We start from the raw sequence: 115343 nt of genomic DNA on the forward strand, positions 1-115343 counted from the left end.
ATTACAGATTCAATATCCGATTCAACCAATATTGCTGAAGGGGTTTTTGGAACATCAGAATGGACGATTGATGCTTCAGGGACTTTGCATATTCGGGAAGGCACTTTTGCAGATACGCCAGCGAATGCCAGCGGAGGAGTTTTTGGACCATGGTATCAGTGGCGTGACCAGATTTATCATGTTCGTTTTGAAGGTGAAGTTGTTGCTGGAAAAAGGTTGAGCAGATTGTTTGAGTATTTTAGTCATGTCGAAGTTATTGAAGGAATTGAAAAATTGGACACGTCTGAAACGACCCACATGTCGCGCGTATTTGCAGAATGTAGGAGTCTCAAAAGTTTAGATTTGAGCTCTTGGGATGTGTCAAATGCAACTGAAATTTATTCTCTATTCTATGGTGCAGAACAGATGGAAACACTAGATGTGTCTACTTGGGATGTATCAAATGTCACGAGTATGTCATTTACGTTTGCATATATGCCAAAACTTAAGGTATTAGATTTGTCTCAATGGAAGGTAACACCACTCGGTCTAGCACAAGGTGTCTTCATGGGTGACAGGTCGATAGAGTCGCTTGATCTTTCAGGATTTGACATGACAAAATTGATGACGCTCACCAGTGGGCTTCCTTCAGGTTATGAGATGGCTTCATTTTTTAAAGGGGCCACTTCTTTAAGAAGCTTGAAGCTAGGAGAAAACTTCAGATTTTGGTCTGGTGAAAAGGCCAATGTAGAACTACCAGAAATAACGAAAAATAACAGCTATACTGGTAAGTGGCAAAATGTATCTTCAGGAACCAGCCAAAAACCTACTGGGACTGATTTGTGGACAAGCGATGAATTAGTAGCAAACTTTACTTCTCATCCTAAAAACGACATTTATGTCTGGCAAACGAGACAAATTGCTGGAGCAGATATTACGGTTCGATACCTCGATGAAAATGATGTTGAAATTGCGAATACTGAGACATTAACGGGTTATGTTGGGGAAGCATATCAATCTAGTCAGAAAGACATCACTGGGTACAGCTTTAAGGAAGTCAAAGCAGATAATACTAATGGAGTTTTTACTGAACACTCACAAGTAGTGACTTATGTTTATAGCCGTAATTCTGCTGATGTGACGGTTGAATACGTCGATGAAAATGGAAAATCACTTACAGAAGCGGTAATATTAACAGGTAAATTTGGTGAGAACTATTCATCAGAACAAAAATCATTTTCTGGATACACCTTTAAAGAAGTGAAAGAAAAAAATGAGACGGGTGTATTTACAGATCAAGCGCAAACAGTGACTTATCTTTATCATAAAGACAAGGAAATCGTTTGGTCAGAAGTGACAGTCCATTATCTCGATGAATCGAATAATCAGATTGCTGATTCCATCATATTAACTGGTCATGTTGGAGAAGCTTATCACTCGGACAAAAAAGAAATTTCTGGTTATACTTTTAAAGAAACCAAAGGAAATATTAAGGGAACATTTGAAGAAAACGCACAGACCGTTATTTATATCTATGCTGAAAATTCAAAAGAAGAAATCATAGTTCCTGAGGAAAAAGACGATAAGGAATTGAATAATTCTAGTCAAGTTCAATCAAGTTCTAATACAAGTTCTCAATCGAATTCTAGTTTAAGCTCAAATTCCACGAGGAAGCTGCCAGAAACAGGAAGCCAATCAGTAGTTGTTCCCATTTTTATGGGCGGCGTATTTTTAGGAATTGGAACACTTCTTCATCTATTCAAAAAACGGAACAGCAAAAAAACATAGAAATTCTATGTTTTTTTGTTGAATAATTGGCAGATTTGTTTGAATTTTTTCAAACAAATTTTTTGTTCTACTTTTTTGTGAAAGTAATATCAAATTTGTATTTCTCATTTCGGAACAGACAGTCTTAATTAAATATTGTGATAAAATTAATTAGATGTGATTGTTAATTAAGTTACAAAGTTTAAGCAGTCAGATCGATTAACTTAATTATTTTGATTAAGGAAGAGGAGGTGCATCATGATTTCCCCAAAGTGTGGAAACATTAGATGGTTGGTATGCCTTGCATGTGATTTATAAAATGGATTGGCATGCTTGGAATCAGTTGGATCAAACAACAAAAAAAGAGTTTATTAAAGAACTGCAAACAGTAATTAAAGACTGGAAGCAGGTGGAAATAGATGAAAATGGGAGCCATTATCTTTGGAATGTGACTGGACATAAAGGAGATTGGGGCATTTTTATATTGCGCCCAGAACTCAAGGATTTGAACGAAGCTGAAAATCGTTTGACAACCTTAAAGATTTACGATTATCTCAATCCTGTTCATAGTTATGTTTCAGTCATGGAGCTTAGCACTTATAGTGGCATGCCAAAAACAGAAACAGGGATGAAGCGCGCAAAAGCGCATATGTATCCCATTCTTCCAAAAGATGAATACATCTGTTTTTATCCCATGAATAAAGTGCGCGCAGGCGACATTAATTGGTACACGCTTCCTTATGAGAAACGTCAAGAATTAATGAAAGAACACGGCATGATTGGACGTAAATATGCTGGTAAGATCCACCAATATATTACGGGATCGATTGGATTTGATGATCATGAATGGGGCGTTACATTATTGGCGAATGATCCTTTGCAGTTTAAAAAGATTATTTATGAAATGCGATTTTCTGAGGCCAGCAGTGTTTATTCAGATTTTCCATATTTTATTGTTGGGCGCTCATTAAATGACGATGAAGCTTTAGAAAATTATTTTCGTTGTCAGTTGTCGCATGTAGAGAAGTAGGAGTTTTGTTTTGTTATCAGGAGTAAAATCTACGAAAAGTTTTCGTTGGTTAATTATTATTAGTTTATTTGTTACGCAGCTAGATTCAGGAATTATTAGTACAAATTTGTCATCAATGACACGTGAGTTAATGCTGTCAGCCATGCAAAAAGGTTGGGTTGTTTCGATTTATACCATTGGCTTGCTTTTAGCAAGCCAATTATGGGAAATTTAATTGACCGCTATGGTTATCGTTTCGTCTTTTTGACGGAGTTGGCCTTTTATTTTGTGGGAGTTATGGGAATTGCTTTGAGTCATTCTTTTCCAGTTTTATTGGTAAGCCGTTTGATCCAAGCTTTCGGAAGTAGCTCATTATTGACTTTGGCGATTTCATTGGTCTTTGCCACGCATGAAAATAAGGTAGGATCTAAAGTTGGGACAGTCGGTGTTTGGGTTTCCCTTGCGACCATTGTTGCCCCGCTTGCGAGCGTGATTAGTTTGGCACGGACGCACAACTGGCGCTCAATTTATTTCGTCCTGGCACTATTGATTTTTGTCTTGTTTATTTTAGGCTTATGGTTGATGCCTAAACATAAAGAAGGAACGGTTGGTTCGTTTGACATCAAAGGAAATACTGTTTTTGCTATTGGACTTGTCATGTTCAACCTGTTCCTAAGTGTTGGTATTCCAAGAAAAAGTTTCCTTTTGAGCATTTGTTTGATTGTTTTAAGTCTGCTCATGCTCTGGTTCTTCATAAAAATTGAGACCAAAAGAGAAAATGAACAAAAGCACGTCTTGATTTCTAAACGCCTTTGGTCAAACCGACTCTATCGTAAAACCTTGTTTAATGGAATGGTTACGGGATTGGTTATGTCCTTGTTTACTTTCTTCCCTTCATTTATTGAGGCTTCTTACCATGTCAATAGTCGTAGAGCGGGTTCGTTTTTGACTTTGATGGCAGTCGGAACTCTTATAGGAGCGAAAATTGGTGGCTTTTGGACTGAAAAACGCGGTGCTTTACAAGCCAGTCGTGGTGCCATGCTTTGTGTGGCAGTCAGTCTTATTTTGATGTTCGCTAGCTTGAATTCATTCATGCTCTTCTTAGTCGCTTTAATCTTGTTTGGGATAGCCATTGGAATGGTCATGTCAGTAACTTTACAAGTGATGATTGTTGAGATTTCGCCGGATGACCGCAATGTTTCATTGAGTTTATTATCTATTTCTAAAAAAATGGGAATGGTATTGGGAATTACTTTGGTTAGTTTGTTTGCAGGACTTTTGGATGCGACTGGAATTAAAGCCATGTTAATCTTATTAGTTGTTGCGACATTAATCGGAAGTATTGTTTTAAGAAAAGGAGTAAGTAAAAATGTCTAAAAAAATAGCAGTATTATTGATGAGTTATGGAACGCCAAACAACATTGATGAAATTTGGGATTATTATACTCACATTCGTCATGGTCATGTACCAACACAAGCTTTGTATGACGAATTAGTCGGACGTTACGAAGAAATTGGTGGTGTTTCACCACTTGCCCAAGTGACAGAAGACCAAAGACGTGCAGTCGAAGAAACATTAAACAAACGTGGCGATGTAGAATATGAAGTGTTTAATGGCTTGCGCCATATCCGTCCTTTTATTGAAGATGTCTTGGACGAAATTGTTGCAAAAGGATTTAAAACCATTCATGGTTTGGTTTTGGCACCACATAACTCGACATTTATTCAACAATATCACGATCGTGTGTGTGAGCATCTTGCTGATCATTCAGAAATTACTTATGTTCAACACCACCATTTTTGGAAAGAAGAGGGTTTCTTAAACTTCTGGGCTAAACAAATTCAAGCCACATTAAATCCATCTAAAAAACAAAAATTCTTGTTTACAGCGCATAGTTTACCAGAACGCTTGTTAGCCAATGGAGATCCATACGTTGACGAAATTAAAGCAGCCGCTGCTGCAATTGTTTCTCATGTTGACGGTCAGGTTGATTTTGACAATGCTTGGCAAAGTGTGGGAAGAACAGCTGATAAATGGATTGGCCCAAATGTTGAAGACGTGACAGAAGATTTGATTCTCAAAGAAGGTTACGAAGAAATCATTTATATGCCATTTGGTTTTGTAGCTGACAATTTAGAAACGCTTTACGATAACGATGTAGAATGTAAAGAACAAGTCGAAAAATTGGGTGCAGAATACAAACGTTTGAACATGCCAAACGATAATCAAGTATTTATTGATGGCGTCGTGAACGAATTGACAAAATAAAGAAGTTACATGCGTCATCAAGATGGCAGTGGCTTCAAATAAAAGTCGAAAAGAGGAAGCTCTTTTCGGCTTTTTGCATTTTTATAATGGGAGCGGCTTGTGTTTTGAGTAGTCGCTAAATTTTGGACTGCGTCATAAGAAATACAAGAGTCAATCAAGGAGCTTGTTAGCTCACTTTTGATTTCTGAACGTGCAAATAAAGCGAAAATATTTCGTCAGATGAATGGTATAAAATGAGCCAAAGGCGCCGTTTTTTTGGTATAATTATTACTAATGAACACTAATATTAAAAAAATTGAAGAAGTTCTTGAGAACTTTTATAAAAACCCACAATTTCCTTCACATTTGGCTGATTCAGCGGCCTATTCATTGCTTGCTGGTGGCAAACGGATTCGTCCGGTCTTGCTTTTAGCCATGCTTGAGGCTTATGGCATCACACTTAAACCTGCACATTTTGAGGTTGCAGCAACGGTTGAGATGATTCACACAGGATCGCTCATTCATGACGATTTGCCTGCTATGGATAATGACGATTATCGTCGAGGAAAACTCACCAATCATAAAAAATTTGATGAAGCAACAGCTATTTTAGCTGGGGACAGTCTTTTTCTTGATCCTTATTATGTTCTTGCAAATTGTGGCTTACCTGCAGTAGTTGTGGTTGATTTGGTGAAAGAATTAGCCTATGCTTCGGGTTCGTTTGGCATGGTTGCAGGGCAAGTTTTGGATATGGACGGCGAAGGTCAGACGCTTGAACTTGTACAAATCGAGCAAATTCATCTGCTGAAAACGGGACGTATGTTGACCTTTCCTTTTGTTGCAAGTGGGATTATTGCAGGGAAATCATCTTCAGAAATCGAGAAGTTACGCTCGATTGGGCAGACTTTAGGCCTTGCTTTTCAAGTACGGGATGACATTTTGGATGTGACCAGTTCATTTGAAGAAATCGGAAAAACACCTGGTAAAGATGTTTTAGAAGAGAAATCAACTTACGTTGCGCATTTGGGGCTTGACGGTGCAAAAACACAGTTGAGTGACCTGCTCATCAAGACACAAAAAGACCTGTCAGCACTGACAGAAATTGATGTGACGGAAATTTATCCGATTATTGACCATTTGGCCTTATCATGAGAAAATATTAAAGAAAAAGTTAGAAAAAGAGAACGAATGAAAGAAAGAGTAGATGTTTTAGCGACCAATCAAGCCTTGTTTGACACGCGTGAACAAGCCAAACGTGGCATTATGGCAGGTCTTGTTGTTGATGCAAAAAATGGAGAACGTTTTGACAAGCCAGGTCAAAAAATTGATGAAAACACAGAACTTCGTCTGAAAGGCGAGAAATTGAAATACGTGAGCCGTGGTGGCTTGAAATTGGAAAAAGCCTTGCATGAATTTGGGCTTTCTGTCGATGGAAAAACCTGCCTTGATATTGGCGCCTCAACAGGTGGTTTTACTGATGTCATGCTCCAAAGTGGCGCAAAAATGGTTTATGCACTTGATGTTGGAACCAATCAGTTGGCATGGAAAATCCGCTCGGACGAACGCGTTGTGGTTATGGAACAGTTCAATTTCCGTAACGCTCTTTTGACGGATTTTGAGGTTGGACAGCCTGAATTTGCATCGATTGATGTTAGTTTTATCAGTCTGGATTTGATTTTGCCACCTTTATTTGAAATTTTGGCTGACGGTGGTCATGTGGCAGCATTGATTAAGCCTCAATTTGAAGCTGGGCGTGAGCAAGTCGGGAAAAATGGCATTATCAAAGACCCTAAAATTCATAAATTGACAATTGAAAAAGTCCTCTCGACAGCAATAAAATGTGGTTTTTCCGTGAAAAATCTTACCTTTTCACCGATTAAAGGTGGGGCAGGGAATGTCGAATTTTTAGTGGATTTACTGAAAGATGGAAAAGGTGAAATTGCAAGCACTGTCAGCGTTGACAAGATTTTGCAATCAGAAAAGGAGACACTGGATTGAAGAGAGAAGAACGCTTAAATTTTATTGCTGAATTGATTTCAAAAAACGAAATAAAAACGCAGGATGAATTGGTTGCCTTGCTTTTAAATCATCATGTAGACGTAACACAGGCCACAGTTTCGCGCGACATTAAAACTTTGGATTTGGTCAAAATACCAGCACAGTCGGGCGGTTATTGCTATGCCTTGCCTAAAACTACAGAAGGCCAAACTTTCAATTTATCTCAGCAGGATTTGGTTTATCAGTCGATTTCTGAGATTAAATTGAAAAACGACATGCTTGCTTTGCATGCCAATCCAGGAACGACAAGTTTGATTAAAAGTCATTTGTTGGCTCAATTTGAACAAGAAATTTTTACAGTTATCATTGATGATGACAGTGTTTTGGCTATTTTTGTTACAAGCATTGCGGCTAGAAATGCCTATGATTTACTGAATAATTAATACTGTTTAACTTCTAAAAATGACATTTAGAAGTTAAAGTTTGCGTAAACGCACAAAACATTTGTCGGTTTGCTTAGCAACTAAAGTCGCAAGAGCAAACCGCAAACCGCTTCTTGCGCACGCGCAAGGCAGTATATTTGCAGTTGCCATTTGGCGTTATCGCTGAAAATATTTGTCCGTTTTCCCTAGGCGCTGAAGCGACTGGCAAAAAGGCTTCAGCGATTTACAGCCAATGGACAGCGTAGCAATCTACTAAAAGTTAGCACTTTTAGAGGTTAACTAGTATAAAATCTATTGGAGGGTAAGATGTTACAAGAAATTTCCATAAAAAACTTTGCGATTATTGAGGAAATTCATCTTTCTTTTGAAAATGGGATGACCATTTTAACAGGGGAAACAGGGGCAGGGAAGTCAATTATTATTGATGCCATGGGACTCCTATTGGGCGGACGTGCGTCAAGTGATTTTGTGCGACATGCTGCTGACAAATCCGAAATTGAAGGTTTGTTTTTCTTTCATCATAACTCAGAATTGCTGTCAGTACTGACAGATTTAGGCTTTGAAGATATCAGCAATGAATTGATTTTACGACGAGAAATTTTTGCAAATGGACGGTCGGTTTGTCGCATTAACGGGCAAATGGTTAATCTGACAACCTTGCGTCAAATTGGCGAATTCCTTGTTGATATTCATGGACAACATGATAGTCAAGAATTGATGAATGCCAAACATCATTTGCATTTGTTAGACGAATTTGGCGATGAAAACTTTGAACACGTTAAGGCCATTTATCAAGAAAAATTCGACCGTTACAAAGACTTACGTTTCAAATTGACCAAACGCCAACGCAACGCACAAGAGTTTGCACAACGGATTGAAATTTTGCAGTTTCAAGCAGAAGAAATTGAGGCAGCGGAAATCAATCCTGAAGAAGACCAAAACTTGTATGCCAGACGTGAAAAATTGAACAACATCAAAAACATTGCGGATGCCTTGTCAACTGCTTATTTGGCGCTCGATGATGAAGAAAATGATTATTCCAGTTTGGGAAATATCAAAACCTGCATGAGCGAGCTTGACCAGATTAGTGAGTATGATGCAGATTATCAAAAATTGGCAGACAAGGCAGCAGAGAGCTTTTATTTGTTAGAAGATGTGGCCAGCCAAATCAGTCATCAGTTGGATAATTTGGAATTCAATCCTAATGAGTTGCTTCAAATCAATGACCGTATCATGACCGTGAACACACTCAAGAAAAAATATGGTCCAGAGCTGACCGATGTGGTTCATTATTTAGAAAAAGTTCAGTTAGAGCTGTCAGACCTGACAGGAGTTGAAAATGACTCCGATCTTTTAGAAAGTCAGGTGAAAGAGGCCCAGACAGACCTCATCAATGCCAGTAATACGCTCAATGAAGTACGTCATCAGATTGCCAAAGGACTTGAAACAGACATCAAGCATGAGCTAGCAGAACTTTACATGGAAAAAGCTGATTTTGAAGTCCGCTTTGAAACAGGGAAGTTTTCAGCAAACGGGAATGAACATGTTGAATTTTTCATTCAAACCAATCCTGGTGAAGGCTTTAAACCACTTGCGAAAACAGCATCTGGGGGAGAACTTTCCCGTCTGATGTTGGCTATCAAATCAAGCTTTTCGAGAAAAGAAAATAAAACATCGATTGTATTTGATGAAGTCGATACAGGCGTTTCAGGTCGTGTTGCTCAAGCGATTGCGAACAAAATCTATAAGATTGCCCAAAGCGGGCAAGTGCTTGCCATCAGTCATTTGCCACAGGTTGTTGCCATTGCTGACACGCAATTTTATATCGAAAAAAATTCGTCAGCAGATGTGACAACATCGATTGTTCGCAAATTGCAGCCAGATGAACGTGTGCAAGAAGTGGCCAAAATGTTGGCTGGCGATGATTTGACCAAAGAAGCATTAGCGCAAGCCAAGAAATTATTAGAAAAATAGGAGAATCAAAATGTTTAAAGCATATAAAAAATTCTGGCAAAAAGCCTTGAAATTTGACGGTTACAGCAGTCGCTCGGACTATTGGTGGGTCTTCCTCAGCAATACCATTATCTTTGGAATTCTTTGGGCGGTTCGTTCAATGGTTTCGATTCCAGTTGTGGCCAAAATCATGGAAGATAGTAAGTCTTTGAGCCAAACGGAGCTTTTGGCAAAAGCACAAGATTTGTCACGCCATCCATCAGGTTCAGTTTTGATTGTGGCTATCGTATTTAGTGTGATTGGACTTGCCATCATCATTCCAAATGTCGCCTTGATTACTCGCCGCTTGCGTGATGCTAAAATGCCAACCGTCATTGCCATTCTCTATGGTCTCGGTGCCTTTTATGGCGTATTTGCAGGTTATCTTTCTGGGAGCTTTGTAAGTGTGCTTTCAGCCTTTACGAGCTTGATTACGCTAGTAACTTATGTGCTTTGCCTCTTTCCATCAAAATACAGTGACGAAGAAGATGACGATTCAAGAAATTACGATTGAGTTAAGTTAAATTTGATATTATTTTAAGAATTGGAGGTAATATGTACGATTCATATCATAAGTTTTGGTTAGGATACTTGACCTTTAACAAGAAAACGACTAAAAAAGACTTCTGGCAAGCGATTTTAATGCATGTCATTGTGATTGTAGCGTTGATTTTACTGGCTGTTGGGTTCAATAGTCTGGGGAGCCAAGTGCTGCCTGACGGTTTAACGGCACTTTCGCTCGTTTTTAGATATTTTCTGACTTTTTATTTACTTGCAAGTTTGCTTCCTTTTCTGTCAGTGCTGACTAGACGGATCAATGACACTGGATTGCCTTGGGCCTTGATTTTTCTGTATTTCTTGCCCGTAATCGGTGGTATTATCTTACTGATTTTTGCCCTTTTGAAATCGTCAGAGCATGTACAAATGCCTGAATTTACAGGTGCCTTGCCTGCCCCTAAAATCAATGAAGAAGGAAAAATTTCTTTTGTTCAGATGCTCAAAAATTATGCTGTGGGCTATTGTTTCTTTCGTGGAAGAACCAGTCTAGCTAGTTTTTGGTGGATGCAGCTCCTCTTTTTAGGTATTGGTGCAGTCTGTGGTCTCTTGTCAGTTATGGCAAACCAGTTAGATTTTATCATCTTTGGAACGCATGCCATTTTTACATTTACCATGTACGGTGTCAGCATCTTGATTTTAATTCCAGAGCTATCAATTATGTCAAGAAGGCTTCAAGATACAGGATTTTCAGTGAAAGTCATTTTGAGTTTCTTAGGAGCGGCACTTTTCTTGCTTTTCTATAAAATTGCTTTGGAAAGAGTGAACAGTTTAAGTTATGGGGTACGCAATTTTTCCCTTTTGTACTATTTGATTTTCCTAGCTTCAATGGTTTTGTTTGTGTTGCTCGTTTCAGCTTTGATGAAAAAAAGTCAGCAGTCGAAAGTACAATAATTGATCAAAAAGGACTGTTTTTAAACAGTTTTTTTGATAACCGACGTTTACGCCTCCTGTAAAGAGATTGACACCTTTAAGATGGGAGAAAAAAATCAGACAATCGAAAACAGCGGAGCTGTCCACTTGCTTTGCTTTTATTCGATTAAAGGATTTGACAACAAATTGACAATTTGTAGTAAAAGGGCTTTTAAAATTATCAAAAAGTGGTATAATATAGTGAGTCTATTTTTGAATAAAAATAGCTTTGCAACAAAACACTAAAGGAGAATGGCAACTTGCCTCAAACAAAAGAATTCAAGCATGATACTGTCTTATTACACGAAACTGTGGATCTACTTGAAGTGAAGCCTGATGGAGTTTATGTTGATGCCACCTTAGGTGGTGCTGGACATAGTGAATATCTTTTAAGTCAATTAACAACAGGACACCTTTATTCATTTGACCAAGACCAAACTGCACATGACAATGCGAAAAATCGCCTCTGTCAGCAGCTTGAAGAAGGAAAAGTAACCTTAATTAAAGATAATTTTCGTCATTTAAAGGCAGCCTTGGCTGAACATGATATCAGCAAAATCGATGGCATCATTTACGATTTAGGTGTTTCAAGTCCACAATTCGATGAAACTCAACGTGGTTTTTCTTACAAAAAAGATGCCCGTTTGGATATGCGAATGAACCAAGAACAAGCACTTTCTGCTTATGAAGTCGTTAACGACTATTCCTTTAATGATTTGGTTCGTATTTTTTACCGTTATGGTGAAGATAAATTCGCCAAGCAAATTGCCCGAAAAATTGAACAAAGAAGAGCTGTTCAGCCGATTGAAACAACGCTTGAACTTGCTGATATTATCAAATCAGCGCTCCCACAAAAAGAATTAAAGAAAAAAGGACACCCAGCCAAACAGATTTTTCAAGCCATTCGGATTGAAGTTAACGATGAGTTGGGCGCAGCAGAAGAATCGATTGAACAAGCCATTGACATGTTGAAAGTGGGCGGACGTATCTCTGTCATTACTTTTCATTCTTTGGAAGACCGTTTGACTAAAACGATTTTTAAAGAATATAGTACAGTCAATGTTCCTAAAGGCCTTCCAATGCTTCCCAAAGAAATGGAAGCAAAACTGAAACTGGTTAATCGTAAACCAGTACTTGCCAGTGCCGAGGAATTAGAATTCAACAATCGTGCACACAGTGCCAAACTTCGTGTTGCAGAAAAACAAAACGATAATTCATAAAATGATAATTAAAAGAGAACAGACAATGAAAGATACAAAGGAGGAAAGATGGCAGCTCAACCCAAAGAATATTTCGATATAGAAACCGCCGCTAAAAAAGACAGTTATCGTATCGATAGAGATTCATTAGCTCCAGAAGTTCTTGCAAGTAAATTTCAAAGATTCAATGGTGTCGAAAAGATATTTTATACGGCACTCGTTATCGCTGCGATGACGCTCGTGATTGGTTTGCTATATATTCAAACCAAATCAAAAGAGGTTCAGACTGAAACCATTCGTTTGCAGACGCAGAATACACAGTTGACAACGCAAAATGAAGAGTACACTCAACAAATTACTGATTTGGGTGCTGGTCAGACCTTATCTGATATTGCAGCAAAAGATAACTTATCTCAAAATTTTTCTAATGTATTGAAAGCGACAAAATGATAACATTTTTCAAAAAATTATTTTCTCTCCCCTTCAAAAAAATCAAAAAAAATGCGAAAAAGACTAAACTAAGCTCAGAAAATAATCGCAAACACGTAGGAAAAAGTTTATTTTTCCTAGCTATTACTGTGTTTGGGATTTTTATTTTCCGACTGGTTTGGCTGGTTACGGTCAATCATGTTGGAAGTACCAACTTGAAAGAATACGCCACATATAATTATCAAAGTACCGTAACGGTAACAGCGAAAAGGGGAACGATTTACGATCGTTATGGGAATGCCATCGCTGTTGATGCCAGTAATTACACGATTTATGTTGTACTTGATAAAGAACAAGTCGATGTTAACGGCAATAAATTGTATGCACCAAAAAGCGATTTCGACAAAATTACAAACTTCTTAAATAGTCAACTGGGCATTGATAAGACCTTGATTGAAACACAGCTCAATCTTAAAGGGGCTAAACAAGTCCAATTTGGTACAAAAGGAAGCAATATTTCCCTCCAAAAAATGCAAAGTCTTCAAAAAGCGGCAGATAATGAAGGACTGAAAGGAATTGGCTTTACACCAACAACCGCACGGTCATATCCCTTATCAAATGTTGGCTCTGGCTTTGCCTCTCAATTTATCGGTACCGCATCATCTGTCAACGGCACACTCGTTGGTGCTGATGGTCTTGAGTTAGCATACAATGATATTTTGAGTGGAGAAAATGGTGTCGAAACTTACCAAAAGGATTATTCAGGTCACTCTATTCCAGGGACAACAAAAGTTGAAAAAGAAGTAAAAAATGGTTCTGATGTTTATACAACCTTAGACTCACGCCTTCAAGAACAACTTGAGACCTTGATGGATAAGGCCGCGTCAGATTCAGGTGCGCAACAGTTATCTGCGACACTGATGACGAAAGATGGTCAGATTTTGGCAACGACTCAAAGACCGACTTATACACCAAATACGCGAAGTACGGCAACCGATCAAAAATACTTTACTTATAATAGTCTCCTTTTCCAAACTGGTTTTGAACCGGGTTCTGTTATGAAGACCTTTTTAATGGCTTCAGCATTGGACAGTAATAAAGTTGATTTAAATGCCACTTATGACCGTACAAAGTTGCAAGTTTATGATGCCACAATCAAAGACTGGGACATCAATGAACATTCAACTTACTTGCTACCAACGACCGTTACATTTGCGGATGGTTTCATGATGTCAAGTAACGTCGGAATGTCTAAGATTGAACAACAAATGGGCTACTCGACTTGGAATCAATATTTGAAAAAATTTAAGTTTGACATGCGTGTCCGTACTGGTTTGTCTGGCGAAGTAGCAAGTTCATTGCCTGCAGCCAATGCCGTTTCTCAGGTTCAATCTGCATTTGGACAAGGGATTGCGGTGACACAAATTCAACTGCTCCGTTCATGGACGGCTTTTGCTAACGGTGGTGTCATGTTAGAACCACATGGGGTTAGTCAAATCGTTGATACTAATAACAATACTTCATTGGTAACAGGAAAAGAAATCATCGGAAATCCTGTTTCATCAAGCGCCATATCAAAAACCTTGACCTTGATGGAAGGTGTTGATACCAATGCGACTTACGGGACAGCTTATACTGCCATTGGTGACAGTGAAGATAGTATTGCGCCAAATAGTCCTTTGGTTCAAGTCAATGGACAACCAGCCGCGGTTAAAACGGGGACAGCCCAAATTGCTGCTCCTGGTGGTGGATACCTTCAGGGTGCTGAAAAGAACCTTTATTCAATGGTTGCCATGTACCCTGCGTCAAACCCAGATTTCATCATGTATATGAATATTAAATTGCCTTCAAATACATGGTCTTTGCATTACATCAGTCGCGTAGTTAATTCGATGCTGACACTTGCTGAGGCAAGAAAGAGCGAAATCTTCCAAACCACAAGTGTTGATAAAGCTGGAAAAATTACAATTAAAGATTATACCAATAAAGAACCAGGCACAACAGTAGATAGCTTGCGTCAAGAAGTCTTGCAACCCGTCTTGGTTGGTGATACAACGAATACAGGTTCAAAAATTGTTGAACAGTCCATTGCTTCAGGTAAAAAAGTTGATGCCAATACACGGATCTTATTGTTGACAAATGGAGATCCCATCATGCCTGACATGTACAGTTGGACAAAAGACCAAGTGGAACAAGTCGCAAGTTGGTATAATTTGAAAGTGACTTATTCAGGCTCAGGATCTAAAGTAACAGCTCAAAGCGTTGCTGCATCTTCAAGTTTGAAAAAAGGCCAAGCGATTACGATTACCATGGGAAATTAGTGTCGTTATCGTTTATTAAAGGAGAGTAAAATGTTAGTAGGTGGATTAATAGCGGCGGTAATCTCAATGGTTTTGACCATGATTGCCATTCCTCGCTTTATTATGTTTTTCCATAAGAAAAAGTTGGGAGGACAACCCACACTTGAAGAAGTGAAACAGCATGCTTCAAAAGCTGGAACGCCGACAATGGGTGGCTTTGTCTTTGTTGTGGTAACACTTATTGTGTCATTGGTTGGCGCTTTGATGATGAACATCATGAGTCCCTTGTTTATCATTGCATGGTGGGTTCTTGCTATGTATGCAGTCATTGGTTTCTTTGATGATTTCTTAAAAATATTTAAGAAAATCAATGAAGGATTGACACCTGTTCAAAAATTGCTGGCCCAGATTGCTATCGGTGTTGTTTCTTATGTGATTTATACAGCGGCGCCTCGCTTTAAAGGCCTGCCAGCTGCACATGGAATGAGTCCTGACAAAGGTATGGATCCAAATCATTTGCAAATGTTCAACTGGGATTTTAATATGGGGATTTTCTTCCTTATCTTTATCATTATCTGGTTGGTCGGCTGGTCAAATGCAGTGAATTTGACAGATGGTATTGATGGTTTGGCTTCGATTACAGTTGCGATTTCATTGACGGCCTATGCCATTATCGCGGTTTCTCAAGAACATTATGACATCTTTGTCATTATTTTGGCGATGATTGGTGCCTTACTTGGCTTCTTTGTTTTCAACCATAAACCTGCAAAAATATTTATGGGAGATGTGGGAAGTCTTGCACTTGGTGGCTTTTTGGCAATCATTTCGATTTTACTTCATGTCGAATGGACGCTCTTGTTGATCGGTGCCATTTACGTGATTGAAACTTTGTCAGTCATGATTCAAGTGACTTATTTCAAGAAAACCGGTGGAAAACGTATTTTCCGTATGACCCCTATTCATCATCATTTTGAGTTAGGTGGTTTTTCTGGACATGCTGCGGGCTGGTCAGAATGGAAAATTGACATCGTCTTTTGGATAACAACGGCCCTTTTATCAAGCTTGGCCTTGTGGATTTACTTTAGCTTTTAATCATTAACATAATAAATAAAAAGTCTGTCAGAGCTGACAGGCTTTTTTTATATTAAAGTTTTATTAAATATTATGAATTTTAGTTTCATTTTAGTTTATTATAAGGAATTATTAAGAGGTTAGGTTTATAATTGATTTCATATCAATCAGAAAGGTAGCATTTATGATTAAAAACATTTTAAAATATAAAATTGTTATTATTTCAGTTTTAATCGCATTTGCAGTTGGGGGAACGGGTGGCTATTTTTTAGGAAATTACGTGAGTGATAAAAACCAACAAGAGAAGATGGGGCAACAAATGTCCTTCCCAGGAAATAATACGGGTGGCAATAACTCGAACATGCCGGGCGGTGCACCAAACGGCAATAGCAATGCTTATGGCCCAGGAGCTGGAATGGTTCAGCAGATGCTAATTCAGGTGCCTCAAGTAATGAATCTGGAAGTACAAGTAATAATGACTCAAATTCAGCAAACGGGATTTAATCCGCTCAAGAATTAAGGGACTCACGCTCAAGCATAAATTTTACTTGGGCCAATCATTCAACCCAACGGGTTATCAATAGAAAAATGAATTGTTAGGCGCTAACGAGACAAAAAAATTTATTTGGTGATAAGCCAAATAAATTTTAATTATCAGCGAAACAATTTCAAGAAATGGAGAACATATGGATTTCATAAGACGTGCATGGCTTTTTACTAAAGCCAAAATTTCTAGAACAATTTTACTTATTGTCGCATTTTCAGCAATTTTAATTTTTGTTCTTTCCGGTCTCATTATTAACAGTGCTGCCAATGCCTCGATTGCCAATGCAAAAAAAGCGGCGGGCGCAACTGTTTCACTTTCAGTTAACATGCAAAATGTCATCAAATCGGCTCAAGAATCAGCTTAAGAAGATACATCAAGTAGCTCAAGTTCATCAGATTCTTCAAGCCAAGGCAAACGTTTTGATATTAGTTTGCCCACGATAGCTGAAAGCACAGCTAAAAAGATTGCCAATCTATCAGGCGTGAAATCTTATAGTTTTTCTTACTCAGCATCAGCAGATGCTAAATCAGATATTACCAAAGTTTCTTAATCAGGAACATCATCAAGCTCAAGCTCATCAGATACACAACAAGGGCCTGGCGGACAAGATTTCCCCGGTGGTTCAGGTGGTGGAATGACCCAATCTGACTTTACCATTGAAGGAACTAATGATTTAGAAGCAAACACTACTTTTACAGATGCTTATAAGATTACTTCTGGACGTGCCATCACTAGTTCTGATGAAGGAACAAACAATGTTGTGATTGAATCAACATTGGCTGACCAAAATAGCTTGAAAGTTGGTTCAACTTTTGTACTTGAAGATAGCAATAGTAAATCATATACCATGAAAGTTGTCGGTATTTATACGACATCTGGTAGTTCAACTGAAAGTTCAATCGCCTACATGAATACCATGTACACATCACTTTCAGTTGCGAACGCTATGAAAGCAACAACTGGAAAAATCTCAACGGCTACTTATAGCATGGAAAACCCAGCAGATGCGGACAGTTTCGTTAAAAAAGCCAACAAATTGGTTAATGACGACAACTTCGAAGTATCAAAAAATGACCAAGCCTACCAAAATGTGAAATCATCATTGAATAATGTTGCAAGCTTTGCTAAGAATATTGTCATTCTTGTTGCGATTGCAGGTGCGATTATTCTTGCCTTGATTGTAATGTTGATGGTGCGCGAACGCCGTTTCGAAATCGGTGTACTCATGTCACTTGGAGAAACTAAGGCAAAAATCGTGGCTCAATTCTTTACAGAACTCTTTATGGTTATGGTTGTCTCAGTCGCCATTGCTTCAGCTGCAGGAAATGTAGTGGGTAATGTGGTTGGACAACAATTATTGAAACAACAAACAACACAAACAACAAGCAGCAGCTCAAATCAAATGCCTGGTGGTCAAGGAAACGTGGATCAAAAATCTGGCGGCGGACAAGGCGGTGCCCCTTCAGCTCCTGGTGGAAATGGCGGCGGATTCGCTGGTCGTGCAGGAAGTGCATTAGGTATTGGCCAATCTAAATCAGAAGCACAAGCACTTGAAAAATTGAACATCAAGACATCATTCTCTGAAATCGCGATGCTTCTTGGAATTGCTATTTTGATCACTTTGATTGCAGTCGGATTGGCTTCAATCGGTATCTTGCGCCTCAACCCTAAACAAGTTTTGACCAACTAAGATCAGGAAAAGATTGAAATGAGAGAAGTGTTGAAACTTATCAGCACTGACAAAAAGCAAAGGATAAAATATGACATTAAAAGTTGAAAATATCACGTATTATTATAGTAATCCAGAAGACTATCTATTTAAAGATGTTAACGAAAGTTTTGAAAAAGGAAAAGTTTACTCAATTTTAGGACAATCAGGTTCAGGAAAAACAACTTTCCTTTCCATCTTGGCGGGTCTTGATAAACCAAAAGCTGGGACACTTTCTTTTGATGGACAAGCCATCAAATCAAGCAACTTGACGGCTTATCGGAAGAAAACAGTGAGTACCGTCTTTCAGGCATACAATTTGCTGACCTACATGAGTGCTTATGACAATGTTAAAACTGCTGTCAAAATCTCTGCTGTCAAATTTGACGACGAGAAGGCTACAATCGTTGAGGCTTTGGCAAAAGTTGGCTTGAGTGAAGATTTGATTTACAAACCAGTGAGTAAGTTGTCAGGTGGTCAACAGCAACGTGTTGCCATTGCACGCGCCCTTGTTTTGAACCATGACATCATTATTGCTGATGAACCAACAGGAAATCTTGATGAAGAAACAACCAATCAAATCGTTGATTTGTTCAAGAAAATCGCACATGAAGACAATAAAATTGTTATCATCGTAACACATGAAAGCGAAGTTGCTGCAGCAAGTGATATTGTCTTTACCTTGAAACACCGGAAGTTCGAACGTGAAAACTAATAAAAAGGAGCTTGGCTCCTTTTTATTAACGCTTTTGTCAGAGCTGACAGTCAATTTGTCGTTGACGCTCCAGCGGAAGTATCGGTGCTTGAATTTGACGCACTGCTATTGCCACAGCCGGTAAGCAAGGTTGTAGTCAATACAAGTAGTGTCAGAGCTGACATGAGTTTTGTTTTTTTCATATGGCGTCTCGATTCTTTTTAGATTTTAGATGATGCTGTGGAGGAAGTTGATGTTGATGTTGATCCTGATCCTGATCCTGTATCAGATGTGTTATTACTTGTTGCACCGGTTGTGCTATCTGTAGAATTACTTGAGCCATTTGCCGTGCTTGGTGCAGTCGGAAGGGCTGTTCCGCCATTGCTACTTGGCGCTCCGCTAGGCAGGCTGTTCGAGCTTGAATTTGCTTGACCACTATTTGATGGCATTTGCTGGTTGAGTGTCGCAGGTGTTTTGCTTGTATTTGCAGCTCCCATCAGATAGCCTCCGGATCCTCCAACGAAAAGAGCGAGTACAGCAGTTAAAAATAAGAGTTTAAATTTTAATATTTTTTGAATCATGAGAATGACCTTTCTAATTGAAACTGAGCTTATTATAAGGCGGTTGACTTAAGAGCTGCTTATTTAGAAATAAAGCTAAACTAAAAGAATACAAAAAGAAAATAAAGCTGAAACCGTTCACATGGAAACCGATAAAACTAAAAAAATTTGGTATAATAGAAATATCATGATAAGAGAAGTTGGAAATATGGATAAAGAAAAAAATGCTGTTCGTTTTGAAGTAGAAGAGTTTGAAAAACTCAAAAAAATTCTGGTGAAATATAATTGCGCCCTCGAAGTCGTAGTGACGCATCTCAATAATTTAAACACCTATTACAATGCATTTGAGCCAGTCAATCCAATCGAACATATCAAAAAACGCATTAAATCTCCAGAAAGTATTGCTGGAAAATTGAAACAAAGAGGGCTGCCGATCACATCAGAAGCAGCCGATAAGAATTTGCATGATATTGCAGGGATTCGGATTATTTGTGCCTACGCTAAAAATATTTATGAAATTGTAGAGATTATCAGGAATCAGCCCGATTTTACCTTGGTTCGCGAAAAAGATTATCTCAATAATCCCAAGGAAAGTGGTTATCGTTCGTATCATTTGATTGTGGAAATCAATCTGGGACGCTTGTTTGGCGATCAAATCTGTCAAGTCGAAATTCAACTGAGAACCTCTGCTATGGACTTCTGGGCAACACTTGAACATAAAGTAAAATACAAATATGATGGTCATATGCCTGATTATCTGAGCAAAGAATTGCAAATCTCAGCAGAACAAATTCATGAGCTTGATGAACGCATGTATCACATTCACGAGTTGGTTGATGAAATCAATGAAGATTTGATTTAAATCAGGAAATAGTACTTGAAATAATCTTTTAAATTTGCTATACTTAATTTTGTGCCTTGTGCATAAATAAAACTGTCTATCCGCTGAGCGGGACGCTGAATGATGGGCAAAAGGAGAAAAATATGTCAATCTCATTGATCGAAGCTATCAATGCTAACCAACTTCGTAGCGATATTCCTGCATTCCGTGCTGGTGATACTGTTAAAGTTCACGCAAAAGTTGTCGAAGGAACTCGCGAACGTATCCAAATCTTTGAAGGCGTAGTTATCGCTCGCAAAGGTACTGGTATCTCAGAAACTTACACTGTTCGTAAAATCTCAAACGGTGTTGGTGTAGAACGTATCTTCCCACTTCACACACCACGTGTTGAAAAAATTGAAGTTGTTCGTCACGGTCAAGTTCGTCGTGCTAAATTGTACTACCTTCGTGGTTTGCAAGGTAAAAAAGCGCGTATTGCTGAACGTCGCGTTAAATAATCGACTTTTAAACCGCTCTGTTGAGCGGTTTTTTGTTTCTCAAAAGTTTATTATCAATGGCCGATAAGGTGAATGATTGTATCAAGGTGGCAAAAAGGTGACAAAAAAACTTGTCAGATTACTTCTGGCAAGGCTTTTTCTGTTTCAATTTTTTCTCGTTTAAAGTTTTTGAGGCTGGCGAGATAAAGTGCTGCACCGACAATCGTGACAACCCCACCGACCCAGCCTAGAAAAGGAATAAGGCTGACTGCGGGCCCAACAATAAAGAGGATGTGAGCCGAAACCATGACTGCTTCATTTTTTTTATATTTGATAAAGGCAGTAATGCCAAGCCCCAGAAGCACCAACTTCAAAATGGTTAAGACAATGATAGCATTGATGGTCATGGATTCTGAAGAGCCACTGACAAGGTCGGTAAATGAGCTGATAAGAATTAAAAAAGGGCCAAGTAAGACTAAAATGCCACCAATAAGACCAACAATACCATTGGTCAAAACTAAACTATTACTTTTCATAGACAACTTTCTAACCTAGCATTTTCGTGGGTCAAGGCTTGCACATCTTATCAATCTTAATTATTTTCTAATTTTAGTTTAAAGCAAGAAGTGAAAAATGTCAATAGTAAATCATAAGCAAAATGATAATATAATATGAAATAAAATAGTCTTATTGACAATGATAAACAAGTGGTTTATAATATAAACTAAAAGTTAATATTCAAAGGAGCGCCATGTTTATCAATCAATTAAAAAAATTACGTCAAAACAAAGAAATGACGCAAAAGCAAATGGCTGACCTCATGGAGGTGTCGCTGGTGTCTTATAGCAACTGGGAACGCGGTTTGAAGTCGCCCTCGAAAGAGAATATGCAGAAATTGGTACAGTTTTTTGAGCTTCCGCTCTATCAATTAGAGGGACGCGATGAAATTGAAGGCCAACTGCTCGAACAATTTGCTCAGCTTTCACAATTTCGGAAGAAAAAAGTGGTCAGTTTTGCCAAAAAACAAGCGGTTGAGCAAGCTGAAGATTTTCTGACCTTCAAGCAAAGTAAAATTTACAATAAGGTCAAGGTTTATGAAGGTTTGTCAGCTGGGACAGGATTTGGTGTCACTGGTGACGGAAGTTTTGATCAGGTTTTGACAGATGAAGAATTGCCGACCTATGATATTGCGGCTTGGATTCGTGGGGATTCGATGGAGCCTAAATTTTTGGACTGGTCGGTTGCCCTGATTCGAGAGACAGGTTTTGATTATGATGGGGCAATCTATGCTGTTTATGTCGAAGAAACCAACACGACATATATCAAGAAAGTCTTTGTCGAAAAGGATGGTCTGAGATTGGAGTCGCTCAATAAAAAATATCCCGACCGTTTCATTAGTCTGGAAGACCACCCGATGATTATTGGAAAAATCGTTGGAAATTTTGTGCCGATTTCAGAGTAAGGAGGCAAATCATGGAAGATGAGGACAAAGAAAAACAAATCAATTTTGACTATGCCAGAGAACCACGGCGAGACATCGCATTTGTAGATATGAAAAGTTTTTATGCGTCCGTTGAATGTTTGAAAAGAGGACTTCATCCTTTGTCGGCCTGTTTGTGTGTGATGAGTCGTGCTGATAATTCCAATGGCCTAATCTTAGCCAGTTCTCCGACCTTCAAATGGGCATTTGGCAAGTACAATGTCAGCAGAAGTCGAGATTTACCATTTGATGTGAACAGTCGAAAATTTAATTGGTACAAATGGAATAAAGACCATGCAAGCCCTTGGAAGACAGAAATCGAAGCTCCGAGTCCAGCTTATGTTGCTCATATTGAACATTGGGCTAAAAAAACGATTTTTGCTCCTCCGTCTATGGGGGATTATATCGAGGTCAATGGAAAAATTCAAAAGGCCATTCATCAAGAAATTGCTCCATTTGAAGATTGCTTTTGGTACTCGATTGATGAAGGCTTTATTGATTTGACCAGTTCGCTTAACTACCATGTCAGTAGGGTCCAAGAAAAATTGCCTGCGTCCACCAAGTTGGACTTGGTTTCAAAAAAGCTGCAGAGGGTCATTTATGATGCGACAGATGGCATTATTTCAACGGTCGGCATGAGCAATTCAAATCCTTTACTGGCTAAGCTGGCGCTGGATAATTATGCCAAGCATGAACCGACCATGCGTGCTCTTATCAATTATGAAGACGTTCCAGACAAACTTTGGACCTTGTCAGAGCTGACAGACTTCTGGGGAATTGGTGAGCGAACCAAGAAGAACCTAGCCAAACTTGATATTCATTCGATTGATGCATTAGCACATGCCAATCCTGACCTGCTCAAGAAAAAAATGGGCTTGATTGGCGTGCAGCTTTATTGCCATGCAAATGGGATTGATGAGAGTTTTTTACAAGAAGAACCTTATCGTCCTAAAAATCGGAGCATCAGTAATTCGACTACCCTGCCACGCGACTATTATCATAAGGCAAGCATCATGCTGGTGTTACGAGAATTGGCGGAGCAGGTTGCCATTCGTTTGCGACGCATTCATCAAGAGGCAACGACACTTACACTTTATGTTGGCTACGCGTTTAGCGAAAACAAGCGGGCCATCAATTGTTCACGAAAAATCGAGCCAACTAACAACACTCGAAAATTGTGTGACGCCATTGCCATGCTTTTTCTTGAAAAATATGAAGAAGGTGGTGTTCGGCGTCTGGGCGTGACATATTCGAATTTAATCGCAGAGCCATTTCATTTGATTAGTCTATTTGATGAAGATGAGCAGGATTTCTACAATGAAGAAAAGGAAAATAAATTGCAAGAAACCATTGATGATATTCGCAGTCAGTATGGCTTTACCAAAATATTAAAAGCGTCAGCGCTGACAAAAGACTCCCGTCTTATCAGTCGCAGCAAGCAGATTGGCGGACATTCTGCAGGAGGTTTAGATGGCTTACAGTAAGGTAGATCGGACTTATCACCCGTCCAAAGCAATTCGCGAATACCAAGATCGTGGCATGATGAAATGGCAGGGCTTCTATCTGTCAGAGCATAGCAGTGCCATGCGCCAATGGCAAGCAGAAGAGAGAAATCCTGTCAGTACTGACCAGATGGAAAGCGAAGAAAAAGCACAGCTTTTAAGCCAATCCATGCTCAATTCATTTGAGATTGTTTTGAAAATGAAACCGGGTAGATTAGAAGATGAGCAGATAGGAAGCGTGCGTGAATGGCTGAGTCCGAGTGAAATTTTATTTGAAAGCCGTCAGCATAAATTGAAACACGTAAGTGTTGCAAAGATTTTGAACATCAAAAAAGCCGACCTTAAAGAATGGGACGACGATTAATACTGTTTAACTTCTAAAAATACCATTTAGAAGTTGCTTCGCTGTCGATGATCTCTACACGAACAAGTTCGTTAGTCGCAGTCGCAAAGTTTGCATCAACGCATAAAAGATTTGTCCGTTTGCTTCGCGACTAAAGTCACAAGAGCAAAACGGCTTCAGCGATTTACAGCCAATGCCTTTATTGTTTGAACTTTAGTTCATTACAGATAAAGGGCAAATGTTTTATGGGACAGCGTAGCAATCTACTAAAAGCTAGCACTTTTAGAGGTTAACTAGTATAAAATTATAAACACAGTGTCTAAAAAAACAGAAAAATTAGTTGATGAGTTCAATCAATAGTTCTGTGATTTCGGCAGGTGTTTCTTTTTTATTTCTGCGAATCCACGCTTGCGTAACACCAAAAACAGCATTGGCAAAATAGGTTGTGGCGTAAATTTCGCCAAGTTTTCCAATATCATGGTGTCTAGGATTTTGTGGAAAAATGGAACTCTCCAGTAAATCTTTTAATTTTTGTAACATGAAAAGATGAATTTCTTTACTGCCATTTTCGGAAAGTAAACTGGCATAAATTTCATTGTGATCTAAAAATTGATAGGTCTCAAGTAGCGTAGCGCGTAGGTTTCCGTTGTTTTTTTCAAAAACATATTGAACAGTATTAAAGAGCATTTTTTGATAAGCGTCAATCATGTCGTATTTATCTTGATAGTGCGTGTAAAAACCACTTCTTGAAATGCCAGCCGTTTTTACAAGTTCTGTTGTTGAGATTTGGTCAAAAGCTTTTCTCTTGAGCAACTCAATCATTGCGTCTCGAAGTGCAATTTTAGTTCGGTCTTTACGCGGATCATTGGTCATGGAAAACGCCTCCAAGTTCTAAGTCTTATTTTATTATAGACATAAATGTACAAACTGTCCAAAAATGAAGCTTATAAATTGTCAATTTTTGAAAAAAGGTTATAATACAATTATATCAATTTTTGGACGGAGTGTCCATAACAAATTGAATTAAATAAAATAATCATTCAAAAGGGGAGAAAATGCTGAAAAACGAGTGGAAAGCAATTTTTAAACACAAATTTTTTATCGTTGTTATTATAGCACTGGCGCTGATTCCAGCCCTTTATAACTATGTCTTTTTAGGGTCAATGTGGGATCCGTATGGAAAACTCAACGAGTTACCCGTTGCCGTTGTCAATTTGGACAAGTCGTCCGAATTAGAAGGTAAAAAAATCGAAATTGGTGATACGATTGTCAGTCAAATGAAGCAATCGAAGGATTTAGACTATCATTTTGTTTCTGAAAAAGAGGCATCTGACGGGATAAAATCAGGGAAATATTATATGAAAATCACTTTCCCCAAAAATCTCTCAAGTCAAGCGGCGAGCTTGATGACAGACAATCCAAAATCCGTTCAAGTGGACTATCAAACGACCAGTGGTCACAATTACATTTCATCAAAAATGAGTGAAAGTGCCATGAACAAGCTGAAAGCGGAAGTTTCTGGTGATATTACAGAGACATATACGAAAGCTATTTTTGACAGCTTGTCCACTTTGAAAACAGGAATGAATGAAGCCGCAGATGGTTCGTCCAAATTAGCCACAGGTGCAAGCCAAGCTAAAAATGGCTCACAAACGCTCAGCTCAAACTTGGATACTTTAGCAAAATCAAGTTTGACATTTAGCGATGGTGCAAATAGTCTCAATGTTGGGCTAAATCAATATTTGTCTGGTATTGAGTCTGCCTCAACAGGTGCAAATCAATTAGCTACTGGGACGAAAACCTATGTTTCAGGTGTGCAACAAGCAGCAGCTGGTACAAAAACATTGAACGAAAGCTCATCAGAGCTGACCAGTGGTATCAGTAGCTTGCAAGAGGGCTTGTCAAAAATGGCTAGCGAAACCGAAATGTCTGATGCAGACAAAGCCAGTCTTGCAAGTCTTCAGTCAGGGCTGACAAAGCTGAATGCTTCCATTCAAGCAGGGGCGACAAATAGTGCTAGCGCTCAAGCGGTGACCGCAGACCTTAAAAATGTCGAGGACATCTTGACCAATAAGCTGGTTCAAAATCAAGCCGCCGCAATCATGAAGACACAGGCTTATCAAAGCTTATCTGCTGAAGGAAAAGCTGAAATTATGACAGCCATGCAAACGTCTGCTCAAAATGATTTGGCAGCTGTATCGACTAGTCTGAAAGATGTCGAAAGCCAGCTTCAAGCCATGAATGCACAGACACAAGCACTTGCACAGGCTTCAAACCAAGCACTTCCTGCAGCAAATCAAACATTGACGAAGCTTTCAAATGGACTTTTAACAGTCAATACAGCTCTCAATAGTCAAGTCATGCCAGGACTTAGCCAGCTTCAAACAGGAGCCAATGCTTACACAGCAGGTGTCAGTCAAGTCAATACAGGTTTGCAGACTCTGAGTCAAAATTCAACACAACTCACTACAGGAAGCAGCCAACTTGCAACAGGACTTGCGACACTCACAGCCAACCAAACAGCTTTAGCTGATGGTGGCAGTCAACTTGAAACAGGCGCAAGTAAAATCGCATCTGGCAGTCAACAATTAGCGAGCGGAAGTAACAGCTTAACGACTGGCTTAAATCAAGTCTCAACAGGAACTTCTCAGTTGGCTTCATCACTTCAAACAGCGGATAGCAGTTTGAAAAAAACCAACAGTAAAACAAGCAATGCAACAGCAATCGCAAAACCAGTCACGCTTAAAAAGACAGACGCAGATAAAGTTGAGAAAAACGGCGTCGGAATGGCACCTTATATGATTTGTGTGGCCTTGTTTGTCGGTGCTCTTTCATCAAATGTCGTGATTGGGACAGGCTTCTCAGGAAAATCATGGAAAACAGGACGTGAGTTTATGCTCGCAAAAATTGGAACGAACGGAGTCGTTGCCCTCCTTCAAGCCCTGATTGTTTATGGCGCGGTTGTCTTGCTCGGTTTAGTTCCAAAATATCCACTCAAGACATTGTTCGCTGTGATTTTGATAAGTTTCACATTCATGGCAATCGTCACCTTCTTTGTGACCTTGCTAGGAAAAGTTGGCGATTTCCTGATGATTATCCTTTTAGTACTCCAACTTGCGACAAGTGCAGGAACTTATCCTATCGAACTGACAGATAAAATTTATCAAGTGATTAGTCCACTTTTACCAATGACTTACGGACTCAAAATGCTTCGTCAAACCATTGGGTTGGACGGCAATATCACACTCTTAGCAGTTGGCTTCATCATTGTCATTGCAATCTTTACAGGACTCTTAAGCTTCTTCAAACGCATGCCAAGATTAGCCTAAATAAAGAAAGAAAAGAATCGCTTCGGCTGTTCTTTTTTTGTTTTATTTTCTTTAAAAAAAGCATGATTTTTCAGCGCCACTTTCTGTTAATTGTGATAAAATATGGAATAAATAGAATACGAAATGGAGGGAAATCATGAAAAAAAGAGTTTAAGTATCGGTGTTATCGTATTTATAGCAGGACTTGTAGGCAGTCTTGTATCAATCGTTGAGCCACTTTCAACAAGCGATAACACGATAACATTAGCCATCACAGAGCTTTACCAATCCACTGGTATCATCACAAGCAGCAGTCTCATCTTGCCAATATTATCTTGCATTGCCCTGTTCATCGGCTACCTCTTGGTGAGAGTGTTGGATAAATAATAAAAGTAATATTTTTAAAGCGACTAGACCTTCAAGTCTAGTTTTTTTTGATAAAATTTGGTAAAATGAAGCTGTAAAATTCATTTGACAGTCTCCTTGCAAGAGACGTTCAAGGAGGAAAATATGGCTGATAAATATACTGAAGCACAAGTTGAAGAAATTAAAAATAAGATTTTAGAAGCGCTGGAAAATGTCATTGACCCTGAACTCGGTATTGATATTATCAATCTTGGCTTGGTTTATGAGATTGTCTTTGATGACAGCGGCTTGACTGAAATCAAGATGACTTTGACGACAATGGGCTGCCCTTTGGCGGATATTTTGACAGATCAAATCCACGACTCGCTCAAAGAAGTTGAAGAAGTAACCGAAATCAAAGTGAATTTGGTCTGGTATCCTGCATGGACAGTTGACAAAATGTCACGTTATGCTCGGATTGCATTGGGCATTAGATAAAGAAATAAGAAAAGCAGGCTGTTTTCAGTGTGTTTTTTTATTGGCGATATTTCATTTGACAATTTAGATGAAATAGGGCGAAAAATAGGGTACAATAAGGGGAGAAGCTAGCTGATGAGGGGCAGAAAGGATGATGGAAAATGAATGAAAAAGATGAAATGAAGCAGCTTATTCAACGCAAAATTAGCATGTATTTTGTGCTGGTCGTTTTATTTTTCGTATTTGACTTTTTGCTCAGCCAAAATAAGCAAGACGAATGGATCAATCAATTTTCCTTTGCCAGACATCGCTTGATTTATTTGCTTGTTTTCATTGCGTTTGCCTTGGTTCATTTATTGCTCAGCTACCTAAAAATGAAGAAGCGGAAAGATAAAATTCCGGAAAAAAATTCGGAAGAGTATCATTTTCTTCTGCAAAAGGAATACAATTATTATGAGCGTGAGGTGGCGCTTGGGGATCGTAAACTAGACTTTTTGAAAGAAGTATCGCCAATCATCGTTACTTTTGTTTTCCTACAAGGTTTGTTTGAAAAAATATTTACAGAGAGCATTCAGATGGAATTTAGTGAGATTTTAGGTTTTGTGATTGTTTTATTTTATGTTTTTGTCTTTATGGAAACTTGGCACACTTATCGGATTGATACGGGTTATCTCTTACAGTTTAAAAATGAATTGACTGAATTTGACAATCAAGAAAAACGAAAAGAAAAAGAAGGCTGTCAGCACTGACAGCTTTTTATTTTGTGCCATTTTTTAAGTCTTTAGACTGATGTCAGCCAGCCTTTGCTATGCTATAATGAGGGTATGAGTAAACGACTAAAGGCAATTATTATCATTGAGATTGTAATATTGATTGGATTATTGTTTCATGTAATCAGAACGCCTCATATGTGGATGATGGTGCTACTCGCACTTTTATTTACTTATTTGGCAAACCGTTCGCGGTCAAAAGCTTTAAGAATTATCAGCATCGTTTTCTGGGCGACCGCCGCGATGGTGCTTTTTACTGTCGGTTGGTTTTGGGCAGCCATCTTTTTCCCAGCCCTCATGTGTATCATTTTCTGGAAGAATAATCCGCGCTCAGACAATCGACAAGCGCCACGAAACTTCTACGAAAGTTTTTATGATCAACCTGTCAGCGCTGACGAAACAGTAACCAAAGCAAATGGCAATGACATTATTGATCTAGCCAGCGTGCATTATCGTCATGCAGGAAATCACTTGTCCATCAAAAAAAATACAGGCAATACTAAAATCATCGTTCCTGAAGATGTCGCAGTCATTCTGGATATTTCTGTTGGAACAGGCGTGGTTAAAATTTTTAATGAAGCCGCAAAAATCAACACGAAAAATATTCGTTATTTCAGTGATCATTTAGGTGATTATAAGAAGAAAATTAAGATTACGATTGACGTTCAAACAGGAAACGTTGAAATCGTTCAAGGATAGATTAACTGAAGGGAGCGGAGGCTTTCTCGTTAAGCCTTCAAAATGAAATATGAAACGTTCAATCGTCACAACATTTTTATCCGTTTTTTTCATCATTATCGGAGTGGGAACACTCCTTTTTGTGGTGTTCAACAATCAGACCAGCATGGTCGATATGCCTCAAACCATGGGGAAAGTGGGCGGCCATCTCTATGGCGTTTGGGTCTTTTTCTCGATTGCCGCCATTTTATCGCTGGTTTTTACCCTTTTTAATTATTTTGAGAATGTTGCCATTCAAAAAGAATTCGAAGCGGATGCCAAACGGATTGAACAAAACCAAATGCCAGAAAATTCTCAGTTGAAAATCATTTATAATAAAATGACGGAATTATCAACAGAATTGCAGGAACTTTCTCAACAAAAATCAGCGGATAAGGCTGAAATTATCGAGCTTGAACGCAAGCGGATTTCACGCGAATTGCATGACTCCGTCAGCCAAGAATTGTTTGCTGCCACCATGATTTTGTCATCAGTGACAGGAGCAACACAAATTTTGAGCAGGGAGCAAATCGAAACACAAACGCAACTCGTCTTGAAGGTACTGCATTCGGCACAAAACGAAATGCGAGCCTTGCTTTTGCATTTACGTCCGGTCGAGTTAGACGGCAAAACATTAAATGCAGGGCTGTCAGCACTGGCAGACGAATTGCAAGCCAAAATATCTGCAAATATCACAGTCAAACTGGCAGATATTGAAGCAACAAGCAATATCGAAGACAATTTGTTCCGAATGGCACAAGAAATTTTGAGTAATACGCTTAGACATTCACAAGCAGATAATATAGAACTGTCATTACGTGAAAATTATGGTAATATAGTTTTAAAGATTGCGGACGATGGCGTTGGTTTTGATACGCAAAAGAGCGACAAAACTGCAAGTTATGGGCTTGCCAATATTAAAGAACGTGCCTTATTATTAGGGGGCGATGCCAAAGTCATATCTGCACCTAATCAAGGGACGACAGTTGAAATCCGCATTCCAAAAACGAAAAAAGAATGAGTAAGCAAAGTAAAGAAAAGAAAGAACAATGGAAAAAATTAAATTATTGATTGTCGATGATCACCAAATGGTGCGTCTAGGCTTGTCTAGTTTTATGAACATTCAACCTGATATTGAGGTCATCGGCGAAGCAGCGGATGGGGAATCGGGATTTTTAAAAGCTGAAGCCCTCAATCCAGATGTCATTTTGATGGATTTGGTCATGGATCGTTTGGACGGAATAGGCTCAACTCAGAAAATTTTGGCGCAAAATCCAACGGCTAAAATTTTGATTTTGACGAGCTTTATCGATGATGAAAAAGTTTTCCCAGCCCTTGCCGCCGGTGCCAAAGGCTATATTTTGAAGACTTCTCAAGCTGCTGAAATTGCCAATGCCATCAGAAAAGTAGCCAAAGGTGAAGATGTTTTGTCAGACGCAGTGAAGGAAAAAATTTCACAACAAAAGCATCGCAAGCACGAACTTTATGACGATTTGTCAAAACGAGAGTTAGAAGTGCTGAAAGTATTGGCGACTGGCTTGTCCAATCAAGAAATCGCTGATGAACTCTACATTAGTTTAAAGACAGTCAAGACACACGTGTCCAATATTTTCAATAAACTAGAAGTTTCCGATCGGACACAGGCAACGATTTATGCCATTCAGCATAAACTGGTTTAACAGTCCTGTTAAAATATGATATAATATAGAACAGATTATTTTATACTAGTTAACCTCTAAAAGTTCTAACTTTTAGTAGATTGCTACGCTGTCCATTGGCTGTAAATCGCTGAAGCCTTTTTGCCAGTCGCTTCAGCGACTAGGGAAAACGGACAAATATTTTCAGCGATAACGCCAAATGGCAAGCAAACCGACAAATATTTTATGCGTTGACGCAAACTTTGCGATTGCGACTAACGAACTTGTTCGTGTAGCGAGCATCGACAGCGAAGCAACTTCTAAATGACATTTTTAGAAGTTAAACAGTTTTAGTTTGAAAGATGAAGAGATGGAAGAATTATTAAAAAAAGCAGAGCAGATAAAAATTATTTTCTTTGACATTGATGATACCTTACGTGTTAAAAATACGGCCTATATGCCCGACTCAATCAACGAGGCCTTTGACAAATTGCGTCAAAAAGGAATTATGACTGGTATTGCAACTGGTCGTAACCTGTACGGTGTCGTTCCTGAAGTTAAAGCCTTAAAACCTGATTATTTTGTTACCATTAACGGGGCATTTGTTATGGACAACAAAGAAAAAGTGATTTACAAAAATCCATTTCCGAAAACAACAGTAGAAGAGATTATTGCTTGCTTGGAAGCCCAAGACAGTGAATATTCATTTGTCGGATCGGATGCTCTCCGCGTTTCGAAATGGGATAAAGTCGCAGCAGATGCGATTGGTCCAGTCTATGCAGAGCTTGATGAAGACAAAGATTATTATGTCAACAATGACGTTTATCAAATGTTGTCAATCTCTGATCACGATGACCGCTTGACTTTGACAGATGACTTATCTGAAAAAATCAGAATGGTGCGTTGGCATGAAAATTCATCTGACTTGGTACCAATGAATGGTTCGAAAGCAGAAGGTTGCAAACAAGTTCTTGATTTATTAGGACTTACACCTGAAAACATGATGAATTTCGGTGATGAATTGAATGACCGCGAATTGTTTGACTTCGCTGGGCTTTCAGTAGCCATGAAAATCTCACACCCTGAGATACTTGAGAAAGCTGATTATATCACCGATAAGGTTGAAAATGACGGCATTCTTAAGGCCTTACAACACTTGCACATTATTGACTAATAAATCTCATTTATTTCCCAAAATTAGAAAGAAAAAAATATGACATATCCACAAATTGACCTTGAACAATACGCCGGAACAACAGCAATCATGCACACCAACCACGGAGACATGACCATCAAACTTTTTGATGAATTGGCACCAAAGACAGTTAAGAACTTTGTTGAATTGTCAAAAACAGGTTATTATGACGGTGTTATTTTCCACCGTATCATCAAAGATTTCATGATTCAAGGGGGAGACCCAACAGGAACTGGAATGGGTGGCAGCTCAATTTACGGCGAAAAATTTGAAGATGAATTTTCTTTGAATGCCTTTAATGTCCGTGGTGCTTTGTCAATGGCAAATGCTGGTCCAAATACAAACGGTTCACAATTCTTTATCGTTCAAAATCAAAACTTGCCTTATCCTAAAGAAGCTTTGGTTGAAGGTGGCTGGCCAGAAGAAATTGCTGAGCTTTACACACAAGGTGGGACACCACATTTAGATGGTCGTCACACGGTCTTTGGACAACTTGCAAATGAAGAAAGCTTTAAAGTAATGGACGCCATTGCTGCAGTGAAAACAGGAATTCAAGACAAACCAGTTGATGAAGTCGTGATTTCTTCTATTGATATTATCGAAAAATAAATGAAAACAGAACAAAAAATAGGCGACGTCGTTGAAGTCGAAGTTATTGGCGTTCAAGATTATGGCGCATTTGTCAAATTTTTTCCAAAGAACGACAAAACAGCCGAAGAACTTAAGGGCTTAATTCACATTTCTGAAATACAATCGGGATATATCAGTAATATTCGTGAAATTATCAGAATTGGACAAAAATTGCAAGCGCAAATCATTGATATTGACGAATATAATGGTAAAATTAGTTTATCAGTGAGAAGTCTTGAGAAAAACCCGCAAGTTCATCATTTTTATCACAAAAAGCATTTTACCGATGCGCGTAATAAAATTGGCTTTGAAAGTTTAAGTCGTGAACTTGATCATTGGGTTGAAGAAAATGAGGCATATTTAGCAAGTCAGCAAGCCGAGGGCTTGAAAATGTAGGTTGATTTCAAAGGGAGTGAGGAGAGTTTTTGAACGATAATGTATTAAGATACATCAAAAAGGCTTTTAATATTATCACAATTATCGGCTTTATCGCCACCATAGTTGGTGCAGTTTATTTATGGCATTTGGGCGTTTTCCAAAATAAGGAAGCCCTTCAACAACTTATTCTCGCCCATAAATATGTTGGCCCTTTGATTTTCTTTGCTTTACAAGTCATTCAAGTTATTGTTCCCATTATTCCTGGTGGAATTACGATGGCAGCAGGGGTCATGATTTTTGGCCCTGTTTGGGGCTTCATCTACAATTATGTTGGGATTACCCTTGGCTCACTTCTCTTATTTTACTTTGGTAAAAAATACGGTCAATCTTTGGTTAAGGTTTTTATCAAAGAAAAAGCATACGACAAGTACATGGGCTGGTTTGAAAGTGGACAAAAACGCTTTAATATTATTTTTGCACTTTTGATACTGTCGCCCGTGGCACCAGATGATGCTTTGGTCTTGGTTGCAAGTCAGACAAAAATGACTTGGCGCTATTTTGTTTGGACAATCATTTTATGTAAACCACTCCCAATTTTGATGTACTCTTACATCTTGATTTATGGCGGTGGAATGCTTGAAAAACTGCTTTAATAAAGAAAACCGCTCATGCGGATTTTTTTATTAAAATTCCTCATCAAGAGAACAGTTAAAAAATGAACAATTTAATCAAAAAAATGTATAATAGAGATATTGATTTTTTGAGATAAAACTTATATAAGTTTGATACACTGGAGCTAGAATTGAATAAAAAAAATAACACCCGATTTAGTATTGACAATCGAATAGATTATGCCTTATTGCTTCCGGCATTTCTATTGATTTTAATTGGTTTATACGCCTTGTATGTGGCGCTAACACATGACCACCCGACAAGTGCAACCCAAATGCTTGTTTCGCAAATCATGTGGATTGTGGTAGGAACAATCATTGGTTTTGTTGTCATGCACATGGACTCACGGGTCTTGTGGAAATTGACCCCTTATATTTATGTTTTTGGACTGCTTTTAAATGTCCTCCCCATCATCTTTTATGACAGTGCAACAGTTGCTTCAACTGGTGCGAAAAACTGGTTTGCCATTGGCGGAAAAAATATTTTCCAGCCCTCCGAATTTATGAAGATTGCCTTTATTTTATTTATTAGTCGAATTGTGGTCAACTTCCAAAACAATTTGGCAGAACGGGACATCAAGGAGGATTTTCGTTTGATTGGAAAGCTCTTGCTTGCCATCTTACCAGTTGCCATTTTGTCAGTCTTGCAAAGTGACTTTGGGACTTTCTTGGTTTTCGTTGTTATCTTAGCAGGTGTCATCTTGGTTTCGGGTGTCAGTTGGAAAATTATTATTCCCGCTGTCGTCTTGGCAGCTGGGATTGCTGGCGGGATTGTCGCCCTTGTTGCAAGCCCAAATGGACAAGCATTTCTGGAAAAAACAAGTTTTGCGACTTATCAAGTGCAACGTTTTGAGGCTTGGCTTCATCCTTTTGACAATATGCAAACCTTTAGTTTACAACAGGCAAGATCTTTGATTTCGATTGGGATTGGTGGTGTCTGGGGAAATGGACTTGGCGTGGCCAATGTATCCGTTCCAGTCCGTGAGTCAGATATGATTTTTACAGTCATCGGTGAAGATTTCGGTTTTGTTGGTTCGACTTTTGTTATTTTGCTTTATTTCATGCTCATTTATCGCATGATCCGAGTAACTTTCAAGTCAAATAACCAATTTTATACCTATATTTCGACAGGAATTATCATGATGATTTTATTCCACGTATTTGAAAATATCGGTGCGGCAGTTGGTGTTGTTCCTTTGACAGGGATTCCATTGCCTTTCATTTCACAAGGTGGGTCTTCAATGATGGCCAATCTGATTGGCTTGTCTCTAGTATTGTCGATGAAATACAACCAAATTCCAGAGGGAATTATGAAACAAGCCTCCATTGAAAATGGACGCGATCGCTTGCAGGCCAAAAAAGCCAAACGATCACAAAAAAGAGGATAAAAGTTCGTCTGACGAGCTTTTTTTCTTTTTGTCAGAGCTGACAGATTTGATTTGACAGGGCTTTAATGCTGTGGTATAATGAAATCAAATTTTAGAAGGTGGTAAGGGCGATTGAAAATTTAAGTCATGAACAAAACACAAAATTTAAAAAAACAGTTTAAGTTTTTTTGCATGTTCACGACATTTTTCAACGCATAAGCCAGCTTTTTTTGTCTGATTTTTTTCAGTCTCATCAAGCTACTTTTCATGCCTTGTCGTGAAAAGTATTTTTTTATTGAAGGAGAAGAATGACAACAATTGAAATTAAAAATTTAAGTTTTGGCTATACAGATGAATTGCTTTTTGATCAGGCAGAAATCAAAATAGACAAAAAATGGAAACTTGGGCTAGTTGGCAGAAATGGGCGGGGCAAAACAACATTGCTCAAACTCTTATCGGGACAGGTCAAAGCGGATAGCTTTAGACAAGACGGCAGTTCATTTGTTTACTTTCCAGAAGCTTTTGATGATTTGTCAGTACTGACACTTTATCTCTTACAAGAAAAAGCCAACTTTGAACAGTGGGAATTGGAGCGGGAGCTACGCTTACTTCAAGTGGATGTGGATGTCTTATGGCGGCCCTTTGATGCTTTATCTGGTGGAGAGCAGACCAAATGTTTACTTGCCTTATTGTTCTTAACACAAAATTCATTTGCCCTGATTGATGAACCAACCAATCATTTGGATCACACGTCGCGTCAAATCGTTGCAACATATCTAAAGAAAAAATCTGGTTTCATTCTGGTTTCGCATGACAGTAGTTTTTTAGATGCGGTTTGTGACCATATTTTAGCGATTGAGCGGGAGAAAATCAGCCTCTATCAAGGTAATTTTTCCACTTACGAGATGCAAAAGAAGTTGCAAGATAAAACAGAAAGAGCAGCAGATGACAAGTTGAGTCAACAAATTTCGCGATTAAAGAAAACAGCACGAGATAAGGAAGATTGGGCGAAACGGCGTGAGGGAGATATTCATGGCAATCCACAGCTTAAGAATTCGGGCGGAATTGGTCATGATGGCGGTATTACAGCTAGAGCGGCCCGTGTGATGAAGCGGTCTAAAAGCTTAGAGAAACGCATGAATCAAGAAATTGAAAGTAAAGAAAAGCTCTTGGAAAATATCGAACAAATTGATGATTTGTCCCTTTTGATGAAGGATGACCACCATCAACGCCTCCTGAGCTGTGAAAATGTCAGCTTGAGCTATGGCTATGACCAGCCTTTATTTGAGCCTGTCAGCTTTTACATCAAAAAGGGAGAACGTGTGGTCATTGCTGGCGACAATGGTAGCGGGAAATCTAGCTTCATCAAGGCCCTTCAAGGTCAGTTTGAAGGACAAATCTCAGGAAAAATTCAGTTGCCTCACTCAAGTCTTGCCGTTTCTTATGTGCGTCAAATTTTTGATAATCGTGGCAATTTGAGAGATTTCGCAGTAGAAAATGGACTTGATGTGGAATTGTTTTTATCCAATTTACGAAAATTGGGAATGGAAAGACGGGTTTTTGATCAAAAGATTGAACAGATGAGTCAGGGACAACAAAAGAAGGTCGAATTGGCTCGCAGTTTATCGCAAGAAGCTTCCTTTTATATTTGGGACGAACCGCTCAATTATTTAGATCTTTACAATCAAGAACAGTTGATAAAGTTGATTGGCGACCGTCAACCGACCATGTTGATTGTGGAGCATGATACGCGTTTTATTAAAGCCATTGACGCAAAAATTATAAATTTAATAAAAGGATAAAAAATTAAATATTCTTAAATGCCATATTTAAAAGTTTAGTGTTATAATAGAGCTTATGACAAATCAACAAAGAATATTTAAAGGAACGATGCTTGCAATTTTTGCAGGCATTTTATGGGGAATTTCGGGCATTTTTGGACAGCTTTTCTTTGAAGCTTATCACGGAGATGCCTTATGGATTACCTCATTTCGCCTCTTGGTTGCCGGTATTGTTTTACTGCTCCTGTCTTATATCAAATCGCCAAAAGATTTCTTTAGTCTTGTTAAAGAAAAGAAAAATTGGCCCGTTTTATTGCTTTACGCGTTTGGTGGCGTCTTTTCCGTTCAATTCTTTTATTATTGGACAATTCAAGAATCAAATTCAGCAACAGCAACCATTTTACAATATACATCGCCCGTTTTCATTTTGATTTATGCAGCGATTTATAATCGTAAACTGCCTAAACTTAGTTCAACACTCTTGGTTTTTGGAGCCATGTTTGGCGTCTTTTTGTTGATAACCAACGGAAATTTTCATCATTTAATGATTAGCAATTTGGCACTGATTACGGGGATGATTGCTGCCATTGCTGTAGTTATTTATTCAGTGGCACCACGGCGTATTTTGCGGCAATATGGGTCACTCAATGTGGCAGGCTGGGGCATGATTTTAGCGGGTATCGGAAGTAATATCGTACATCCTTTTTGGAAAATCGATTTCAAAATCGAAGCCTTATCTGTCTTTTACATTCTCTGCATTGCAATTTTAGGAACGGCGATTGCTTTCTTGATTTGGTTACAAGCTACAGAGTATGTCTCACCATTGATTGTCAATGTTGCAACGGCGACAGAGCCTTTGACCTCAGTTTTGGTCAGCGTCCCTCTGTTTGGCCTTGTCTTGACACCTCTATCAATTTTTGCCATGTTGTTAGTGGTCGTCTGTGTTATCTTTTTATCAAGAAATGAAGGTTAAATTAAAACAGTCCGATGGGCTGTTTTTTTGAACAAAATATATGCGATTTATTTCCTCATCTGTTATACTAAAATTGTACCGAACGGTAGGTAAAGGAGAAATCTTGGCAGAAGCAAAAAACATCATCATTCAGACAGCAATGCGTTTGTATTGTCAAAAAGGAGTGAAGGGAACGTCGATTTCGGATATTTTAGAGGACTCAAAGACAGGAAAAGGGCAATTCTATTATTATTTTAATTCCAAAAATGACTTAACACAAAAGGTTATTCAGTCGCATATTGAACGCTGGCAAACCGAATGCTTTACTGGCATTTTAGGGAGTGGTCAATCGCCCAAAAATAAAATTTCAGAAATGTTGGATTGGATTTATGCCTCACATCAAAATCAAATCGTACATTATGGCTGTCCGATGGGTAATTTAATTTTTGAATTGAGTACAGAAGATGAAACTTATCGCCTCATGTTTGACCAGTGGTTAAAGGCTTGGCAAAATGCTTTGGGACACTGTGTGTTCGACTTAAAGCAGGGTTCTGAAAATGAAGCACAAGAAGCTGCTGAACAAATGATTGCAAGCATTCAAGGGAGCCTTCTCTTACTCAAAATTAACCAAAACATCGACCAATTAGCCTTGCATTTAAAAGCAGTAAAAGAAGCAATTTGAAGGAGAAAAAATGGAAACTAGAACATATAAAAATTTAATCATTGGTTTTGGTAAAGCAGGTAAAACATTAGCCAAGTTTTTGAGTGGTCAAGGAGAGACCGTTGCCTTGATTGAAGCATCAAGTGACATGTACGGAGGAACCTGTATCAACGTCGGCTGCATACCGTCAAAATCATTGATCGTCAATAGTCAGAAAAATGAGGGTTACGCAGAAGCATTTGCGAAGAAAACGACTTTGATTGGTAAATTAAATCCCAAAAATTATCACATGGTTGCTGATTTGGAAAATGCCGAAGTCATTGATGGCAAGGCACGATTTTTGTCAGATCATTTGGTCGAATTGGTTGGACAAGACCTTCAAATTCGTGCAGAGCGGATTTTTATCAATACAGGCGCTCAAGCGATTTTGCCCGATATTAAAGGACTTGATGGCAGCCAAAATGTACTGACATCAACTGAAGCACTCCAACTGGAAACTCTACCAAAGGAACTTGTCATCGTTGGTTCAGGAAGTATTGGTTTAGAATTTGCTCAAATGTTTACCAATTACGGAAGTAAAGTGACGGTTTTAAGCCATGCCACGCGCATTCTGAAAACGATGGATGAGGATGTCAGTGCACAAGTTCAATCAGATATGGAAAAAGCAGGCATTACATTTGAACTTGGTGTAGAGCCAGTTGAGCTGACAGATAAAGAGGGACAAACGGAAGTGACTTTTGTCAGCGCTGACGGAAATCGTTCAAGTCCTTGAAGCTGATAAAATTTTGTTTGCTATTGGTCGTAAACCAAATACAAGTGATTTGGGACTTGAACATACGACGGTTGAACAAGATGAAAAAGGAGCAATTCTGGTCAATGAAAAATTAGAAACAAGTGCAAAAAACATTTGGGCCTTGGGCGATGTTCATGGTGGGCCTCAGTTTACGTATGCCTCACTCGATGATTTTCGGATTGTAAAAGACCAACTTTTTGGCAGTCAAACTAAAAATTTAAACAATCGTAGTCAGATGCCACAAAGCTTGTTTATTCAGCCTGCACTCTCAACGATTGGTAAGACTGAGGCTCAGTTAAAGGCCGAAGGGATTTCTCCTCGTGTCTTTAAACTGGCATCAACGTCCATTCCAAAATCAGCAATTTTAGGACAAGCAAAAGGCTTCTTTAAAGCCATGGTTTCGGCAGAAACAGACCAAATTTTAGGGGCTGTCATCTATGCAGAGGAATCTTATGAAGTCATTAATTTGTTGGCTTTAGCCATGCAAGCACAGTTGCCCTACACGGTTTTACGCGATCAGATTTTTACACACCCAACCATGAGTGAAGCCTTAAATGATTTGTTTGCTGCTGAAAATGAAGTAACGCTGTAATTTTTTAAATAGAATGGGTTTATTTTTCGATGATTTATGATAAAATAAGACTTGGATTTAAAAGTAAAGAATCAGGATCATGGAAAAAAATAAAAAAACTTATGTCATCATCGGCCTTTTGGTCGTCATTCTTGTTGCCATTGTCACGGTTGGACTCAATCGATCTGACCAAGTCTTAAAGGCAGAAACTCTTGAAAACGTTGCTTCAAGTCAACAAAATGCGACAAGCACGCAAGACAAATCAAGCACGTCATCAACGCAGCAAACCAACAAAAATAAAACAACAGCAATCGCTAGTTTGCCCAATGCCAAGCAGAGCGATTGGAACCTCATTGTTGTCAATCGAAACCAGCCAAAAGCTGAAATCAACCCTCCGTTGACAACGGTTGACGGCAAGCAAGTGGACAGTCGAATTGCAACAGCAGTTCAAAACTTTTTAGTTGCGGCTCAAAAAATTGCACCTGCTGAGCATTTGATTTCTGGCTATCGTTCGGTAGCCTATCAAAGCCAGCTTTATCAACTTTATTTGAGTCAAGAATTAGCTGGAAATGGAACAGTCAACCAGACAGGTAAGTCTATTTCTCAAGCACAAGCGGTGGCGAATGTGAACAGTTATTCACAACCTGCAGGAAGTTCAGAACATGATACAGGGCTTGCCATTGATATGAGTACGGTCAACAGTTTGAATGCAGCAGACCCGACTGTCGCTGCTAAAGTTGCCAGCCTAGCACCACAATACGGTTTCGTCTTACGTTTTGAAAAAGGAAAAGAAGCCTCTACAGGTGTCAATTATGAAGATTGGCATTATCGTTATGTAGGTGTTGAAAACGCAAAATACATGGTTGCGCACCATCTTTCATTAGAAGAATATGTGGCTTTATTGCCAAAATGAGAAAAGAACAGTAAAATGTTCTTTTTTTGTATGTTTCACGAGGCTAAAATGTGCTATAATATGGCATGTTAAAAAATAAGAAATTTATAACCCTTCAAATCTTTTTTCTTCTCTTTATCATTTTATGCTTAGGTTTGTCCCTCCTTTTTTATGGAAAAATTACCTTGCATTCATCAATTAACCTATCCATGAGCATGGCTTGGAATGTTTTTTTAGCCTTGTTGGCTTATGATTTTGCTTATCTTTGTGTCCAAGCAAAAAATAAAATTCTTAAAGTTTGTTATGGCTTTCTTTGGTTGATTTTTTATCCAAATACTTTTTATGTGTTGACGGATGCCAAGCATTTTGTTGACTGGCTTAATCCAGCGAAAGTAGAAGCATTGATCGACAATCGGACAATCGTTGACTTTAATGTCTTAATTTTTGGCATTATTTTTGGAGTTGTCTTGGGAATTTGGTCCATTCAACTCATGCTGGAGGCTTATCTCAAACATTGGTCACTGAAAGTCCTTGTGGTCAGCTTGATTTCATTTTTGAGTTCCATCGGGATTTATGTTGGACGTTCAGAAGCTTTGCGTTTGAATTCGTGGGATTTAGTCTTGCACCCGTTAAAAACCTTGTTTTTAATTTTGAAATCAATCAATGGACAAAATCTCGGCTTTTTTGCCGCATTTACCCTTTGTCAGATTGCTTTGATTGCTTTAATTTATCTAGCACCGCAATTTTCTGTCAAAAGGGCAGAGAAAAAAGCTTGAAGCTTGACAATTCTTCGGATTATGATATAATAAGATTAAATAATTAGTAGAATGGAGCGTCTGAGAGGACGCTCCTTCTCTGTTGCTTTGGAAAGGAGAATTATGTCAGAAATTACAGAAGTAGTAGAAAGTTTTATCACACCACATTTGCCAGAACCTTTTGTGCTTCACGCGGTTGAATGGGAAAAGTACGGCGGTGATATGGTTTTACGGATTTTGATTGATAAAGCTGGTGGCATCACCATCGATGAAACTGGAGAATTGAGCGAGGTGATTTCACCTTTGTTGGATACGATGAGACCAGATCCATTTCCTAAGGAAGGCTATTTGCTTGAAGTTGCAAGCCCTGGAGCTGAACGACCATTGAAAAAGCCTGAACATTTTACGGATGCCGTTGGCGAATATGTTTTTGTCAAACTGTATCAAAAAATGGACGGAGAAAAAGAATTTTCTGGAGATTTGATGAGCTTTGACGGCGAAACATTAGTGTTAGACGTTTTAGACAAAACACGCCATAAAACAGTTGAAGTCCCATTGGAGCTAATTTCAAAAGCCCAGACAATGGTTAAGTTCTGACCATGCGACTTAGTGCTTTAGCACTTAGCGAGCATGGTCGTTCGCGCGGAGTCGCGAACATCGTAGGAGGACTTAGTGCTTTAGTACATAGCAATCGCCATTTCGTCTAGCAAGGTTTAAAATTGCCTCGTGCGAATGAGCAGCCTAGCAAAGTTACTCCAATTTGGCAGCTCAACTAAAGCTGTCAGTACTGGCAGAACTGATTACGATTGAGAAAATAGACAAGAAATTAAATTTTCTACAAAGAAAGTGAGAATAAAAATGAGCAAAGAAATGCAAAACGCCTTTGCAATGTTGGAAGAAGAAAAAGGGATCAAACCTGAAATTGTCGTTGACGCGATTGAGCAAGCCATCACAGCTGCTTACAAACGTCAATATGGACAAGCACAAAATGTGAAAGTTATCTTTGACGAAAAGAAAGGCAACTTTAACGTTTATTCAACACGTGAAGTCGTTGATGAAGTGTTTGATAGCCGTCTTGAAATTTCGCTTGAAGATGCTTTGGAATTGAACCCACACTACGAAATTGGCGACAAAATCATGTTTGAAGAAAAACCAAAAGATTTTGCCAGAACAGCGGCTGGTGCGGCCAAACAAGTCATCATGCAAAAAATGCGTGAAGAAGAACGTACGATTATCTATAATGAATATTCACGTTACAAAGATGAAATCATCACAGGTACAGTTGAAAAAATTGATAACCGTGCGGTTTATGTTAATCTTGGACGCGTTGATGCTTTGTTGACAAAGAAAGATCAAATTGCACAAGAACGTTACCATGTTGGAGATCACGTTAAAGTTTATGTTACAGATGTTATTTTGACACCAAAAGGAACACGTGTTTTCATTTCACGGACGGTGCCAGATATGCTTAAACGTATGTTTGAAAAAGAAATCCCTGAAGTTTTCGACGGTACTGTCGAAATCAAATCTATTGCTCGCGATGCAGGCGACCGTGCGAAAGTGATTGTTCAATCACACGATGCCAATGTTGATGCAATCGGGACAATGGTTGGTGCTAAAGGTGCGCGTATTCAAGGTATTATTCGTGAACTTGCTGGCGAAAAGATGGATATTATCGAATATTCAAGCGACAAAGCGACTTTGATTGCCAATGCTTTGAAACCTGCTAAAATTGAACAAGTTTTGATTACTGCAGAAGGCGCAACTTTGGCTGTTGTTGCCAAAGATCAATTATCACTTGCAATCGGTAAACGTGGACAAAACGTCCGTTTGGCTGCTCATGTAACAAACAGCAAAATCGACATCAAATCTGCTGATGAATTTAACATGGACGACTATGAATTCGTTACTGAAGACGAAGATGCTGACTCAGTAGATGTTGCAGAAGCACTTGCAGCAGCTGCAGCAGTAGTTAAAGCTGAAGGTATTGAAGAAATTGCTGAAGAAGTGATTGAAGAAGTTGTCGAAGTTGCTGAAGAAATCGTTGAAGAACTTGAAGAAGCTACCGAAGAAGCTGTCAGCACTGACAAGGTCGAAGAATAAAAAATTCATTAAGGATATTGAGGATTTTCAATGAAACAGAAAAAAATTCCAATGAGGAAATCTTTAGTTTCAGGTGAGCAATTTCCCAAACGTGACTTGCTTCGCGTTGCGTGTACCAAAGAAGGTGCAATTTCGATTGACCCTGCTGGTAAAGCACATGGACGTGGCGCCTATATCGCCTTGTTGAATACAGAAGCACAAATGGCAAAAAAGAAACGTGTCTTTGACCGTGCCTTTCAAATACATATTGCAGATGAGTTCTATGATGAATTGATTGCCTATGTTGAACACCAAGTTGCACGTCGTAAGCTTTCAGAAACGACTTATTCAGCTGAACAAGCACCTGATTATGACTAAAAATAATGGATAAAAAACAACAATTATTCAATTTGGCAGGACTTGCAAAACGAGCAGGAAAAATAACGACTGGTGAAGAATTAGTCACCAAAGCAATCCAATCGGGTCGCACTAAATTTATCTTTCTAGCCAATGATGCCAGCCAAAACTTGATTAAAAAAATGACAGATAAATCAAAATTTTATGAGGTCACTGTATGCCAGACCTTCTCTGAAATTGAACTGTCGCAAGCAATCGGACAAAACCGAAAGGTCATTGCCGTTCTTGACGATGGATTTGCAAAGAAAATGGAGAGCCTCATGACTGAATAATCGAATAAAGGGAGGACTAAATTGTCTGATAAAAAACGGATTAACCAAATCGCAAAAGAAACTGGAATGTCGAACATGGACCTTGTCAACGCTGCCCAAGCACTTGGCATGGAAGTAAAATCTCATTCAAGTTCAGTGTCAGAAGATGACGCTAAAAAAATCGTTGCTAAAGCGAGCCAAGGTGGCGTGAAAACAGCACCTGCCAAGCAAGCACCAGCAAAGAAAAATGTTAAAAAAGAACCCGTCGCACCTGCTCGCACTTTTGCAGGAAAAGCGATTGTGGAAGACCCAGCCATTCTTGCTCGCATCAAAGCGAAAGAAGAAGCTGACAAAGCCGCTAAATTGGCAAAAGCAACAGCAACAGAAGCACCCGCACAAGCAGTTGCGAAACCTGTTGTCAAAGAAGCCCCTAAAGCGCAAACCGCAGCACCAAAAACAGAAACGAAACCCGTTGCTGCTGCAGAAAAAAATGAAAAGAGTGAATCAAAAATCGTAGCGAAAAATGAAACTGCGAAAAACGACCAACCAAAATTCGGTAAAAAACCAAGAATTCAAATCAAAGTCGTTAAACGTGCAGAAGATATCAAAAAAGAAGCAGAAGCTGCTGCTGACAAACGTAAAGCTGAACATAAATCATTCGACCGTAATCGCAACCACGATAACCGTCGCAACAATGACAATCGTCGTCCTCAAAATAAAGATGGTCAAGGTCATTTTGACAAGAAACGTCCGCAAGGCCAACAAGGACAAGGCCACAATAAATTTGATAAGCCAGCTTCAACGACAGAAACATTTGCAGCACCTGTAACAGGTAAAACAAGTCGTCGTGACCGTGACAAGAAGAAAACTGAACACGATAACAATGGCGATGGCAACCGTAAAGGTGGCCCACTTCACGTTAATGATAACCGTAACCAAGTACGTAATGCTAGAAATTCTAACTGGAACAGCGGAAAACAACGTGGAAGAGGACGTAACAATAAATTTACGCAACAATCAGTACCAGCAACACAACGTAAATTCCACGAATTGCCAGAAAGTCTTGAGTACCAAGTCGGCATGAACGTGCAAGATATTGCCAAATCAATCAAACGCGAACCAGCTGAAATCATCAAAAAACTCTTCATGATGGGCACAATGGTCAACCAAAACCAATCACTCGATGAAGAAACAATCGAATTGATTTTGATGGACTACGGTATTGAAGCTGTTAAGAAAGTTGAAGAAGACAAGACAGATATCGAACGTTTGTTTGTTGAAGAAGGCTATCTTAAAGAAGAAAACATGGTTGAACGTGCACCTGTTGTTACAATCATGGGACACGTTGACCACGGTAAAACAACCTTGCTTGACCACTTGCGTAATTCACACGTAACAGAAGGCGAAGCAGGCGGAATTACACAAGCCATCGGTGCCTACCAAATCACAACTAAAGGAAAGAAAATTACCTTCCTTGATACACCAGGTCACGAAGCCTTCACAAGTATGCGTGCACGTGGTGCTTCAGTTACTGACATTACCATTTTGGTTGTTGCCGCTGATGATGGTGTGATGCCTCAAACCATTGAAGCCATTGACCACTCAAAAGCAGCCAATGTTCCAATTATCGTTGCAGTCAATAAAATTGATAAACCAGGTGCTAATCCAGCACGTGTCATGCAAGAATTGGCAGAACACGGTGTTATCTCAACAGCTTGGGGTGGCGAGTCTGAATTTGTTGAAATCTCAGCAAAATACGACAAGAACTTGGACGAATTGCTTGAAACTGTCTTGCTTGTCGCAGAAGTTCAAGAATTGAAAGCTGATCCAACAGTTCGTGCCATCGGTACAGTTATTGAAGCTCGTCTTGACCAAGGTAAAGGTGCGATTGCTACCCTTTTGGTTCAACAAGGTACGATGCACATTCAAGATCCAATCGTTGTCGGAAATACTTATGGACGTGTTCGTACCATGGTCAACGAACGTGGTCGTCGTGTGAAAGAAGCTGGTCCATCAACACCTGTTGAGTTGACTGGTTTGAATGACATGCCACAAGCGGGTGATCATTTCGCGGTCTTTGAAGATGAAAAAACAGCACGTAGTGTTGGTGAAGAACGTGCGAAACACGCTCAACTTGAAAAACGTAAGAATACCCGTCGTGTCAGCCTTGACAACCTCTTTGATACCCTTAAAGAAGGACAAACTAAGACGGTTAATATCATCATCAAAGCTGACGTTCAAGGTTCAGCAGAAGCGCTTGCTGCTTCACTTCAAAAAATTGAAGTCGAAGGCGTAAAAGTGGATATTGTCCATGCCGCTGCCGGTGCCATTTCTGAATCTGACGTTGCTCTTGCTGAAGCTTCAAATGCCATTATCGTTGGTTTCAATGTTCGTCCAACAGGTATTGCCCGTGAACAAGCGGAACGTGCAGATGTTGACATTCGTCTTCACAACATTATTTATAAAGTTATTGAAGAAGTTGAAACTGCTATGCGTGGAATGCTTGACCCTGAATATAAAGAAGAAATTACAGGTGAAGCAATCGTCCGTGAAGTCTTTACTGTATCTAAAGTCGGAACCATTGCTGGTTTCCTTGTGACGCGTGGTAAAGTCTCTCGTGATGCAAGTGTGCGTGTTATTCGTGAAGGCGTTGTGCTCTTTGACGGCACTATTGCCAGCTTGAAACATTTCAAAGACGACGTGAAAGAAGTCGGAAATGCACAAGAAGGTGGACTTATGATTGATGGCTACAACGATATTGCAGTCGATGATACACTTGAAGTTTACAAGATGGTCGAAATCGAACGTAAATAAGAATTGATGAGATGATGACCAAAGCCACAAACTGTCAGCTCTGACAGCTTGTAACAGCATAAATGAAAGGATATACAATGGGAAATTCATTTAGAAGTGACCGTGTCGCAGTCGAAATCCAACGTGAAATCAACGATATTTTGCGTAACAAGGTGCGTGATCCTCGTGTTCAAGACATCAATATCACTGATGTTAAAGTAACCGGAGACCTTTCACAAGCGACAGTCTATTATAGCCTCTTATCTGAATTGGCTTCAGATAATCAAAAGGCACAAGCTGCTTTGAAAAAAGCAACAGGTCTATTCAAAAGCGAATTGGCCAAACGAATGTCTATTTTTAGAATTCCAGAATTGACCTTTGAAAAAGACCAATCTGTTGAATATGGTTCAAAAATTGACGAGCTCTTACGTGGGTTGAATAAACCAGAATAAAAGAGAACGAGCAAAATATAAAAAGACGAGAAATTCATTTTTCTCGTCTTTTTTTAGGAATTTGTCACAAAAATGACCTTGAAATATCATCAATTATTAGCGCTGTATGCTGACTATCAGAGTGTGGTTGCCCTTTTATTTATGATATAATAGAAACATAACAATTATTTTTTAAGGGGAAAAAATGAATCAGGCATTATTTTTAAACTCGGTTTTACAAGAAAAAATTTGGGGCGGCGACCATTTGAAAGCTTACGGTTATGATTTGCCAAGTGATAAAGTGGGTGAATATTGGGCCATTTCGGCGCATCCACATGGCGTATCAACCATTGCTAATGGTGAATTCAAAGGGATGACGTTGGATAAATTGTATGCGGAACACCGTGAATTATTTGGCGACAGTGAAGAAACTGTTTTTCCGTTGTTGACAAAGATTTTGGATGCGAATGACTGGTTATCTGTGCAAGTCCACCCAGACAATGCATATGGAGCAGAACACGAAGGTGAACTTGGAAAAACGGAATGTTGGTACATCATTTCAGCTGAACCAGGTGCTGAGATTGTTTACGGACATACAGCAAAAAGCCGTCAAGAATTGGCACAAATGATTGCCGATGGAAACTGGGATAATTTGTTGACAAAAGTTCCTGTCAAAGCTGGCCAATTTTACCATGTTCCTTCTGGAACCATGCATGCTGTTGGTGCGGGAATTGTGATTTTAGAAACGCAACAATCTTCTGATACGACTTATCGGGTTTATGATTTTGATCGTCGCGATAAAGAAGGCAATCTGCGTGAGTTGCATATCCAACAATCTATCGATGTTTTGACGATTCCTGGAGATAAATTGCCAGACAATAAGGTTATGACAGAAAAATTTGAAGGTGCAGAACTTTCAACATTAGTTAAATCTGAATTTTTTGATGTCTATAAATGGGTCATCAACGGAAGCCATGACTTTACTAAAAATGCCATTTATACATTAGTCTCAGTTCTTGAAGGAGAAGGAGAACTGGAGATTGAGGGACAATCCGTTAAGATTAAGAAAGGCAATCACTTTATTTTACCAAGCACCGTTGAAAATTGGAGAATTTCTGGTCAACTTGAAATGATTGCAAGCAACCCTACAAAATAATAAAACACATAAACTAAGTCTTGTCAGGGATAACCATGCCCGAAAGGGCTGATTTTCTCCCGTTTTAAGGAACTGGAGACTGTCAGTGCTGACAAGATTTTTTCTTACATATCGTTAAATCTTTGCAAATTGAAAATTTTGTGATATAATTTGATACATGAAATGATTTGCGGTATAAAATATTACTAAACAAATCGGAGATAAAATGAAAACAGATTTTGATAGAGTCAACGAATGGTTAATTCAACTGTTCCATGATTTCATGATTTTAGAGGAGCAATTTCTCAAAGATCGCGAGACCCCTGATGTGACTGTCAAAGAGCTTCAAATATTGACGCTTATCCATGCTTTAGGAAGCTGTCGTGCGACAGATATTGCTAAAGACCAAAAATTGGCCCTTTCAACGATTACCATTACACTTAATCGACTTGAGAAAAAGGGATATATTCGAAGAACACCGTCAAAAACCGACCGTCGTGTCATTTTTGTGGGTCTTGAAGAAAAGGGCAATCAAATCTGTGATGATCACCGAGAATTTTTCAGTGATATTACCGACAGTCTTTTCGATAGCATTTACGATACTAGCGAGGATAAACTGGAGGGTGCATTAGATAACTTGCATCATTCATTGGAGAATTTGAAATAAAATGTTTGCAAAAATTACAGCAGCAGCTCATGCTTGCCCAAGTCATATTGTAAGTAATGACCAGCTTTCAACCATTATGGATACTTCAGACGAATGGATTTTCTCAAGAACGGGAATTAAAAATCGTCATATTTCTACTGGTGAAGATACTTCGGATTTGGCGATTAAAGTCGCTCAAAAATTACTTAACCAAAAAGGACTTGATGCCAGCGAGCTTGACTTTATTATTGTAGCTACCATTACGCCAGACTCACAGATGCCGTCAGTTGCGGCGCGTGTTCAGGCAGCAATTGGTGCTGAGCGTGCATTTGCCTATGATTTAGTTGCTGCGTGTTCGGGCTTCGTCTTTGCCTTGTCAACTGCTGAAAAATTGATTTTGGCTGGACAACAAAAAGGACTTGTGATTGGTGCTGAAGTTTTTTCTAAAATTTTGGACTGGTCAGACCGCTCGACTGCTGTATTATTTGGAGACGGTGCTGGTGGTGTCTTGCTGGAAAATGCAAGTTCAACACCATTTGTCATAGCAGAAGAATTAAGAACAGATGGTTCACGTGGAGACAAATTAACCTCAGGAGCAACAGGCGTGCATTCGCCATTTGCTCAAGTTGATGGGCCAAAGGCGAGCATTCAAATGGACGGACGTGCCATCTTTGATTTTGCAACGCGAGATGTTCCTAAAAATATGCTGTCAGTACTGACAAAAGCACAACTTGCTGTTGAAGAAGTTGATTATTTCTTGCTTCATCAAGCCAATTCTAGAATTCTTGATAAGATGGCCAAAAAAATAGGCGCTGACCGCCATAAATTTTTACAAAATATGGCAGAATATGGCAATACAAGTGCTGCCAGCATACCTATCCTCTTGTCAGAATCGATAGAAAGTGGTAAGCTATCATTAGGAATAAATCAAAAGATTATTCTGAGCGGATTTGGTGGGGGATTGACTTGGGGAACTATGTTGATTCAACTCTAATCCAACCCTAAAACATTGGTTATAAACCGCGCTAAGCGGATTAATAATATATTTACTAACGAATGAAAATTTTCATTCACAATAAAAGGAGAAACACTCATGGCTGTATTTGAAAAAGTACAAGATATCATCGCTGACGAACTTGGAAAAGACAAAGAAGAAATCACACTTGAAACAACATTCGAAGCACTCGATGCTGATTCACTTGACCTCTTCCAAATCATCAATGACATCGAAGACGAATTTGAAGTTGAAGTTGATACTGACCAAGACCTCAAGACAGTTTCTGAACTTGTCAACTACGTTGAAGAACTTAAAAAATAATGAAAAAGGGGTGTTCGTGCCCCTATTCATTTTAAAAAAATATAGTTTGATATCTCAAATAAAACGGTGAAAAACATGACTAAAACAGCATTTCTATTTTCTGGGCAGGGCGCTCAAAAATTGGGTATGGCTTATGACTTATATGAAAAATATGATCTCGTCAAAGAAACATTCGAACGTGCCAGCAGTTTGCTGGGCTACGACTTGCGTTTTTTGATTGACCATGATGAAGACAAGCTCAATGAAACCAAATACACTCAGCCAGCCATTTTGGCAACTTCAGTAGCCATTTATCGCTTGCTCGAAGCCAATGGCATCACGCCAGATGTTGTTGCAGGACTCAGCTTAGGCGAATACACAGCAATGGTTGCCTCTGGCAAAATGACATTTGACGAAGCGATTGTTCTCGTTTCTAAACGCGGTCAATTCATGACTGAAGCAGCACCAACAGGCTCAGGAAAAATGGTCGCTGTCATGAATACCAATGCCGAATTGATTGAAGAAATTTGTCAAAAGGCAAGTGAAAAAGGCATTGTCAGTCCTGCCAACTATAATACGCCAGGACAAATTGTGATTGGTGGTCAAGCAGAAGCAGTTGACACAGCTGTCGAGATGCTCAAAGCAGCGGGCAGTAAAAAGTTGATTGAACTGAAAGTTTCAGGCCCATTCCATACGGCAATCTTAAAACCAGCCAGCGAAAAATTGGCTGTTGAACTTGAAAAAATTCAATATGAACCATTCAAACTTCCACTGATTTCGAACACCACAGCTCAGGTCATGGAAGATGACCAAGTTGTGTCATTGCTGACAAGACAAGTAATGGAACCTGTCCGTTTTTACGAGTCAGTTGAAACCATGAAAAAACTGAATGTGACCCGTTTTATCGAGGTTGGACCTGGTAAAGCCTTGTCTGGCTTTATCAAACGGATTGATAAGACTGCTGATTTCACAAATGTTGAAGATTTAGCAAGTTTTGAAGCCTTGATAGAAGCTGAAAAATAAGGAATTGCAATGAAAATTAATCTCTTTGGCTTAGGAATTTTTATGATTGTGCTTGGCATTTTGGTCCTTCTTTTAGGAGGCAAAATCGCAGGTGCGTACATTTACACCATTATTCTGGTGGTCTATGGTATTGGATTAGTCGTAAAATATAAAGGAAAAAAATAGTGGAACTTAAAAATAAAAATGTTTTTATTACAGGCTCAACACGCGGAATTGGACATGCCATTGCATTAGCCTTTGCTAAAGCAGGAGCCAACGTAGTTATCAATGGTCGCTCTGCCATTTCATCTGAATTGCTTTCTGAATTTACCAGTTTTGGTATCAAAGCGGTCGGTGTTTCTGGTGATATTTCAAGCTCAAGCGATGCCAAACGGATGATTGCCGAAGCTACAGAATTACTCGGCTCTGTCGATATTTTGGTCAACAATGCCGGAATTACGAAAGACGGTCTGTCATTAAAGATGAGCGAAGCGGATTTTGAAGCAGTCTTGAAAATCAATTTGACCGGAAGTTTCAATATGACGCAAGCTGTCTTAAAAGCAATGACCCGTGCCAGAAGTGGTGCCATTATCAACATTTCATCAGTAGTGGGATTGATTGGTAATGCGGGCCAAGCCAATTATGCGGCTTCAAAAGCAGGCTTGATTGGTTTGACAAAATCGATTGCACGTGAGGTTGCTGGACGAAATGTTCGAGTTAATGCCGTTGCACCAGGATTTATCGCGTCTGACATGACTGCTGTCCTTTCTGACAAGGTCAAAGACGCCATGTTGGGACAAATTCCGATGAAGCGTTTTGGTCAGGCAGAAGAAATCGCAACTGCGGTCCTCTTCTTGGCAGAACAAGAATACATTACAGGTCAAGTCCTCACGATTGACGGCGGTATGGTAATGTAAACATTGAATAAATAAACAAATAATAGAGGTAAATCATGACAAATAGAGTTGTAATTACAGGATTTGGTGTCGTTAGTGCGATTGGGAATAGTCCAGAAGAATTTTGGCAAGGCTTGAAAGCTGGTAAAACAGGTATCGGTCCTTTGGATCGTTTTGATGCGGAAGCAACGGGAATTTCTGTTGCTGCACAAGTTAAAGATTTTCCATTTGACAAATATTTCGAACGAAAAGACGCACGTCGCATGGATTTGTTCAGCCAATACGCTGTTCACGCGTCACTCGATGCAATGGCAATGTCAGGCATTACTGAAGACAACACAGACTATGATCGTTTGGGCTGTATCATGGCTTCAGGTATTGGTGGCTTAGGACAATCTCAAAAGAATTCACAGGCCTTACTCAAAGGCCCTAAAAAAGTAGCACCATTGTATGTTCCCCTTGCAATTGCAAATATGGGAGCTGGAAATGTTGCCATGCGTGTCGGTGCAAGAGGAACCTCCCGTGCAGAAGTCACTGCATGTGCAGCAGGTGCCAATGCGATTGGTTCAGCCTTCCGTGAAATCAAACACGGCTATGCTGATGCAATGATTGCTGGAGGCTGTGAAGCAGCAATTTGTGAACTCGGAATTGCTGGATTTGCTAATTTGACCGCTTTGACAAAAGAAACAGACCCAAGCATTGCCTGCCGTCCATTTGACAAAAACCGTTCAGGTTTTGTCATGGGTGAAGGTGCTGGCGTTCTGATTTTGGAAAGTCTTGAACACGCACAAGAACGTGGCGCAACCATTTTGGCAGAAATCGTTGGTTATGGCTGTACAAATGACGCCTTCCACATGACAACACCAAGTGGAACAGGGGCTGAAAACGCAATGAAGATGGCCATGGCAGAAGGTGATATTGAAGCAGAAGATGTGGATTATATCAATGCACACGGGACTTCTACACACGCCAACGAAGAAACAGAAGCAAAAGCCATTCACAATGTTGTTGGTGACAAAGCATTGGTTTCATCAACAAAAGCCTTGCACGGTCACGCACTCGGCGCAACAGGTGGTATCGAAGCCGTTGCAACTGTTTTATCACTCATGAATCAATACGCACCAGTTAATGCTGGGACAACAGAACTTGACGATGACATGACCATTAATGTCGTTATTGGACAAGGAAAAGAAGCAGAAATCAATGTTGCATTGACACAAGACTTCGGTTTTGGTGGACACAATGCCGTCCTAGCTTTCAAAAAATGGGCTGACGCATAAGAATTGACGAAGCACTAAGGGGAAACAAAAAAAATGAATATTTCAGAAGTAAAAGAATTAATGGATAAATTTGAAGGCTCAAACTTACGCGAGTTTTCATGGAAAAATGCTGAAGGCGAATTAGCCTTGTCAAAAAATGAGGGACATTTTGCACCAACAACACAAGGAATGGCTCCTGTCATTGCAGCTACACCTAGTACTGTTAGTGCTGTAACATCAGTTGAAACAGCAGCTTCATCTGCACCAGCAGAAAGCCCAGTAGAAAGTCAAGCTGAAGGCGAAGCTGTCAAGAGTCCACTTGTTGGTGTCGTCTATCTCAAGGCATCACCAGACAAAGCAGCATTCGTTCAAGTGGGCGATCAAGTTAAAAAAGGACAAACCCTTTTGATTATTGAAGCAATGAAAGTCATGAATGAAATTCCTGCACCAGCAGATGGCGTCGTAACAGAAATCATGGTTTCAGCAGAAGATGTTGTCGAATTTGGACAAGCATTGGTTCGTATCAAATGATTAGCGTTCGCTATCAATCACGCGGAGGCAATAGTAAAGCTGTTGCCGATTTGATTGCTGAGGCGTTTGGACTTGACGCGCAAGAGATAAGCCGTCCAGTAGAACTGGAAAAAACGGAACTTTTAATTCTTGGCGGTGGTGTTTACTGGGGGAAAATGAGCAAAAAACTGAGACATTTTGTTCAAAATATTGAAAGTGGTAAGGTCAAACAAGTGGCACTCTTTCAAACATCTGGAAACACCAAAGGCCCATTGGACGAACTTGAAAATACCCTTAAAAGCAAGGGGATTACTGTCTTACCGAGTCGCTTGGAACTGGCCTTGCATGGCCAAGGAAACTTCTTTTTGGGAAGAAAAGGCGGAAAATTGACAGCAAAACAAGAAGAAAAAGTTCGCCAATTTGTCAATGCGATTAAAATTGACTTGATTGATTTGAAAGGCTAAATCACAATCAGCGAAAGGAATAAAAAATGACTGAAAATGCAATTGACATAACAAAGATTATGGAGGCTTTGCCTCACCGTTATCCTTTGTTGCTCGTGGATCGCGTACTTGAGATGAGTGATGATGAAATCACGGCAATTAAAAATGTGACCATCAATGAAGAATTTTTCCAGGGACATTTTCCAAAATACCCAATCATGCCAGGTGTCTTAATCATGGAAGCATTGGCACAAGCAGCAGGAGTTTTGGAACTTTCAAAACCTGAAAATAAAGGCAAACTCGTCTTTTATGCGGGTATGGACAATGTCAAGTACAAAAAACAAGTGGTTCCAGGAGACCAATTAGTTTTGCATGCCAAATTTGTGAAACGACGCGGCAGTATCGCTGTTGTCGAAGCAGAAGCAAAAGTTGATGGCAAAGTAGCAGCAAAAGGAACCCTTACTTTTGCTTTAGGAAATTAATTCCTTTTTACGCCAGACCTAACTATTCATTTATAAACGAAATATTCTTGCCACAGTCCGCGATTGTGGCAAACCTTTGGACTTATTTTTTGATTTGAATTATCAAATATTTCGATAGATAGAATAGTATGAAATGTAAAAGTAATGAGAAAAAAGAAGTTCATTCATTCCTGTGAATGATGGAGAAAATAATGTTTAATAAAATTTTGATTGCCAATCGTGGCGAAATTGCTGTGCGGATTATTCGTGCGGCACGAGAACTTGGAATTGATACAGTCGCTGTTTATTCTGAAGCGGATAAAGATGCGCTTCACGTGGCTTTGGCTGATGAAGCCATTTGTATTGGCCCAGCACGTGCGACGGAAAGTTACCTCAATATGAATAATATTCTGGAAGCAGCTGTTGCAACACATGCACAAGCCATTCACCCAGGTTTTGGATTTTTGAGTGAAAACTCAAAATTCGCACGCTTATGTGAAGAAATGAATATTAAATTCATTGGCCCATCTGCTGAAGTCATGGATGCTATGGGAGATAAGATCAATGCCCGTGCCAGAATGCGTGAAGCAGGCGTGCCTGTCACACCGGGTTCTGATGGAGAAGTGTTCACTGCTGACGAAGCACTTGTCATTGCTGACAAAATTGGTTATCCAGTCATGCTCAAGGCATCTGCCGGTGGCGGTGGAAAAGGAATTCGTAAAGTAAGCTCAAGTGAAGAACTTGTTCCTGCCTTTAATGCAGCAACAGCGGAAGCTCAAGCTGCCTTTGGGAATGGTGCCATGTTTATTGAACGAATGATTTATCCAGCACGTCATATCGAGGTTCAAATCTTAGGCGATAGCTTTGGTCATGTAATCCATCTTGGTGAGCGTGATTGTTCTTTGCAACGCAACAACCAAAAAGTTCTTGAAGAAAGTCCTTCAGTCGCTATTGGTCAGACCCTCCGTGATAAAATTACCACTGCTGCTGTCAAAGCTGCCCAAGCGGTAAATTATGAGAATGCAGGAACCATTGAATTCTTGTTGGATGAAAAAGCGGGACAATTTTATTTCATGGAAATGAATACCCGTGTTCAAGTCGAACACCCTGTGACAGAATTTGTTTCAGGTGTGGACATTGTGAAAGAACAAATCAAAATTGCATCAGGAATTGCACTCAATCTTCAACAAGAAGACATTCATTTCTCTGGTCATGCGATTGAATGCCGAATCAATGCTGAAAATCCAAAATTTAATTTTGCACCGCAACCGGGAACCATTACCAACCTTTTCTTACCTTCAGGTGGCGTAGGTTTACGTGTTGATTCGGCTATGTACAATGGTTATACCATTCCTCCATATTATGATTCAATGATTGCCAAAGTGATTGTTCATGGTGAAAGTCGTTTTGAAGCATTGATGAAAATGCAAAGAGCGTTGATGGAATTTGATGTCGAAGGTGTTGTAACAAACATTGACTTCCAACTCGAATTGATCTCGGACGCGCACGTTATTGCTGGGGATTATGATACAGGCTTCTTGGGAAATACTTTTTTACCTGCTTATCTTGCAACCCCAGAAGAAAATGATTAACAGCTTGTTCGATCAATTGAAATAGAAAACCGAGGATAGAAATGCCTTTATTTAAGAAAAAAAAATATATAAAAATTAGTCCAAATCGTTCTGTCATTGAAGACAAAATTGCCAATCCAGAGGTGCCAGATCAACTTTTTGCAAAATGCCCAAAATGTAAACACAGTATCTATGTTCATGATTTAGGAATTGAAAAAATTTGCCCTCACTGTGCATATAATTTCCGGATTTCTGCGCAGGAACGCTTAGCCTTGATTGCTGATGACGCCTCCTTTGAAGAATGGTTTACCGGTATTGAAACGAAAAATCCATTGGATTTTCCAGCTTATCTTGAAAAATTAGAAAAAATGAAAGCCAAAACGGGTCTTGATGAAGCTGTTTTAACAGGAAAAGCCAACATCAATGGCCATGCGGTTGCCTTAGGCATTATGGATTCTAATTTCATCATGGCTTCAATGGGAACAGTTGTTGGCGAAAAATTGACCCGCTTATTTGAAGAAGCGACGCGTCAAAAATTGCCAGTCCTTATCTTTACGGCGTCTGGTGGTGCCAGAATGCAAGAAGGCATCATGTCACTGATGCAGATGGCCAAAACATCGGCAGCAGCTAAACGTCACTCCAATGAAGGGCTGCTCTACATTACCGTTTTGACTGACCCGACAACGGGTGGTGTTACAGCCTCTTTTGCCATGCTTGGTGACATTATCTTGGCAGAACCACAGTCATTGATTGGCTTTGCTGGACGCCGCGTGATTGAGGAAACGGTGCGTCAAACGTTACCTGATGACTTCCAAAAAGCAGAATTCCTGCAGGAACATGGCTTTGTTGACGCTATTGTGAAGCGGACAGAGCTTCGGGCCAAATTGTCACTTTTACTTGAATTGCACAGCGGAAAAGGAGAAAATCATGGCTGATAAAAATGAAAAAAAACAATTAACTATCGCCGAGATTATCACAAAAGCGCGTGCAGTCGATCGTGTTTCTGTCCGTCAAATCATCGCCAATTGTTTCACTGATTTTTTCGAACTTCATGGGGATCGTCAGTTGACTGATGATCAAGCGATTGTTGGAGGCATTGCTAAATTTCAAGGGACTGCCGTTACCGTAATTGGCATTCAAAAAGGTCAAAATCTTGCTGAAAACTTAGCGACTAATTTTGGTCAACCGAGTCCAAATGGCTACCGTAAGGCGCTTCGCTTGATGAAACAAGCAGAAAAATTTGGCCGTCCAATCATTACTTTTGTCAATACTGCTGGTGCTTACCCAGGGATTGAAGCAGAAGAACGTGGACAAGGTGAAGCCATTGCAAGAAATTTGTATGAAATGTCTGATTTGACAGTACCAGTTATCACAGTTATCACAGGTGAAGGCGGCTCTGGCGGTGCTTTAGCACTTGCCGTTGCCAATAAAGTCTTCATTTTGGAAAATGCGGTCTATTCTGTATTATCGCCCGAAGGTTTTGCCACTATTTTGTGGAAAGATGGAAAACGACGTGATGAAGCAGCAGAATTGATGAAAATGACGTCGCAACACCTTTTTGAAATGGGCGTTGTGGACGGCATTATCGAGGAGGACAATCTCTTTGAACACCTGTCAGAAAAATTGGCAAGCGCGCTTCAAGAATTGTCACCTGTCAGCGCTGACGGCTTACAAGAACAACGTTACGAACGCTTTAGAAAATTTTAAAGACAAATAAAAACGCCATTAAATTGGCGTTTTTTTGTACGAAAGAAGAAATAAGTCTCTTTTTGTTGACACTTTGACCAGTTCTTTTGACATCTTTCAGCTGTCTTATTGTCTGAAAATTATGGTATAATACATAAAAATAAGATTGATTAGTAAGGACATCAAATGGGATATAATTTTGCAGCTGGCCCATCCGTTTTGCCAGCAGAAGTATTGAAAAAAGCTCAAGAAGAACTCTTAGATTATGCGCATTCGGGCATGTCAGTTATGGAATTGACGCATCGTGGCCCTGAATTTTCAGACATTCTTAGTAGAGCAAAAGCCTCCTTACGCGACCTTATGCAGATTCCGGAAAACTATAAAATTCTCTTTCTTCAAGGAGGAGCTTCCACACAGTTCACCATGGTACCGCTCAATTTGGCTCAAGGCAAGAAGGCTTACTATGTCGAGTCTGGAAGTTTTGGTAAAAAAGCATTTACCGAAGCACAAAAACTGGCCAAAGTGATTGATTTTGAACCCATTTCGCTTGGTTCGACGGAACAATCCGGCTTTGATCATCTTGTCAGCTTTGACAGCAGTCAAATTGACCCTGAAGCCGTTTATGTTCATGTCACTTTAAATAATACTATTGAAGGAACGGCCATTTATGACCTACCTGAGACCAATGGTGTTCCTTTGGTCGGAGATATGAGTTCGGATATTTTGGCTGTTAATTATGATGTGACGCGTTTTGGCTTGATATACGCAGGAGCGCAAAAAAATATTGGGCCTGCTGGTGTTACCTTGGTTATCGTGCGCGAAGATTTGCTTCCTCAAGTTGAAATATTCTCATCCATGATGGACTATCGGATTTTGGCGGAAAATGACTCCCTGTATAATACGCCCCCTACTTTCGGGATTTACATGGCAGGCTTGGTCTTTGATTGGGTTAAAAGTTTAGGCGGTGTACCTGCACTTGAAGAAAATAATCGAAAAAAGGCCCGTCTCTTGTATGATGAAATTGACCAAAGTTCATTTTACCAAAGTCCAGTAAAATTCGAAGAAGAACGGTCGATTTGCAATGTTACCTTTAGAACAAATAGTCCTGAAATGGACAAAAAATTCATTGCTGAAGCTGACCAGTTGGGCTTTAAAAATATCAAAGGACATCGGTCAGTTGGTGGCATGCGTGCTAGTATTTACAATGCTTTTCCAAACGAAGGCGTTATTGAACTTGTGAAATTCATGAAGGAGTTTGAAGAAAAAAATGACTTATAATATTAAAACAATCGGAAATAATATTGACCAAGAAGGCTTGGCAGAATTAGGCGCTTCATTTGCAATTGACCAAGTCCCTGAAAACCAAGCAGAAGCTTTTATCTGTCGGGCTCAAAATTTCCATGATGTCGAATTTAGCCAACATTTATTAGCTATTGGTCGTGCTGGTGCAGGCTTTAACAATATTCCTGTTGACAAATGTGCAGCAGAGGGAATTGTGGTTTTCAATGCGCCAGGTGGTAATGCGAATGCCGTTAAAGAATTGGTGCTTGCCATGATGATTTTCGGTTCACGTTTTTTGAAACCAGCAAACAAATGGCTTTCAAATCAATTGGGCGATGATAAAAGTATCGATTTAGCTGTTGAAAAAGGAAAAAAAGCATTCTCAGGAAAAGAAATTGCGGGAAAAACAGTCGGGATTATTGGGCTGGGCAATATCGGGTCGCGTGTTGCCAACGACGCTGAAAAATTGGGCATGAACGTGATTGGTTATGACCCTTACATTGCAGTTGAGCGTGCTTGGGAAATTTCATCACACGTCAAACGGGTCAATAATTTGAGCGAAATCTTTGAAAAATCGGATTATATCACGGTTCACACGCCTTTGACTGCCGAAACGCATCATATTTTCCGGGCTGAAAATTTCGCCAAAATGAAAAAGGGCGCTGTGCTTTTAAACTTTGCCAGAGATGAAATAACCAACAAAGACGACCTCTTAGAATATATTGAAAATGGTACCATCCACTATTTTGCTACAGATTTTGGATCAGAAAAATACTATCATAACGATGCCATTTTTGTCAGTCCACATTTGGGAGGATCTACAGCGGAAGCCAGCCTAAATTGTACGCGCATGGCGGCCAATTCACTTAAACGCTATCTTTTGACAGGTGAAATTATCAATTCGGTCAATTTTCCACGTGTTGTGCAAGAGTTGACAAGCCCTTATCGGATTACTTTAATCAACAAAAATGTACCAAATGTCGTGGCTCACATTGCTTCAGCGGTTTCTGAGCAGGCCATCAACATTGCCAATATTGTCAATCGTGGCCAAGGCGATTTTGCCTATACCCTGCTTGACTTGGATGAAGTTGACGAAGCAAAAATTGCAGCACTTGTGGCTTTGTTTGAAGCCAGTGAGAATATTGTCCGCGTGCGTGTCATCAAAAATGAAAGAGGGGTGTAAATGGTAGTTTTACGTGCCTTTAAGGCAATCAGGCCTGAGCAAAAATTAGCGCAGGATGTCGCAACATTACCCTATGATGTCTTGTCATCAGAAGAAGCCCGTCAGCTTGGACAAGACAATCCATATAGTTTCTTGCATATTGACAAAAGTGAAATCGATTTGCCACCTGAGCTTGACCATCATGATGACCAAGTCTATCAGCAGGCTCTGTCAGCGCTGACAGCATTTTTGGCAAAGGGATGGCTAAAAAAAGCAGACCAAAATCAATTTTATCTTTATGAATTGACCATGGACGGACGCACACAAACGGGAATTGTAGGGACAACGGCTGTTTCTGACTATGAAAATGGCTTGATTAAACGGCATGAATATACCTTGCCAGAAAAAGAACAAGATCGCATTCGGCATTTTGAGGCGACACAATCGAACACCAGTCCTATTTTTCTGACCTATCGAAGCCAAGAAAACATTCAAAAAATAATGTCGGATTGGAAAAATCAACATCAGGCTGAAGTCGATTTTGTCAGCTTCTATGGGGTGAGACATCGGGTTTTTGTAATTGATGACAAGGCTGTGATTGCCAGCTTAGAAAAGGCATTTACAGCAGTGCCTGCCCTTTATATTGCTGACGGACATCATCGCACGGCGTCAGCAGCTAAAGTCGGAAAAATGCTTGATAGTACGGAGGCACAGTACTTTTTATCGGTTATTTTCCCAGATGATGAATTGGAAATCCTCGATTATAATCGGGTGGTGAAAACAGCTTTGCCGTCAGATTTTTGGACACAAGTAGCGCAGAAATTTGATATTGAGCCCGTTAAAAAATCAAAACCAGCAGGAAAACATCAGATACATGCCTTTACAAAAGCAGAGGGCTGGCAAAAATTAACGGTTAAAGCAGAAAAGGTTTCAAATGATGAAGTGAATTCGCTTGACGTTGCCATTCTGCAAAATGAAATTTTAGCTCCACTTTTGCAAATAGACAACCCAAAAACCAATCCTAACATTGCATTTGTAGGAGGGATTAGAGGAATTGACGCACTAGAAAAAGAAGTAAATGCTGGCGCAAGTATCGCATTTGCAATGTTTCCGCCAGCAATGGAAGAACTTCTAGCGGTTGCGGACGCAAAAAAAATCATGCCTCCAAAATCGACATGGTTTGAACCAAAACTCTTATCAGGTTTATTTTTACATGATTTGAACGATAAAAAAAAATGAGCATTGGCTCATTTTTTTTTATGATTTTCTCCCGAAAATGAGTGACACAATCAAAATAACAATGATTGCTCCAATGATTGATGGAATGAGTGCCATACCAGCAAGCGAAGGACCCCAGTTTCCAACAAGGCGATGGCCAACCCAAGAACCGAGTAGTCCTGCGATAATGTTTGTAAAACAGCCCATCGAATTTCCACGTTGTGTGATTGCTCCAGCGATTGCCCCAATAATAGCGCCGACGATAAGTGACCAGATCATATTGCCCTCCAATTATTTCTATTTTTAATAAAATTCATTTCTTTTTTACTATTTTAACATATTTATCACATAATTGTTAATCTAACTCTTTTAAAAATAAAATCTTTCATGAGTTTGAGCAAGATATTTGTTCAATATCTTAGAATTTAAATTCTTAAAAAGGATAATTATTTTTAAGAAAAACCTGCATTTACACTCTTTTCCGTACATTTTAACAGCTCTACCTAACTTTCCTGTAATATAAAACTCAAAAAGCATTTTGTATTATAAAGATTTCGTGATATGATGGATTTAAAGAAAGGGAGACAAAAAAACAAGAAAGGAAGTGAGATGATCTATAAAAAATATGGACAAACGTTTAGGGCGTTACGCAGGCAACGCGGACTTTCACTCATTTATTTTGAAAGAATTGGGATTTCGAAATCAGCACTTTCCATGTTTGAAACGGGCAAAAGTATGCTGGCTTTTGACAAGTTAAATCTAGCACTTCAAGAAATGCACGTCTCCCTCCAATTTTATGGCATGCTTCTAAATGGACGTGAGATGGATTACTTTTTAATCAAATTTAATGAAATCGATCAAGCCTATTATAACGATAACCAAATACGGCTTCACAACATTTACAAAGAGTTAGCTGAGTCGGCTGACGAGAGCTTATATGACTTATCTCTTGCGGCAAAAGCGAGAGTGACCTTACTCACAAGGGCAGAGAAAGAAGAACTTCAAACCTATTTTTCGAAGATTAAAATTTGGGGCAGATATGAATTACTCCTTTTTCTCAATACGTTAGAACAACTTGAGATTGGTTTAGTCATAAAAATAAGTTCAGATCTCATCAGCCACCCACGCCAGTATGATTATCTTCATATTTTGCCCGATTTTCGAGTCATTTTCATTCGCATTATCGGCATGATGATTTTTAGACTCTGCAAATTGGGGAAAAAAGAAGTGGCGTATGCCTTTTTTGAAAAAGGTCAAGCCTTATTAAAAGAATCATCGGCAAATATGGACGTGACCAATACTGTCTTTTTAAAATTTGCTGAGGGCTACTGGATTTACACATTCGAAGATCGCGCCAAGGGAAATCGTTTGATGAAACGCGTCATTCGGATTTTGGCAGATTTGGAAAATTATCCCCTAAGAAATATGTTTCGTCACTATCACAAACTGATCACACAAAATAAAGCATAAAGAAAAGGATGACACCATGAAAAAAACACCACTCTTACTGGCAACCGCCCTCATTCTCATAGGAATAACTTCAATCAAAGCACATGCAGATACTGTATCAGGAATGACAGGAACAGGATATGCATCCGTTACCTTTACAGCGGGAAGTCTTAGCTTTGTCCAAGTTCCAGACTTGGACTTTGGTGCACATCAGATCACTTCAACTTCAGGCTTAACTGGTTTAACTCAACCTGTATCTGTTACTTCTGATTTGATTGTTGACGATTATCGAGGGTTGCCTGAAGCTGGACCAGATGCAGGTTATTATGTTACAGCCTCGGTAAAAAATGGGGATGTCGGATTTGTTGGTACGACCAGAAGTTTAACTACTTCAGATGTTTCAATGAATTTAGGAACACTTGCAAACAGTAATTTAGCTGGTGTAGCCGCAACTGGCCTTGACAAAGGCACAAGTAAAATTGCAGTCGGAACTGCTGGTCTTGCTTTAGGGGAGCTAAGGACAGATGGAGGAACAGCGTCCATTTCGATTGCCAATAGTTCAGTTTACGTGGACACATACAAAGCAACGATAAATTATACTCTGACTGCAGGTATTTAATTTCGATTGTAAATCTTGGTAGAGCTAGCCCTTTTTGGACTGGCTTTTTAGGACAATGACTTCATGGAGGAAGCAAGATGAAAAAAATTATTCTGACCATAATGCTCATTTTTGGTTTAGTTATCACTACTTTACTTCCACAAACGAACGCTTTAGCAGCAAGCAATCAACCGGGATTTTCAGTTAACATCGTAAAAAATCCATTTCAAAGCCAAGACATCGGTTATTTTGATTTGACAGGTCTAAAAGCCGGAGACAAAACAACCCTTCAACTTGATGTTAGCAATTTATCGGCTGAAGCAGTTACTTTTGATGTTATTACCAGCAATGCCTTGACCAACCAAAATTTAATCATTGACTATTCGGGGCAAGTATCAGAGGGACAAAAAGTTGACGGATTGCATTTTTCAGACTTGGCTAAGCCACGGCAAGCAGTGATTCATCTGGCTGCGCACAGTAAAACGCTGGTAACGATTCATTTAACCATGCCAAATGTAACTTTTGATGGACAAATCATGGGCGGGATTTATCTAAAGAAGCATGATACAACTTCCAAAACGGCTGGTATTCACAATACTTTTAGCTATGCCAATACGGTCATCATTCGGCAAGGAAATCAGGACATCAAAGCGCAGCCAAAAGTGTCTGACGCCAGCTATAAAGCCAAGAATAATGTTTCAACGGTTACAGCTAAGGTAACAAATTCTGAACAGGCGTATCTGTCAAATGCGAAAGTCACGCAATTCGTTACAGATGAAAGTGGGAAAACCATTAAAAGTGAAAGCTCTGATTATCGTGCTTTTGCACCAAGAACGACGACACCGATTAACGTTCAGATGGATATACTCTTGGTTCCTGGGACCTATTATCTGCATCTCAAAGTAGAAGACGGTGCGCGTGTCATTGAGAGTAAGACGCCATTTACAATCAATGCAACAGCAGCAGTAGTAACGGGAATTGCTACCATTAACAATACCCTTTGGCTTTTCCTTGGCATGATAATGTTTTTCCTTCTGATTATTCTATTCTTACTTTGGTTCTTCTTATGGAAGCGTCGTAAGAAAGATGAAGATGAAGAAGATAATAATGAAAATAAAAGCGAGAAAAATGAGTAAGGAAAGGTATGTAAATCAGTCAATTTAAAGGGTGGAAGGAGATGAGATGAATAGAAAAGTTTGCATTTTATTCGGCTTTTTGGTCACTCTATTGTGTTTTCAAATCCGCGTTCAAGCAACGGTTACTCAAACGACAGATGGGCAAGGGATTACTTGGCAACTTGTCAGTGCAGGAGATGATTTGCGGACCTTGCTGACCTCCTCAGCCATCAACCCACTTTATATCAAGGCAAGTCAAGTTTTAACTTTCGGTGGTGGCGATATCAAGCTCCCTGCTGGACTCACTGTGACTTTAGACATGGGAAATCATGCACTTTTCAGCACCCAAAATGGAACTTTCGGCCTAAATAATAATTGCAAAGTCACATTTCAAAATGAATACAAGGTCTCAACTGGAACGACGAACCAGACCACAGTCCCAAATACAAACGGGATTGGTACCATGTCGGGTTATTATAATAATTATTGGGGGACTTGGTACACGACAGGAGGCTTAAGCGGGACGAGCTTGACCTACAAAAATGTGACCGAAGATTTGAGTTCAATAAAAACATGGGGGAATGGAGGTCAACCTTTTTATAACTATGGTATCCCTGTCAATTTTTCTGGAACGAATGTCTTTAACTACCAAAATTCAGGGCAAGAATTCATGGAAGGAAATGGCATTATTGTTTTAGATGGTACAACGACCATTACGCATTATTCAACAGGGTCTGGTATCATTTGGGCGAATGCAAGCCCGGTTATCAGTGTTGCTGCGGGCGCAAGTTTAACGATTGATGCAAGCACATTGCCAAATTCAGCTCGCGGCTTTTGGTGGCTTGAAAATAATCCAGCAATGACCATCACCAATAATGGCAGTTTGAATTGGAAAATGGCGCAAGCAAATACTGGTTTTTATCTAAATGGTGGCTTGTCATCGCTGACCATGAATTTTGGCCCGCAGTCAAATACAACGATTACTGCACCTGGTTTCTTTGATTTTAGCAAGCCTTCTGGTCCATTTACGACAACGATTGGCAATGGGGCAACTTTTATTTACAATGCGGGCGCTTATCAAGTATTCAATAACACTCCAAAGGCAATTGATAAATTTACCATCAACTCAGCCAATCTGGTTCGCTTGAATTCTAGTTTGACACCAACGACTTCTATCTTGGGAGCTGATAGCACGCAAATGCCAATCAGTTTACAGCTTGACAATCTGGATAATTCAGGCATGGGCTACAATATCAATGCCTATGATAGCAGTGGAAATGCGAAATTAACTTCCAGCATGACGGCAGGAGTTTATGGCATGATTGGTAGTTTTCATGCCGCGCTGAACGATTTGTCAGCACTGACAAATGGCCTCCATGTCGCTTCTAGCAATGACGTCAAAACTTATCAGACAGCAGCTCAATTAGAGTTTGTTAAACAAAATGCTAGCCTTTCGTTTTTGCAACTGCCCGATGCCACAAGCATGAGTTGGAATTATCCGATTTCAAGTAGTTTTTCAAATCTTTTACTGTCGAGAAATGGGACTAGTCCAAACATGGCGTTTTCGATGATGGCAACGGCACGAAAACCAAGCTTTTCGCTTCAAGCAAGCGTTCAAAATTCCAATCTGCCTACAGGAATTAATTTTGCTTGGTTACAATCCAGTTCAGATTCGCTTGTTCCTTTGAATAGTGCAGCAACGACTCTATTTACAAATGCATCAGCGGGCGTGACAAATCCATCTTATGGTCAGTTCAATTTGACCCAATCTGCGCAAATGGGCTTATTATTACAGACACAATCCAATAAAGTCTATCAAGGGACTTATTCAGCGACTATCAATTGGACATTGGTTGACGGCATTCAGTAGTATGTTGCGAGAAGAAATCAAGGGGCGATTGTTGATAAAAAAATGCGATAGAGCGTTTTTGTAAATTGAAAAATAGAAAGGGATTTTTATGGAAAAACAAAATGAAAAGAAAGTTTTAGCCATTATTGGCCTCGTTTTCGGTGGTATTGGGCTTTTAATGTCATGGTTACCAATTCTAAACACGGTCGGTGCATTTTTCGCAGTCATTGGTCTTGTTTTAGGCCTCATCGCGTTTTTTGTCAATTTAAGGCGAAAGAAAATACTTTCCTTGATTACTGTAGCGATTTCACTTGGAGCGATTGCCATTGTTTTGGTCACACAATCGATGTATTCAAAGGCACTTGATAAAGTTGGAAACGAGGTGAAAACTACGATTTCAAGTCAGGAGAAAAAAGCCAATGACCAGTTTAAGTGGACTTTGGCAGATTACAATGCTTTGAAAACGGGCGACACGATAACTGGAGCAGGCGGAACGAATTATGATTCACTTGCGACAAAATTTGGAAAAGCGACGCATTCCTCTGAGACCACATCAGGAGATTTTACGATTAAAAATGTCAGTTGGGACAATATGGGAGCAAGTACATACAAATCCGTCGATCTTACCTTCACAAAACAATCGGACGGTTCATTCTTGCTTTCCAATAAAATGCAATCTGGACTTGAATAAAGATGCATATTATAAAATTTCGCCAAACAAAAGCCTGTGCGAATTCCACCAAAAAGTGTGTTATAATAAGGTATCAACAATAAAAAGATCAGGGGAGAATGATGTACACTTTTTACTGGTATCCGAAATGTTCAACATGTAGGAAAGCAAAAGCCATATTAGACCAAAGAGGTATTAAATATGAAGCCATTGATTTAAAAGCAACACCGCCACAGGCTTCAGATTTTCAAAAATGGTTTGAAAATAGTGAGTTTCCTGTCAAAAATTTTTTTAATACGAGTGGCCTTGTTTATCGTGCGCTTGGGTTGAAAGATAAATTGGCAGAAATGACTTCCGATGAATGCGCAACTGTGTTGGCATCAGATGGTATGCTCATCAAGCGCCCCTTGATGATAAAAGATGGAAAAGTTGTCAGTATTGGCTTTAAAGAAGAATTTTATCAAAATGAACTATAAAAAAAATGAGCGTATGCTCATTTTTTGTTGTCAGCGCTGACAGCTTAGAGGTCAAATTCCAAAAGAATTGGCAGATGATCCAGTCTAGCACCCGTTTCGATTGGTTCAGATTTACTGATTTTTTCAGCTACGCGATTTGAGGTTAACCAATAGTCAATCCGCCAGCCCGAATTATTGGTTTTAGATGTTCTGGCACGTTGTGCAAACCAAGTATAAATGCTCTGTCCTGAAGCGAAGTTTTTTTCAATTTGACCATGGATTTTGCGGAAGCTATCCGTAAATCCAGCGGATAATAAGGCTTGGAATTTCTCACGTTCTTGGTCAGAAAAGCCAGCAGTATTATGATTTCCTTTAGGATTTGACAGGTCAATTTCAGCAACGGCAACGTTGAAGTCACCACAAGCAAAGACAGGTTTTTCTTGGTCAAGCGTTTGTAGGTAAGCACGATATTGATCGTCCCATTCGCCACGCAAATCAAGTCGTGCCAAACCTTCTTGGGCATTTGGAGTATAGACAGTCGTCACGTAAAATGCTGGAAATTCAAGCGTAATCATGCGTCCTTCGTGATCCATTGGTGCAGGGGCATCAATTTCTGGGAAAGTAACGACAGGATCACCCAGCACTTTTTTCCACAACATCATGGTTCCTGAATAACCTTTACGAGCAGGAGGTGTTGAGATACGGTGGACAATGGCATACTCTGGGAATTTTTCAACTAAAATATCATAAATTTTCTTTACTTTTTTATCATCGTCAGAAAGCTTCGTTTCTTGAATGGCAAGCACATCAGGCTTTTCACTGGCAATTTTATCAACGACAGCCATTGATAAGGCGGCACGGTCGCTAGTTCCGGTCAATGCAGCATTCAATGAGTCGATATTCCATGAGATAAATTTATATTTTGTCATTTTAATATCCTTTATTTTTTGGTATAGTTAATTATAACAAAATTTTGATATAATGAGAGAAGTAATTCTGGCGAGTCTCATTTGCTCGTCCTAGGAGGTTTAGAAAATTGACTGAAGAACAATCAAAAAAAACATTTTACATTACAACACCTATCTATTATCCATCCGGAAAATTGCATTTGGGTTCAACTTATACAACCATTGCTTGTGACGTTTTAGCACGTTACAAACGTTTGATGGGCTATGATACTTTCTATTTGACAGGACTTGACGAACATGGACAAAAAATCCAACAACGTGCCGAAGCCGCAGGAATGGAACCAAAAGCATACCTTGACCCAATGGCTGAGGACGTCAAAAAATTATGGCAATTATTAGACATTTCTTACGATAAATTTATCCGGACAACGGACACTTATCATGAAGAAGCAGTTCAAAAAATCTTTGAAAAATTACTTGAACAAGGCGACATTTACTTGGGTAAATATGAAGGTTGGTACTCCGTTTCTGACGAAGAATTTTTCACTGAAAGTCAGTTGGAAGAAGTTTACCGCGATAATGATGGCAATGTCATCGGTGGGATGGCACCAAGTGGTCATGAAGTGGAAAAAGTTGAAGAAGAATCTTACTTCTTCAGAATGAGTAAATATGCCGACTGGTTGTTGAAATATTATGAAGAACACCCTAATTTCATTCAACCTGAAATTCGTAAAAACGAGATGATTAACACCTTCATCAAACCAGGACTTGAAGATTTGGCTGTTTCAAGAACCACATTTACTTGGGGAATTCCAATCAAATCTAATCCAAAACACGTCATTTATGTTTGGCTTGATGCCCTTTTTAACTATGTGACAGCGCTTGGATATGGCTCTAGCGATGACTCAATGTACAAAAAATTCTGGCCAGGTGTGAACATGGTTGGGAAAGACATTTTACGCTTCCATACAATTTATTGGCCAATCTTCCTTCATGCCTTAGGCATGGAAACACCAACGCAAGTTTTTGGACACGGCTGGTATCAAGTCAATGGTCGCAAGATGTCTAAATCATTCGGTAATGTCATTTATGCAGAACCATTGGTTGCTCGTTATGGACTTGACCCTTATCGTTATTATATTTTACGTGCGATGCCTTTCGGTAATGATGGCAATTTCACAGCTGAGAGCTATATTGACCGCATTAACTTTGATTTGGCAAACGATTTGGGGAACTTGTTGAACCGTACGGTTGCCATGATTAACAAATACAATGGCGGAGTAATTGAAAAAACGGATGTTTCGACTGAATTTGATGGTGATTTGTTGGTAGTTGTTGAAAAATCAATGGCCAATTATCACGCTGCCATGGATAAATTTGAATTTTCTGTTGCCTTGTCTGAAGTTTGGAATATTATCTCAAGAACCAACAAATACATTGACGAAACAGCGCCATGGGTACTTGCTAAACTTGATTCTGATAAGCCAAAATTGAACAATGTGCTTTATCATTTAGCAGAAAATTTGCGTTTGGTTGCGAGTCTCTTGCAACCATTCATGCACGGTACAAGTGAACAAATCTTTGCGCAACTTGGTTTGACTGAAACTCGTTTTGATTTGGAAAACTTGACTTTCGGTTATTCATTCACAAATCCAGTCGTTGCTAAGGGAGAACCTATTTTCCCACGTCTTGACCGTGAAGAAGAGATTGCTGTAATCACGAACGAAATGCTCGGTGGCGGTGAAAAACCAGCTGAAAAAGAACTCGTTCTGAATAAAAAACAAATTGAATTTGATGATTTTGATAAAGTTGAAATCCGTGTGGCGCAAGTTGTTGCGGTCGAACGTGTTGAAGGCTCAGATAAATTGCTTAAATTTGAACTTGAAGCAGGGGATAAGGGAACACGTACCATTTTATCTGGTATTGCTAAGTTTTATCCAAATGAACAAGAATTAGTCGGTCAAAAATTGCAAATTGTTGCCAATTTGAAACCACGTAAAATGATGAAAAAATATGTGTCAGAAGGCATGATTTTGTCTGCTGAATTTGACGGAAAACTGTCAGTACTGACAGTTGATGAAAGTGTACCAAACGGTTCAGTCATCGGTTAATTTTTTTCATGAAACGGAATTAAAACGTCTGAGTCAACTGCTCAGGCTTTTTATTTTTCATTTATTCTGCTAAAATAGATACCGTTGTTGGAATTATTCATCTGATGACCCTCAGGACTTTAAGACCTTTGCCTGAGCATATTACACTCGCCATTGCGATAAAGGAGAAATATGAATAAAACACATGCTACACACCGGTTTTCTGTCGCGGAAATTGCAAAAATTGGGCTTGTTGCTGCCATTTACGTGGTATTGACTGTCATGCCCCCGCTCAATAATTTGGCTTATGGCCCCGTTCAATTCAGATTATCTGAAATTTTGAATTTCTTGCCATTTTATAACAAAAAATACATTTGGGGCGTTACACTCGGCTGTTTCGTTTCGAATTTATTTAGTTCCAACATTGCTGTCGTCGATATGGTCGTTGGGACGGGACAAACCCTGATTTGTTTGTTGATTGGAGTTTGGCTTTTCGACCGCTACAAGAAACAATATTTTGGCCCATTTAACCGTGCCTTTGTCTATTTTGCAGTATTTGATGCAATTTTTGGCATGGCAATTATTGCGGCTGAATTGTTGCTTGTTTACAAGACACCTTTCTTTTATATGTGGGGAACAATCGCTGCAGGCGAATTTCTTGTCTTGCTGATTGGGGCGCTCATTATTGACCAACTTGGAAAACGTATTGATTTGACCAAATAAACAGCCACGGCTGTTTTTTTATTTGTGCTTAAGTCGTTTTTTGAGCTATTTTTTGGTATAATAAAAGGTAAACTAAAAAAATGGAGGTTCTAAACATGAATAAACTTCAAGAGAAGTTAAAAGCAGAATTTGGTATCGTATTTACGGATGAAAAAGTGTTAGAAAAGGCTTTTACTCACTCTTCTTATACAAATGAAGAACGGCTCCCAAAGGTTGCAAACAATGAGCGTTTGGAGTTTTTGGGAGACGTGGCTTTAAGCCTAGTTATTTCTGATTATCTTTACCGGACATATCCCGAAAAATTGGAAGGGGAATTGTCTAAAATGCGTTCGAGCATTGTTCGGACAGAGTCGCTGGCTAATTTTTCTCGCCGTTGTGGGTTTGGTGAATTTTTAAAACTTGGGCATGGTGAAGAAAAAATGGGCGGTCGAAACCGTGAAACAACCCTTGAGAATTTATTTGAAGCCTTTTTGGGAGCTTTATTTCTTGATCAAGGAATGGAAGAAGTGCGGAATTTCATCTATCGGGTGGTCATTCCTCATATCAAAGCGGACGACTATGTCAAAGTGATTGATTATAAAACAGAACTTCAAGAAATTTTACAAGTCAATGGCGAAACAATCATTGCTTACGACATACTTGAAGAAACTGGTCCAGCACATGCGCGTAAATTTGTGGCTGCAGTCTCTAATAATGGTCAAATTTTAGGAACTGGAGAAGGACGTTCGAAAAAATTCGCTGAACAAAAAGCAGCAGAAAATGCAATAAAAGGGCAAATGCATGTATCTGAATAAAATGGAAATTGTCGGTTTTAAATCATTTGCCGACCGCACAAAAATCGCTTTTGACCAAGGCGTTACAGCGATTGTAGGACCAAATGGTTCTGGAAAATCAAATATTGTCGAGGCCTTACGTTGGGTGCTTGGCGAACAATCAGCTAAATCATTGCGTGGGGGGAAGATGCCCGATGTCATTTTTTCTGGTACCGAAAAACGAAATGCGATGAATTTTGCAGAAGTGATTGCCAGCTTTGATAATCGAGACGGCTATCTTCCCAACCATGACGAAGACGAGGAAGTGATTATTTCGCGGCGTTTGTACCGCAATGGTGACTCTGAATTTCGGATCAATGGGAAAAAATGTCGCTTACGCGATATTCATGACTTGTTTTTAGATACGGGTCTCGGTCGAGATTCACTCTCGATTATTTCACAAGGTCGGATTGAATCGGTCTTTAATTCGAAACCAGAAGAACGACGTGCCATTTTTGAAGAAGCTGCTGGTGTCTTGAAATACAAGAGCAGAAAGCATGAAACAGAGTCTAAACTTTCCAGTACTCAGGACAATTTAGATCGTCTGGAAGACATTATTTTTGAGCTCAATGGTCAATTAGTTCCCTTGCAAGCGCAAAAAGATGTTGCCTTGCGTTTTAAAACGTTAGACGCAACACGTTTTGATTTGGCGCTTGCCGTTTTGATTGGTCAGTTGAAAAAAGAAAAGGCCAAATTAGAAGCAACGAAAACATCACTACTGACAGCAAATCAAGCCTTGGAGGCTTTGTCAAGTCAACAAAAGCAGTATGATGATGAGCTTTTGACCTTGCGCAACAAACGCAATCAAGTCGAATTGGAACAAGAAAAAATTCGTCAGGAAGCCTTGTCTTTAACTGAATTAAAAGCAGATTTGACACGTAAAATCGAACTTTTTGATGTCCAAAAGAATTCGTCAAAAGAGTCGGCTAAAGAGCGTGAAGCACGTTTGAGCGAGTTAAATACCAAATTACTTAATTTGTCTGCTCAACAAAAAGAAGCAACAGAGAAGTTGTCAGTACTGACAGCCGAAAAAATGACGCTGGACACAAAGGTATCAGAGCTGACAAGTCAGGTTGACCGCTTGGCTGAAGCGCCTGAAGTCACTATGGAGCGCTTGCGTGAAGCTTTTGTTGACTTGGTCAATCAAGAAGCTCAAAAATCAAATGTCCGCACCAAAAATCAAGCTGAGATTGATAATTTACTTGAGAAAATGGCGGCGCGAGATGAGTCAACAAAAGAGAACACGGCGCAACTTTTGTCCGTCTCCGAATCACTACGCTCGCTTAAGACAACTTATGACACTGTCAAATCAGAAATTGCGGAATTAGTTCAACATTTTGAAAGTCAAACTGCCGCAATCAAAAAGCTCCAAGAAGCAGAACGCCTGGCGCAAAATGAAATGTATGACCAGATGAACCAGCTCAACAAAGACAAAGCCCGTTTATCAAGTCTTGAAAACATTCGAGACAGTCATAGTAACCTCTATCAAGGGGTACGTGCGGTTATGCAAAATCAAGCACAGTTTTCTGGTATTATTGGCGTTGTCGCTGATTTGCTGACTTTTGACACAAAGTATACAACGGCCATTGATATAGCGCTTGGTGGTGGCAGTCAAAACATCATCACAGGTGATGAAAATGCAGCTAAAGCGGCCATCAATTTCTTGCGTGACAGACGGCTTGGACGTGCCACTTTTCTTCCTTTGACGACGATTAAAGGCCGTCAATTTCAGTCCTATGACCGAATTTCATCGCTGCCTGGTTTTATTGATACAGCCGTTAACTTGGTCAGCTTTGACGAAAAATTACGTCCCGCTATCTCCAGTCTTTTGGGGGCAACGGTAATTGTTGACACAGCAGAACACGCGACAGCGATTGCCAGAAGCATGAATTATACCGTGCGTATCGTCACACTGGACGGCACACAGATTAATCCTGGCGGTTCTTATTCTGGTGGTGCGGGAAAACGAAACTCAACCACCTTTACACAGGCCGAAATCGAAAGCCTGCAAAAACTAATCCAAGCAGCAGAAGAAAAATTAAAAGAAGCTGAAAAAGCAGTTCAAGCAGTTCAATTCAAGAAAGAAAACCTGACACGGACGCTTGAAGACTTGAAAGCTCAAGGCGAAGAAAAACGTTTTGATGAGAAGAGTCTGCTTTTAAAAATTGAACAATTAGAAGAAAGCAAATCCAATTTGACCGCTTTGTCAGCATTGACAGAGTCAGCTCAAGTTCAAACCAGTCTGAACAACTTACAGGAAAGTAATGAAAGTCTGTCGGCAGAACTGGAGAAGATTGGCCAAGAAAAACGTGCGATTGAACAACAACTTGAGGATGTCAAATCCAATTCGCAAGCGCAAAACGAACAAAAGACACAACTTTTGGAAAATCTCAATCAGGCCAAACTTAAAGTGTCGGAACTGACGAGCGAGCTTCGTTTTGTCAGTACTGATGAAAATCGTTTGTCAGCCGAGATTAAGCAACTCAACGAGGAAAAATCACGCTTGCTTGACTTGTTGGCCCCTGAACTTGATTTTGACGACGCAACGCGTCAACAATTCGCAAGCCAACTCCAAGAAGTAAGCCAAAAGCTTCAAGCCTTGAATGTTAAAAGTGTGAGTCTGAAATTTGAACGCGAAGATTTGGTGGCCCAAATGGAAGATTTGGAGCAACATAATCACGACTTTATCGAACAAAGTCACACGTTCAATCTACAAAAAACGCGGCTTGAATTACAAATTGAACAAATGGAGCAAGTCCTGTTCGATAAACAAAACGAATTGAATACAGAATACGAAATGAGTTTTGAAGAAGGAGTCAATAAGGCGCGAGTCCTTGAAGATTTAGAGGCTGCGGAACTTGAATTAAAACAAGTCCAACGCCAAATTCGTGCTTTGGGTCCAGTAAATCTAGACGCCATTGCTCAATTTGAAGAAGTCAATGAACGTTATCAATTCTTGAATGGTCAAAAACAAGACTTGCAAGAAGCGAAAAATCTACTCTTATCAACGATTGATGACATGAATGAAGAAGTCATCGTTCGCTTTAAAACAACCTTTGATGCCATTCGTGAAAGTTTTAAAACGACATTCTCACAAATGTTTGTCGGTGGGAAAGCAGATTTGGAATTGACCTCAGATAATTTGCTTGAAGCAGGTGTCGAAATCAATGTTCAGCCACCTGGAAAGAAATTATCAAGTCTTAATTTGATGTCGGGTGGTGAAAAAGCATTGACTGCCTTGGCTTTGATTTTTGCAATTCTGCGCGTGCGCACAGTGCCTTTCGTGGTTCTTGATGAAGTTGAAGCAGCACTAGATGAGGCAAATGTGCAACGTTTTGGTGATTATATGAACCATTTTGACAACAGCAACCAGTTTATCGTGGTGACGCACCGTCGTGGAACAATGGCGGCCGCCGGTGCCATGTATGGTGTTACAATGGCTGATGCAGGTGTCTCAAAAATGATGTCTGTAAAACTCTCAGAACAAGCATAAATTTAAGTTTCACATAAGAAAAGTCTTTATACTTAATAGAGAACCTAATAAGAATACAAGACGGCATTATTTATTTTTACTGATAATGCCCTTTTTAATGACTAAAGTATAGAAAGGCGAAAGAATTGAAAAGACTAATCCATTCAATGAACACTCGTCTCGGAATTCTTGGTGTATCCCTCTTTTTTGTCTGGGTTAAGACAGTCCTTGCCTATTTCACCGAATTCCAACAATTACATAGCTCAAATCTAGCCGACTACATTCTCATGTTTGTCAATCCCATTGGATTTACGGCTTTCTTCTTGAGTTTTACACTATATATCAAAAGAAAACAGCTCTTTTATTTGGCTGTTCTCATCATGGATTTGCTCGGCGGCCTGCTGGTTTATGGGAATGTCCTTTATTATAGAGAATTCCAAGATTTCTTATCCATCAATACTATTTCAGGTGGTGCGGGAATGATGGGTCATGGTTTTGATTATTCTTCAATCCCTGTCCACATGCTTGATTTGATTTATTGGCTTGATATTATCGTTTTTGTTCTTCTTTTTGTTTTCAAAAAGCTCAAGATGGACGACACTTATCGTGGGGTGCCATACGCTTTCAAATATACTACCTTGTCGCTCATGATTTTTGGCTTGAATTTTTGGGCGGGAGATGCGACAGAACACCGTTTGGTTTCGCGACAAGCACAGTACGATGATACCTACGTGGTGCGTTATTTGGGCCTTGGCCCATGGCTTGCGACAAATGGTTGGTACACACATGTGGCCAATCAAACCCGTTCTTTAGCTTCCAAATCAGATTTTACAAAAGTAGAAGAATACATTAAAACAGATCGCTATTTGGCACCCAATGCCAAAATGTTTGGGATTGCGCAAAATAGAAACTTGATAGAAATTCATCTTGAGTCTTTCCAACAAGATTTGATCAATCTAAAAATTAATGGTCAAGAATTAACGCCATTCCTGAATTCACTTTATAATAACAACAAATCCGTTTATTCATTCAGTAATTTCTTTAACCAAGTGGGACAAGGGAAAACTTCTGATGCTGAAACCATGCTGGAAACTTCAACTTTTGGACTTCCAACGGGGTCATTATTCACTCAGCTTGGGTCGACTCAAACCTTCCAAGCCATGCCTGCTCTCTTGAATCAAGAAGCTGGTTATTCATCTGCGGTCTTTCATGGTAATGTCGGCTCATTCTATAACCGAACCAATGTGTATCGCAATATGGGCTACCAGAATTTCTTCTCACAATCTTTCTGGAACGAAAATGATACCAATAAAACAGCCTGGGGCATTAAAGACAAGTACTTATTTGCAGACTCTGTGCCCTATCTTGAACAACTTCAGCAACCATTTTATGCCAAATATTTGACTGTAACCAATCATATTCCATACACTGGTCTTGATAAATCAGAAGAAGATCCCAAATTTGTCACTACAAATACGGGTGATTCGGTTGTTGACAATTATTTTGTAACGGCACATTATCTCGACCAATCTGTCAAAGAATTCTTTGATTATTTGAAAGCGTCAGGACTTTATAAAAAGTCAGTCATTGTGCTTTATGGTGATCATTATGGTATCTCAGGTACAGACACGGAAGCTTTTGCGACTGCACTTGGGCGCGATCCTAAAACTTGGACAGATTATGATAGTTTAATGATGCAACGCGTCCCATTCATGATTGATATTCCAGGGCGTACCGATGGACATATCAGTAATGAATATGCCGGTGAAATTGATGTAATGCCTACATTGGAACACCTTTTAGGACTTCAAACTTCAACTAATATTCAATTTGGTCAAGATTTATTTAGTTCAAATCGAGCCAGTTATGTTGCGCTTCGTAATCGAGGCTTTGTTACACCAACCATTACTAAAACAAGTGGGACGGCAACGACTTATTACGATACCAAAACGGGTGCACCGCTTGTCTTGAATGCACAACAAGAACTTGAAGTGACTAAAATTCAAGACAGTGTCAATAAGCTTTTGGATATGTCTGACACACTCAACACAGAAGACTTACTTCGTTTCTATACGCCTGCTGGCTTTACACCAGTCCGTGCAAGTGATTATTCTTACACGGTCGATCAAACCAAGAAACGTTTGAAAGACGAAGAAGAACAGCTCAATGCGCGCTCTACCTCACTTTTATCTGCGCATGAAGGCCAAACAACGCTTGGCTTGTTTACAACAAATGACGCCCTTTTGGAAGCACAAATCAAAGCGGCTACTGAAAAAGACACACAAATCTTACCCGCAACGTCAACTTCATCATCATCATCAAAAGGAAAGGTAAAATAAATGCAAGCAGGATACTTTCAGCCCCTAAATGCGCCTTATCGAATGGCTTGGATGTGGTGGGTTATTTTACTCTCCTTTCAACAGATTTTGTTTTTTGAGAACAATCTCCAAATGACATGGTTGACTGCCATTTTACTGGCTTTAGTTGTTCTTAGTTTTTACTTTTTAATCCGTCAACGCCGCTTTTTCATTGTCGGCACGGTGGTGCATTTTACCAAGGACTTTCGTCTTGTGACAGAGCAGATTGACTTACGTTATGTCAATTCTGTCAAAGTTAACAAATGGACGGTTCAATTTATTTATATCGGAAAAGAATACCGATTCTTCATTTATGGAAAATCAAATCAGCTGATTCGGGCACTGTTTGCGGAAAAATTAGCAACGGAATCTAAAGGGTCACACTGAACTACTATTTAAGGATTTATCGTGGAAAATATTAGGAAGTTTTATTCTTTTCTCAATGTCGAAAAGAAAACAAAAAAAATTGCGCTACTTATTTTTGGATTAGCCAATCTCATTGCGCTCTTATTTACAAGACAATGGCATCTGACGACACTCATTGCCTTTATCTTGGGAAATATCACGCTGCTGGTTTCAATGGTCTATTTGCTCTTTGTGTACCAAACAAGTCAGCATATTGACCAAGTCCCAGAAGAAAAAACGCACCGCTTTTACAGAACTTCAAGCATTATTCTCACCCTTGCAATGCTTTTTGTACCATTCTTCTTTATGGTTAAAGTTCCATTTTCAGTTCATAACTGGGACTTCTTTGTCCTATTTGAAAACACCAGCTTTTTAAAAGGTCAAACTTTTGACCATTTACCTGCTACAGAAAATCAACTTTTGTATTTTCTAAGATACCCAAATAATCAATTTTTTGCCATTTTACAAAACACCTTGTTTGCAAAAACAACGTCTGTGCTGGCAAAAATTATTTGGATGACAGGTTTATCGTCAGTACTGACAACAATTTCCGTTATGGCAGGCTCTTTGACCATGAAGAAATTGGCTTCAGAAAAATTAGCTTTACTTTATAATCTGGCTGCTTTTGCCTTCATGCCATTTTATATGTACGGCGCACAGTTTTATACGGATACGGCCTCAATCCCCTTTACGATTTGTGGGTTGTTATTCTTGGTTTACGGCTTGCAGGCTAAAACCATAAAAAAAGAAATTTTATGGTATGTTCTTGCTTGTTTAATTATGTTTTTTGGCTATAATATCAAACCAACAGTTACGTTTCCGCTCATTGCGCTTTTTGGCTTCTTTGTTTTAAATAAGAAGTGGAAAAAAATTGCCCTCTTGTTGCCGATTGCTTTGTTGACATTTTATGGGACACATCAATATGTCAAATCTGTGGTCTCAAGTGATCCAGCTTTTACACAAGCAGCCAACAATCGTTATAATTTACCTTTGATGCACTGGGTAACCATGTCTTTTGCACCTGGAAATTATTCAGGTGGATTTGACCCGGCTGTTCTAGCTTATTCAGAACAATTTCCGTCAAAAGCAGAGAAGCAGGCAGCAGACATTCGTTTGTTCCAAGAAAATCTGAAAAAACAAGGCTTTTTTGGGATTATTTTCCAACTGGGGCGAAAAATTTCATACACTTGGCTCAATGGCGATTTGCGTGATTACTTTTATACTTATCAGCACATGAACCCCATCCTCTATCACTATTTTGACTGGATGAATGATCGAAGTATCGGTAGCCATGCAGGAAATATCCTCAACCGTTGGGGGCAATCTTTACTTTGGTTCCCTCTTGTCTTTTTCATGTGGTATGAAATTTATCTTTCGCTATTTAAAAATTGGAAAACCTATTGGTTCATTTTGGCTCTTTCGATGGTTGGCTTAACAGGATTTTTATTGATTTGGGAGGCTAACTCACGCTATCTTTATAATTTTGCTCCAATCATGATTATTCTGGCGGTCAAAGGCTTGATGGATTATAGCAACATGAGACGTCAAAAGAAGGGGATAGGGTTAAAAAATGAAGTTATTAAATAAAATGCTCTATGGTTCTCTTTTGGGTTTATTTGGCTTGGCATTTTTTGTCATGCTTCTTGAACCATACACCGATGCTGGCTTTGTTGAGCCAGTTTCTGTTGTATTACTGACCCTATTATTGTTTTTTGTCTTTCGTTTCATTTTTAGAAAACTTAAAAACTTTTCTGCAGTACAAACGAAAAAATTAGTCCTTCTTAACTTTGTTCTTTTCATTATTTTTCAAATTATTGCCGTTTCGGCTGTTCGTCTTCAAGTTTTTGGTGACCCTTGGCATACGGCAACGCAGGCACTTCAACTGACAGAAGGCAGTCACGTTTGGGACGAATGGGTGCAATATTACCCAAATTTAATTCCATTTATGAGCTTGCAAATTGTCTTAATCAAGCTGTCGAGCTTGTTCCACCTGTCCTATTATGTCTTTTTTTACGGCTTCAATATCCTAATCAATAGCTTAATTTGGTTGATGGTCGTTCGGATTTTAGGACGGAAAAAGCTAGCTTTCGCTGCCTTTGCTTCCATTTTTATGCTGATTCTGCCAATGAATTACGATTTTATTCTGAGAATTGGTTATACTGATGGCATCGCTATTCTAATGCTCTTGTTGCTAGCCAGTCAATTTCAAGTGCTTTTGACAAATCGAGTCTTTAAAAAACGTCAGTATCTGTCGCTTGTTTTGATTTTTATGCTGGCTTATCTGGCAAGACCAAATGTGATTGTCGTTTTGGTTGCCTTAGTTATTTTTGCGCTCATTGCCTTTTTTGACAAGGTAAAATATGGGAATTTATGGCAATCGTTGGGTAAGTACTTTTTGGCCTGCTTGATTGGAATGGTTTTAGCATTTGGTGCGACACGTGGTTTGGCAAAAGCTGTCAATTATGATATGAACAATCCCAATGTTTTTCCCACTTCAAATTGGTTTTACGAGTCCGTTAACTTTAGCAGCATGGGAGAATGGACAACGGCGGACCGGGATTATATTCTTTACCACCCAGGCTATGAAACTGCCAAAGAGGCAGCGAATGCAGGGATTGTACAAAGAGTCAGCGAATTGGCAGCGGCCCCTTGGAAAATTCCAGTGCTTTATATCACGAAATTTTCAAGCTTGTGGTCTTGCGGAACTTTTGCGACGGGAACGGATTATCAGCTTTATTCCTATGTTTATCATTGGGCAAAAGCACCTGCCTTTCTAATCGAGCATATCGGTGCCATCAATCTCTTTTTCGAAAGCTACGCCAAAGCACTAATGGCACTTTTATTACTAGCGATTTTCCTTAGACTCAAGCAAGAAAAAAAAGCGGCAGTCAATCTGTTCACTTTTGCCATTTTGATTATTATGGGGATTTCACTCTTTCATACTTTTTTATGGGAAGTGAAACCACGCTATCAATTCATGACCATTGGCTTGTTAGCTGTTTCAGGAATACTTTCACTGGAATCACTTTTTTCACTAAAAAGTGTGCCTTTTCTACCTAAACGAATAGCAAACTTAGGGAAAAAGAAAATGGTCGTCATCTTAAGCCTTTTATCTGTCTTGTCCCTAGGACTTATGGCAACTGTTATGAGAATGCAACCCAAACAGACCATCGTTGTCAATGCCCAATTCCAGCCTTTGAACAATTACAATCTGGATAAAGGTTTTGTCTCACTCAAGCCGGGCCAGAAAATCAGTCAGATTGTCAACTTGAATACGGAAGCCGATTTGTTGAATGTAACGACCGCTAATTCAGCTGAACTTGAATTAAGGGTTGAGAAAAAAGTGAATCAGAAGTGGCTGTCAGTACTGACAGCTAGTGTGGCGGCAGGAACTACTGACTATCTTGTTCAGCAGTCTTTTGAAGCTGGCCAATACCGCATTGTTTATGACAATCGAACAGCCAAAACACAAAAGGTTGGTGCAATGACGGAGACCGCCGTTTTGGATTATCCAACACGCGCTGAATTTGACGGAAAAGAAGTAGCTTTAGGCTTCCAATTTACAAAAATTCAGGCAGAATATAAGTATTCAACAGGTTTAATTGCTCTGTTTGCCTTACTTTATTTACTCTTAATCGGAATCTATTATAAGACGCATTGATTGCGTCTTTTTTCATTTTTAAGACATATTTAATCTTTTTATGGTAAAATTAAGTTGAGACATAGTGAAAATATTTATATTTTTACATTTAATTGTCTTTTTACTTTTTTATATGTAAAAAGTTAATAATTTCGGCTGGTAGCAGTAGAGTGCTGAAAAAAAGAACTTAAAGAGGTTTTAAATTGAAAAAATTACTTTCTGGATTTAACACGCGAGTGGGGATGATGACTTATCTTGTCCTTTTCGTGTGGGCTAAATCAATGATAGCATATTTTGGTGTCTTTAATTTACGGGCAGTTGGCGTAGCTGAGTACCTGATGATGATTGTAAATCCAATTGGATTTACATTTACCTGTTTTGCGATTTTGTTGTTCATTCGACGGACATCGCTTTATTATATTGCGACCTTTGTTTTGGCAATCATCGCAAATGTTTTGCTCTACCTTAATGTGTTGTATTACCGTGAATTTACTGACTTTGTCACTATTGATACGGTAACAGGTGGAGCTGGCATGTTCCAACATGGCTTTGATTTTGGTTCGGTACCGGTGCATTTGATGGACTGGGTTTACTGGATTGACTTGATTGTCATTTTGGTGTTAATCATTGCCAAAAAAATTAAGTTTGATAATCGTCCAATTGGTGCTAAGCGTGCCTTTACCTATACTTCACTTGGTTTGGCTATGTTTGGACTCAATTTTTGGGCTGGAGATGCGCTCAAAAATCAGTTGATTCTCAGAAGAGCACAATCAGATAAGACCTATGTGGTACGTTATCTTGGCTTAGGTCCTTGGATGTTGACAAATGGTTACTATACGCACATGGTCAATACCGAACGTAAGGATGCCAATAAAAGCACGCTTGAAGAAGTTCAAAAATACATTGCGTCCGACCGTTACCTTTCTCCAAATATTGAAATGTACGGCATTGCCAAAAATAAAAATGTCATCGAGATTCATTTGGAATCTTTCCAACAAGATCTGATTGACTTGAAGATTAAAGGGACGGATGGAAAAGAACATGTGGTTACACCATTCTTGAATTCTGTGTATCACTCAAATCAGACCTATTCATTTAGCAATTTCTTCAACCAAGTTGGTCAAGGAAAGACTTCTGATGCTGAAACCATGCTTGAAACTTCGACATTTGGCTTGCCAGCAGGCTCACTATTTGCAAAATATGGATCAACGCAGACTTTCCAAGCCATGCCAGCAATTTTGGCACAACAAGATGGCTATAGCTCAGCCGTTTTCCACGGCAATGCAGGTGCCTTCTACAATCGTATCAACACCTATAAACAAATGGGTTACGACAATTTCTTTGATCAAAGTTTCTATGATAATTCATCTGAAAATATGAGTCCGTGGGGCATTAAAGATAAGGTCTTCTTCGAAGATTCTGTTCAGTATTTAGAACAAATGCAACAACCATTTTATACAAAATTCATGACGGTGACCAACCACTTGAATTATGAATTGGGAGATTCAGACAAGGATCCAAACTTTGCGACAGTTGATTCTGGTAGTAAAGTTGTAGATGGCTATTTTGAAACGGCACACTATTTGGATCAAGCGGTTGAAGAGTTCTTTACTTACCTGAAAAATTCGGGATTGTATGACAAATCTATTATTGTCCTATACGGTGACCATTACGGAATTTCAGGGTCAGATACTAAAACATTCCTCCAATATCTTGGAAAAGATGCGGACAATGTAACAGCTTATGACAATACCATGCTCCAAAGAACGCCATTTATGGTTCATATTCCTGGACAAACAAACGGTCATATTATCAGTACTTACACGGGTGAAATTGATGTTATGCCAACCTTGGAACATCTTTTGGGCATTGATACCAAATCTTATATTCAGTTTGGACAAGACATGTTTGCCTCTGGTCGTCAAGACTATGTCGCCCTTCGAAATGGTGGCTTTGTTACACCAACCATTACCCTTCCAAGTCTCAATAGTCGTCATTACTATGATACACAAACGGGCCTTGAGATAGACGAATTATCAGAAGCACAGGAAGCTTATGTCAAAGAAATAAAGAGTAAGGTTTCAACCATGCTTTCCATGTCTGACAAGGTCAACAACCAAAACTTACTTAGGTTCTATCAACCTGATGGATTTAAGACGGTCAATGCCAGTGATTATGACTATTCTGTTAAGGCAACCAAAAAACGCCTGAAAGAAGAAAATGAAGAATTAGCAGCTAAATCAACCAGCTTAATTTCACAAAATCAAGGAAAATCGACCATTAGTGATTATCCAACAGTAAAAAAATAAAGGAGAAATAAGAAAAATGCAATCAGGTTTCTTTCTTCCCGTTTCAAGCAACTATCGTTTGGCTTGGCTCTGGGGGATTATCGTTTTATCTTTTGAACGGGTCGTTTTTTACGAACTTAACAAACAATCGAATTGGTTATTGACACTCCTCATGTGGCTGTCAGTACTGACATTTTTGATTTTGATCTGTCCGCACCGTTTTATGATAACGAAAGGACAGCTCTATTTCCCTTCTTTTCCACGTTTGAAAATGAATGAATTTGATTTGAAGCATGTGAGTGCGGTAAGAATGACACGCTTTGGCTGTGGCTTTAGCTATGCAGGTAAAAGGTATCACTTTTTTACAGTTGGCAAATCAAAAGCAATCTTTGCCGACATGATTTCAAATAAGGCAACTCAAATGCCTGTAGAGGAGACAAAAGCATAAAAAACGAAAAAGGGTGACTTCGGTCATCCTTTTTCATTGAAATTATGGCCTTTCTAGGTTAAAATGACTAGAGAATAGTAGTGGAAACGATATGAAAAAGAAAATAATACAACTGATTTTTGTTCTGTTAGCGAGTCTGCTTGTTTTTGTCATTGTTGACAATGACGCAGGCCTTTATCAAAAAACAGTCGGAAAAATTGTCAGTGTACAAACGACAAATCAACAAAAAATTGAAGACAATTATCAAAATACAGACCTTCAAATCACGCAAGCTTTAGAAATTCAACTTCTAAATCAATCTAAAACAAAAGTGGTGCTCACAAACGAGGTTGCTCAGTCACAGGTGACAGGGCAAGTTTATCGGGTCGGCCAGCAGGTTATTTTGCAAAAAATCGGAAATCATTATGAAATCATGACTTTAAAAAGAGATGCCTTGCTTGCAGCCATGGTCGTTCTTTTTATCGGAATTTTGTTGCTGTTGACGCAGCTGCGTTTTTCAGTCTTTTTAATGCTGTCCCTTTTATTAAATCTGCTTTATTTCGTCGTGGTTGTTTTGGTCAACGTGAATTTTACACCGCCAGTATTGCTTTTATTTGGCTTTCTATCTTTGGTATTTGCGGCCTCCTCATTGCTTTTTGTCATTGGCCCCAATCGACAAATGCTTTATGCACTGTTAACCACCGTTTTGACCACTTTATTGACCTTTGCACTCGTATTTCTGGTCTTGAGTTGGACAGGAAATGCAGGCGTTCATTTTGAATATTTAGAGTATGTGACGCAAAATCCAGCACAATTTTTCTTTGTCGGCACAATGATTTCGGTTTTAGGTGCCATTATGGATGGGACAGGAGACATTGTGGCGGGCCTGTTTGGTCTCTCCAGACAAAATCAGCTCAATCAAATTCAACTGACTTTTCGTGATTATGTTCGATCAGGCTTTAGCATCGGGCAAGAAATTATCGGCACGCTGACCAATGTGCTCTTCATGATTTTTATGGCGGAAGCCTTCCCCATGCTCCTTTTGCTTTTGCGCAATGGTAATAGTTGGGACTACATCGCATCCGTTGGTCTCAATCTAGGACTCCTTCAAACCTTGATTTCAGCAATCGGAATTGTGCTTGCCGTTCCTGTGACGTCATTTGTGACAAGTTTTGGAATTGTCTTTCATGAGAAAAAGGAGGGCTTATGAATAGCTTACTGATTTTATTTATCCTCTTGTCAGTGCTGATGATTGCTGTTGCCAAAAAAGACGGAATTCGTAATCTTTTAGGACTTGCTTTTAATTTTATTGCCATCTTTTTATTGGTCAATTTGATGGGCTGGGGCTTTCCAGTCTTGATTATTTTACCTGTCTTTACGGTCATTATCTTGGCATTGTCCATTTATATGTCCTCAGAAGATGGCGATACGACAAATATTGCCTTCAAGACAAGTATCATCGTTGTGCTTTGTTTGATGGTGGTGGCTGTATTCCTTCAATATTTTGGTCAATTTCAAGGCTTTTCTTCTGAAAATGCTGATGAACTGGAAAATTTGTCCCTAACCGTTGGATTGAATTTCTCAAACGTGGTCATCGCCGTTATGACGATCTCAATGTTAGGTGCTGTTGCTGAGTCTGCAATGGCGATTGTGGCTAATTTGATAGAGGTGATAGAACAAGACCCTGAAATGACCCTGACGCAGTTTCATCAACAAAGAAAAGTACTGAGTCAGCAGATCCTTGGCACAGCAATTAACACCCTCTTTTTTGGAATGCTTGGGGCAACCGTTGGGTTGATATTATGGTTTGTCCGTTTGCAATATTCTTGGGCACAAATACTGAATTCCAAACTTTTGATGGCAGAAGTGGCAAGTATGCTGCTAGGAATGTTCGGAATTCTCTTTGCCATTGTTCTTGCGGCAGCATTTGTCGAAAAAGACTTTCGAAAAAAATTGAACATGAAAAATAAAGCTTCTGTCCTTTCTGACAATGTGGTATAATTTCTTTAGATTACACCAAAGGATAAAAAAATGTCAAAAGAACGTTTTCTAAATTATACGGATGCCATTGTAGCAATCGTTGCCACCATTATGGTACTGCAACTTCCGTTGCCTCAAAATGCGACTTTTCATGCGTTAAGTCAAGAAGGACTGCCTTTTTTTGCCTACCTATTGAGTTTTGCGGTGATTTGGGTGGTTTGGTATAACCACCACTCGCTATTTGAAGCCGTCAGAAAAGTGAATGTTAAAGTTTACTGGTACAATGGCTTTTGGGTTTTTACCATGAGTTTATTTCCTGTGGCAACGGCTTGGGTGGGGAGAAATCCGAATTTGTTCTTGCCGGAGCTCTTTTATCTGCTGATCATTTTTTTGTGGTCATTGGCTTTTAGTTTGATGGAAGCAGAACTTATCCGTGAAGGAGAGTATGCGCGGATTTCGGTTTTTTATAGCAAAAATCGACAGTACTTTTATTATGTCTTGTTAGGCATCAGCGCTTTTGTCATCTGGTTCCTGCCTATTTTTGTTCTTCTATCTGTCTTTATCTTTGCCACTTATGGCGCATATGAACAAATCAAATTTGGTGGTATTTATGTCAACAGATCCCTTGTCAGCACTGACAAGAAGTAGAACAAAAAATTCCTCGTTCATTCACACGATTGGGTTGGAACTATGTTATAATTATCACATGGAATACGAAAATTATATTTGGGATTTGGGCGGTACCCTATTAGATAATTATGAAAGTTCAAGTCGCGCATTTGCAGCAGCGCTGTGGGCAAAATCCGAACGTGTTTTTTTGCACGAAGACATTTATGATGCTTTAAAGATTTCGACGACACATGCTGTTGAAACTTTTGCCAGTGATATTCCTGATTTTCTGAGCTTTTATAAACAGCTCGAAGCAGAAACGCTTAAACAACCGATTTTATTCAAGGGAGCGGAAAAAGTCCTGTCAGAGCTGACAGCAAGTGGCTGTAAAAATTTCATGATTTCCCATCGGAATCATCAGGTCATGGCTATTTTGGCGCGGGCAGGCATTGACCAATTCTTTACCGAAGTGGTCAGCTCTGACAATGGCTTCAAGCGGAAGCCAGCACCAGATTCAATCTTGTATCTCTGTCAAAAATACCAGCTGAACCCGCAAAAAACGGTGATGATTGGAGATCGACCGCTGGATATTGAGGCAGGAAATGCAGCAGGTGTAGCCTCTATTTTCTTTGATGCCACCAAACGCAATCCAGATGCCAGTCAATCCATAAAAAGCTTGCTTGATTTACTTGACTAATGAAAAATCAAACTTAGAAAATAAAACCTGTCTTATTCAGCAGCAAAAAAATATAAAGTATAAAAATAAGTCTTTCAGAAAGATTTATTTTTTTGATTGGAAGAAAAAACCGCTAAATTGTGCTATAATAGTAGTAATGACTCGATAGAAATGAGATTTATTTTGAACGAAAAAGATTTAGAAATAGAAAAGCTTGCAGACAAATATGACGCCAGTCAGATTCAAGTCCTTGAAGGGCTCGAAGCCGTTCGGATGCGTCCAGGTATGTATATCGGCTCAACCTCAAAAGAGGGATTGCACCATTTGGTCTGGGAAATTGTAGATAATTCTATTGACGAAGCTCTTGCTGGCTTTGCAACACATATTGAAGTTTTCATTGAGCCAGATGACTCAATTACCGTTGTTGATGATGGTCGTGGGATTCCTGTTGATATTCAAGAAAAAACGGGACGTCCCGCAGTAGAAACAGTCTTTACAGTCTTGCACGCCGGAGGTAAATTCGGCGGTGGCGGTTATAAAGTTTCAGGCGGTTTGCATGGTGTTGGTTCTTCAGTAGTCAATGCTCTGTCAACCATACTTGACGTGACAGTTCATAAAGACGGCAAGAAATATTACCAACAATACCATCGCGGACATGTCATCGAAGATTTGAAAGTGATTGGTGAAACAGACCACCGTGGAACAACCGTTCACTTCGTACCAGACCCTGAAATTTTCACTGAAACAACAGCGTTTGATTACGAGAAACTTTTGACACGCGTGCGTGAATTGGCATTCTTGAACCGTGGACTTCGCATTTCCATCACAGATAAACGCGAAGGCAATGAAAAAAATCACGACAGTTTCCACTATGAAGGTGGGATTAAATCTTACGTTGAATACCTCAACGAAAATAAACAAGTCATTTTTGAACCTGCAATCTTTACAGACGGCGAAATGGACGGCATTACTGTTGAAGTTGCCATGCAATATACAGACACTTATCATTCAGTTGTTATGTCATTTGCCAATAACATCAATACACATGAAGGGGGAACACACGAACAAGGTTTCCGTACTGCCTTGACGCGTGTCATCAATGCCTATGCCAAATCTCAAAAAATCCTCAAGGAAAATGAAGACAATTTGACTGGGGACGATGTGCGTGAAGGATTGACAGCCGTTATTTCAATCAAGCACCCTAATCCTCAATTTGAAGGACAAACGAAGACAAAACTTGGAAACTCTGAAGTAACAGGGATTGTCAATAAAGTCTTTGCTGATGCATTGCAAACATTCATGCTTGAAAATCCTCAAGTGGCACGTAAAATTGTCGAAAAAGGAATGTTGGCTAGCAAGGCACGGATTGCCGCAAAACGTGCGCGTGAAGTAACCCGTAAAAAATCTGGACTTGAAATTTCAAATCTTCCAGGTAAACTTGCGGATTGTTCATCAAATGACCCAACACAAACTGAATTATTCATCGTCGAAGGAGACTCAGCCGGTGGTTCAGCAAAATCTGGACGTAATCGTGCTTTCCAAGCTATTTTGCCTATTCGTGGTAAAATCTTGAACGTTGAAAAAGCAACCATGGATAAAATTCTTGCCAATGAGGAAATTAGATCACTCTTTACAGCCATGGGAACTGGTTTCGGAGCGGATTATGACTTGTCAAAAGCCCGTTATCACAAATTGGTCATCATGACCGATGCCGACGTCGATGGTGCCCACATCAGAACACTTTTGTTGACTTTGTTCTATCGTTACATGCGTCCAGTAGTAGAAGCAGGTTATGTTTATATTGCACAACCACCAATTTATGGGATTAAAGTGGGGTCAGAAACAAAAGAATATATCCAACCTGGGCCAAATCAAGAAAAAGAATTGGCTGAAGCACTTGAACGCTGGTCACAAAGTCGTTCAAAACCAACCATTCAACGTTATAAAGGGCTTGGGGAAATGGACGACCATCAACTTTGGGAAACGACAATGGATCCAGAAAATCGTTTGATGGCACGCGTTTCATTGACCGATGCTGCTGAAGCGGATAAAGTTTTTGATATGCTCATGGGCGATCGTGTTGAACCACGTCGTGAGTTTATCGAAGCCAACGCACAATACTCAACGATTGACGCTTAATTCTAAGCTTCATATTGTTGCTAAAAAAGAATTTAGATTATCGAGAAAAGACAAGCTGTTGCTTGTCTTTTTTTGTGGTAAAATCTAGAATTCAAATCCTTGACAAAAATATTCTAGTGCTATATAATAATTAACGGTATTAGTAAATAATTAATATTAGAAACAGAATATCGTTATTGATTGCTATTTTTAACCAAGCTTAGAGGGGGAAATGATGGATTATAATCATCTTGCTGAACAATTGATCGTCAATGCGAAACCACCCAAGAGGACAGAGATTTTCAATCGCTTTAGTGTCTATTCACATGGGGAGCATCAGGTCATTTTTTATTTGTTCAAAAATTCGGGAAAACCGATTGTTCCGAGTGACATTTCAAAATATACCGATACGAGTACGGCTCGGATTGCGACGATTTTGAATAATCTTGAGGACAAGGGAATGATAACACGCGAAATTTCCAGAGAAGACCGGCGTAAAATTTTAGTCAGCATTACCGATAAAGGTCGGAAATATGCTGAAAATGCACATAATGAGTTTATGGGGCATACTGCCGCAGTCTTGCAAGCCATGGGAGAAGAACGTGCAAAAGAATTTGTAGAAAGCGTCAAGATTTTCTTAGATTTGGCACTCTCGCTCGAAAGAGATAAACAAGAAACGAATTCTGAAATGGAGAAGAAAGAGAAAAATGGATAGTACAACTACTCAACATGATCACGCTGCTGAAAAAGTTTACGGCGTTGATATTCATGGACATAAATTTAGTCGTTGGGCAATGTTAATTCTGATTTTGGTCGGAACATTTGCTTCAATGCTGATGCAAACCTCGTTGGGAACAGCTATCCCAACATTGATGACAGACTTTGATATTTCAATGTCAACTGCGCAACAAGCAACCACTTGGTTCTTATTGGCAAACGGAATTATGGTACCAATTTCAGCTTATTTTGCTACTAAATTCCCAACACGTTGGCTTTATAGTCTTTCATATATTATTCTATTTGCGGGAATGTTTTTGGCTTACATTGCACCAACAGATGCATGGTGGGTCTTCCTCGCAGGACGTATGTTCCAAGCCATTGCGGCTGGGATTACCATGCCTTTGATGCAAGTATGTTTGGTTAACATGTTCCCACCGAAACAAATGGGTGCTGTAATGGGGCTTGGCGGAATCGTTGTCGGCCTTGGCCCAGCCATCGGTCCAACTTTTGCCGGTTGGTTGATGAGCAATGACCACGTCTTTTTAGGCATTACACTTCCAGGAAGTTGGAGAACGATGTTCCTTTTTCCAATGGTTATCGTGGCCATTGTTACAGTGCTTTCGTTCTTCTTGATGCGTGATGTTGTTCCAAACCGCCCAATCAAACTTGATTTGATTTCATTGATTGAATCAGTAATTGGTTTTGGGATTTTCCTTTGGGGATTCACAAATGTCTCTTCAGATGGTTGGACAAAATTCAGCACGGTCATCTTGCCAATCTTGATTGGTTTGGTCTTCATCGTTGCCTTTATCTTACGTCAACTGCATTTGGATCAACCTTTCTTGGATATTCGCGTCTTTAAAAATCGTCAATTCACATTGACTACAATCATTCTTGCCTTGGCAACAATGGCAATGATGGGTGTTGAAATGATGTTGCCCCTTTACTTGCAACAAGTTCACGCTTTGAGTGCCTTTGATTCAGGTTTGATTTTAATGCCAGGGGCGCTTATGATGGGATTCATTTCTCCATTAGCAGGGATTGCCTTTGACAAAGTGGGAGTGCGTCGTTTGGCCATTCTTGGTTTCTCAATCTTGGCACTTGGTACAATTCCATTCTTGTTCTTCGGAACAGCTACGCCAGACCACTTTGTAACAACCCTTTATGGACTTCGTATGTTTGGGATTGCCATGGTTATGATGCCATTGACAGCCTCAGCCATGAATGCTCTTCCAGTAAACGAAGTTGCTGATGGGACAGCGTCGAACTCAACAGCACGTTCGCTTGCCTCAGCAGTTGTCGTTGCCCTCTTGTCATCAGTGACACAAAATGTCATCACAAATAATATGCCTGCTGACAGCTTACAAAAATCAAATCCTTTGAAATATGCTGGTGATGCCATTGACAGCATGCTGAAAGGTTACCATACCTCGTTTGCTATTGGTTTAGCATTTGCCATTGTTGGTTTCGCGGCTTCATTCTTCCTTGCGAAAAAGAAAAAAGAAGCAGCACAATTAACTGTCATTGAAGGAGGAGAAAAATAATGATTATTATTATCTTAGCAGTCCTAACTTTATTGACTTTCTACTGTATCGTTTTTATTAAAAATAAACCCCTTCGTTTTGTTACAGGAACCATTTCTTTCGTTCTTTTGACACTTGCGGTGTTAGGATTAACCTTGCAAATCACTGATAAGTGGGCAATGAAAGAAGTGACAAGTACAGAAAGTCATCAAATCTACACTGCTGGTGACACAACAGCTCCTTACGGCATGTTGGTTCAATCTGAAATTGGAAAAAACACCAATAATTATGTTTTAGTTTATCGTAACGATGAGAAAAGTAAAAAACCTGTTACAACAAATGTACCAGATGAAAAACACATCATTGAAACCTTGAAGAAAACAGCAACTTATAAAGTCGCTGATGTTGAAAAAGCAACAGCCAAAACAACGACTACAAAACGCGTCTTTAAAAATGAGTTTTGGAAAGTCATTTTCGGTGTTGGTGGTGAACAAAATGAGCTTGTCAAAAAACACACGCTCGTGACAGTTCCGAAAGACACATGGCTTGTATTGACACAAGACCAAGTGACAAAATTGACCAAAGAAGCACCAGCCATGCAAGCTGAAATGAAAGAATCGCTCAAAGCGAATCCAGAAAAGGCTTTGCAACTTGCTGAACTTCAAAAATCAGATCCAACCGCTTATGCCAAAATGCAAGTCCAACAAATTAAGACCCTTTTAGGTATTAAAGAATAAATAAAAAAACTGTCCTTTGGGGCAGTTTTTTTGCTGTCACTACTGACAGAATTTGGTCAGTTATTTTTTCTTGTCTTGTGCGCCTTCGACTTCATATTTGTATTTGTAATCGGAAAAAGAGCGGAAAAGTTTTTGGTACCATTTTTCTTTGACTAGCGCTTTGTTCATGTCAATGGCATTTTGCAGTTTGAGCTTGGTCTCGCTGAGTTCGGCTTTAGCTTCGAGGAGGTCAGAACGGCTTTGTGACGCTTGTTCGGTCAGTTGTTCCATGCCTTTTCTCGCGCCGTCGTTTTCTTCAAGTGCCTGCGTTACAAAGATTTGGATTTCTTCATCTATCGGTAGGGCTTGGACGCTGATTTGGTCAAAGTAGGCCGTTTCTTCGAGAATTTTATCACTAAAATGATTGAGAATATTTTCCTTACGCCAATCAATATAATGGTCATTTTCTTTGAAAAAATCAAGGATATTTTTTGTAAGTTGGATGTCAGTATCAGCCGTGCGCTTTTCTTCAGTAAAGGCAACAGATGAAACCAATTCGTCAGTTGGATAGTCCATAAGAGACCTCTTTTCTTCTTTTTTGTTACATGTATCATGCTGAAAGCAGAAGCAGTTTCGTGTCCACTCTCTTTTTATTATAGCATTGTTATTCTTTTTAGTACAATATAAGTATTGGATTTCATGATATAATAAAAGGAGATTTCTAAAAAAGGAAAGACAATGAAAAAAATATCAGATACTGAAACTTATACATGGGATTTTTTAGAGAAGAATATGGCAAAAGTACAGTTGTCATCAATTACAGAACTTGCCGAATTGGCACACGTCAGCACGGCAACAATTGTCAGAACACTTAAAAAGAAAGGCTTTGATGGCTTTCCAGATTATAAAAATTCGTTGAAGCGTGCCAATCATGACTCGCTGATTCGTGTTGCTGGTTTGTCTGATGAGGCCAATGCTTTTGTTTATCGTAATCTGGAAGAAGTCGTACGAACGATTGGCTTTTTGAACACAGATAGCTTGGCGGATATGGTAGAAGCTATTGATAAAGCCAGACAAATTGTCATCGTAGCAAGAGATGCCGGTGAAGATATTGGCGATGATTTGATGCACCGACTGCAATCGATTGGCAAAAATGTCATCACCAGATACTATGACAATATGGAAGAATACGCTGGTAAAATGCAAGCCGATGATGTGATGATTGCGCTTAGTTTTACGGGGCAAGAGCGAATTATTATTGAGGCTGCCAAGAAAGCCAGACGAAAAAATGCGACGGTTCTGGCCCTCATTTGTGATTTTCCAAGCGAATTGGCCAAGATTTCCAACAGCTATTTGCTTGGTTACAAATCAAAATTAGAAAAAGAAATCGTGGCGGCAGACGAAGAGAGTTCCATGCCACTCGAATTACTTTGTCGGATTTTGCTCGATATGTACATCATTTATAAAGAAAAAGGCAGTATTCGTGCCACAAAATAAACGAAAAAAATTCCTGTCAGCACTGACAAAATGAACAGATAAACCGTCCTTTTAGGGCGTTTTTATTTTAGTAAAAATTTACATCGAAAAAATGAAACTATGAAAACCTTTTCTTGTAAAAAGGTTTATAATGAATTTATCAACGAAAGAGAACGGTTACAAAATTTTCTGACGTGGAAAATGAAAACAAAAAAATAAATTTGGAGGCGCTATTCATGGCGACATCTGCACTTTTAAAAGCAGGGCAATCTGCAAAAATTCCGAATGAAAAAAATCAAGTTCAAGTGGGAAAGGCAGTTCCTGTCCTCTTATTTCTGATGATTTTTTCTTTGGTTATCGACAATTCTTTTAAGATTATTTCTCCAGAACTGGTGACTTATTTCCATGCGTCAGCGACGACTGTTTCTTGGCAAGTGACATTGGCTGGTTTAGTGATTGGGATGGGAGCAGTTGTTTATGCTTCTTTATCTAGTGCCATTTCCATTAAAAAATTATTGATTGTCGGGATTAGTTTGATTAGTTTTGGTTCCATTTTGGGCTACATATTCCATCAATCATTGATTCTCGTTGTTTTATCACGCGTTATTCAAGCGTCTGGACTTGGTGCAACAGAAACCCTTTATTTGATTTTTGTGGCTCGTTATATTGACAAAGACAAACAGAAAAAATACATGGGCTTTTCTACATCTGCCTTTCAACTGGCAACAGTTATTGGAACCTTGACGGGTGGCTTTATCACGACCAATTTGGCGTGGCAAGATTTGTTTCTTGTGCCACTTTTGACCCTGCTGGTCATTCCTTTTATCTTAAAATATCTGCCAAAAGAAACGGGCGAGAAAAAACGTGTGGACATTATCGGAATGATTTTGGTTGCCGGGGTAGCTGTTTCGGTTATGATTTACATTACGGACTTCAACTGGCTTTATCTTGGTGTCTTTGCGCTCGTCTTTATCGCTTTTCTCACCTATATTTCTAAAGTAAAATCGGCATTCATCAGTATCGAATTTTTCAAAAATAAACTGTATGTCTATAGTCTCTTGGTCAATCTCTTGATTTATTCTGTTCAAGCTGCCTTTATCCTCAATACTTTTTCATTTTTGATGACCAATGTCTATCGCATGAACTTATCAACGATTGCTCTTCTTTTCATTCCAGCGTCGCTGGCAAGTGCGCTTGTTGGGAGTTTATCAGGTGCTATTGCCAAAGTCTTTAATTCATTTATGGCGATTTTGATTTCAATGCTTGCTGTTTTGGTTGCCATCGTCATTGCTGCTTTGTCAGTAGGGACAAGCAGTTGGATTATGGTTGGCATGTTGATGGTTACGTCTTGTGCCTTTGCCATGCTTTACGCACCCTTGTTGCACACCAGTATTGATCAAATGCCTGAAAATGATAAAGGGACGGCGATTGGATTTTACAACTTGGTCATCAATATTGCCATGGCGGTCGGCTTTACCTATTCGTCAAAATTGATTGATGGTTTGAAGTTGCAACTTCCATTTACAGCGGGTGGAACGGTGGGCCATTATGCAGGTGTCTTGCTTGCCATTGCTTTGGTTGCTGTCGTATCTTTGCTGATTTTCTTAGGATGTGTTGGCAGAGAAATGAAGAAAAATTTTACAGCAAAATAAAGTGTTTTAGAATAAATTTACAGCAAAAAAATGCGTGTAAATATGATATAATAAAAATAGAAACGAGATTAAAAGGTTTTCAATCGTCGAAAACCAATGCTCAATAAGGAGAACAAAATGTCACATAAAAAATTTGGTCGTGTACACATCATCGTTATGGACTCAGCTGGTATTGGTGAAGCACCAGATGCCAACCGTTTCTTCAACCACGAAACACCAGATACAGGCTCAAATACCATTGGCCACATTTCTGAAACTGTTGGTCTTGATGTTCCTAATTTCCAAAAATTAGGTTTAGGTAATATTACACCACTCAAAACAGTTGCTCCAACGGATCACCCACTTGGCTACTCTACAAAATTGGAAGAAGTATCAAATGGGAAAGACACAATGACAGGTCACTGGGAAATCATGGGCTTGGACATTAAAAATCCATTCCCCGTTTATCCTGACGGCTTCCCTGAAGAACTTTTGACAAAAATCGAAGCTTTTTCAGGTCGTAAAATCATGCGCGAACCAAACAAACCTTATTCAGGAACACAAGTTTTGGACGATTTTGGTGAACGTCAAATTGAGACAGGCGAGTTGATTATTTACACATCTGCTGACCCTGTTTTGCAAATTGCAGCGAATGAAGCCATTATTCCACTTGATGAACTTTACAAAATTTGTGAATACGTCCGCGAAATCACTAACATTGGTTCAGAATGGATGCTCGGTCGTATCATCGCACGTCCTTACGTTGGTACAAAAGCAGGTAGCTTTGAACGCACACCAAACCGTCGTGACTATGCACTTGCACCATTTGGCCCAACTGTGCTTAATCACCTTGATGATGCTGGTTATCCAGTTATTTCAGTTGGTAAAATCCATGACATTTATGAAGGTCAAGGCATCAACAAAGACATGGGTCACAACTTGAACGATATGGACGGTGTTGACCGTATGCTTAAAGCAATGGCATTGCCTGAATTTGAAGAAGGACTTTTGTTTGTTAATTTGGTTGACTTCGATGCTAAATATGGTCACCGTCGTAATCCAGAAGGATATCGTGATGCCATTCAAGACCTTGATGGACGTTTGCCAGAAATCATGGCAGCCATGAAAGATGATGACATCTTGATGATTACAGCTGACCACGGAAATGACCCAACATTTGTCGGAACTGACCACACACGTGAATACATTCCACTTGTCACATTCTCTAAAGCCTTCACACAAGCTAAACCACTTCCAATCGGACACTTTGCTGATATTTCTGCAACCGTTGCTGAAAACTTTGGCGTTAAACCAGGTGAAATTGGCGAAAGCTTTTTGGACGAATTGGTTTAAGTAGGTCACTCACTGTCAGTAATGACAGAAAATGACGACGAATAAAAAATGAAAAAAATATATTTTCTCTGCACAGGAAATTCATGCCGTTCACAAATGGCAGAGGACTTTGCTCAAAAATACCTAGCAGATGGCTATGAAATCCGTTCCGCAGGTGTGGAACAACATGGCCTAAATGTGACTGCCGTTCAAGTGATGGCAGAAGTTGGAATTGACATTTCAGATCATTCCTCAGATTTGATTGATTTGGATTATTTCAATGCTTGTGATTTGATTGTCACCCTTTGCGGTGACGCCAGAGATAAGTGTCCGGTTATTCCAAAAACGACAACACATCAGCATTGGGGACTCGAAGACCCTGCTGGAAAATCTTTAGATTTTTTCCGTCAGGTACGTGATGAGATTGAAAATCACGTCAAGCAACTTGACACATTATAACTTTCCTAGAAAGTGTCATTCAAATGAAGAAACAATTTTGTCAAAGCTGTGGCATGCCACTGACACAAGCCAGTGATTTTGGTACAGAAAAAGACGGCTCACAATCGAGCGAGTACTGCCATTTTTGTTATCAAAATGGAAGCTGGACCCAGCCGGAGATTAGCTTAGAAGAAACGATTGCCAAGGGACACCAAGCCATCGATCAAATGCAAATCAATCCGCTCAAAAAATGGTTTTTCAAAACTTTTTGTGGCATGCAAATCAAATCATTGAAGCGCTGGTCATCAAAAAAATGAAAATTGACTCTGTCAGTACTGACAGCCTGGTTTAGAATATAAATCAGCTAAAATTTATGAAAGAAAGTAGAATAATACTATGCCAACACCACATATTGAAGCTCAAAAAGGCGAAATCGCAGACAAAATCCTTTTGCCTGGAGATCCATTGCGTGCAAAATTCATCGCTGAAAACTTCCTCGAAGACGCTGTTCAATTTAACAATGTCCGCGGAATGCTTGGCTTTACTGGAACTTACAAGGGCGAACGCGTCTCTGTAATGGGAACAGGAATGGGGATTCCATCAATCTCAATTTACGCCAATGAATTGATCACAGAATATGGTGTGAAAAAATTGATTCGTGTGGGAACTGCTGGTTCAATCAACCCAGATGTTCACATTCGTGACCTTGTTATTGCACAAGGTGCAGCAACAACATCAAGCATCATTAAAAACGATTTCCCAGGATTTGATTTCCCAATGATTTCTGATTTTGACTTGCTTGACAAAGCTTATCACATTGCCAAAGACATGGAATTGCCAGCACACGTCGGAAACGTGATTTCATCTGACTTGTTCTATGGCGGCCCTGACGGAGTTGCACTTGGTCAATATGGCGTTATGGCGATTGAAATGGAAGCAGCAGGACTCTTCTATCTTGGCGCAAAACATCACGTACAAACACTTGCAATTTGCACAATTTCTGACCACATTTTGACAGGTGAAGTAACAACATCTGAAGAACGTCAATTGACATTTACAGACATGATGAAAGTTGGATTGGAAACTTTGATTGCTTAAACAGTCCTGTGGACTGTTTAAGGTTGCAGATAAGGGAAACGCAGTTTCCCTCAAAACAGTCCTGTGGACTGTTTAAGGTTCTGAATAAGGGAAACGCAACTTAGGAGCTACTAGAAAAAACAATCTTTTAAAACATAAAAACTTTTGTCATTAGTGACAGAAGTTTTTTTGTGCTATACTAGCTTAAAAAGGAGAATTCCATGAAATATAGTGATTTTATTCAAGAAGCGGGATTAAATCCTGCGGATTTTCGCGGGGCATTTGCTTTTGGAAATGATGGTGAAGTGATTACTGATCCTCAAATGGCTGATGATTTGGCACTAGAAGTCCTTTCGGGGCGAAAAACGGCGACGGCTAGTGCGGTTGAAGGCTACACAGAAAATGAGCCAATGCCTACTGTTGACGGTAAATTTGATATTATCCTCAATGGAAAAGGTCAACCGATTGCTGCGGTAACCAATAGCAAGGTTTATCAAACCACGTTTGACAAGGTAACGGCCGAACATGCTTATAAAGAGGGAGAAGGAGATTTGAGTCTTGCTTATTGGCGTCAAGCTCATGAAGAATTTTGGCGTCAATTTGGCTTATTTCGACCAGATATGCCCGTTTTATGTGAAGAATATGAGATTTTATATAAAAAAGACAAGTAAAATAAGCAATGGCTTATTTTTTTGTTCGATATTTCCGAACAATAAAGCAAAAGAAGTGAATAAAATGGTTAATCTGCTGTCAAAGACATCAAAAATTCGTTAAAATGAAAGGAGAGAACAGGAAAAGAGGCAGGATATGCAGGAAATGCACCCACATTTAAAAGAAATTCTATTTACCAGTGAAGCAATCGATAAGAGAGTCAAGGAACTTGGCGCCCTTATTTCTCATGACTATGCAGGAAAAAATCCTTTGGTTGTCGTAATTTTAAAAGGCTCAATCATGTTTACAGTCGATTTATTGAAGTCCTTAACTATTGATGCGGAAGTTGATTTTATGGACGTTTCCAGCTACGGTGCAGGGTTGCGTTCTTCTGGAGAGGTGCGGATTTTGAAAGATTTATCAACTCTTGCTGAAGGCCGTGATATTTTGATTGCTGAGGACATCATTGACACAGGAAACACATTGCTTTATCTCAAAGGATTGCTTGAAAAGCGCGGTGCAAATTCGGTGAAAATCATTTCATTTTTAGATAAACCAGCAGGTCGGAAGGTTGACATTGAAGCCGATTATGTTGGTTTCGAAGTTCCAGACCAATTTATCGTGGGCTACGGCATTGATTATGCGGAACGCTACCGTCAGTTGCCTTATATTGGTATCTTTAATGAAGCATTTTTAATCAAAGAATAAGAATAAAAAAACAGAGGCGACTCTGTTTTTTCTGAACTTTCTAATTTTATAAAAATTTGATAAAATAGGAAAAGCAGAAAAGAAGTAGGAAAATGATGAAAACAGATATTGAAATTGCACAAGCCACAAACATGGAACCCATTACAAAAATTGCCGAAAAAATCGGTCTCTCATTTGATGAAATCGAACTTTACGGCAAATATAAAGCCAAATTACCACTTGAAATTTTAGAAAAAACAAAAAATGAAACAGATGGAAAATTGGTCCTCGTGACCGCCATTAGCCCTACACCCGCTGGCGAAGGAAAATCTACAGTCACAGTCGGCCTCGCAGATGCCTTCAATCAAATCGGCACCAAGGCAATGGTCGCCTTACGCGAACCCTCGCTTGGACCCGTGATGGGCATGAAAGGTGGGGCTGCTGGCGGAGGTTATGCCCAGATTTTACCAATGGAGGACATCAATCTTCATTTTACCGGAGATATTCATGCCATTACCGCTGCAAATAATGCCATTGCTGCCTTTCTTGATAATTCAATTCATCAAGGCAATCCGCTTCGGATTGATCCCCGTCGTGTGATTTGGAAACGCGTTTTAGACCTGAATGACCGCGCCTTGCGTCACATTACCATTGGTCTTGGTGGCCCAATGAATGGCGTGCCACGTGAAGATGGCTTTGATATTACCGTGGCCAGTGAAATTATGGCGGTTCTTTGTTTGGCAACTTCCTTAGAAGATTTGAAAAATCGAATTTCACGCATTGTCATTGCTGACAGCTATGACCGTCAGCCGATTTGCGTCGGCGATTTGGGCGTTGCGGGTGCCATCACGCTTTTATTGAAAGATGCCTTGAAACCTAATCTGGTTCAGACCATTGAAGGAACGCCAGCGGTTGTTCATGGCGGCCCATTTGCCAATATCGCACATGGTTGTAATTCGGTTTTGGCGACGCAAATGGCACTCAAGTTGTCTGATTTAGTCATCACTGAGGCTGGTTTTGGTGCTGATTTGGGAGGTGAAAAATTCCTAGATATTAAAACCCGTCAGCTCGGACGTACGCCTGACGCCATTGTCATTGTGGCCACGGTTCGTGCGCTGAAAATGCATGGTGGACTGGATAAGAATAATCTTAAAGAAGAAAATATTGAGGCGCTCAAGGCCGGTTTTGTTAATCTGGAGCGACACATCAAAAACATGCAGTCTTATGGCAGACCTGTCATTGTAGCGCTCAATCAATTTGAATCAGATACGCAAGATGAAATTGAAACCTTGTCAGCGCTGACAGAAGCATTGGGAGTTCCAATTTCGCTCTGTCAGGTCTTTGAAAAAGGCGGAAAAGGTGGCGTTGACTTAGCAGAAAAGTTGCTTCCAATGTTACAAAATAATTCTGATTTTCACTATTTATACGCCCTTGAGGACAGTGTTGAAGCCAAAATTGACAAATTGGTAACAAAAGTTTATGGTGGGAGCAAGGTCAATTATAGTGCAAAAGCCCTTCGTCAAATGAGAGAAATAAAAGAAAATCATTGGAATGAGCTTCCAATCTGTATTGCCAAGACTCAATATTCATTTTCAGATAATCCAAAATTATTGGGTGCGCCGGAAGGCTTTGAAGTGACGGTTCGAGAACTGATTCCAAAAATCGGCGCAGGCTTTATTGTGGCTTTGCTGGGTGACATTATGACTATGCCTGGCCTTCCTAAAGCACCTGCTGCATTAAAAATGGACGTTACAAATGAGGGAAAAGTGAGAGGCCTCTTTTAATAGGAAATCATCACAAAGTTACGAAAATATTTTCCTGAATAAAAATTAGTTTACAAAAGATTAAAATATTAAAAGTCAGTAAAACCGTTTGAAATGCGGTTTTTTTATGTTATACTGAAAAGTATGTTAAAGAAAACAATTATCGCAACAGCCCTCGTCGCAAGTTTTGTCACATTTTCAACGACAAAAACGGCAAAAGCTGACCAAATTGAGGTTGACACAACACAACTCAGTGTCTTGTCAGAGCTGACAGAGGTTAACCAATCTCTCGACCTTTTGACAAAGACAATGAACACAACAGTTACAACGCTTGCTAACGAAAAAACAGCACAAGCTAAGGCAGAAGAAGCCAAAGCGCAAGCTGTTAAAAAAGTGAGTGAAGCTGAACAAATCACACAGTATGCCAAGAAGTTTTTGGGTGTTCCTTATGTATGGGGCGGCTCAAGCCCAAGTGGATTTGATTGTTCAGGCTTAACGAGTTATGTTTACCGTCATGTTTTAAATAAAGAAATCGGTAGAACGTCAACCAATCAAATCGCCAATGGCAAGCATGTGGCAACAAGCCAAGCAAAAGTTGGTGATGTCCTCGTCTTTTTAGGCGGTAGTCATGTGGGAATTTATCTTGGCAATGGTCAATTTATCCATGCTCCACAAGCAGGAGAAGTGGTAGCCATCAGCTCATTTGATGAACTCACTCCAGATTATGCACTAGAGTTTTAATGAAAAATAAAATGAAAATAGCCAATGGCTATTTTTTTGTTTTCCGTATAAAATGAACGAAAGAGGAAAAAAAGATAAAAATCTTGTATAATAAAGAGAGAATTTGAAAAAGCTTAGCAAAAAGCGAGGAAATTTAGTATGGTACTCCAACTCTACCTGCAAGGACTGTTGATTTCGTTCTTGTTAATGCTGGTTTTGAGTCTGATATATGCACTGGCATATCTGGTCAGAAATCAAGATAAATCACGGACAGTGATTCGAAATCGAATCTTTGATTTGATTTTAATCAATCTTTTAACGATTCCTGTCTTGAGTTTTGCCTTTTTAGGCATTTTGGTGATTCTTAAAACCCGCGCACTCTAAGAAATCAGCTTATACTAGTTAACCTCTAAAAGTGGCAACTTTTAGTAGATTGCTACGCTGTCCATTGGCTGTAAATCGCTGAAACGATAACGCCAAATGGCAACTGCAAATATACTGCCTTGCGCGAGCCTTTTGCTCTTGTTGCTTTAGCAACTAAGCAAACGGACAAATCTTTTATGCGCAAGAATCGGTTTGCGGTTTGCTCTTGTGACTTTAGTCGCTAGCTACGCATGTCCATTGGCTGTAAATCGCTAAAGCGATAACGCCAAATGGCAAGCAAACGGACAAATCTTTTATGCGTTTATGCAAACTTTGCGATTGCGACTAACGAACTTGTTCGTTTAGAGAGCATCGACAGCGAAGCAATTTCTAAATGATATTTTTAGAAGTTAAACAGTATTAGACAAGCAAATTAGTGGAAAAAACAATTTATAAAGTTTACAATTGTAATTAATAAAAATTAGAAACAAATGAGGGACTCAAGTGACTGAAAAACAATATGATGTAATTATTATTGGTTCTGGACCTGCTGGAATGACAGCTGCCATGTACACCGCTCGCTCAGAAATGAAAACCTTACTTTTGGAACGTGGCGTTCCTGGTGGCCAAATGAACAATACGGCTGAAGTTGAAAATTATCCTGGATATGGGACCATTATGGGTCCTGAATTATCCATGAAAATGGCTGAACCGCTCGAAAATCTTGGCGTGGAAAATGCTTATGGCTTCGTGACTGCTATTGAAGATCACGGGACATACAAGACCGTTGTAACTGAAGATGACCGTTTTGACAGCAAGTCAATCATTATTGCGACAGGGGCAAATCATCGTAAACTCGGTGTACCTGGAGAAGAAGAATTTGGGGCGCGTGGCGTTTCATACTGTGCCGTTTGTGATGGTGCATTTTTCCGCAGCCAAGATATTTTAGTTGTCGGTGGTGGAGATTCAGCAGTTGAAGAAGCGCTCTATTTGACACGTTTTGGTCAAACGGTTACGATTATGCACCGTCGTGATCAACTCCGTGCACAAAAGATTATTCAAGAACGTGCTTTTAAAAATGACAAGATTAAATTTATTTGGGACTCAACCGTTGAAGAAATCAAAGGTGATGACCGTAAAGTTACTTCTGTCGTTTATAAAAATGTCAAAACTGGCGAAACAACAGAAGCAGCATTTGGTGGTGTCTTTATCTATGTTGGTCTTGACCCTGTTGCAGAATTCGCGACAGATCTTGGCATTACTGATGAAGCAGGTTGGGTCATTACTGATGACCACATGAGAACAACACTTCCTGGCGTATTTGCCGTTGGTGATGTTCGTCAAAAAGACTTCCGCCAAATCACAACAGCGGTTGGCGATGGTGCACAAGCTGCCCAAGAAGCATACAAGTATGTTGCTGAATTGGACTAACAAAGAGATAAAATATTAAAAAAAATATGACAAATCTATCAATTCGCCAGGTTTTATGATACAATAGAGTCAACGTATTTTGAGATGAGAAGGGAAGAGCGTAAGCTCTTGATGATAGTATGGAAAAAGTAATATACGATGCACTTATTGTTGTGATGTTGATTGTGTCAGTTTTAATTGTAGTATCTATCTTTATGCAACCATCGAAACAAGATGGTGCGGCAGACGCGTTTTCAGGTGGCTCTGGCGAACTCTTTGAACGAAGAAAAGCTAGAGGATTTGAAGCGATCATGCAACGCTTCACTGCAATCATGATTGGCTTATGGCTCGTGATTGGATTTGTACTGGTTGTCTTATCAACGAAATAAAATACGGGCTGATATAGCCCGTTATTATTTTTTTAAGGAAAAATAATATAAAAAATTAAACTAAAAGTAAGAGGAAAAATGACAATTAAAGAAAAAATTATTGAATTATTAAAAAATCACCCAGAAGACCGCTTTTCAATAGAAGCGTTAGCGCTGGAATTGAAAGTAAAACAAGCAAAAGATTTTAAAGAAATGGTTAAAACACTGGCCATGCTTGACGGTGAAGGGAAACTTCATTTTACAGATGAGGGAAAAATCCAAGCAACGCAAGCACCTAAAAATCAGCCCAAAGCCTTGGTATCTGGAATTTTCCATGCCAATGCGAATGGGTTTGGTTTTGTGACCATTGATGCAGAAGAAGACGATGTCTTTATTGCCAAAGGCAAGACAAAATTTGCACTTGACGGCGATGAAGTTGAGATTGAATTGACCAAAAATGGCAACCCACTGAAAGCACAAAGTGCTGAGGGTCATGTTGTGCAAATCTTGCAACACCAAATTCATCAAGTTGTTGGACTTTACCACCAATTCAGCAAAAAGGAAGCCAAAGAAAAAGGGGGACTCGGTTTTGTCAAATCACGAAACAAAAAGTTACCTTATCAGGTTCTTGTCAGCGCTGACGGCATCAAAGCTGAGGACAAAGCAGTGGTTCGTGTGGAAATCACACAATGCCCGTCTGCTGAATTTCCAGAAACAATGCGTGGGGCCATCACTGAAATTGTTGGTCAAGACACCGACGCTGGCATTGATGTTTTAGAAATCCTTGCCTCAATGGATATTCGTTCAGAATTTCCAAAAGATGTCATTGACGAAGCCAATCGTGTGCCTTCTGAGGTGCTAGACAGTGATGTGGCTGGTCGTGTGGATTATCGGAATGAAATTACCTTTACGATTGATGGCGCAGATGCAAAAGATTTGGACGATGCCGTTCATGCTAAACGCCTTGAAAATGGTAATTTTGAGTTGGGTGTCCATATCGCTGATGTTTCGCATTATGTGACAGAAGGTTCAAGTCTTGACCGCGAAGCATATGAGCGTGCAACGTCAGTATATGTGACCGACCGTGTTGTTCCAATGCTGCCTGAACGCCTGTCAAATGGGATTTGTTCGCTCAATCCAAGAGTCAATCGTTTGACACAATCTTGTGTTATGGAAATCACACCACAAGGAAAAGTCGTTAATTATCAGATTTCACAATCCATGATTAAAACAACGGAACGCATGACTTATGATGATGTCAATTTGATGATTGCAAAAGATCCGTCAGCGCTGACAAAATATGCAGCGATTGCGGAATCTGTTGAAATCATGACCGAATTACACGGCATTCTTGAAAAAATGCGTCAGAAACGTGGTGCTATCAATTTTGATACGGTAGAAGCAAAAATCATCGTTGATGAAAAGGGATTACCTGTTGACATTCGCAAACGCACACGTGGAACAGCAGAACGCATGATTGAGTCCTTTATGCTGGCTGCCAATGAAACAGTTGCGTCTGATTTTGAAAAACGCCAACTGCCTTTCATTTATCGTATTCACGAACATCCCAAAGAAGACCGTTTGCAACGCTTCATCGATTTTGCTTCAACATTTGGCATGAAAATTTCGGGAACTGCACAACACATGACGCAAACGGCCTTGCAAGATTTCTTGAACAAAGCTAAAGGAAAACCGGGCGAAATGGTGCTTTCAACCATGTTGTTGCGTTCAATGCAACAAGCCAAATATTCAGAAAATAATGCTGGTCACTTTGGACTTGCTGCTGACAATTATACCCACTTTACATCGCCTATCCGTCGTTATCCTGACTTGTTGGTTCATCGTCTCATTCGAGTAATGGCGCATCCAACATCAAAAGACATTGAAAAATGGGAAGAACGCATTCCTGAAATGGCTCAACACACCAGCAATCGTGAACGCCGTGCTGTTGATGCTGAGCGTGAAGTTGAAAAAATGAAGAAAGCTGAATTCATGTCAACGCACGTGGACGAAGAATTCGACGCTACTGTCGCTTCAGTGACTCGTTTTGGTATGTTTGTCGAACTTGACAATACTATCGAAGGTTTGGTTCATATTTCGACCATTAAAAATGATTATATGACATATCAAGAACGAAGCTTGACACTGGTTGGTGAACGTTCTGGCAAGGTCTTTCGCATTGGTCAACCGATCAAAGTGAAACTTGTCAGAGCTGACAAGCTGACTGGCGATATTGACTTTGAATATTTGCCAAGTGACTTTGACGTGATTGAAAAAGCAGCCAAATCAAAAGGAAAATCACGCCGCCGCCCCAAATCAGACGACAAGAAAGACAAACAAGACAAACAAGCTCGTCCTGAAAAAGCATCATCAGACAAACGTAAAAAACCAATGGACAAAAAACAAAAGCCATTGAACCAAAAAAAGAAAAATAATCATCAAAAACAAACGACAGACTTCAATCCTAAAAACAAGTCTAAAAAGCCTACTGAGCAAGTGAAAGCTAAATCCAAAGGACAAGCGAAAAAGAAAACGGCTCATCCTTATACCATCAAAACAAGAGGCTAATGTTTCGTCAATAAAATTTTGAGGTTAAGAGCTGACATTTGACCAAAAATAAGTTATGATATTTAGAGATTTAGACGAATTTAATTTTAAAATCGTCCAGATTTTATGAGTAATACAGGATAAAAAATGTGAAAGAAGAAACGCATGTTAGATGCATTAAATCTTAAAAAAACAGCACTCGTCATGATTGATTTACAAAAAGGTATTGCACTTAATCCCCATCTGGCTCCTTATTCAAGCCAAGAAGTGTTGGAGAAAAATCAAAGGCTTGTCAATCATCTGCAAGACACAGAAGCGTTGATTGTCTGCGTTCATGTCGAAAATTATGGCCCAGAACGCTTGCAAGCACTGACAGAAAATGGTCCCTTGTCACAGGCAGATGTACCAGATGATTTTAGTCATTTCATCTTGCCGATTGCTCAAGATAAAGCTGCCAAAAATGTCATTCATGTCAAGAAACACAACTGGGGCGCATTTTATGGTACGGATTTAGATGTGCAACTCAGAAGACGCGGGATTGATACCATTTTGTTGACTGGAGTAGCGACGAGTATTGGATGTGATACTACGGCTAGAGAAGCCTATCAGGCTGATTATCAGGTTATTGCTGTTGAAGATGCCATGACAGACTTTAATGGTGACCTTCATCATGCCATTGTCAAGCATATTTTTGGTCGCTTGGGATTGGTTAGAAAAACGGAAGAAGTGGTTGATTTAATCCATTCATCTATATAAATTTTGGAGAAAAAATGAAAAAGTTTTGGAAAACAACAGCCAAAGTCGTAGGAGGACTGGTTGGCGTATTGCTTTTAGTGGTTGTAGCTTATGTCATTTATGCTTATGCTCAATATCATCGGATACCAGATAATGTCAAACAGACGGTTGACAACAATCAAACAACACAAGTTGAGTTAGGTAAATCTTATAAAATGATGACCTTCAATATTGGCTACGGCTCATATCCACCTAGCTTTAGTTTCTTTATGGACGGCGGGCCAGACGTGCGTGCTTATTCAAAAGCATCGGTAGAATCTGCTATCAATGAAGATATTCGTCTCATCAAGAAGGAAAATCCTGATTTCGGAAATATCCAAGAAATTGACTGGGAAGGCGACCGTTCACGTCAGGTCAATGAACCTCAAATGGTCAGAAATGCACTCCCTGAATACGGGTCAGTGCTGACACAAAATTACGACTCAGCCTATCTCTTTTATCCTGTGACAGATCCGATTGGAAAAGCAAAATCAGGGATTTTAACTTACTCAAAATACGAAATCAACAAGGCAACGCGTTATCAACTGCCGATGGAGACGAATTTTAATAAGTTCTTTGATTTGGATCGTGCCTTTAGTGTGAGTGAGTTACCTATTAAAAATTCGAACAAGAAATTTGTCATCTTTAATACGCATCTTTCAGCCTTTATCAAAGACCAAAAAATTCAACGCAATCAACTTTTGACGCTGTTTAAAGCCATGCAAAAATACGTTGATGCAGGCGATTATGTGATTTGTGGAGCTGATTATAATCATGCTTTGGCAGGAGAGGCACATAACGAACTGACATGGATGAAGACATTTCCGACAGAAGATTTGACCAAGGGCATGCGCGTGGTTGCGCCAACAAATGCACCGACGGTTCGCTCACTTGATCATCCTTATGATCAGAAGTCACCTCAAAATATTTTTGGTATCATTGACGGCTATTTGGTCTCAAGCAATATCAAAGATCTATCAGTAAAAACCATTGACAATGAGTTTAAATCATCCGACCATCAACCCGTCGTGATGAATTTCCAACTGGAAAAATAAAAAGACCGAAAGGTCTTTTTTTAATGCCAAGCGCGAATGAGTATGCCGATGAGAAGCGACAATGCAAGCGAGCCGTTGTATAAGATTAAATTTTCGATTTGATAATGGAAAGTTTCTGATTTGACCTGTTTGGCTAAGAATTTTTTCATGTTGCGGTAGATAAATGGAATGATTAAGACCATCAGCGCTGACGACAAGGGTAAGATGCCAAAGGCAAAAGCAATCAAGATGCAGAGTCCAGGGAAGATATACATGACGGTATATAATTTTAGTGACCATGGCACAGTTAAATAAAAAGGCAAGGTATAACGACCATTTCGAATGTCCTGATCCAAGTCACAGATGTTATCAGATAACATGACGTTGAAGTTCTGGAAGAAACACATCATGCCAACTATGGCAATCGGGATTAAAATCCCCAAATCCCATCTCCAATTCATGACCCAGCCGTCAAAGCTGATGAAAAAATAACCCTTATCAAATGAATTGATGTAAACAGCTAGGAAAAATCCGAAAAAGCCTTCACATAGGCCTGCTAAAATTTCGCCCAAAGGGAAGCGACTGAAAGCAAAAGGCCCAAATGTATAAAAAATGGCAACCAAAAAACAAAGCCCACCGATAGGTAAAATGGCTAAATTGGTTAAGAAAAGCACAATAATCCCAACGATAATGTCAATCCCCAAAAGGATCATACAAATCGTGAAAGCGAGTTTTGGATTGATGTTACGATTGGAAATGATATTTTCGCGCGTTTTATATTCAGGATCTAATGCCTTGTAATAATCCATCAAATTATTCCATGCACTGACGAAAAGATTGATGGCAGCAAGTCCGACCAAAAATAAAAGCGTGGCTAATAAATGAAAACTCTTGAAATACCAAAGCGAAAACATAATTCCAGCAAAAGGCGATAATAAGGCCACCGGCAAAGTTTGAATGCGGGTGAAATTAAGAAAAGTTTTAAAGTTCATGACCAAATTATAACAGATTATATCTGAAAACGCTTGTTTTTACTGGAAATCATAACTGACAACAATTTATTTGACAAAAGAAAAACTTGTCACTACTGACAAGCCCATCATCAAGCGACTTGACGCGTCGCAGCTTTCTTTTCTCTGAAGAGGAAAGAAAATATTTTTTTGACCAAAGGTTGAATGAAGAAAAGTTGTGCAAAAAATGCAAAGGGAAGATTATAACAAATGAGCTTGAGCCAGTTGGCAAGTAAAGTCAAAAAGTTAAAGCCATCTTGATAAGGATAAAAAGACCAGGCCGCAATAAAACTCATGGCAGGACACATCAGACTGACTGTCACAAAAATCATGGTGGTTTGAACTAAAAGCGGGTGCGAACTTTCAGGTTGAGCCAGCTGCATGGTGCGTTTTAAAGCATATTTCCCGACGAAGGCAACTTCTAAAGTAAAGGCGAAAATAATTTCAATGACAATAACTGCCCAAATCGGTAGGAAAGTCCCAAACATATAGAGTCCACCTTGAGCATGAATGGCAGCTAGAACAGAAGAAGTATGCGTGATGGTCATGGCAGAACTGCCATTGATGACATACACGCTGTAGAAAACGAATGCAAGAACGGTGAAAAAGACTGTGATAAAAGTGAAAACGAGTGTTTGAAAATTGTTTTTTGGCAAAATGTCCTCCTAAAGACAGAAAAAAACACGCAGATTTGTTAGCCCGAAAGTCTGTACGGAAAGCATAATCATGTTCCGTTGCAGATTTACGTGCTAAGCACTACGTGTATCCTCATGTGTAAATAAATTTTATTCTCTTATTTTACAGGGATTGTAGCGGATTGTCAAAGAAATGGTTTAGAAATTTTACTCAAAAAAGGAAAAGGCTTTCAAGATGATTACTTTTTTAAGAAATAATTGCTATAATAAAGAGAGAATAAAATGAAGAAGAGGTCATTATGGTTAATATTTATTTAGTGCGACATGGAAAAACAATGTTTAACACGATTGGTCGGGCGCAAGGCTGGTCAGATACACCTTTGACAAAAGAAGGTGAAATTGGTGTCACTGAGCTTGGTCTGGGATTTAAAGCAGAAAGCATTAAATTTGATCGGGCTTATTCGTCTGACTCTGGTCGCACCATTCAAACAATGGGCTTCATCTTGAGTCATTCAGACAATGAAGGCATTCCTTATCAGTACGATAAACGCATTCGCGAATGGTGTTTTGGTAGCTTTGATGGCGGTTATGACGGGGACTTGTTTGACGGTGTTTTACCTCGCATTTTCGTCGAAAAAGGTCAAGACGGCCAGATGAAATCTTATGAGGCAATTGCACAAGCCATTTATGAAGTAGATACGGCAGGCTGGGCAGAGACTTGGGAACAACTTTCAGGTCGTATTTTGACTGGTTTTAACGACATTGCCAAAGAAGCTGAGCGTTTAGACGCAAAAAATATTGTCATTGTCAGTCATGGCATGACCATTGGCACTTTTGTCAAACTGCTTGAGCCTGACCAACCACGTCCAAGAGGACTTGAAAATGGCTCTGTCACGCATTTGACTTATGCTGACGGACACTTTACTGTCGGAAAAGTTGGCGACTTGTCCTACCGTGAAACAGGTCGAAAAATCATGGCAAATCTCCCAAAATAAGATTATAATAAAAGAATGAAATCAAAGTTTAAAAATATATTCAGCCAGTCTTGGCTGATTTTATATGTCAATGTGGCCCTATTTTTTTATGCAGTCAGTGAACTTCTCCATTATTTGATGGTTTATCCCAACTTTTTTTCCAGTTTTTTAAAACAGTTGTTTACCAATCTTTCCTTTATTTACTATAATAATACGCAAAGTTTGACCAACTGGCGTAACCTCGTTTTTATCGCCCTTCTGGTGATTGTGATTGGTCTTTTGGTGAGGTTCTGGCGATTTAGCTTTGTTCTTTTGGAGTGTATCGGCCTTTTTGTCTTGGCGGATTTCGCATTTCTTTATTTTAATAAAACAATCGGTCTTCAAGAGGGATTTATGGTGGCTGTTCTCATTGTTTCCCTCTTAAATATCTGGCAAAACTCCCGTCAATTGGGGCTTTTATAAGAAAATTAGCACTCTAAACAAAAGAGTGCTAATTTTTTGTGCTAATTTGCTTGACAGGCGAAAAAAAAAGCGATATAATAATTTTAGCACTTAAGGAAATAGAGTGCTAATTGAAAAAGAAAATCAATGGAAAGTGAGGGCAGTCATTGATTACAGACCGTCAAAGACAAATATTAAATTTAATTGTCTCACTTTATTCGAAAGAACGAAATCCTATTGGTTCCAAAGCTTTGCTGGATGAAATTCATGCGTCAAGTGCCACCATTCGTAACGATATGAAAACACTTGAAGAATTGGGCTTCATTCAAAAAGAGCATACGTCAAGTGGACGAATTCCAAGTATCTTGGGCTATAAATATTTTGTAGAAAATGTTTTGACCCTTGAGGAATTTAGCCAAAATGACCTTTTTCATGTGATGAAAGCATTTGATGGCGAATTTTATCGGCTGACCGATCTTTTTCAGACCGCAGCAGATACTTTGTCAACGCTGACAGGATTGACAGGCTTTGTCCTAAATATTCCACAACGTGATCAGATGTTAGCGTCCTTTGAGTTGGTCTTATTGGATAGTCACTCCGTCTTGTCAGTGGTGACACTTGGTACAGGCGAAGTTCGAACCAATCAGTTCTCGTTACCTAAAAGCATGACCGAGATGGACTTGCAGACCTTTTCAAAGCTGGTCAAAGACCGGCTGGTTGGAAAAAAAGTATTGGATATTCATTATACTTTACGGACTGAAATTCCTCAAATCGTTCAGCGCTACTTTAAAGTAACGACTGATGTGCTTCAACTTTTCGATACTGTCTTTTCAGATTTGTTTGAAGAACGATTGATTTCTGGTGGGCGTCAAAATCTCTTTGACTACACGACAGAAAATCTCTCTGAACTCTACAAACTTCTAACCAATGATAAACTCATGGTTCAAGAAATTAGAGAAATCACAGACAATGACGAAATGCGGTCAGTCGAATTTAATAAAAAAGATTTTCTCAAAAATTTCACCATTCTCAATCAAAAATTTGTCATTCCTTACAGAGGACTTGGAACTTTGACTTTGATTGGTCCAGTTGAAATGGACTACCGTCAAATTCTTTCAGTACTCGATTTGGTGGCAAAAGTCTTAACCATCAAATTGGCAGATTATTACCGTTATCTTGACGGCAATCACTACGAAATTAGAACATGAGAGAAGATGAAAGATGATAAAAAATCCATTTAAAAAAGGGGGGACTATGTCCGAAGAAATGAAAGAAGAAGTTAAGAACGAAGCTGTTGGCAATGAAGAAGTTGTTGATGTTGCTGAAGATTTAACTGAAGAAGCACTTGAAGGCATTGTTGAAGACGAAGTTTCAGAACTTGTTGAAGCTCAAAATTTGGCAAAAGAATTTGAAGACAAATACCTTCGTGTCAATGCAGAAATGCAAAACATTCAACGCCGTGCCAATGAAGAACGTTTGACTTTGGTCAAATATCGTTCACAAGATTTGGCAAAGAAAATTTTTCCATCGCTTGACAATTTGGAACGTGCGCTTGCCGTTGAAGGATTGACAGAAGATGTCAAAAAAGGACTTGAAATGGTTCAAGAAAGTCTTCTCGCAGGACTTAAAGAAGAAGGAATTGAAGAAGTTGCAACAGAAAACTTCGACCACAACTTCCACATGGCCGTTCAAACTGTCCCAGCTGACGAAGAACATCCCGCTGACAGTATCGTTCAAGTCTTCCAAAAAGGATATCAACTTCACGAACGTTTGCTTCGTCCAGCAATGGTCGTTGTTGCTCAATGATCGAAATTAGCCCGGCCAAAAGCTCAGAGCTGACAGCCATTATGGCCATCGAAAATCAAGGGTTTTCTCCAGCAGAAGCAGCAAGTCCTGCTGCCATGCAAGAAAGAATTGA

The 115343-nt window shown here is 39.4% G+C and carries 118 protein-coding genes, 2 pseudogenes and 1 riboswitch (2 of these 121 running past the window's edge); of the genes and pseudogenes, 110 read left to right on the top strand and 10 right to left on the bottom strand.

Going from position 1 to position 115343, the window contains the following annotated elements; all coding sequences use genetic code 11:
* From GHI45_RS01285 to GHI45_RS01365, 19 genes and pseudogenes are all read left to right on the top strand, one after another.
* Positions 1–1767 carry the 3' portion of a MucBP domain-containing protein gene (locus GHI45_RS01285; RefSeq protein WP_147779346.1) on the top strand. Its footprint begins 276 nt before the window's first position, so only the last 1767 of its 2043 coding nucleotides appear in the window; its start codon lies beyond the left edge, outside the window; its stop codon occupies positions 1765–1767.
* 253 nt (positions 1768–2020) lie between these two features.
* Positions 2021–2776 carry a hydrogen peroxide-dependent heme synthase gene (gene hemQ, locus GHI45_RS01290; RefSeq protein WP_147779347.1) on the top strand — a complete coding sequence of 252 codons (756 nt, stop codon included), beginning with the start codon at positions 2021–2023 and terminating at the stop codon, positions 2774–2776.
* 10 nt (positions 2777–2786) lie between these two features.
* Positions 2787–2990 (top strand): hypothetical protein, encoded by a 204-nt coding sequence (locus GHI45_RS11350; protein ID WP_228385980.1) that lies wholly within the window; start codon positions 2787–2789, stop codon positions 2988–2990.
* Entirely contained in the window at positions 2978–4132 is a 1155-nt protein-coding gene (locus tag GHI45_RS01295) for an MFS transporter (protein ID WP_255471382.1), read from the top strand. Before GHI45_RS11350 ends, GHI45_RS01295 begins: the two co-directional genes overlap by 13 nt.
* A complete protein-coding gene (gene hemH / locus GHI45_RS01300) occupies positions 4125–5024 on the top strand; it encodes a ferrochelatase (protein ID WP_147779348.1) in 900 nt (299 codons plus the stop codon). The genes GHI45_RS01295 and hemH overlap by 8 nt, the downstream gene beginning before the upstream one ends.
* A 273-nt stretch (positions 5025–5297) precedes the next feature.
* Positions 5298–6155: a polyprenyl synthetase family protein gene (locus GHI45_RS01305; RefSeq protein ID WP_147779349.1), complete on the top strand. Its 858-nt coding sequence runs from the start codon at positions 5298–5300 to the stop codon at positions 6153–6155.
* A gap of 36 nt (positions 6156–6191) precedes the next feature.
* Positions 6192–7001, top strand: coding sequence for a TlyA family RNA methyltransferase (locus GHI45_RS01310; protein WP_147779350.1), 810 nt, complete (start codon positions 6192–6194; stop codon positions 6999–7001).
* Positions 6998–7444 (top strand): arginine repressor, encoded by a 447-nt coding sequence (locus GHI45_RS01315; protein ID WP_147779351.1) that lies wholly within the window; start codon positions 6998–7000, stop codon positions 7442–7444. The genes GHI45_RS01310 and GHI45_RS01315 overlap by 4 nt, the downstream gene beginning before the upstream one ends.
* A 40-nt stretch (positions 7445–7484) precedes the next feature.
* A complete protein-coding gene (locus GHI45_RS11470) occupies positions 7485–7610 on the top strand; it encodes a hypothetical protein (protein WP_255471383.1) in 126 nt (41 codons plus the stop codon).
* A gap of 140 nt (positions 7611–7750) precedes the next feature.
* Positions 7751–9418 (top strand): DNA repair protein RecN, encoded by a 1668-nt coding sequence (gene recN, locus GHI45_RS01320; RefSeq protein WP_147779352.1) that lies wholly within the window; start codon positions 7751–7753, stop codon positions 9416–9418.
* A 10-nt stretch (positions 9419–9428) separates the two neighbouring features.
* Positions 9429–9950, top strand: a complete 522-nt coding sequence (locus GHI45_RS01325) for a DUF805 domain-containing protein (protein WP_147779353.1) — start codon at positions 9429–9431, stop codon at positions 9948–9950.
* A gap of 41 nt (positions 9951–9991) precedes the next feature.
* Entirely contained in the window at positions 9992–10885 is an 894-nt protein-coding gene (locus GHI45_RS01330; RefSeq protein WP_147779354.1) for a DUF805 domain-containing protein, read from the top strand.
* 278 nt (positions 10886–11163) lie between these two features.
* Positions 11164–12123: a 16S rRNA (cytosine(1402)-N(4))-methyltransferase RsmH gene (rsmH, locus tag GHI45_RS01335; protein ID WP_147779355.1), complete on the top strand. Its 960-nt coding sequence runs from the start codon at positions 11164–11166 to the stop codon at positions 12121–12123.
* Positions 12124–12171: 48 nt separating this feature from the next.
* Positions 12172–12552 (top strand): cell division protein FtsL, encoded by a 381-nt coding sequence (locus GHI45_RS01340; RefSeq protein ID WP_147779356.1) that lies wholly within the window; start codon positions 12172–12174, stop codon positions 12550–12552.
* Positions 12549–14852: a penicillin-binding transpeptidase domain-containing protein gene (locus tag GHI45_RS01345; RefSeq protein WP_147779357.1), complete on the top strand. Its 2304-nt coding sequence runs from the start codon at positions 12549–12551 to the stop codon at positions 14850–14852. The genes GHI45_RS01340 and GHI45_RS01345 overlap by 4 nt, the downstream gene beginning before the upstream one ends.
* Positions 14853–14882: 30 nt before the next feature.
* Positions 14883–15923 (top strand): phospho-N-acetylmuramoyl-pentapeptide-transferase, encoded by a 1041-nt coding sequence (mraY, locus tag GHI45_RS01350; RefSeq protein WP_147779358.1) that lies wholly within the window; start codon positions 14883–14885, stop codon positions 15921–15923.
* A 163-nt stretch (positions 15924–16086) separates the two neighbouring features.
* Complete coding sequence (locus tag GHI45_RS01355; RefSeq protein WP_147779359.1) at positions 16087–16422, top strand: hypothetical protein; 336 nt, start codon at positions 16087–16089, stop codon at positions 16420–16422.
* A gap of 166 nt (positions 16423–16588) precedes the next feature.
* Positions 16589–18139 (top strand): annotated as a pseudogene (locus GHI45_RS01360) (ABC transporter permease).
* 70 nt (positions 18140–18209) lie between these two features.
* On the top strand, positions 18210–18872 hold the full coding sequence (locus GHI45_RS01365) for an ABC transporter ATP-binding protein (RefSeq protein ID WP_147779360.1): 663 nt from the start codon (positions 18210–18212) through the stop codon (positions 18870–18872).
* A gap of 50 nt (positions 18873–18922) precedes the next feature.
* Here the strand turns inward: GHI45_RS01365 and GHI45_RS11475 are convergent, their stop codons facing one another.
* The gene (locus GHI45_RS11475) at positions 18923–19054 is read right to left on the bottom strand and encodes a hypothetical protein (RefSeq protein ID WP_255471384.1); all 132 of its coding nucleotides are present in this window, start codon (positions 19052–19054) and stop codon (positions 18923–18925) included.
* A gap of 18 nt (positions 19055–19072) precedes the next feature.
* Positions 19073–19432 carry a hypothetical protein gene (locus tag GHI45_RS01370; protein ID WP_147779361.1) on the bottom strand — a complete coding sequence of 120 codons (360 nt, stop codon included), beginning with the start codon at positions 19430–19432 and terminating at the stop codon, positions 19073–19075.
* Positions 19433–19619: 187 nt separating this feature from the next.
* On the opposite strand from GHI45_RS01370, the gene GHI45_RS01375 reads away from it, so the two are divergent.
* On the top strand, positions 19620–20273 hold the full coding sequence (locus tag GHI45_RS01375; RefSeq protein ID WP_147779461.1) for a GTP pyrophosphokinase family protein: 654 nt from the start codon (positions 19620–19622) through the stop codon (positions 20271–20273).
* Positions 20274–20395: 122 nt separating this feature from the next.
* Positions 20396–20749 carry a 50S ribosomal protein L19 gene (rplS, locus tag GHI45_RS01380; RefSeq protein ID WP_147779362.1) on the top strand — a complete coding sequence of 118 codons (354 nt, stop codon included), beginning with the start codon at positions 20396–20398 and terminating at the stop codon, positions 20747–20749.
* Positions 20750–20862: 113 nt separating this feature from the next.
* On the opposite strand, the gene GHI45_RS01385 is transcribed toward rplS, so the two are convergent.
* Positions 20863–21264, bottom strand: coding sequence for a hypothetical protein (locus tag GHI45_RS01385; RefSeq protein WP_147779363.1), 402 nt, complete (start codon positions 21262–21264; stop codon positions 20863–20865).
* A gap of 215 nt (positions 21265–21479) precedes the next feature.
* Here GHI45_RS01385 and GHI45_RS01390 point away from each other — a divergent pair, with 215 nt between their 5' ends.
* The 3 genes from GHI45_RS01390 to GHI45_RS01400 are packed head-to-tail and all read left to right on the top strand — an operon-like array spanning position 21480 to position 24074.
* Positions 21480–22190, top strand: coding sequence for a S24 family peptidase (locus tag GHI45_RS01390; RefSeq protein WP_147779364.1), 711 nt, complete (start codon positions 21480–21482; stop codon positions 22188–22190).
* 11 nt (positions 22191–22201) lie between these two features.
* Positions 22202–23692: a DNA polymerase gene (locus GHI45_RS01395; protein ID WP_147779365.1), complete on the top strand. Its 1491-nt coding sequence runs from the start codon at positions 22202–22204 to the stop codon at positions 23690–23692.
* The gene (locus GHI45_RS01400; RefSeq protein WP_147779366.1) at positions 23679–24074 is read left to right on the top strand and encodes a hypothetical protein; all 396 of its coding nucleotides are present in this window, start codon (positions 23679–23681) and stop codon (positions 24072–24074) included. The genes GHI45_RS01395 and GHI45_RS01400 overlap by 14 nt, the downstream gene beginning before the upstream one ends.
* A 315-nt stretch (positions 24075–24389) precedes the next feature.
* On the opposite strand, the gene GHI45_RS01405 is transcribed toward GHI45_RS01400, so the two are convergent.
* Entirely contained in the window at positions 24390–24926 is a 537-nt protein-coding gene (locus GHI45_RS01405; protein WP_147779367.1) for a TetR/AcrR family transcriptional regulator, read from the bottom strand.
* Between the two features lie 182 nt (positions 24927–25108).
* On the opposite strand from GHI45_RS01405, the gene GHI45_RS01410 reads away from it, so the two are divergent.
* From GHI45_RS01410 to GHI45_RS01610, 41 genes and pseudogenes are all read left to right on the top strand, one after another.
* Positions 25109–27382: a YhgE/Pip domain-containing protein gene (locus tag GHI45_RS01410; protein ID WP_147779368.1), complete on the top strand. Its 2274-nt coding sequence runs from the start codon at positions 25109–25111 to the stop codon at positions 27380–27382.
* Between the two features lie 123 nt (positions 27383–27505).
* Positions 27506–27748 (top strand): hypothetical protein, encoded by a 243-nt coding sequence (locus tag GHI45_RS01415; protein ID WP_147779369.1) that lies wholly within the window; start codon positions 27506–27508, stop codon positions 27746–27748.
* Between the two features lie 123 nt (positions 27749–27871).
* Positions 27872–28204, top strand: coding sequence for a metal-sulfur cluster assembly factor (locus GHI45_RS01420; protein WP_147779370.1), 333 nt, complete (start codon positions 27872–27874; stop codon positions 28202–28204).
* A gap of 140 nt (positions 28205–28344) precedes the next feature.
* Positions 28345–28932, top strand: coding sequence for a hypothetical protein (locus GHI45_RS01425; RefSeq protein ID WP_147779371.1), 588 nt, complete (start codon positions 28345–28347; stop codon positions 28930–28932).
* A gap of 75 nt (positions 28933–29007) precedes the next feature.
* Positions 29008–29652, top strand: coding sequence for a cell wall-active antibiotics response protein LiaF (gene liaF / locus GHI45_RS01430; RefSeq protein ID WP_187230055.1), 645 nt, complete (start codon positions 29008–29010; stop codon positions 29650–29652).
* Positions 29653–29701: 49 nt separating this feature from the next.
* Positions 29702–30691 carry a sensor histidine kinase gene (locus tag GHI45_RS01435; RefSeq protein WP_147779372.1) on the top strand — a complete coding sequence of 330 codons (990 nt, stop codon included), beginning with the start codon at positions 29702–29704 and terminating at the stop codon, positions 30689–30691.
* A 28-nt stretch (positions 30692–30719) separates the two neighbouring features.
* Entirely contained in the window at positions 30720–31349 is a 630-nt protein-coding gene (locus GHI45_RS01440; RefSeq protein ID WP_147779373.1) for a response regulator transcription factor, read from the top strand.
* Positions 31350–31677: 328 nt separating this feature from the next.
* Entirely contained in the window at positions 31678–32481 is an 804-nt protein-coding gene (locus tag GHI45_RS01445; protein WP_147779374.1) for a Cof-type HAD-IIB family hydrolase, read from the top strand.
* 39 nt (positions 32482–32520) lie between these two features.
* Positions 32521–33111 carry a peptidylprolyl isomerase gene (locus GHI45_RS01450; RefSeq protein WP_147779375.1) on the top strand — a complete coding sequence of 197 codons (591 nt, stop codon included), beginning with the start codon at positions 32521–32523 and terminating at the stop codon, positions 33109–33111.
* Positions 33112–33528 (top strand): CvfD/Ygs/GSP13 family RNA-binding post-transcriptional regulator, encoded by a 417-nt coding sequence (locus GHI45_RS01455; protein ID WP_147779376.1) that lies wholly within the window; start codon positions 33112–33114, stop codon positions 33526–33528.
* Between the two features lie 29 nt (positions 33529–33557).
* Complete coding sequence (locus GHI45_RS01460) at positions 33558–34163, top strand: TVP38/TMEM64 family protein (protein ID WP_147779377.1); 606 nt, start codon at positions 33558–33560, stop codon at positions 34161–34163.
* Positions 34164–34312: 149 nt separating this feature from the next.
* Positions 34313–35569 carry an FtsW/RodA/SpoVE family cell cycle protein gene (locus GHI45_RS01465; RefSeq protein WP_147779378.1) on the top strand — a complete coding sequence of 419 codons (1257 nt, stop codon included), beginning with the start codon at positions 34313–34315 and terminating at the stop codon, positions 35567–35569.
* Between the two features lie 287 nt (positions 35570–35856).
* A complete protein-coding gene (abc-f, locus tag GHI45_RS01470) occupies positions 35857–37350 on the top strand; it encodes a ribosomal protection-like ABC-F family protein (protein ID WP_147779379.1) in 1494 nt (497 codons plus the stop codon).
* A gap of 55 nt (positions 37351–37405) precedes the next feature.
* The gene (locus GHI45_RS01475; protein ID WP_147779380.1) at positions 37406–38302 is read left to right on the top strand and encodes a DMT family transporter; all 897 of its coding nucleotides are present in this window, start codon (positions 37406–37408) and stop codon (positions 38300–38302) included.
* 103 nt (positions 38303–38405) lie between these two features.
* Positions 38406–38963: a TetR/AcrR family transcriptional regulator gene (locus GHI45_RS01480; RefSeq protein WP_187230054.1), complete on the top strand. Its 558-nt coding sequence runs from the start codon at positions 38406–38408 to the stop codon at positions 38961–38963.
* Between the two features lie 10 nt (positions 38964–38973).
* Positions 38974–40327, top strand: a pseudogene (locus GHI45_RS01485) (FAD-dependent oxidoreductase).
* A 79-nt stretch (positions 40328–40406) separates the two neighbouring features.
* The gene (locus tag GHI45_RS01490) at positions 40407–41219 is read left to right on the top strand and encodes a M15 family metallopeptidase (RefSeq protein ID WP_147779382.1); all 813 of its coding nucleotides are present in this window, start codon (positions 40407–40409) and stop codon (positions 41217–41219) included.
* A 194-nt stretch (positions 41220–41413) separates the two neighbouring features.
* Positions 41414–41974, top strand: a complete 561-nt coding sequence (locus tag GHI45_RS01495) for a DUF1361 domain-containing protein (protein ID WP_187230053.1) — start codon at positions 41414–41416, stop codon at positions 41972–41974.
* 102 nt (positions 41975–42076) lie between these two features.
* Positions 42077–42550: a ribosome maturation factor RimP gene (gene rimP, locus GHI45_RS01500; RefSeq protein ID WP_147779384.1), complete on the top strand. Its 474-nt coding sequence runs from the start codon at positions 42077–42079 to the stop codon at positions 42548–42550.
* 261 nt (positions 42551–42811) lie between these two features.
* Positions 42812–44056: a transcription termination factor NusA gene (gene nusA / locus GHI45_RS01505; RefSeq protein WP_147779385.1), complete on the top strand. Its 1245-nt coding sequence runs from the start codon at positions 42812–42814 to the stop codon at positions 44054–44056.
* A 30-nt stretch (positions 44057–44086) separates the two neighbouring features.
* Positions 44087–44413 (top strand): RNase P modulator RnpM, encoded by a 327-nt coding sequence (gene rnpM, locus GHI45_RS01510; protein WP_147779386.1) that lies wholly within the window; start codon positions 44087–44089, stop codon positions 44411–44413.
* Between the two features lie 5 nt (positions 44414–44418).
* Entirely contained in the window at positions 44419–44724 is a 306-nt protein-coding gene (locus GHI45_RS01515) for a YlxQ-related RNA-binding protein (protein ID WP_147779387.1), read from the top strand.
* 21 nt (positions 44725–44745) lie between these two features.
* Positions 44746–47517, top strand: a complete 2772-nt coding sequence (gene infB / locus GHI45_RS01520) for a translation initiation factor IF-2 (protein ID WP_147779388.1) — start codon at positions 44746–44748, stop codon at positions 47515–47517.
* A gap of 77 nt (positions 47518–47594) precedes the next feature.
* On the top strand, positions 47595–47948 hold the full coding sequence (gene rbfA, locus GHI45_RS01525) for a 30S ribosome-binding factor RbfA (protein ID WP_147779389.1): 354 nt from the start codon (positions 47595–47597) through the stop codon (positions 47946–47948).
* A gap of 184 nt (positions 47949–48132) precedes the next feature.
* Positions 48133–49083 carry a mannose-6-phosphate isomerase, class I gene (manA, locus tag GHI45_RS01530; RefSeq protein WP_147779390.1) on the top strand — a complete coding sequence of 317 codons (951 nt, stop codon included), beginning with the start codon at positions 48133–48135 and terminating at the stop codon, positions 49081–49083.
* Between the two features lie 205 nt (positions 49084–49288).
* Positions 49289–49729 (top strand): MarR family winged helix-turn-helix transcriptional regulator, encoded by a 441-nt coding sequence (locus tag GHI45_RS01535; protein WP_147779391.1) that lies wholly within the window; start codon positions 49289–49291, stop codon positions 49727–49729.
* Between the two features lies 1 nt (position 49730).
* The gene (locus GHI45_RS01540; RefSeq protein WP_147779392.1) at positions 49731–50702 is read left to right on the top strand and encodes a beta-ketoacyl-ACP synthase III; all 972 of its coding nucleotides are present in this window, start codon (positions 49731–49733) and stop codon (positions 50700–50702) included.
* A 99-nt stretch (positions 50703–50801) separates the two neighbouring features.
* The gene (locus GHI45_RS01545; RefSeq protein ID WP_147779393.1) at positions 50802–51026 is read left to right on the top strand and encodes an acyl carrier protein; all 225 of its coding nucleotides are present in this window, start codon (positions 50802–50804) and stop codon (positions 51024–51026) included.
* Between the two features lie 75 nt (positions 51027–51101).
* On the top strand, positions 51102–52028 hold the full coding sequence (gene fabD / locus GHI45_RS01550; protein ID WP_147779394.1) for an ACP S-malonyltransferase: 927 nt from the start codon (positions 51102–51104) through the stop codon (positions 52026–52028).
* Between the two features lie 9 nt (positions 52029–52037).
* Entirely contained in the window at positions 52038–52193 is a 156-nt protein-coding gene (locus tag GHI45_RS01555) for a hypothetical protein (protein WP_153497375.1), read from the top strand.
* Positions 52193–52924, top strand: a complete 732-nt coding sequence (gene fabG, locus GHI45_RS01560) for a 3-oxoacyl-[acyl-carrier-protein] reductase (protein ID WP_147779395.1) — start codon at positions 52193–52195, stop codon at positions 52922–52924. The genes GHI45_RS01555 and fabG overlap by 1 nt, the downstream gene beginning before the upstream one ends.
* A gap of 35 nt (positions 52925–52959) precedes the next feature.
* Positions 52960–54183, top strand: a complete 1224-nt coding sequence (gene fabF / locus GHI45_RS01565) for a beta-ketoacyl-ACP synthase II (RefSeq protein WP_147779396.1) — start codon at positions 52960–52962, stop codon at positions 54181–54183.
* Positions 54184–54216: 33 nt separating this feature from the next.
* A complete protein-coding gene (gene accB / locus GHI45_RS01570; protein ID WP_147779397.1) occupies positions 54217–54693 on the top strand; it encodes an acetyl-CoA carboxylase biotin carboxyl carrier protein in 477 nt (158 codons plus the stop codon).
* A complete protein-coding gene (locus tag GHI45_RS01575; protein WP_147779398.1) occupies positions 54690–55136 on the top strand; it encodes a flavodoxin domain-containing protein in 447 nt (148 codons plus the stop codon). The genes accB and GHI45_RS01575 overlap by 4 nt, the downstream gene beginning before the upstream one ends.
* A gap of 26 nt (positions 55137–55162) precedes the next feature.
* On the top strand, positions 55163–55597 hold the full coding sequence (gene fabZ, locus GHI45_RS01580; protein WP_147779399.1) for a 3-hydroxyacyl-ACP dehydratase FabZ: 435 nt from the start codon (positions 55163–55165) through the stop codon (positions 55595–55597).
* Between the two features lie 191 nt (positions 55598–55788).
* Positions 55789–57168, top strand: coding sequence for an acetyl-CoA carboxylase biotin carboxylase subunit (gene accC / locus GHI45_RS01585; RefSeq protein ID WP_147779400.1), 1380 nt, complete (start codon positions 55789–55791; stop codon positions 57166–57168).
* A gap of 41 nt (positions 57169–57209) precedes the next feature.
* Positions 57210–58082: an acetyl-CoA carboxylase, carboxyltransferase subunit beta gene (gene accD / locus GHI45_RS01590; RefSeq protein ID WP_147779401.1), complete on the top strand. Its 873-nt coding sequence runs from the start codon at positions 57210–57212 to the stop codon at positions 58080–58082.
* The gene (gene accA, locus GHI45_RS01595) at positions 58075–58854 is read left to right on the top strand and encodes an acetyl-CoA carboxylase carboxyl transferase subunit alpha (protein WP_147779402.1); all 780 of its coding nucleotides are present in this window, start codon (positions 58075–58077) and stop codon (positions 58852–58854) included. Before accD ends, accA begins: the two co-directional genes overlap by 8 nt.
* 165 nt (positions 58855–59019) lie before the next feature.
* Complete coding sequence (serC, locus tag GHI45_RS01600; RefSeq protein ID WP_147779403.1) at positions 59020–60111, top strand: 3-phosphoserine/phosphohydroxythreonine transaminase; 1092 nt, start codon at positions 59020–59022, stop codon at positions 60109–60111.
* Entirely contained in the window at positions 60101–61297 is a 1197-nt protein-coding gene (locus GHI45_RS01605; protein ID WP_147779404.1) for a 3-phosphoglycerate dehydrogenase family protein, read from the top strand. The genes serC and GHI45_RS01605 overlap by 11 nt, the downstream gene beginning before the upstream one ends.
* Positions 61298–62515 (top strand): DUF1015 domain-containing protein, encoded by a 1218-nt coding sequence (locus tag GHI45_RS01610; protein WP_147779405.1) that lies wholly within the window; start codon positions 61298–61300, stop codon positions 62513–62515. It begins immediately after the preceding gene.
* Between the two features lie 18 nt (positions 62516–62533).
* Here the strand turns inward: GHI45_RS01610 and GHI45_RS01615 are convergent, their stop codons facing one another.
* The gene (locus tag GHI45_RS01615) at positions 62534–62773 is read right to left on the bottom strand and encodes a GlsB/YeaQ/YmgE family stress response membrane protein (protein WP_147779406.1); all 240 of its coding nucleotides are present in this window, start codon (positions 62771–62773) and stop codon (positions 62534–62536) included.
* Between the two features lie 330 nt (positions 62774–63103).
* Between GHI45_RS01615 and GHI45_RS01620 the strand changes: the two genes are divergently transcribed.
* The 6 genes from GHI45_RS01620 (at position 63104) to GHI45_RS01645 (ending at position 68651) form a co-directional block, all read left to right on the top strand.
* Positions 63104–63964, top strand: a complete 861-nt coding sequence (locus tag GHI45_RS01620; RefSeq protein WP_187230052.1) for an Rgg/GadR/MutR family transcriptional regulator — start codon at positions 63104–63106, stop codon at positions 63962–63964.
* A 16-nt stretch (positions 63965–63980) separates the two neighbouring features.
* Entirely contained in the window at positions 63981–64562 is a 582-nt protein-coding gene (locus tag GHI45_RS01625; protein WP_147779408.1) for a hypothetical protein, read from the top strand.
* Between the two features lie 77 nt (positions 64563–64639).
* Positions 64640–65677: a DUF916 domain-containing protein gene (locus tag GHI45_RS01630; RefSeq protein ID WP_147779409.1), complete on the top strand. Its 1038-nt coding sequence runs from the start codon at positions 64640–64642 to the stop codon at positions 65675–65677.
* 46 nt (positions 65678–65723) lie between these two features.
* A complete protein-coding gene (locus tag GHI45_RS01635) occupies positions 65724–67526 on the top strand; it encodes a hypothetical protein (RefSeq protein WP_147779410.1) in 1803 nt (600 codons plus the stop codon).
* 88 nt (positions 67527–67614) lie between these two features.
* Positions 67615–68196: an MFS transporter gene (locus tag GHI45_RS01640; RefSeq protein ID WP_147779411.1), complete on the top strand. Its 582-nt coding sequence runs from the start codon at positions 67615–67617 to the stop codon at positions 68194–68196.
* Between the two features lie 101 nt (positions 68197–68297).
* Complete coding sequence (locus GHI45_RS01645; protein WP_147779412.1) at positions 68298–68651, top strand: arsenate reductase family protein; 354 nt, start codon at positions 68298–68300, stop codon at positions 68649–68651.
* 44 nt (positions 68652–68695) lie between these two features.
* Here GHI45_RS01645 and GHI45_RS01650 read toward each other — a convergent pair whose 3' ends face one another.
* Positions 68696–69559 carry an exodeoxyribonuclease III gene (locus GHI45_RS01650; protein ID WP_147779413.1) on the bottom strand — a complete coding sequence of 288 codons (864 nt, stop codon included), beginning with the start codon at positions 69557–69559 and terminating at the stop codon, positions 68696–68698.
* A gap of 107 nt (positions 69560–69666) precedes the next feature.
* Here GHI45_RS01650 and metG point away from each other — a divergent pair, with 107 nt between their 5' ends.
* From metG to GHI45_RS01740, 18 genes are all read left to right on the top strand, one after another.
* Positions 69667–71649, top strand: a complete 1983-nt coding sequence (gene metG / locus GHI45_RS01655; RefSeq protein WP_147779414.1) for a methionine--tRNA ligase — start codon at positions 69667–69669, stop codon at positions 71647–71649.
* A 65-nt stretch (positions 71650–71714) separates the two neighbouring features.
* Positions 71715–71823: riboswitch (PreQ1 riboswitch) on the top strand.
* Positions 71821–72351, top strand: a complete 531-nt coding sequence (locus GHI45_RS01660; RefSeq protein ID WP_147779415.1) for a QueT transporter family protein — start codon at positions 71821–71823, stop codon at positions 72349–72351. Its footprint overlaps the riboswitch before it by 3 nt.
* Before the next feature lie 95 nt (positions 72352–72446).
* A complete protein-coding gene (rnc, locus tag GHI45_RS01665; protein WP_147779416.1) occupies positions 72447–73145 on the top strand; it encodes a ribonuclease III in 699 nt (232 codons plus the stop codon).
* Positions 73132–76656 (top strand): chromosome segregation protein SMC, encoded by a 3525-nt coding sequence (gene smc, locus GHI45_RS01670; protein WP_147779417.1) that lies wholly within the window; start codon positions 73132–73134, stop codon positions 76654–76656. Before rnc ends, smc begins: the two co-directional genes overlap by 14 nt.
* 146 nt (positions 76657–76802) lie before the next feature.
* A complete protein-coding gene (locus tag GHI45_RS01675; RefSeq protein ID WP_147779463.1) occupies positions 76803–78974 on the top strand; it encodes an LTA synthase family protein in 2172 nt (723 codons plus the stop codon).
* The gene (locus GHI45_RS01680; RefSeq protein ID WP_147779418.1) at positions 78975–79379 is read left to right on the top strand and encodes an EbsA family protein; all 405 of its coding nucleotides are present in this window, start codon (positions 78975–78977) and stop codon (positions 79377–79379) included.
* 21 nt (positions 79380–79400) lie between these two features.
* Complete coding sequence (locus GHI45_RS01685; protein ID WP_255514199.1) at positions 79401–80984, top strand: glycosyltransferase family 39 protein; 1584 nt, start codon at positions 79401–79403, stop codon at positions 80982–80984.
* Positions 80968–83058: a hypothetical protein gene (locus tag GHI45_RS01690; protein ID WP_147779419.1), complete on the top strand. Its 2091-nt coding sequence runs from the start codon at positions 80968–80970 to the stop codon at positions 83056–83058. The genes GHI45_RS01685 and GHI45_RS01690 overlap by 17 nt, the downstream gene beginning before the upstream one ends.
* A 221-nt stretch (positions 83059–83279) precedes the next feature.
* On the top strand, positions 83280–85346 hold the full coding sequence (locus GHI45_RS01695; RefSeq protein WP_370450740.1) for an LTA synthase family protein: 2067 nt from the start codon (positions 83280–83282) through the stop codon (positions 85344–85346).
* A gap of 16 nt (positions 85347–85362) precedes the next feature.
* Entirely contained in the window at positions 85363–85773 is a 411-nt protein-coding gene (locus tag GHI45_RS01700; protein ID WP_147779420.1) for an EbsA family protein, read from the top strand.
* 91 nt (positions 85774–85864) lie between these two features.
* Positions 85865–86962 carry a YibE/F family protein gene (locus tag GHI45_RS01705; RefSeq protein WP_147779421.1) on the top strand — a complete coding sequence of 366 codons (1098 nt, stop codon included), beginning with the start codon at positions 85865–85867 and terminating at the stop codon, positions 86960–86962.
* Positions 86959–87753 (top strand): YibE/F family protein, encoded by a 795-nt coding sequence (locus GHI45_RS01710; RefSeq protein ID WP_147779422.1) that lies wholly within the window; start codon positions 86959–86961, stop codon positions 87751–87753. Before GHI45_RS01705 ends, GHI45_RS01710 begins: the two co-directional genes overlap by 4 nt.
* A 30-nt stretch (positions 87754–87783) precedes the next feature.
* Entirely contained in the window at positions 87784–88380 is a 597-nt protein-coding gene (locus GHI45_RS01715; protein ID WP_147779423.1) for a TMEM175 family protein, read from the top strand.
* Between the two features lie 58 nt (positions 88381–88438).
* The gene (locus tag GHI45_RS01720) at positions 88439–89038 is read left to right on the top strand and encodes an HAD family hydrolase (protein WP_147779466.1); all 600 of its coding nucleotides are present in this window, start codon (positions 88439–88441) and stop codon (positions 89036–89038) included.
* A 162-nt stretch (positions 89039–89200) separates the two neighbouring features.
* Entirely contained in the window at positions 89201–91156 is a 1956-nt protein-coding gene (gene gyrB / locus GHI45_RS01725; protein WP_147779424.1) for a DNA topoisomerase (ATP-hydrolyzing) subunit B, read from the top strand.
* 214 nt (positions 91157–91370) lie between these two features.
* Positions 91371–91850, top strand: a complete 480-nt coding sequence (locus GHI45_RS01730) for a MarR family winged helix-turn-helix transcriptional regulator (RefSeq protein WP_147779425.1) — start codon at positions 91371–91373, stop codon at positions 91848–91850.
* A complete protein-coding gene (locus tag GHI45_RS01735) occupies positions 91843–93399 on the top strand; it encodes an MDR family MFS transporter (protein WP_187230051.1) in 1557 nt (518 codons plus the stop codon). Before GHI45_RS01730 ends, GHI45_RS01735 begins: the two co-directional genes overlap by 8 nt.
* Positions 93399–94115: a DUF4811 domain-containing protein gene (locus GHI45_RS01740; protein WP_153497376.1), complete on the top strand. Its 717-nt coding sequence runs from the start codon at positions 93399–93401 to the stop codon at positions 94113–94115. Before GHI45_RS01735 ends, GHI45_RS01740 begins: the two co-directional genes overlap by 1 nt.
* 60 nt (positions 94116–94175) lie before the next feature.
* Here GHI45_RS01740 and GHI45_RS01745 read toward each other — a convergent pair whose 3' ends face one another.
* The gene (locus tag GHI45_RS01745) at positions 94176–94670 is read right to left on the bottom strand and encodes a hypothetical protein (protein ID WP_147779427.1); all 495 of its coding nucleotides are present in this window, start codon (positions 94668–94670) and stop codon (positions 94176–94178) included.
* 162 nt (positions 94671–94832) lie between these two features.
* Between GHI45_RS01745 and GHI45_RS01750 the strand changes: the two genes are divergently transcribed.
* The 11 genes from GHI45_RS01750 to GHI45_RS01800 all read left to right on the top strand — a co-directional run bounded on the left by GHI45_RS01750 (position 94833) and on the right by GHI45_RS01800 (position 104253).
* Positions 94833–95591, top strand: coding sequence for a MurR/RpiR family transcriptional regulator (locus GHI45_RS01750; protein WP_147779428.1), 759 nt, complete (start codon positions 94833–94835; stop codon positions 95589–95591).
* A 215-nt stretch (positions 95592–95806) separates the two neighbouring features.
* Positions 95807–97222, top strand: a complete 1416-nt coding sequence (locus tag GHI45_RS01755) for an MFS transporter (RefSeq protein WP_147779429.1) — start codon at positions 95807–95809, stop codon at positions 97220–97222.
* A 117-nt stretch (positions 97223–97339) separates the two neighbouring features.
* Positions 97340–98554, top strand: coding sequence for a phosphopentomutase (locus GHI45_RS01760; protein WP_187230050.1), 1215 nt, complete (start codon positions 97340–97342; stop codon positions 98552–98554).
* Between the two features lie 48 nt (positions 98555–98602).
* Positions 98603–98992, top strand: a complete 390-nt coding sequence (gene arsC, locus GHI45_RS01765) for an arsenate reductase (thioredoxin) (protein WP_147779431.1) — start codon at positions 98603–98605, stop codon at positions 98990–98992.
* A gap of 23 nt (positions 98993–99015) precedes the next feature.
* Positions 99016–99288: a zinc ribbon domain-containing protein gene (locus tag GHI45_RS01770; RefSeq protein ID WP_147779432.1), complete on the top strand. Its 273-nt coding sequence runs from the start codon at positions 99016–99018 to the stop codon at positions 99286–99288.
* A 79-nt stretch (positions 99289–99367) separates the two neighbouring features.
* The gene (gene deoD, locus GHI45_RS01775; protein WP_147779433.1) at positions 99368–100069 is read left to right on the top strand and encodes a purine-nucleoside phosphorylase; all 702 of its coding nucleotides are present in this window, start codon (positions 99368–99370) and stop codon (positions 100067–100069) included.
* A gap of 200 nt (positions 100070–100269) precedes the next feature.
* Complete coding sequence (locus tag GHI45_RS01780) at positions 100270–100719, top strand: ASCH domain-containing protein (protein ID WP_147779434.1); 450 nt, start codon at positions 100270–100272, stop codon at positions 100717–100719.
* A gap of 145 nt (positions 100720–100864) precedes the next feature.
* Positions 100865–101407 carry a hypoxanthine phosphoribosyltransferase gene (gene hpt / locus GHI45_RS01785; protein WP_147779468.1) on the top strand — a complete coding sequence of 181 codons (543 nt, stop codon included), beginning with the start codon at positions 100865–100867 and terminating at the stop codon, positions 101405–101407.
* 95 nt (positions 101408–101502) lie between these two features.
* Positions 101503–103170 (top strand): formate--tetrahydrofolate ligase, encoded by a 1668-nt coding sequence (locus GHI45_RS01790; protein ID WP_147779469.1) that lies wholly within the window; start codon positions 101503–101505, stop codon positions 103168–103170.
* 123 nt (positions 103171–103293) lie between these two features.
* Positions 103294–103890 (top strand): C40 family peptidase, encoded by a 597-nt coding sequence (locus GHI45_RS01795; protein ID WP_147779435.1) that lies wholly within the window; start codon positions 103294–103296, stop codon positions 103888–103890.
* A 138-nt stretch (positions 103891–104028) separates the two neighbouring features.
* A complete protein-coding gene (locus GHI45_RS01800) occupies positions 104029–104253 on the top strand; it encodes a DUF4059 family protein (protein WP_147779436.1) in 225 nt (74 codons plus the stop codon).
* A gap of 52 nt (positions 104254–104305) precedes the next feature.
* On the opposite strand, the gene GHI45_RS11480 is transcribed toward GHI45_RS01800, so the two are convergent.
* Positions 104306–104437 carry a hypothetical protein gene (locus GHI45_RS11480; RefSeq protein WP_255471385.1) on the bottom strand — a complete coding sequence of 44 codons (132 nt, stop codon included), beginning with the start codon at positions 104435–104437 and terminating at the stop codon, positions 104306–104308.
* A 299-nt stretch (positions 104438–104736) separates the two neighbouring features.
* On the opposite strand from GHI45_RS11480, the gene trxB reads away from it, so the two are divergent.
* The 5 genes from trxB (at position 104737) to GHI45_RS01825 (ending at position 110386) form a co-directional block, all read left to right on the top strand.
* Positions 104737–105663 (top strand): thioredoxin-disulfide reductase, encoded by a 927-nt coding sequence (gene trxB, locus GHI45_RS01805; protein ID WP_147779437.1) that lies wholly within the window; start codon positions 104737–104739, stop codon positions 105661–105663.
* A 119-nt stretch (positions 105664–105782) separates the two neighbouring features.
* Positions 105783–106031 (top strand): preprotein translocase subunit SecG, encoded by a 249-nt coding sequence (gene secG / locus GHI45_RS01810; RefSeq protein WP_147779438.1) that lies wholly within the window; start codon positions 105783–105785, stop codon positions 106029–106031.
* A gap of 78 nt (positions 106032–106109) precedes the next feature.
* Positions 106110–108578: a ribonuclease R gene (gene rnr / locus GHI45_RS01815; RefSeq protein WP_147779439.1), complete on the top strand. Its 2469-nt coding sequence runs from the start codon at positions 106110–106112 to the stop codon at positions 108576–108578.
* Positions 108579–108722: 144 nt separating this feature from the next.
* Positions 108723–109313, top strand: coding sequence for an isochorismatase family protein (locus GHI45_RS01820; RefSeq protein WP_147779440.1), 591 nt, complete (start codon positions 108723–108725; stop codon positions 109311–109313).
* Between the two features lie 14 nt (positions 109314–109327).
* The gene (locus tag GHI45_RS01825) at positions 109328–110386 is read left to right on the top strand and encodes an endonuclease/exonuclease/phosphatase family protein (RefSeq protein ID WP_147779441.1); all 1059 of its coding nucleotides are present in this window, start codon (positions 109328–109330) and stop codon (positions 110384–110386) included.
* A gap of 20 nt (positions 110387–110406) precedes the next feature.
* Here the strand turns inward: GHI45_RS01825 and GHI45_RS01830 are convergent, their stop codons facing one another.
* Complete coding sequence (locus GHI45_RS01830; protein WP_147779442.1) at positions 110407–111357, bottom strand: UbiA family prenyltransferase; 951 nt, start codon at positions 111355–111357, stop codon at positions 110407–110409.
* A 110-nt stretch (positions 111358–111467) separates the two neighbouring features.
* Complete coding sequence (locus GHI45_RS01835; RefSeq protein WP_147779443.1) at positions 111468–112031, bottom strand: hypothetical protein; 564 nt, start codon at positions 112029–112031, stop codon at positions 111468–111470.
* A gap of 278 nt (positions 112032–112309) precedes the next feature.
* Between GHI45_RS01835 and GHI45_RS01840 the strand changes: the two genes are divergently transcribed.
* The 5 genes from GHI45_RS01840 to GHI45_RS01860 form a co-directional block, all read left to right on the top strand.
* Entirely contained in the window at positions 112310–113005 is a 696-nt protein-coding gene (locus tag GHI45_RS01840; RefSeq protein ID WP_147779444.1) for a histidine phosphatase family protein, read from the top strand.
* 15 nt (positions 113006–113020) lie between these two features.
* Positions 113021–113446 carry a hypothetical protein gene (locus GHI45_RS01845; RefSeq protein ID WP_147779445.1) on the top strand — a complete coding sequence of 142 codons (426 nt, stop codon included), beginning with the start codon at positions 113021–113023 and terminating at the stop codon, positions 113444–113446.
* A gap of 146 nt (positions 113447–113592) precedes the next feature.
* On the top strand, positions 113593–114633 hold the full coding sequence (gene hrcA, locus GHI45_RS01850; RefSeq protein ID WP_147779446.1) for a heat-inducible transcriptional repressor HrcA: 1041 nt from the start codon (positions 113593–113595) through the stop codon (positions 114631–114633).
* Between the two features lie 46 nt (positions 114634–114679).
* A complete protein-coding gene (grpE, locus tag GHI45_RS01855) occupies positions 114680–115231 on the top strand; it encodes a nucleotide exchange factor GrpE (protein ID WP_147779447.1) in 552 nt (183 codons plus the stop codon).
* Positions 115228–115343: the start of a GNAT family N-acetyltransferase gene (locus tag GHI45_RS01860; RefSeq protein ID WP_147779448.1), read on the top strand. Its footprint extends 376 nt past the window's final position; the window shows 116 of its 492 coding nt (coding positions 1–116); it begins with the start codon at positions 115228–115230; the stop codon falls past the right edge of the window. The genes grpE and GHI45_RS01860 overlap by 4 nt, the downstream gene beginning before the upstream one ends.

This window comes from Lactococcus sp. dk101, from assembly GCF_009601055.1.
Lineage (GTDB): Bacteria > Bacillota > Bacilli > Lactobacillales > Streptococcaceae > Lactococcus.

What these genes read in the sequence shown, in the direction of transcription:
- GHI45_RS01295 (WP_255471382.1), top strand. Translation starts at nt 2,978, where the DNA reads ATGGGAAATTTAATTGACCGCTATGGTTATCGTTTCGTCTTTTTGACG.
- hemH (WP_147779348.1), top strand. Translation starts at nt 4,125, where the DNA reads ATGTCTAAAAAAATAGCAGTATTATTGATGAGTTATGGAACGCCAAAC.
- GHI45_RS01305 (WP_147779349.1), top strand. Translation starts at nt 5,298, where the DNA reads ATGAACACTAATATTAAAAAAATTGAAGAAGTTCTTGAGAACTTTTAT.
- GHI45_RS01310 (WP_147779350.1), top strand. Translation starts at nt 6,192, where the DNA reads ATGAAAGAAAGAGTAGATGTTTTAGCGACCAATCAAGCCTTGTTTGAC.
- recN (WP_147779352.1), top strand. Translation starts at nt 7,751, where the DNA reads ATGTTACAAGAAATTTCCATAAAAAACTTTGCGATTATTGAGGAAATT.
- GHI45_RS01325 (WP_147779353.1), top strand. Translation starts at nt 9,429, where the DNA reads ATGTTTAAAGCATATAAAAAATTCTGGCAAAAAGCCTTGAAATTTGAC.
- GHI45_RS01330 (WP_147779354.1), top strand. Translation starts at nt 9,992, where the DNA reads ATGTACGATTCATATCATAAGTTTTGGTTAGGATACTTGACCTTTAAC.
- GHI45_RS01340 (WP_147779356.1), top strand. Translation starts at nt 12,172, where the DNA reads ATGGCAGCTCAACCCAAAGAATATTTCGATATAGAAACCGCCGCTAAA.
- GHI45_RS01345 (WP_147779357.1), top strand. Translation starts at nt 12,549, where the DNA reads ATGATAACATTTTTCAAAAAATTATTTTCTCTCCCCTTCAAAAAAATC.
- mraY (WP_147779358.1), top strand. Translation starts at nt 14,883, where the DNA reads ATGTTAGTAGGTGGATTAATAGCGGCGGTAATCTCAATGGTTTTGACC.
- GHI45_RS01355 (WP_147779359.1), top strand. Translation starts at nt 16,087, where the DNA reads ATGATTAAAAACATTTTAAAATATAAAATTGTTATTATTTCAGTTTTA.
- GHI45_RS01365 (WP_147779360.1), top strand. Translation starts at nt 18,210, where the DNA reads ATGACATTAAAAGTTGAAAATATCACGTATTATTATAGTAATCCAGAA.
- GHI45_RS11475 (WP_255471384.1), bottom strand. Translation starts at nt 19,054, where the DNA reads ATGAAAAAAACAAAACTCATGTCAGCTCTGACACTACTTGTATTGACT.
- GHI45_RS01370 (WP_147779361.1), bottom strand. Translation starts at nt 19,432, where the DNA reads ATGATTCAAAAAATATTAAAATTTAAACTCTTATTTTTAACTGCTGTA.
- GHI45_RS01375 (WP_147779461.1), top strand. Translation starts at nt 19,620, where the DNA reads ATGGATAAAGAAAAAAATGCTGTTCGTTTTGAAGTAGAAGAGTTTGAA.
- rplS (WP_147779362.1), top strand. Translation starts at nt 20,396, where the DNA reads ATGTCAATCTCATTGATCGAAGCTATCAATGCTAACCAACTTCGTAGC.
- GHI45_RS01385 (WP_147779363.1), bottom strand. Translation starts at nt 21,264, where the DNA reads ATGAAAAGTAATAGTTTAGTTTTGACCAATGGTATTGTTGGTCTTATT.
- GHI45_RS01390 (WP_147779364.1), top strand. Translation starts at nt 21,480, where the DNA reads ATGTTTATCAATCAATTAAAAAAATTACGTCAAAACAAAGAAATGACG.
- GHI45_RS01395 (WP_147779365.1), top strand. Translation starts at nt 22,202, where the DNA reads ATGGAAGATGAGGACAAAGAAAAACAAATCAATTTTGACTATGCCAGA.
- GHI45_RS01400 (WP_147779366.1), top strand. Translation starts at nt 23,679, where the DNA reads ATGGCTTACAGTAAGGTAGATCGGACTTATCACCCGTCCAAAGCAATT.
- GHI45_RS01405 (WP_147779367.1), bottom strand. Translation starts at nt 24,926, where the DNA reads ATGACCAATGATCCGCGTAAAGACCGAACTAAAATTGCACTTCGAGAC.
- GHI45_RS01410 (WP_147779368.1), top strand. Translation starts at nt 25,109, where the DNA reads ATGCTGAAAAACGAGTGGAAAGCAATTTTTAAACACAAATTTTTTATC.
- GHI45_RS01415 (WP_147779369.1), top strand. Translation starts at nt 27,506, where the DNA reads ATGGAGGGAAATCATGAAAAAAAGAGTTTAAGTATCGGTGTTATCGTA.
- GHI45_RS01420 (WP_147779370.1), top strand. Translation starts at nt 27,872, where the DNA reads ATGGCTGATAAATATACTGAAGCACAAGTTGAAGAAATTAAAAATAAG.
- GHI45_RS01425 (WP_147779371.1), top strand. Translation starts at nt 28,345, where the DNA reads ATGAATGAAAAAGATGAAATGAAGCAGCTTATTCAACGCAAAATTAGC.
- liaF (WP_187230055.1), top strand. Translation starts at nt 29,008, where the DNA reads ATGAGTAAACGACTAAAGGCAATTATTATCATTGAGATTGTAATATTG.
- GHI45_RS01435 (WP_147779372.1), top strand. Translation starts at nt 29,702, where the DNA reads ATGAAACGTTCAATCGTCACAACATTTTTATCCGTTTTTTTCATCATT.
- GHI45_RS01440 (WP_147779373.1), top strand. Translation starts at nt 30,720, where the DNA reads ATGGAAAAAATTAAATTATTGATTGTCGATGATCACCAAATGGTGCGT.
- GHI45_RS01445 (WP_147779374.1), top strand. Translation starts at nt 31,678, where the DNA reads ATGGAAGAATTATTAAAAAAAGCAGAGCAGATAAAAATTATTTTCTTT.
- GHI45_RS01450 (WP_147779375.1), top strand. Translation starts at nt 32,521, where the DNA reads ATGACATATCCACAAATTGACCTTGAACAATACGCCGGAACAACAGCA.
- GHI45_RS01455 (WP_147779376.1), top strand. Translation starts at nt 33,112, where the DNA reads ATGAAAACAGAACAAAAAATAGGCGACGTCGTTGAAGTCGAAGTTATT.
- abc-f (WP_147779379.1), top strand. Translation starts at nt 35,857, where the DNA reads ATGACAACAATTGAAATTAAAAATTTAAGTTTTGGCTATACAGATGAA.
- GHI45_RS01475 (WP_147779380.1), top strand. Translation starts at nt 37,406, where the DNA reads ATGACAAATCAACAAAGAATATTTAAAGGAACGATGCTTGCAATTTTT.
- GHI45_RS01490 (WP_147779382.1), top strand. Translation starts at nt 40,407, where the DNA reads ATGGAAAAAAATAAAAAAACTTATGTCATCATCGGCCTTTTGGTCGTC.
- GHI45_RS01495 (WP_187230053.1), top strand. Translation starts at nt 41,414, where the DNA reads ATGGCTTGGAATGTTTTTTTAGCCTTGTTGGCTTATGATTTTGCTTAT.
- rimP (WP_147779384.1), top strand. Translation starts at nt 42,077, where the DNA reads ATGTCAGAAATTACAGAAGTAGTAGAAAGTTTTATCACACCACATTTG.
- nusA (WP_147779385.1), top strand. Translation starts at nt 42,812, where the DNA reads ATGAGCAAAGAAATGCAAAACGCCTTTGCAATGTTGGAAGAAGAAAAA.
- rnpM (WP_147779386.1), top strand. Translation starts at nt 44,087, where the DNA reads ATGAAACAGAAAAAAATTCCAATGAGGAAATCTTTAGTTTCAGGTGAG.
- GHI45_RS01515 (WP_147779387.1), top strand. Translation starts at nt 44,419, where the DNA reads ATGGATAAAAAACAACAATTATTCAATTTGGCAGGACTTGCAAAACGA.
- rbfA (WP_147779389.1), top strand. Translation starts at nt 47,595, where the DNA reads ATGGGAAATTCATTTAGAAGTGACCGTGTCGCAGTCGAAATCCAACGT.
- manA (WP_147779390.1), top strand. Translation starts at nt 48,133, where the DNA reads ATGAATCAGGCATTATTTTTAAACTCGGTTTTACAAGAAAAAATTTGG.
- GHI45_RS01535 (WP_147779391.1), top strand. Translation starts at nt 49,289, where the DNA reads ATGAAAACAGATTTTGATAGAGTCAACGAATGGTTAATTCAACTGTTC.
- GHI45_RS01540 (WP_147779392.1), top strand. Translation starts at nt 49,731, where the DNA reads ATGTTTGCAAAAATTACAGCAGCAGCTCATGCTTGCCCAAGTCATATT.
- GHI45_RS01545 (WP_147779393.1), top strand. Translation starts at nt 50,802, where the DNA reads ATGGCTGTATTTGAAAAAGTACAAGATATCATCGCTGACGAACTTGGA.
- fabD (WP_147779394.1), top strand. Translation starts at nt 51,102, where the DNA reads ATGACTAAAACAGCATTTCTATTTTCTGGGCAGGGCGCTCAAAAATTG.
- GHI45_RS01555 (WP_153497375.1), top strand. Translation starts at nt 52,038, where the DNA reads ATGAAAATTAATCTCTTTGGCTTAGGAATTTTTATGATTGTGCTTGGC.
- fabF (WP_147779396.1), top strand. Translation starts at nt 52,960, where the DNA reads ATGACAAATAGAGTTGTAATTACAGGATTTGGTGTCGTTAGTGCGATT.
- accB (WP_147779397.1), top strand. Translation starts at nt 54,217, where the DNA reads ATGAATATTTCAGAAGTAAAAGAATTAATGGATAAATTTGAAGGCTCA.
- GHI45_RS01575 (WP_147779398.1), top strand. Translation starts at nt 54,690, where the DNA reads ATGATTAGCGTTCGCTATCAATCACGCGGAGGCAATAGTAAAGCTGTT.
- fabZ (WP_147779399.1), top strand. Translation starts at nt 55,163, where the DNA reads ATGACTGAAAATGCAATTGACATAACAAAGATTATGGAGGCTTTGCCT.
- accC (WP_147779400.1), top strand. Translation starts at nt 55,789, where the DNA reads ATGTTTAATAAAATTTTGATTGCCAATCGTGGCGAAATTGCTGTGCGG.
- accD (WP_147779401.1), top strand. Translation starts at nt 57,210, where the DNA reads ATGCCTTTATTTAAGAAAAAAAAATATATAAAAATTAGTCCAAATCGT.
- accA (WP_147779402.1), top strand. Translation starts at nt 58,075, where the DNA reads ATGGCTGATAAAAATGAAAAAAAACAATTAACTATCGCCGAGATTATC.
- serC (WP_147779403.1), top strand. Translation starts at nt 59,020, where the DNA reads ATGGGATATAATTTTGCAGCTGGCCCATCCGTTTTGCCAGCAGAAGTA.
- GHI45_RS01605 (WP_147779404.1), top strand. Translation starts at nt 60,101, where the DNA reads ATGACTTATAATATTAAAACAATCGGAAATAATATTGACCAAGAAGGC.
- GHI45_RS01610 (WP_147779405.1), top strand. Translation starts at nt 61,298, where the DNA reads ATGGTAGTTTTACGTGCCTTTAAGGCAATCAGGCCTGAGCAAAAATTA.
- GHI45_RS01615 (WP_147779406.1), bottom strand. Translation starts at nt 62,773, where the DNA reads ATGATCTGGTCACTTATCGTCGGCGCTATTATTGGGGCAATCGCTGGA.
- GHI45_RS01620 (WP_187230052.1), top strand. Translation starts at nt 63,104, where the DNA reads ATGATCTATAAAAAATATGGACAAACGTTTAGGGCGTTACGCAGGCAA.
- GHI45_RS01625 (WP_147779408.1), top strand. Translation starts at nt 63,981, where the DNA reads ATGAAAAAAACACCACTCTTACTGGCAACCGCCCTCATTCTCATAGGA.
- GHI45_RS01630 (WP_147779409.1), top strand. Translation starts at nt 64,640, where the DNA reads ATGAAAAAAATTATTCTGACCATAATGCTCATTTTTGGTTTAGTTATC.
- GHI45_RS01635 (WP_147779410.1), top strand. Translation starts at nt 65,724, where the DNA reads ATGAATAGAAAAGTTTGCATTTTATTCGGCTTTTTGGTCACTCTATTG.
- GHI45_RS01640 (WP_147779411.1), top strand. Translation starts at nt 67,615, where the DNA reads ATGGAAAAACAAAATGAAAAGAAAGTTTTAGCCATTATTGGCCTCGTT.
- GHI45_RS01645 (WP_147779412.1), top strand. Translation starts at nt 68,298, where the DNA reads ATGTACACTTTTTACTGGTATCCGAAATGTTCAACATGTAGGAAAGCA.
- GHI45_RS01650 (WP_147779413.1), bottom strand. Translation starts at nt 69,559, where the DNA reads ATGACAAAATATAAATTTATCTCATGGAATATCGACTCATTGAATGCT.
- GHI45_RS01660 (WP_147779415.1), top strand. Translation starts at nt 71,821, where the DNA reads ATGAATAAAACACATGCTACACACCGGTTTTCTGTCGCGGAAATTGCA.
- rnc (WP_147779416.1), top strand. Translation starts at nt 72,447, where the DNA reads ATGAATAAACTTCAAGAGAAGTTAAAAGCAGAATTTGGTATCGTATTT.
- smc (WP_147779417.1), top strand. Translation starts at nt 73,132, where the DNA reads ATGTATCTGAATAAAATGGAAATTGTCGGTTTTAAATCATTTGCCGAC.
- GHI45_RS01675 (WP_147779463.1), top strand. Translation starts at nt 76,803, where the DNA reads ATGAACACTCGTCTCGGAATTCTTGGTGTATCCCTCTTTTTTGTCTGG.
- GHI45_RS01680 (WP_147779418.1), top strand. Translation starts at nt 78,975, where the DNA reads ATGCAAGCAGGATACTTTCAGCCCCTAAATGCGCCTTATCGAATGGCT.
- GHI45_RS01690 (WP_147779419.1), top strand. Translation starts at nt 80,968, where the DNA reads ATGAAGTTATTAAATAAAATGCTCTATGGTTCTCTTTTGGGTTTATTT.
- GHI45_RS01695 (WP_370450740.1), top strand. Translation starts at nt 83,280, where the DNA reads ATGATGACTTATCTTGTCCTTTTCGTGTGGGCTAAATCAATGATAGCA.
- GHI45_RS01700 (WP_147779420.1), top strand. Translation starts at nt 85,363, where the DNA reads ATGCAATCAGGTTTCTTTCTTCCCGTTTCAAGCAACTATCGTTTGGCT.
- GHI45_RS01705 (WP_147779421.1), top strand. Translation starts at nt 85,865, where the DNA reads ATGAAAAAGAAAATAATACAACTGATTTTTGTTCTGTTAGCGAGTCTG.
- GHI45_RS01710 (WP_147779422.1), top strand. Translation starts at nt 86,959, where the DNA reads ATGAATAGCTTACTGATTTTATTTATCCTCTTGTCAGTGCTGATGATT.
- GHI45_RS01715 (WP_147779423.1), top strand. Translation starts at nt 87,784, where the DNA reads ATGTCAAAAGAACGTTTTCTAAATTATACGGATGCCATTGTAGCAATC.
- GHI45_RS01720 (WP_147779466.1), top strand. Translation starts at nt 88,439, where the DNA reads ATGGAATACGAAAATTATATTTGGGATTTGGGCGGTACCCTATTAGAT.
- GHI45_RS01730 (WP_147779425.1), top strand. Translation starts at nt 91,371, where the DNA reads ATGGATTATAATCATCTTGCTGAACAATTGATCGTCAATGCGAAACCA.
- GHI45_RS01735 (WP_187230051.1), top strand. Translation starts at nt 91,843, where the DNA reads ATGGATAGTACAACTACTCAACATGATCACGCTGCTGAAAAAGTTTAC.
- GHI45_RS01740 (WP_153497376.1), top strand. Translation starts at nt 93,399, where the DNA reads ATGATTATTATTATCTTAGCAGTCCTAACTTTATTGACTTTCTACTGT.
- GHI45_RS01745 (WP_147779427.1), bottom strand. Translation starts at nt 94,670, where the DNA reads ATGGACTATCCAACTGACGAATTGGTTTCATCTGTTGCCTTTACTGAA.
- GHI45_RS01750 (WP_147779428.1), top strand. Translation starts at nt 94,833, where the DNA reads ATGAAAAAAATATCAGATACTGAAACTTATACATGGGATTTTTTAGAG.
- GHI45_RS01755 (WP_147779429.1), top strand. Translation starts at nt 95,807, where the DNA reads ATGGCGACATCTGCACTTTTAAAAGCAGGGCAATCTGCAAAAATTCCG.
- GHI45_RS01760 (WP_187230050.1), top strand. Translation starts at nt 97,340, where the DNA reads ATGTCACATAAAAAATTTGGTCGTGTACACATCATCGTTATGGACTCA.
- arsC (WP_147779431.1), top strand. Translation starts at nt 98,603, where the DNA reads ATGAAAAAAATATATTTTCTCTGCACAGGAAATTCATGCCGTTCACAA.
- GHI45_RS01770 (WP_147779432.1), top strand. Translation starts at nt 99,016, where the DNA reads ATGAAGAAACAATTTTGTCAAAGCTGTGGCATGCCACTGACACAAGCC.
- deoD (WP_147779433.1), top strand. Translation starts at nt 99,368, where the DNA reads ATGCCAACACCACATATTGAAGCTCAAAAAGGCGAAATCGCAGACAAA.
- GHI45_RS01780 (WP_147779434.1), top strand. Translation starts at nt 100,270, where the DNA reads ATGAAATATAGTGATTTTATTCAAGAAGCGGGATTAAATCCTGCGGAT.
- hpt (WP_147779468.1), top strand. Translation starts at nt 100,865, where the DNA reads ATGCACCCACATTTAAAAGAAATTCTATTTACCAGTGAAGCAATCGAT.
- GHI45_RS01790 (WP_147779469.1), top strand. Translation starts at nt 101,503, where the DNA reads ATGAAAACAGATATTGAAATTGCACAAGCCACAAACATGGAACCCATT.
- GHI45_RS01795 (WP_147779435.1), top strand. Translation starts at nt 103,294, where the DNA reads ATGTTAAAGAAAACAATTATCGCAACAGCCCTCGTCGCAAGTTTTGTC.
- GHI45_RS01800 (WP_147779436.1), top strand. Translation starts at nt 104,029, where the DNA reads ATGGTACTCCAACTCTACCTGCAAGGACTGTTGATTTCGTTCTTGTTA.
- secG (WP_147779438.1), top strand. Translation starts at nt 105,783, where the DNA reads ATGGAAAAAGTAATATACGATGCACTTATTGTTGTGATGTTGATTGTG.
- rnr (WP_147779439.1), top strand. Translation starts at nt 106,110, where the DNA reads ATGACAATTAAAGAAAAAATTATTGAATTATTAAAAAATCACCCAGAA.
- GHI45_RS01820 (WP_147779440.1), top strand. Translation starts at nt 108,723, where the DNA reads ATGTTAGATGCATTAAATCTTAAAAAAACAGCACTCGTCATGATTGAT.
- GHI45_RS01825 (WP_147779441.1), top strand. Translation starts at nt 109,328, where the DNA reads ATGAAAAAGTTTTGGAAAACAACAGCCAAAGTCGTAGGAGGACTGGTT.
- GHI45_RS01830 (WP_147779442.1), bottom strand. Translation starts at nt 111,357, where the DNA reads ATGAACTTTAAAACTTTTCTTAATTTCACCCGCATTCAAACTTTGCCG.
- GHI45_RS01840 (WP_147779444.1), top strand. Translation starts at nt 112,310, where the DNA reads ATGGTTAATATTTATTTAGTGCGACATGGAAAAACAATGTTTAACACG.
- GHI45_RS01845 (WP_147779445.1), top strand. Translation starts at nt 113,021, where the DNA reads ATGAAATCAAAGTTTAAAAATATATTCAGCCAGTCTTGGCTGATTTTA.
- grpE (WP_147779447.1), top strand. Translation starts at nt 114,680, where the DNA reads ATGTCCGAAGAAATGAAAGAAGAAGTTAAGAACGAAGCTGTTGGCAAT.